Annotated in this window: 92 protein-coding genes (2 of these 92 running past the window's edge); 37 read left to right on the forward strand and 55 right to left on the reverse strand. The window is 70.3% G+C overall.

Annotated features, from left to right (window positions below; translation table 11 throughout):
* The 7 genes from G6O68_RS07615 to aroF form a co-directional block, all read right to left on the reverse strand.
* A protein-coding gene (locus G6O68_RS07615; protein ID WP_165246394.1) for an FtsK/SpoIIIE family DNA translocase crosses the window boundary here: on the reverse strand, positions 1-1,692 show its 5' portion. 660 nt of this gene lie to the left of the window's left edge; only the first 1,692 of its 2,352 coding nucleotides appear in the window; the start codon lies at positions 1,690-1,692; the stop codon falls past the left edge of the window.
* 150 nt (positions 1,693-1,842) lie between these two features.
* Positions 1,843-2,115 (reverse strand): DNA-directed RNA polymerase subunit omega, encoded by a 273-nt coding sequence (locus G6O68_RS07620; protein ID WP_165246395.1) that lies wholly within the window; start codon positions 2,113-2,115, stop codon positions 1,843-1,845.
* Positions 2,108-2,749, reverse strand: a complete 642-nt coding sequence (gene gmk, locus G6O68_RS07625) for a guanylate kinase (RefSeq protein WP_165246396.1) — start codon at positions 2,747-2,749, stop codon at positions 2,108-2,110. The genes G6O68_RS07620 and gmk overlap by 8 nt, the downstream gene beginning before the upstream one ends.
* On the reverse strand, positions 2,746-3,615 hold the full coding sequence (locus tag G6O68_RS07630) for a YicC/YloC family endoribonuclease (RefSeq protein ID WP_165246397.1): 870 nt from the start codon (positions 3,613-3,615) through the stop codon (positions 2,746-2,748). The genes gmk and G6O68_RS07630 overlap by 4 nt, the downstream gene beginning before the upstream one ends.
* A 121-nt stretch (positions 3,616-3,736) precedes the next feature.
* Positions 3,737-4,198 (reverse strand): preprotein translocase subunit SecG, encoded by a 462-nt coding sequence (secG, locus tag G6O68_RS07635; RefSeq protein WP_165246398.1) that lies wholly within the window; start codon positions 4,196-4,198, stop codon positions 3,737-3,739.
* Positions 4,199-4,280: 82 nt separating this feature from the next.
* Positions 4,281-5,063, reverse strand: a complete 783-nt coding sequence (gene tpiA / locus G6O68_RS07640; RefSeq protein ID WP_165246399.1) for a triose-phosphate isomerase — start codon at positions 5,061-5,063, stop codon at positions 4,281-4,283.
* Positions 5,063-6,100 (reverse strand): 3-deoxy-7-phosphoheptulonate synthase, encoded by a 1,038-nt coding sequence (gene aroF, locus G6O68_RS07645; protein ID WP_165246400.1) that lies wholly within the window; start codon positions 6,098-6,100, stop codon positions 5,063-5,065. The genes tpiA and aroF overlap by 1 nt, the downstream gene beginning before the upstream one ends.
* Before the next feature lie 376 nt (positions 6,101-6,476).
* On the opposite strand from aroF, the gene G6O68_RS07650 reads away from it, so the two are divergent.
* Positions 6,477-7,052 (forward strand): hypothetical protein, encoded by a 576-nt coding sequence (locus tag G6O68_RS07650; protein ID WP_165246401.1) that lies wholly within the window; start codon positions 6,477-6,479, stop codon positions 7,050-7,052.
* Positions 7,053-7,301: 249 nt separating this feature from the next.
* Here G6O68_RS07650 and G6O68_RS07655 read toward each other — a convergent pair whose 3' ends face one another.
* The 3 genes from G6O68_RS07655 to G6O68_RS07665 all read right to left on the reverse strand — a co-directional run bounded on the left by G6O68_RS07655 (position 7,302) and on the right by G6O68_RS07665 (position 13,802).
* Positions 7,302-8,687 carry a DUF3999 family protein gene (locus tag G6O68_RS07655; RefSeq protein WP_165246402.1) on the reverse strand — a complete coding sequence of 462 codons (1,386 nt, stop codon included), beginning with the start codon at positions 8,685-8,687 and terminating at the stop codon, positions 7,302-7,304.
* Positions 8,684-11,179 (reverse strand): DUF2339 domain-containing protein, encoded by a 2,496-nt coding sequence (locus G6O68_RS07660; RefSeq protein ID WP_165246403.1) that lies wholly within the window; start codon positions 11,177-11,179, stop codon positions 8,684-8,686. The genes G6O68_RS07655 and G6O68_RS07660 overlap by 4 nt, the downstream gene beginning before the upstream one ends.
* A gap of 667 nt (positions 11,180-11,846) precedes the next feature.
* A complete protein-coding gene (locus G6O68_RS07665) occupies positions 11,847-13,802 on the reverse strand; it encodes a redoxin family protein (RefSeq protein WP_165246404.1) in 1,956 nt (651 codons plus the stop codon).
* Between the two features lie 243 nt (positions 13,803-14,045).
* Between G6O68_RS07665 and G6O68_RS07670 the strand changes: the two genes are divergently transcribed.
* The 3 genes from G6O68_RS07670 to G6O68_RS07680 all read left to right on the forward strand — a co-directional run bounded on the left by G6O68_RS07670 (position 14,046) and on the right by G6O68_RS07680 (position 16,555).
* A complete protein-coding gene (locus tag G6O68_RS07670) occupies positions 14,046-14,459 on the forward strand; it encodes a GntR family transcriptional regulator (RefSeq protein ID WP_165246405.1) in 414 nt (137 codons plus the stop codon).
* A complete protein-coding gene (locus G6O68_RS07675) occupies positions 14,428-15,393 on the forward strand; it encodes a slipin family protein (RefSeq protein ID WP_206108041.1) in 966 nt (321 codons plus the stop codon). Before G6O68_RS07670 ends, G6O68_RS07675 begins: the two co-directional genes overlap by 32 nt.
* Positions 15,394-15,454: 61 nt before the next feature.
* Complete coding sequence (locus G6O68_RS07680) at positions 15,455-16,555, forward strand: alpha/beta hydrolase (protein ID WP_165246406.1); 1,101 nt, start codon at positions 15,455-15,457, stop codon at positions 16,553-16,555.
* A 25-nt stretch (positions 16,556-16,580) separates the two neighbouring features.
* On the opposite strand, the gene G6O68_RS07685 is transcribed toward G6O68_RS07680, so the two are convergent.
* The 3 genes from G6O68_RS07685 to G6O68_RS07695 all read right to left on the reverse strand — a co-directional run bounded on the left by G6O68_RS07685 (position 16,581) and on the right by G6O68_RS07695 (position 19,533).
* Positions 16,581-17,045, reverse strand: a complete 465-nt coding sequence (locus tag G6O68_RS07685) for a hypothetical protein (protein ID WP_165246407.1) — start codon at positions 17,043-17,045, stop codon at positions 16,581-16,583.
* 35 nt (positions 17,046-17,080) lie between these two features.
* Positions 17,081-18,151, reverse strand: a complete 1,071-nt coding sequence (locus G6O68_RS07690) for a DUF1559 domain-containing protein (RefSeq protein WP_165246408.1) — start codon at positions 18,149-18,151, stop codon at positions 17,081-17,083.
* 233 nt (positions 18,152-18,384) lie between these two features.
* Entirely contained in the window at positions 18,385-19,533 is a 1,149-nt protein-coding gene (locus G6O68_RS07695; protein WP_165246409.1) for a hypothetical protein, read from the reverse strand.
* A gap of 187 nt (positions 19,534-19,720) precedes the next feature.
* Between G6O68_RS07695 and G6O68_RS07700 the strand changes: the two genes are divergently transcribed.
* Entirely contained in the window at positions 19,721-21,568 is a 1,848-nt protein-coding gene (locus G6O68_RS07700; protein WP_165246410.1) for an FAD-dependent oxidoreductase, read from the forward strand.
* Positions 21,569-21,575: 7 nt separating this feature from the next.
* Here G6O68_RS07700 and G6O68_RS07705 read toward each other — a convergent pair whose 3' ends face one another.
* Complete coding sequence (locus G6O68_RS07705) at positions 21,576-21,866, reverse strand: DUF5076 domain-containing protein (protein ID WP_165246411.1); 291 nt, start codon at positions 21,864-21,866, stop codon at positions 21,576-21,578.
* 303 nt (positions 21,867-22,169) lie between these two features.
* On the opposite strand from G6O68_RS07705, the gene G6O68_RS07710 reads away from it, so the two are divergent.
* The gene (locus G6O68_RS07710; RefSeq protein WP_165246412.1) at positions 22,170-23,630 is read left to right on the forward strand and encodes a sigma-54-dependent transcriptional regulator; all 1,461 of its coding nucleotides are present in this window, start codon (positions 22,170-22,172) and stop codon (positions 23,628-23,630) included.
* Positions 23,631-23,693: 63 nt separating this feature from the next.
* On the opposite strand, the gene G6O68_RS07715 is transcribed toward G6O68_RS07710, so the two are convergent.
* The gene (locus tag G6O68_RS07715) at positions 23,694-24,527 is read right to left on the reverse strand and encodes a transglutaminase-like domain-containing protein (RefSeq protein WP_165246413.1); all 834 of its coding nucleotides are present in this window, start codon (positions 24,525-24,527) and stop codon (positions 23,694-23,696) included.
* 254 nt (positions 24,528-24,781) lie between these two features.
* Between G6O68_RS07715 and G6O68_RS07720 the strand changes: the two genes are divergently transcribed.
* The gene (locus G6O68_RS07720; RefSeq protein ID WP_165246414.1) at positions 24,782-25,522 is read left to right on the forward strand and encodes a peptidase; all 741 of its coding nucleotides are present in this window, start codon (positions 24,782-24,784) and stop codon (positions 25,520-25,522) included.
* 57 nt (positions 25,523-25,579) lie between these two features.
* On the opposite strand, the gene G6O68_RS07725 is transcribed toward G6O68_RS07720, so the two are convergent.
* A complete protein-coding gene (locus G6O68_RS07725; RefSeq protein ID WP_165246415.1) occupies positions 25,580-27,298 on the reverse strand; it encodes a M3 family oligoendopeptidase in 1,719 nt (572 codons plus the stop codon).
* A gap of 67 nt (positions 27,299-27,365) precedes the next feature.
* The gene (locus G6O68_RS07730) at positions 27,366-27,665 is read right to left on the reverse strand and encodes a hypothetical protein (protein ID WP_165246166.1); all 300 of its coding nucleotides are present in this window, start codon (positions 27,663-27,665) and stop codon (positions 27,366-27,368) included.
* A 252-nt stretch (positions 27,666-27,917) separates the two neighbouring features.
* Here G6O68_RS07730 and G6O68_RS07735 point away from each other — a divergent pair, with 252 nt between their 5' ends.
* Entirely contained in the window at positions 27,918-28,958 is a 1,041-nt protein-coding gene (locus G6O68_RS07735) for a TIM barrel protein (RefSeq protein ID WP_240911096.1), read from the forward strand.
* Between the two features lie 66 nt (positions 28,959-29,024).
* Here G6O68_RS07735 and G6O68_RS07740 read toward each other — a convergent pair whose 3' ends face one another.
* The 4 genes from G6O68_RS07740 to G6O68_RS07755 form a co-directional block, all read right to left on the reverse strand.
* Positions 29,025-29,516, reverse strand: a complete 492-nt coding sequence (locus tag G6O68_RS07740; protein WP_165246416.1) for a hypothetical protein — start codon at positions 29,514-29,516, stop codon at positions 29,025-29,027.
* 125 nt (positions 29,517-29,641) lie between these two features.
* A complete protein-coding gene (locus tag G6O68_RS07745; protein ID WP_165246417.1) occupies positions 29,642-30,139 on the reverse strand; it encodes a hypothetical protein in 498 nt (165 codons plus the stop codon).
* A 96-nt stretch (positions 30,140-30,235) separates the two neighbouring features.
* The gene (gene uvrA, locus G6O68_RS07750; protein ID WP_165246418.1) at positions 30,236-33,073 is read right to left on the reverse strand and encodes an excinuclease ABC subunit UvrA; all 2,838 of its coding nucleotides are present in this window, start codon (positions 33,071-33,073) and stop codon (positions 30,236-30,238) included.
* A gap of 133 nt (positions 33,074-33,206) precedes the next feature.
* Complete coding sequence (locus G6O68_RS07755) at positions 33,207-35,030, reverse strand: hypothetical protein (RefSeq protein WP_165246419.1); 1,824 nt, start codon at positions 35,028-35,030, stop codon at positions 33,207-33,209.
* A 492-nt stretch (positions 35,031-35,522) separates the two neighbouring features.
* On the opposite strand from G6O68_RS07755, the gene G6O68_RS07760 reads away from it, so the two are divergent.
* The 4 genes from G6O68_RS07760 (at position 35,523) to G6O68_RS07775 (ending at position 41,157) form a co-directional block, all read left to right on the forward strand.
* Positions 35,523-38,108, forward strand: a complete 2,586-nt coding sequence (locus G6O68_RS07760; protein ID WP_165246420.1) for a hypothetical protein — start codon at positions 35,523-35,525, stop codon at positions 38,106-38,108.
* Between the two features lie 40 nt (positions 38,109-38,148).
* Positions 38,149-39,078 carry an ABC transporter ATP-binding protein gene (locus tag G6O68_RS33210; RefSeq protein WP_165246421.1) on the forward strand — a complete coding sequence of 310 codons (930 nt, stop codon included), beginning with the start codon at positions 38,149-38,151 and terminating at the stop codon, positions 39,076-39,078.
* A 57-nt stretch (positions 39,079-39,135) separates the two neighbouring features.
* Complete coding sequence (locus G6O68_RS07770; RefSeq protein WP_165246422.1) at positions 39,136-39,414, forward strand: hypothetical protein; 279 nt, start codon at positions 39,136-39,138, stop codon at positions 39,412-39,414.
* Between the two features lie 66 nt (positions 39,415-39,480).
* Complete coding sequence (locus tag G6O68_RS07775; RefSeq protein ID WP_240911097.1) at positions 39,481-41,157, forward strand: ABC transporter permease; 1,677 nt, start codon at positions 39,481-39,483, stop codon at positions 41,155-41,157.
* Positions 41,158-41,174: 17 nt separating this feature from the next.
* Here the strand turns inward: G6O68_RS07775 and G6O68_RS07780 are convergent, their stop codons facing one another.
* From G6O68_RS07780 to G6O68_RS07795, 4 genes are all read right to left on the reverse strand, one after another.
* Positions 41,175-43,076: a sensor histidine kinase gene (locus tag G6O68_RS07780; RefSeq protein WP_165246424.1), complete on the reverse strand. Its 1,902-nt coding sequence runs from the start codon at positions 43,074-43,076 to the stop codon at positions 41,175-41,177.
* 37 nt (positions 43,077-43,113) lie between these two features.
* The gene (locus tag G6O68_RS07785) at positions 43,114-44,070 is read right to left on the reverse strand and encodes a hypothetical protein (RefSeq protein ID WP_165246425.1); all 957 of its coding nucleotides are present in this window, start codon (positions 44,068-44,070) and stop codon (positions 43,114-43,116) included.
* A gap of 109 nt (positions 44,071-44,179) precedes the next feature.
* Positions 44,180-45,079 carry an endonuclease/exonuclease/phosphatase family protein gene (locus G6O68_RS07790; RefSeq protein ID WP_165246426.1) on the reverse strand — a complete coding sequence of 300 codons (900 nt, stop codon included), beginning with the start codon at positions 45,077-45,079 and terminating at the stop codon, positions 44,180-44,182.
* A gap of 40 nt (positions 45,080-45,119) precedes the next feature.
* On the reverse strand, positions 45,120-47,294 hold the full coding sequence (locus G6O68_RS07795; RefSeq protein ID WP_165246427.1) for a hypothetical protein: 2,175 nt from the start codon (positions 47,292-47,294) through the stop codon (positions 45,120-45,122).
* Between the two features lie 213 nt (positions 47,295-47,507).
* Between G6O68_RS07795 and alaS the strand changes: the two genes are divergently transcribed.
* From alaS to G6O68_RS07830, 7 genes are all read left to right on the forward strand, one after another.
* Entirely contained in the window at positions 47,508-50,132 is a 2,625-nt protein-coding gene (gene alaS / locus G6O68_RS07800) for an alanine--tRNA ligase (RefSeq protein ID WP_165246428.1), read from the forward strand.
* Between the two features lie 159 nt (positions 50,133-50,291).
* Positions 50,292-50,849, forward strand: coding sequence for a 50S ribosomal protein L13 (gene rplM / locus G6O68_RS07805; RefSeq protein ID WP_165246429.1), 558 nt, complete (start codon positions 50,292-50,294; stop codon positions 50,847-50,849).
* 80 nt (positions 50,850-50,929) lie between these two features.
* Entirely contained in the window at positions 50,930-51,340 is a 411-nt protein-coding gene (gene rpsI, locus G6O68_RS07810; RefSeq protein ID WP_165246430.1) for a 30S ribosomal protein S9, read from the forward strand.
* 113 nt (positions 51,341-51,453) lie between these two features.
* Positions 51,454-51,921 (forward strand): SMI1/KNR4 family protein, encoded by a 468-nt coding sequence (locus G6O68_RS07815; protein ID WP_165246431.1) that lies wholly within the window; start codon positions 51,454-51,456, stop codon positions 51,919-51,921.
* Between the two features lie 57 nt (positions 51,922-51,978).
* A complete protein-coding gene (locus tag G6O68_RS07820; protein WP_165246432.1) occupies positions 51,979-52,308 on the forward strand; it encodes a hypothetical protein in 330 nt (109 codons plus the stop codon).
* A complete protein-coding gene (locus G6O68_RS07825) occupies positions 52,305-52,835 on the forward strand; it encodes a GNAT family N-acetyltransferase (protein ID WP_165246433.1) in 531 nt (176 codons plus the stop codon). The genes G6O68_RS07820 and G6O68_RS07825 overlap by 4 nt, the downstream gene beginning before the upstream one ends.
* 111 nt (positions 52,836-52,946) lie before the next feature.
* Positions 52,947-53,909: a DUF6882 domain-containing protein gene (locus G6O68_RS07830; protein ID WP_165246434.1), complete on the forward strand. Its 963-nt coding sequence runs from the start codon at positions 52,947-52,949 to the stop codon at positions 53,907-53,909.
* Positions 53,910-54,021: 112 nt separating this feature from the next.
* Here G6O68_RS07830 and G6O68_RS07835 read toward each other — a convergent pair whose 3' ends face one another.
* Both G6O68_RS07835 and G6O68_RS07840 read right to left on the reverse strand, forming a co-directional pair.
* On the reverse strand, positions 54,022-55,170 hold the full coding sequence (locus tag G6O68_RS07835) for an acyl-CoA dehydrogenase family protein (protein ID WP_165246435.1): 1,149 nt from the start codon (positions 55,168-55,170) through the stop codon (positions 54,022-54,024).
* A 96-nt stretch (positions 55,171-55,266) separates the two neighbouring features.
* Positions 55,267-56,040, reverse strand: coding sequence for a molecular chaperone TorD family protein (locus tag G6O68_RS07840; RefSeq protein WP_165246436.1), 774 nt, complete (start codon positions 56,038-56,040; stop codon positions 55,267-55,269).
* 280 nt (positions 56,041-56,320) lie between these two features.
* Here G6O68_RS07840 and G6O68_RS07845 point away from each other — a divergent pair, with 280 nt between their 5' ends.
* The 4 genes from G6O68_RS07845 to G6O68_RS07860 all read left to right on the forward strand — a co-directional run bounded on the left by G6O68_RS07845 (position 56,321) and on the right by G6O68_RS07860 (position 59,236).
* Positions 56,321-57,589, forward strand: a complete 1,269-nt coding sequence (locus G6O68_RS07845; protein WP_165246437.1) for an aminotransferase class V-fold PLP-dependent enzyme — start codon at positions 56,321-56,323, stop codon at positions 57,587-57,589.
* Between the two features lie 46 nt (positions 57,590-57,635).
* Positions 57,636-58,022 (forward strand): iron-sulfur cluster assembly scaffold protein, encoded by a 387-nt coding sequence (locus G6O68_RS07850; protein ID WP_165246438.1) that lies wholly within the window; start codon positions 57,636-57,638, stop codon positions 58,020-58,022.
* A 458-nt stretch (positions 58,023-58,480) separates the two neighbouring features.
* Entirely contained in the window at positions 58,481-58,963 is a 483-nt protein-coding gene (locus G6O68_RS33515; protein ID WP_165246439.1) for a CsbD family protein, read from the forward strand.
* 96 nt (positions 58,964-59,059) lie between these two features.
* Positions 59,060-59,236 carry a DUF1328 domain-containing protein gene (locus G6O68_RS07860; RefSeq protein WP_165246440.1) on the forward strand — a complete coding sequence of 59 codons (177 nt, stop codon included), beginning with the start codon at positions 59,060-59,062 and terminating at the stop codon, positions 59,234-59,236.
* A 76-nt stretch (positions 59,237-59,312) separates the two neighbouring features.
* On the opposite strand, the gene trmB is transcribed toward G6O68_RS07860, so the two are convergent.
* Together trmB and G6O68_RS07870 are read right to left on the reverse strand one after the other, a co-directional pair.
* Complete coding sequence (trmB, locus tag G6O68_RS07865; protein ID WP_165246441.1) at positions 59,313-60,080, reverse strand: tRNA (guanine(46)-N(7))-methyltransferase TrmB; 768 nt, start codon at positions 60,078-60,080, stop codon at positions 59,313-59,315.
* Between the two features lie 19 nt (positions 60,081-60,099).
* Entirely contained in the window at positions 60,100-60,660 is a 561-nt protein-coding gene (locus G6O68_RS07870) for a glycine cleavage system protein R (protein WP_165246442.1), read from the reverse strand.
* Between the two features lie 243 nt (positions 60,661-60,903).
* Here G6O68_RS07870 and G6O68_RS07875 point away from each other — a divergent pair, with 243 nt between their 5' ends.
* The gene (locus G6O68_RS07875; RefSeq protein WP_165246443.1) at positions 60,904-61,398 is read left to right on the forward strand and encodes a peptidylprolyl isomerase; all 495 of its coding nucleotides are present in this window, start codon (positions 60,904-60,906) and stop codon (positions 61,396-61,398) included.
* A 37-nt stretch (positions 61,399-61,435) separates the two neighbouring features.
* Here the strand turns inward: G6O68_RS07875 and G6O68_RS07880 are convergent, their stop codons facing one another.
* From G6O68_RS07880 to G6O68_RS07895, 4 genes are all read right to left on the reverse strand, one after another.
* On the reverse strand, positions 61,436-63,076 hold the full coding sequence (locus G6O68_RS07880; RefSeq protein ID WP_165246444.1) for a PPC domain-containing protein: 1,641 nt from the start codon (positions 63,074-63,076) through the stop codon (positions 61,436-61,438).
* Entirely contained in the window at positions 63,073-64,392 is a 1,320-nt protein-coding gene (locus G6O68_RS07885) for a DUF1501 domain-containing protein (protein WP_165246445.1), read from the reverse strand. The genes G6O68_RS07880 and G6O68_RS07885 overlap by 4 nt, the downstream gene beginning before the upstream one ends.
* 57 nt (positions 64,393-64,449) lie before the next feature.
* Positions 64,450-66,651, reverse strand: a complete 2,202-nt coding sequence (locus G6O68_RS07890; RefSeq protein ID WP_165246446.1) for a DUF1549 and DUF1553 domain-containing protein — start codon at positions 66,649-66,651, stop codon at positions 64,450-64,452.
* Positions 66,652-66,790: 139 nt separating this feature from the next.
* Complete coding sequence (locus tag G6O68_RS07895; protein WP_165246447.1) at positions 66,791-70,153, reverse strand: hypothetical protein; 3,363 nt, start codon at positions 70,151-70,153, stop codon at positions 66,791-66,793.
* 317 nt (positions 70,154-70,470) lie between these two features.
* Between G6O68_RS07895 and G6O68_RS07900 the strand changes: the two genes are divergently transcribed.
* Positions 70,471-71,316, forward strand: a complete 846-nt coding sequence (locus tag G6O68_RS07900) for a polysaccharide deacetylase family protein (protein ID WP_165246448.1) — start codon at positions 70,471-70,473, stop codon at positions 71,314-71,316.
* Positions 71,317-71,328: 12 nt separating this feature from the next.
* Here the strand turns inward: G6O68_RS07900 and G6O68_RS07905 are convergent, their stop codons facing one another.
* From G6O68_RS07905 to G6O68_RS07945, 9 genes are all read right to left on the reverse strand, one after another.
* A complete protein-coding gene (locus G6O68_RS07905) occupies positions 71,329-72,285 on the reverse strand; it encodes a response regulator (RefSeq protein ID WP_206108042.1) in 957 nt (318 codons plus the stop codon).
* 121 nt (positions 72,286-72,406) lie between these two features.
* Positions 72,407-75,979, reverse strand: a complete 3,573-nt coding sequence (locus tag G6O68_RS07910) for a response regulator (RefSeq protein ID WP_165246449.1) — start codon at positions 75,977-75,979, stop codon at positions 72,407-72,409.
* Between the two features lie 2 nt (positions 75,980-75,981).
* Positions 75,982-76,353: a response regulator gene (locus G6O68_RS07915; protein ID WP_165246450.1), complete on the reverse strand. Its 372-nt coding sequence runs from the start codon at positions 76,351-76,353 to the stop codon at positions 75,982-75,984.
* Positions 76,350-79,184, reverse strand: coding sequence for a response regulator (locus G6O68_RS07920; RefSeq protein ID WP_165246451.1), 2,835 nt, complete (start codon positions 79,182-79,184; stop codon positions 76,350-76,352). The genes G6O68_RS07915 and G6O68_RS07920 overlap by 4 nt, the downstream gene beginning before the upstream one ends.
* Entirely contained in the window at positions 79,181-79,789 is a 609-nt protein-coding gene (locus G6O68_RS07925) for a RedB protein (RefSeq protein ID WP_165246452.1), read from the reverse strand. Before G6O68_RS07925 ends, G6O68_RS07920 begins: the two co-directional genes overlap by 4 nt.
* Positions 79,790-79,884: 95 nt before the next feature.
* Positions 79,885-81,219 carry a peptidylprolyl isomerase gene (locus G6O68_RS07930; RefSeq protein ID WP_165246453.1) on the reverse strand — a complete coding sequence of 445 codons (1,335 nt, stop codon included), beginning with the start codon at positions 81,217-81,219 and terminating at the stop codon, positions 79,885-79,887.
* Positions 81,220-81,462: 243 nt separating this feature from the next.
* Positions 81,463-82,938, reverse strand: a complete 1,476-nt coding sequence (locus G6O68_RS07935; RefSeq protein ID WP_165246454.1) for a DUF1501 domain-containing protein — start codon at positions 82,936-82,938, stop codon at positions 81,463-81,465.
* A 9-nt stretch (positions 82,939-82,947) separates the two neighbouring features.
* Positions 82,948-86,214 carry a DUF1553 domain-containing protein gene (locus G6O68_RS07940; protein WP_165246455.1) on the reverse strand — a complete coding sequence of 1,089 codons (3,267 nt, stop codon included), beginning with the start codon at positions 86,212-86,214 and terminating at the stop codon, positions 82,948-82,950.
* A gap of 146 nt (positions 86,215-86,360) precedes the next feature.
* Positions 86,361-89,039, reverse strand: a complete 2,679-nt coding sequence (locus G6O68_RS07945; RefSeq protein WP_165246456.1) for a bifunctional YncE family protein/alkaline phosphatase family protein — start codon at positions 89,037-89,039, stop codon at positions 86,361-86,363.
* Positions 89,040-89,649: 610 nt separating this feature from the next.
* Between G6O68_RS07945 and G6O68_RS33520 the strand changes: the two genes are divergently transcribed.
* Positions 89,650-90,258 carry a CHAT domain-containing protein gene (locus G6O68_RS33520; RefSeq protein ID WP_206108043.1) on the forward strand — a complete coding sequence of 203 codons (609 nt, stop codon included), beginning with the start codon at positions 89,650-89,652 and terminating at the stop codon, positions 90,256-90,258.
* A gap of 92 nt (positions 90,259-90,350) precedes the next feature.
* Positions 90,351-92,678 carry an NACHT domain-containing protein gene (locus tag G6O68_RS07955; protein WP_165246457.1) on the forward strand — a complete coding sequence of 776 codons (2,328 nt, stop codon included), beginning with the start codon at positions 90,351-90,353 and terminating at the stop codon, positions 92,676-92,678.
* A gap of 32 nt (positions 92,679-92,710) precedes the next feature.
* Here the strand turns inward: G6O68_RS07955 and G6O68_RS07960 are convergent.
* From G6O68_RS07960 to G6O68_RS07970, 3 genes are all read right to left on the reverse strand, one after another.
* A protein-coding gene (locus G6O68_RS07960) for an IS630 family transposase (protein ID WP_165246458.1) occupies positions 92,711-93,840 on the reverse strand; the annotation gives its coding sequence in 2 pieces (ribosomal slippage) (positions 92,711-93,399 and positions 93,399-93,840; 1,131 coding nt in all).
* 188 nt (positions 93,841-94,028) lie between these two features.
* Entirely contained in the window at positions 94,029-94,295 is a 267-nt protein-coding gene (locus tag G6O68_RS07965) for a hypothetical protein (protein ID WP_165246459.1), read from the reverse strand.
* A 64-nt stretch (positions 94,296-94,359) separates the two neighbouring features.
* A complete protein-coding gene (locus tag G6O68_RS07970) occupies positions 94,360-94,716 on the reverse strand; it encodes an ATP-dependent Clp protease adaptor ClpS (protein WP_165246460.1) in 357 nt (118 codons plus the stop codon).
* A 122-nt stretch (positions 94,717-94,838) separates the two neighbouring features.
* On the opposite strand from G6O68_RS07970, the gene G6O68_RS07975 reads away from it, so the two are divergent.
* From G6O68_RS07975 to G6O68_RS08000, 6 genes are all read left to right on the forward strand, one after another.
* On the forward strand, positions 94,839-95,162 hold the full coding sequence (locus tag G6O68_RS07975; protein ID WP_165246461.1) for a hypothetical protein: 324 nt from the start codon (positions 94,839-94,841) through the stop codon (positions 95,160-95,162).
* Entirely contained in the window at positions 95,159-96,490 is a 1,332-nt protein-coding gene (locus tag G6O68_RS07980; protein WP_165246462.1) for a class I SAM-dependent rRNA methyltransferase, read from the forward strand. Before G6O68_RS07975 ends, G6O68_RS07980 begins: the two co-directional genes overlap by 4 nt.
* A 51-nt stretch (positions 96,491-96,541) precedes the next feature.
* Complete coding sequence (locus G6O68_RS07985; RefSeq protein WP_165246463.1) at positions 96,542-97,204, forward strand: metal-dependent transcriptional regulator; 663 nt, start codon at positions 96,542-96,544, stop codon at positions 97,202-97,204.
* Positions 97,205-97,252: 48 nt separating this feature from the next.
* Entirely contained in the window at positions 97,253-98,185 is a 933-nt protein-coding gene (locus G6O68_RS07990) for a 5-oxoprolinase subunit C family protein (RefSeq protein ID WP_165246464.1), read from the forward strand.
* 79 nt (positions 98,186-98,264) lie between these two features.
* Positions 98,265-99,464 (forward strand): hypothetical protein, encoded by a 1,200-nt coding sequence (locus G6O68_RS07995; RefSeq protein WP_165246465.1) that lies wholly within the window; start codon positions 98,265-98,267, stop codon positions 99,462-99,464.
* A 110-nt stretch (positions 99,465-99,574) separates the two neighbouring features.
* A complete protein-coding gene (locus G6O68_RS08000; RefSeq protein WP_165246466.1) occupies positions 99,575-101,164 on the forward strand; it encodes a c-type cytochrome domain-containing protein in 1,590 nt (529 codons plus the stop codon).
* Positions 101,165-101,186: 22 nt separating this feature from the next.
* On the opposite strand, the gene G6O68_RS08005 is transcribed toward G6O68_RS08000, so the two are convergent.
* From G6O68_RS08005 to G6O68_RS08025, 5 genes are all read right to left on the reverse strand, one after another.
* Positions 101,187-102,050: an NAD-dependent epimerase/dehydratase family protein gene (locus tag G6O68_RS08005; protein WP_165246467.1), complete on the reverse strand. Its 864-nt coding sequence runs from the start codon at positions 102,048-102,050 to the stop codon at positions 101,187-101,189.
* On the reverse strand, positions 102,047-102,514 hold the full coding sequence (ruvX, locus tag G6O68_RS08010) for a Holliday junction resolvase RuvX (RefSeq protein WP_165246468.1): 468 nt from the start codon (positions 102,512-102,514) through the stop codon (positions 102,047-102,049). Before ruvX ends, G6O68_RS08005 begins: the two co-directional genes overlap by 4 nt.
* A gap of 24 nt (positions 102,515-102,538) precedes the next feature.
* Entirely contained in the window at positions 102,539-103,618 is a 1,080-nt protein-coding gene (locus tag G6O68_RS08015) for a mannose-1-phosphate guanylyltransferase (RefSeq protein ID WP_165246469.1), read from the reverse strand.
* A 156-nt stretch (positions 103,619-103,774) separates the two neighbouring features.
* The gene (locus tag G6O68_RS08020; RefSeq protein WP_165246470.1) at positions 103,775-104,140 is read right to left on the reverse strand and encodes an STAS domain-containing protein; all 366 of its coding nucleotides are present in this window, start codon (positions 104,138-104,140) and stop codon (positions 103,775-103,777) included.
* A 107-nt stretch (positions 104,141-104,247) separates the two neighbouring features.
* Positions 104,248-105,324, reverse strand: a complete 1,077-nt coding sequence (locus G6O68_RS08025; RefSeq protein WP_165246471.1) for a sialidase family protein — start codon at positions 105,322-105,324, stop codon at positions 104,248-104,250.
* Between the two features lie 195 nt (positions 105,325-105,519).
* On the opposite strand from G6O68_RS08025, the gene rbsK reads away from it, so the two are divergent.
* Positions 105,520-106,455, forward strand: coding sequence for a ribokinase (rbsK, locus tag G6O68_RS08030; protein ID WP_165246472.1), 936 nt, complete (start codon positions 105,520-105,522; stop codon positions 106,453-106,455).
* Between the two features lie 15 nt (positions 106,456-106,470).
* Here rbsK and G6O68_RS08035 read toward each other — a convergent pair whose 3' ends face one another.
* On the reverse strand, positions 106,471-107,274 hold the full coding sequence (locus G6O68_RS08035; protein ID WP_165246473.1) for a 3-keto-disaccharide hydrolase: 804 nt from the start codon (positions 107,272-107,274) through the stop codon (positions 106,471-106,473).
* Positions 107,275-107,312: 38 nt separating this feature from the next.
* Complete coding sequence (locus G6O68_RS08040) at positions 107,313-107,591, reverse strand: hypothetical protein (RefSeq protein WP_165246474.1); 279 nt, start codon at positions 107,589-107,591, stop codon at positions 107,313-107,315.
* A gap of 209 nt (positions 107,592-107,800) precedes the next feature.
* On the opposite strand from G6O68_RS08040, the gene G6O68_RS08045 reads away from it, so the two are divergent.
* Both G6O68_RS08045 and thiO read left to right on the forward strand, forming a co-directional pair.
* Complete coding sequence (locus tag G6O68_RS08045) at positions 107,801-108,655, forward strand: hypothetical protein (RefSeq protein ID WP_165246475.1); 855 nt, start codon at positions 107,801-107,803, stop codon at positions 108,653-108,655.
* A gap of 14 nt (positions 108,656-108,669) precedes the next feature.
* Positions 108,670-109,818, forward strand: coding sequence for a glycine oxidase ThiO (thiO, locus tag G6O68_RS08050; protein ID WP_165246476.1), 1,149 nt, complete (start codon positions 108,670-108,672; stop codon positions 109,816-109,818).
* A 4-nt stretch (positions 109,819-109,822) separates the two neighbouring features.
* Here thiO and G6O68_RS08055 read toward each other — a convergent pair whose 3' ends face one another.
* Complete coding sequence (locus G6O68_RS08055) at positions 109,823-110,539, reverse strand: 5-oxoprolinase subunit PxpA (RefSeq protein WP_165246477.1); 717 nt, start codon at positions 110,537-110,539, stop codon at positions 109,823-109,825.
* Entirely contained in the window at positions 110,526-111,179 is a 654-nt protein-coding gene (locus tag G6O68_RS08060; protein ID WP_240911098.1) for a 5-oxoprolinase subunit B family protein, read from the reverse strand. The genes G6O68_RS08055 and G6O68_RS08060 overlap by 14 nt, the downstream gene beginning before the upstream one ends.
* A 127-nt stretch (positions 111,180-111,306) precedes the next feature.
* Here G6O68_RS08060 and G6O68_RS08065 point away from each other — a divergent pair, with 127 nt between their 5' ends.
* Positions 111,307-112,557 (forward strand): hypothetical protein, encoded by a 1,251-nt coding sequence (locus G6O68_RS08065; protein ID WP_165246478.1) that lies wholly within the window; start codon positions 111,307-111,309, stop codon positions 112,555-112,557.
* Between the two features lie 71 nt (positions 112,558-112,628).
* On the opposite strand, the gene G6O68_RS08070 is transcribed toward G6O68_RS08065, so the two are convergent.
* Positions 112,629-113,562, reverse strand: partial view of a hypothetical protein gene (locus tag G6O68_RS08070; protein ID WP_165246479.1) — the 3' portion only. 383 nt of this gene lie beyond the right edge of the window; 934 of the gene's 1,317 nt are visible here — the last part of the coding sequence; its start codon lies beyond the right edge, outside the window — the gene reads right to left on this strand; its stop codon occupies positions 112,629-112,631.

Consider the following 113,562-nt stretch of genomic DNA (forward strand, 5'->3'; position numbering starts at 1 on the left):
CTTGCCGGCGGTCATCATCAGCTCGGCGATCTCGTCGGCGACGATCACGATGTAGGGCATGAAGGTCGGGATACGCTGCGCGTCGTCGTCGTCCTCGGGCTGCATCCGCTCGAGGATCTCGTCCGGGCTCAGGGCGTTGAACGAGGAGATGTTCCGCACCCCGGCGCGGGCGAGGTAGCCGTAGCGCTCGTCCATCTTGTCGCAGGCCCAGGCCAGGATGGACTCGGCCTTCTTCATGTCGGTGACGACCGGGTGCATCAGGTGCGGGATCTTCTTGAACTGCGACAGCTCGACCACCTTGGGGTCGATCATGATCATCTTGACCTCGTCGGGCCGACGGGTCATCAGGATCGACAGGATCATCGCGTTGAGGCAGACCGACTTGCCCGTCCCGGTCCGGCCGGCGATGAGCAGGTGGGGCATGTCGGCCATGTCGAACGCCATGGGCGTCCCCTTCACGTCCTTGCCCAGGAACAGGGGGATGCGGCACTTGGCCCCCATGTTCGCGACGCCCTCGATCACCTCGCCGAGGCGCACCATCGTCCGCCGCTCGTTCGGGACCTCGATGCCGACCGTGGTCCGGCCCGGGATCGGCGCGACGATCCGGACCGTCGGCACGGCCAGGGCGCGGGCGAGGTCGTCGGAGAGGCTGGCGACGCGGGAGACCCGGAGGCCCGCCTCCAGCTCGATCTCGAACTGGGTGATGACCGGCCCGGTGTCGATCTGGACCACCCGGACCTGGAACCCGAAGTCCAGCAGCGTCCGCTCCAGGAGCATCGCGCGGGCGTGGATCTGGGCCTCGTGCTCCTGCACGGGCGTCGGCGAGGCCGGCTCCAGCAGCTCGAACGGCGGGAGCTGGAACGGCGAGTCGGGGTCCACCCGGGGATACGCGGGGCCCGAGTGGGCGACGGCCGTCCCCTGCGGCTGGGCGGGACGGGTCGTCGCGGGGACCGACGGCGCCCGCTGGACGATCGGGCCGGGCCGGGTCGCGACCTCGGTCACCACGGCGCCCGCTCGGGCCAACGCCGGTCGCGGGGCGTGGGCGTGCTCGACGCCCAGCGGGCCGGGGGCGGCCTGCCATTCGGCCAGGGCCGGCACGCCGGCGTGGCCGGGCTGGGCGGCCTCGCGGCGGCCTCGGCGCAGGCGGCCGGGGAGCAGGGCGGACAGCTCCTGGGCGGGGAGCGTGACCAACAGCTCCTGGCAGAGCGCCGCGCCTAGGAGGGCGGCGGCGAACAGGATCAGGAGCAGGCCGGCCAGGCCGAAGTGCGCCTCCAGCGCGGTCGCGGCCATCGCGCCGGCGTAGCCGCCGGGGCCGACCGGCGCGCTGGGACGCAGCCCCGCGGCGAACTTGTCGACGAGGGCGGCCGCGACGACCAGGACCAGCGACAGGCCGACCGCCGGGCCGACCGCGTCATGGACGCGGCGACCGCGCGCCACCAGCAGGTTGAGCGCCGCCAGGGCCGCCAGCCCGAGCCAGGAGGCCCAGCCGAAGGTCTGGTAGGCCGCCTCGGCCAGCCGGGCCCCGACGGGCCCGCAGGGGTTCGACGGCGCGACGGCCGCGGCACTCCCCTCGGCGGGGCGGGGCGTCGCGTCGGCCGGGTCGTAGCCGGCGAGGCTCAGCGCCAGGAACAGGTTGACGATCAGGAAGGCGAGCCCGGGGGCCGAGCGGTAGAGGCGCTGTCGCAGAAGCATGAGTCCCCCCGAACGTCCCGGCCGGCCGCGGGGGGCCGGCGCAGGATCGCACCAGATCGATGACGGAGTCGGCATCCCCTGTCATCGGTCGGGCCGCCGCGCCGGCTTCGGGGGAATCGGGCGCGGGGCGGATTCAGGCTCGGGCGCTGCTCATTCCGACGACTGGGTAAGATCGACGGTCCCGCCGTCGGCCTCGTAGTCCTCGGTCGGCTCGTTGGTCTGGAGCTGGCCGGTCATGTCCAGGTAGATCTTGTCCTGCATGATCTCCTGGATGACCATCGAAATCTTGTCCAGGCCGCGGCCGTCGATCAGCGGCCTCGCCCCCTGGTTGAGGGCGATCATCCGCTTCTGGATCAGGGTGGAGAGCTTGAAGCGCCCGCCGACCTTGTTGACGATCTCTTCTTCCTTCAGTTCTTCAATCATGGCCGATCCCGTCTCCACATTGGTAACGCGCGAGCGTCGCGACGAGCGCGTCGACGCACGAATCGAGGTCGTCGTTCACGAGCTGGACGTCGTAGCCGCGGGCGGCTTCGATCTCATAGCGGGCGTTCGCCATCCGCCGGGCGATGGTCGCGTCGTCGTCGGCCCCCCGGTCTCGCAGCCGCTTCTCCAGCGAGTCGAGCGAGGGGGCCTGGATGAAGACGAGCAGGGCGTTGGGGACCTTCGACCGCACCTGGAAGCCCCCCTGGACGTCGATCACCAGGATCACGCAGATCCCCCGGGCGAGCGCCTCCCGAACCGGCACGGCCGGGGTCCCGTAGCACGCGCCGTGGACCTCGGCGGATTCCAGCAGCTCGTCCCGGTGGGACTCGAACTCGTCGGGGGAGAGGAAGAGGTAGTCGCGGCCGTGGACCTCCCCCTCGCGGGGCGCGCGGGTGGTCGCCGAGATCGACCGTTCGACCTTCGGCCCGACGCGGTCGAGCAGGCGTTCGACGATCGTGCTCTTCCCCGCGCCCGAGGCCCCCGACAGCACGACCAGCCGCCCCGGCAGCGATCCCCAGTCGACCCCGTTCGTCCGATCGGACTCCACGCCCACGGCCGCCCCCTTGATGGTCATTCGACGTTCTGCACCAGTTCCCGGATCCGCTCGAGCGCCCCCTTGATCTCGACGACCAGGCGGCTGATCTCGACGTCGTTGGACTTCGAGCCCACCGTGTTGACCTCGCGGCCCATCTCCTGGACGACGAATTCGAGCTTCCGGCCGCCGCTCTCGGGCGCGGCGAGGATCTCCTCGTACTGGTCCTGGTGGGCCCGGAGCCGCACCAGCTCCTCCGAGACGTCGCTGCGGTCGGCGAGGACGGCCACCTCGCGGATCAGGTCCTTGGCCTCGACGACCACGCCGTGCTCCTGCACCAGCGCCTGGATCCGCTCGGTCAGCCGCTTCTGGTAGGCCTGGACGAGCAGGGGGGCGCGGTCGGCGACCAGGGCGAGCGACTCGCGGATCGCGCCGGAGAGGGCGAGCAGCTCGGCGGCCATCGCGGCCCCCTCGCGGGCCCTCGCGGCCTCGAAGTTCTCCAGGGCCTCGGCGGCGACCTTGACGATGAACGGCCCCTCGCCGGCCACGTCGGGGGTCGTCGTCCGGTTCTCCTCGACGATCCCCGGCAGGCCGAGCAGCGAGACCAGCGCGACCGGCGCGCCGTCCAGGCGTTGGAGCTGGTCGCGGTAGCCCGCCAGGGCCTCGGCGTTGAGCCGGTAGTCGGCCGCCTTGCGGGGCCGCTCGACCCGGACCGAGACCTGTACCGCGCCCCGGCGGACGCGCTCGCGGACGAGCTGCTCCAGCTCGGGCTCCAGGGCCCCGTAGGGGTCGTTGACCTTGGCGCTGATCTTGAGGTGGCGGTTGTTCACCGAGCGGACCTCGGCGGCGACCGTCAGGGTCGCGTCCTGGCCCCGGGCTTCCCCGAATCCGGTCATGCTGAGCAGCAAGGGCGGCCTCGTCGTCGGTCGATGTCGGGGTCGGAGAACGCTCGGAGCGAGGCGGTGGTCGTCCGCCTCGCTCCCGGTCGCGTCGGAAAGTCCATCGGGGCGTCGCCGGCCCCGACCGCGGTCACTTGGGGGTCGGCGGCGGGTCGTTGCCGGGCGTCAGCGGGAAGTTGCTGGTGTCCGGGATCGACGGGATGTTCGGGGCGGGCGCGGGGGCCGGGGCCGGGGCGGACCCGGCGGCCGGGGCGGCGGCGCCGTCGACCGGCGACGGGGCGGGGGGGACGTCGGACTTCGGGGTCAGGTCCCGGGTCAGCGACGACGGCGCGTCGTCGAAGATCGACGAGCCTTGCTGGTTGTTGGTCAGGATCACCAGCAGCATCGTCATCAGGATCCAGATCGAGGCGGCGACGATGGTGATGCGGGTGAAGGTGTCGCCGGCCTTGGTGCCGAAGGCGCTGGAGCCCCCCGCGCCGCCGAAGGCGCCGGCCAGGCCGCCCCCCTTGCCGCGCTGGATGAGGACCAGGCAGATCAGGAACAGCGAGAGCAACACCAGCAGCGTGTTGAAGATGGCGGTCAGTACAGCCACGGAAGGAATCCTTTACGCTCGGGCGGGGGCGGTGCGGTTCGATGCGGGGGGCGGTCGGGTCAGTTCGGGCGTCGAGATCCGATCACGACTTGCCGCGAGCCGCGACTTCCTGGCCCGCCTTGATGATGGCGAGGAAGTCGCCGGCCTTCAGCGCGGCGCCGCCGACCAGCGCGCCGTCGATGTCCGGGCAGCTCAGCAGCTCGGCGGCGTTGTCCGGCTTGACGCTCCCCCCATACTGGACGACGACCCGGCGGGCGGTCGCCTCGCCGAAGACCTCGGTCAGCCAGCCCCGGATGAAGGCGTGCACCGCCTGGGCCTGCTCGGGCGAGGCCGTCAGCCCGGTGCCGATCGCCCAGACCGGCTCATACGCCAGCACCACGCCGGCCATCTCCTCCGGGGAGAGCCCGGCGAGCGAGCCGCTGAGCTGCTCCAGCAGGACTTCCTCGGTCTTCTCGGAGAGCCGCTCGTCCTTGGTCTCGCCGATGCAGACGATCGGGATCAGCTTGGCGGCCAGCGCCGCCTTAAGCTTCTGGTTGACGTGGCCGCTGGTCTCGCCCTGGCCGTGTCGGCGCTCGGAGTGGCCGATGATGACGTGGGTGCAGCCGACGTCGACGAGCATCGGGCCCGAGATCTCGCCGGTGAACGCGCCGTTGGTCTCCCAGTAGACGTCCTGCGCGGCCAGGCCGATCGGCGAGCCTTCCAGCACCTGGTCCACCCGGGTCAGGAAGACGAACGGCGGGGCGAGGGCCACGTGGACGTCGGTCGCCGAGCCGAGGCCCTGCTTGACCCCGTCGGCGAGGGCGGCGGCGGCCTCGGCCGTGGTGGGGTTGAGCTTCCAGTTGCCGGCGATCAGCAGCGTACGCATCAGACCGTGACTCCTTCGCAGACGTCGATCGTCTTGCCCAGCAGCCCCGCGAGCTGACGCAGCTCGTCCATGAGGCGGGCGTATTGGTCGGGGAGGAGCGCCTGCGGGCCGTCGGACAGCGCCTTCTCGGGGCAGGTGTGCACCTCGACGTGCACGCCGTCGCACCCGGCGGCCACGGACGCCCGGGCCATCGCCGGGATCAGCTCCGGCCGGCCGGTCGCGTGGCTGGGGTCGACGATGATCGGCAGGTGGCTCAGGCACTTGGCGTTGGGGACCATCGAGAGGTCGAGCGTATTCCGCGTCGAGTCCTCGAACGTCCGGATGCCGCGCTCGCAGAGGATGACCTCGCGGTTCCCCTGGGCCAGGATGTACTCGGCCGACATCAAGAGGTCCTTGACCGTCGCGCTCATCCCGCGCTTGATCAGGACCGGCAGCTTGACCTTGCCGACTTCCTTCAGGAGGTCGAAGTTCTGCATGTTCCGGGCGCCGATCTGGAACATGTCGGCGTACTTCGCCACCAGCTCGACCTGGCGGGGGTCCATGACCTCGGTCACGACCGGCATGTTGAGGGCGTCGCCCACGCGGCGGAGGATCCGCAGCCCTTCCTCGCCCAGCCCCTGGAAGCTGTAGGGGCTCGTCCGCGGCTTGAACGCCCCGCCGCGGAGGATGTTGGCGCCGGCCTCGCGCACCTTGACGGCCGTCTCGTACAGCAGCTCCTCGCCCTCGATCGCGCAGGGGCCGGCGATCATCGCCAGGTGGCCGCCGCCGATCTTGACCCCCTTCACGTCGAAGACCGAGTCGTCCTGGTGGAACTCCCGGCTGGCGAGCTTGAACGGCTTGAGGATCGCCACCACCTGCTCGACCCCCGGGATCGCCTGCAGGGGCTCGGCCTGGAGCTTCTGCTCGTCGCCGATCACGCCGATCACGGTCCGCGAGACGCCCTGGCTCAGATGGGGCGTGAATCCGAGCGCCTCGATGCGCTCGATGACGTGCGCCACCACTTCGGGAGAGGAATGGGGCTTCAGGACGATGATCATGGGACGCGTGTCTCGATCGAGTTCAGGTCTATCCGGAGGTCTTCGGCCGGGCGCAAGGCGTGCAAGACGCGCGCAGACGAGCATCGACCCTCAGCGTGTGTGGAAAATCCCATCCTACCGGATCCAGCCCCCCGCGCGAAGCGGTCGATCGGGAATTTACGGCTCGCGATCCGACCCCGCCGCCGTCAGGGCCCGATCCGAGGCCCGGCACGCGAGACGCCGAGATTGTTCGAGTCGATCACGAAACCTGGAAGCCTCGAAAGGCGTCGAAGGACGGAAAGACGTCGGTGATGCGGGAGCTTGCCGGGAAGCTGCGACGTCGGCTCATCGTGTATCGAGAGAACTTTGTCGGAACATTGGGTTCAGGAGTCGTGGCGTGCATGCGTGGTTTGAGCGTGCGGTTGTTGTCCTGCTCGCTGGTCTTCTGACCGGCCTGGCGCTCGTCGCGGCTTCGGATGGCTGGACCGACGAGGAATCCGCCCTGCCACCACGGGCCGCCGGTGCACCGGCGATCCAGGCTGTGGCGGTGGTCAGGAAGGGCGACGCGGCTCGCGTCGTGGAGTCGGATCCCCTGGCCGTTCGCCGGGTCGTTCCCTCGGGGATCTCCGCCACCGTAGCGGCCATGGCCCTTCCGGACGAGAAGGTCCTGCTGACGCCGATCCTTGGGGCGCTGCGAAACCTCCCTTCGCCACCGCCCGCGCGAATCCAGCACTTCCTGTGGATGAACGACTTTGGAGCTGAGCTGATCTGCTGGCGAGGGGAGATCCAGGAGTATCGAGTCGCCCCGGACGGTGTGGCGGTGCGGGTCAAGGTCTGGCCCGATGTCCTTCTCCCGCACGTCAGAGTGGCTCATCATGACTTCTTCCTGGAACACTACTTCATGGATGAGAATGGCCTGGCATATGTTGGCCATGAGGACCCCGGCCCGCAGCAAGGCTTCACCGAGTTTTGAGCCATCGGGTGCGAAGCGGGCGCGGAGGAACCTGGACAGGACACTCCTCACTCAACTCCACCGATGTGACGGAAGATCCTCGGGTGCCACGGGTTCCCCGAACCCGTTGACCGGCCAGGGATCTCGGCGACGGCTCGGGAGCGGTCCGACGCCGATCCACGGGTTCGGGGAACCCGTGGCACCCAGGCGCACGGCCGAGGTGCCCGAGGTCGACGTCGTCGCCTCGCTCTGACCGCCCCGCGTCTCTGCTCACCCCTCGAACTCGTCCAGCGGCAGTTTGTCCGCCCGGTGGGCGGCCTTCACGATCGCCCAGGCCAGGACGATCGTCATGAGGATGAAGGCTAGCGTCAGGAACGCCGCGCCGTCGATCGGCGACCGCCCGGCCGACGGCCGGTAGTCGGCGTTCGGGGTCGGCGGGCCGAGGGTCGCGGGCTCGCGGGGGCGGTCGGGGCCGAGGGCGGCGAGGACCGTCCCGACGTCGTAACGGGGCGGGTCGAGGGCGTCGGAGCCGTAGGCCAGGCGGTAGGTCCGGCCCGGCTCGGCGAGGAACGTGGCGCGGAGGTCGAGCCGATCGCCGTCGACGCCCGCGACGTCGAGCGGCGGGCTGTCGCCGTCGTCGACGACGATCCGGAGCCGCTCGGCCCGACGCTCCGGGAAGTCCAGCGTCAGGCCCTCGCGACGGAAATCGCCCAGTTGGTGGCGGAACAGCCGACCTCGGCCGATCTCGACCCAGCGCCCGGCCTTCGCGTCGGTCAGCGCCTCCACCCGCGCGGGGCGGTCGAAGTTCCGGCTCGGCGTGCGGAGGGCCAGGCCGACCAGCGGCAGCCGGTCCGCCGCGACCTCGAACCGCGTGACCCGTTCGGGGATATCGATCTCGACCTTCAGGTCGTCGAGCGGCTCGCGGATCGTCGCCGACTCCTCGTCGGTCGTGCGCTCGACGGTCCGGCGGAAGGCGATCCGGTCGATGCGGAAGGGGCGGCGGAGGATCGTCTCCACCTCCGTCCGGCGCTCGCGCTCCCCCTCGATCCGGCTGCGGCTCAGCTCATAGAAGGGGGATCGCGCCTCGTCGGCCTCGCGCTCGATCACGAGCTTGAACCAGCGGAAGCCCCGGGCGGGGAAGGGGACGTCCACCTCGCGGACGTCCAAGAACCGCGAGTAGTCGAAGATCCGGCCGTCCTCTTTCAGGGGCGTCCACGACCGGCCGTCGGCCGAGCCGAGCACGCGCACCCGCCGCTCGAAGTCGCGCAGCGGGGTGTGGAAGACCGCGCCGTCGGGCTCCGGGGCGTCGTCGTCGAGCTTCGCGACGATCTCGATCGCCTCGCCCTCGATCACGTCCAGCGAGACGACCGGGGCCGAGATCTCTTCCCGCTCGGCGACCGTCCGCCGCCGCACGGCTCGCTCCAGGGAATAAGGGACCTCGACGCCGCGGTCGTCCTCAATCCGAAGGTCCGGGAAGCCGTCTCGGGTCGCGGCGAAGACGGCGCGGTCGAGCGGGACGGCCAGCACGGCGTCGCCTCGCCCCTCGCGGTCGATCGCCCGAGTGAACCGCACTCGAGTATCGGCCGAAGCGGCCGTCGTTAGCGCCAGTCCGGCGAGGAGCAGGGGGTGGAGTCGCCTTCGCGGGCTCGCGGTCATGATCGGACTCCCTCGTCGGTCGGGTCGACGGGGCGGTCGAAGACCGCCTCGGAACGCAGATAGACGAACGCGCCGAAGAGGATGAGGACGCCCAGCAGCAGGAACGCCACGATCCGGTAGAACGGGTCCAGCGACGCCAGGTCGACCAGGAAGACCTTGAAGCCGACGATCGTGAACAGCCCGAGCCCGACGTGCCGGAGCAGGCCGATGCGCCGCCGCAGCCCGGCCGCGATCAGCCCGAGCGCGAAGAGCGTCCAGACGATCGAGATCCCGCCCGCCCGGAGCGTCGGAACGAACCGGGCGAGGAACGTGTTCGTCTCCAGCGTGAGGAAGACGAACCCCAGCCCGATCGCCGCGCCGGCCGCCGCCACGGACGCCTCGTTCCCCTTCGTTATCCCTCGCATTCGCACCGACGCGAAGGCCAGGAACGCGCCGATCGCGCCGAACTCGATCGCCCGCATCAGGCCTTCGAGCGGCGAGTAGGCCCCGCCGTAGGTCAACGACGGGCCGAGCCGCCACGCGGCGAGGTCGAAAACCGCGAGCTTCAGCAAGACGGCGGCGACCGCGCACCCCAGGGCGATCGACGCCGCGCGGGGGGCCGCGCCGTCGGCCCCGGCGCGGAGGAGCAGGGCGAGGCACGCGGCCAGCCACAGGAAGGTCAGCGTGGCCGCCCGCGCCGCCGGGAACAGGTCGCCCACCGTCCGGGCCAGCTCCAGGTGGAGGAACAGGAAGGCCGCCCCCGCCGTCGCGATCGTCAGCCACTTCGCCGTTTCGGGCCCGCGCGGGACGAAGGCCGAGTCGTCGTCGAGCGTGACCTCCCAGGGCCCTCCCGGCCGACGCAGAAGATACGAGGCGGCGGCCATCGAGGCGATCGGCACCCCCAGGGCGAGGATGCGCTGGAGCATCAGGCCGAAGTACGAGGCGTCGGCGGCCCCCGTGAAACCCGACCCGCCGTAGGCGCGCTCCAGGTCCACCAGGCCCAGCCGGTAGAGGACCAGGCCGTAGAGCACGAACGCCGCCCCCCGGAGGAAGCCGCTCCGCATCTTGCCGGCGAGCCAGAGCGTCGTCAAAGCCTGGAGGGCCCAGCAGGCCGTGATCCACTGCCGCGAGAACGCCAGCGGGATCGTCACCGCCAGGAAGAAGCTCGCCAGCGCCAGGAAGCCGAACACCAGCCCCCGGTCCTGGATCCGGCGGGCGAGCAGGTAAGCGACGTGGGCCAGGTGGTAGATCGCCAGGGCCAGGGCGAGCGTCGCCACGCCCATCGACCCGTACGATTCGTGCACGACCACGCCGCCTAGACAGAAGAAGAAGCCGGCGTTGGCCGTCAGGCCGAGCCATTCGAGCAGGGTCGACGGCTCCCTCCGCGCCAGGCTGAAGACGATCAGCGAGGCCGAGTACAGGGCGAAGATCGCGACCAGGAACGGCAGCGTCGCCCCGAACCGGGACGGCTCGTAATGGAACAGCGTCGCCAGGAACAGGGCGTAGGTCGCGACCAGCCCCAGGTAGTTCAGCAGCCGCCAGTTCCGCCGCGCGCTGACCGCCAGCACGCCCGCGCCCAGCATCAGCAGGTAGACGTAAAGCCCCCGGTAGTCGGTGCTCGCGCTGGAGAGGATCAAGGGCGTGCCGTACCCGCCGCAGATTCCCAGCACGGCGACCAGCAGGGAGTCGAACCGCACCGCCAGCACGCAGGCCGAGGCGGTCACGAGCGCCATGAACGCGAACGCCGGCGTGGGACCGATCAGGTGGTGGAACTCCGAAGCCGCGTAGATGCTGAAGTAGAACGCGGCGATCCCCGCCCCGAGGAACGCGTGGCCGAGCGGCCGATACCGCCCGCCCAGCAGCTGGATCCCCGCGCCGACCAGCCCGGCCCCGGCCACGATCGTCAGGGCCACCCGCGCCTCGGGGGCGAGCCAGCCGTGGTCGATCGAGTACTTCAGGAAGAACCCCAGCCCCGTCACCAGGACCACCACGCCCAGCCGCAAGAGCCAGGTGCTCGCCACGGCGAACTCCACCGAGACCCCCGGCCGGCGGTGCTCTTCGCCCACCACGATCCAGTTGCCGATCCTCGCCAGCGCCTCCCAGGCCGCCGTCTCGAATCGGCTCGGCTGTCGCGGCGGCGGCGGGGGCGCGACCGGCCGGCTCGGGATCGGCGCGGTCGGCGGGCGGGAGGCCGGTGGCGAGGGCTTCCAGAGGGCGTCCGACGCCGAGACGGGTTCGTCCAACATCGGCCGACTCGGCCGGGTAGCGGTCGGCGGCGTCGGGGCCGCGACGTGCGTCGTCTCCAGCGTCCGCCGGATCGGCTCGGCGACCGGCTCGGAGACCTGAGTGACCGCCGTCGACCCGTCCCGACGGCGCTCTTCCTGGAGGAGCCGTCGCAGCCCTTCGAGCCGGGCGCCCAGGGATCGGATCTCGTCCGTCTGCCGCCTCGTCTGCGCGACCTGCCAGGCGATCAATCCGAACAGGATGAGGAAGGAGAGGCCGTCGGGAATCATGGGGTTGGCTCACTGGAGACTGCACGAAGCGGCGTCGCTCGCGCCAGAACCTCTGCGAAGTCATACCCATCCGGCTCGGCTCCGTGCCAGGTCCGACCAGAAATCGCCGAGGAAACCGGCCCGTCGCCGGATCGGCCCGGAGCGACGCTCCCCAGTGTCGACCTCGCGGCCGTCCTCCGCATCGGGCGATCCGGGACCATCCTTAAAGTGAACCCTTACGCGCCGCGCCCGGCTCATCGTCGGATCCGCTAGCGATGGGGACCCATGGCGATGCGTGTCGACGAAACCGCGAAAGCGCGCCGAACGAAGCCAAAACCCGAGCCCGGAAATGCAAGTAAGTCAATATCCAGAATGGGTTTGCAGCCGACGGCTTCGTTTGCGCGCCGTGCGAACGAAGCCAATCAGGCTCAGGGCGGCGGGGAGGGGCACGGGGATGGGAGCCGACGGGCGGAAAACCTCGCGATGCGCGTCGAACGAACCCAATCTCACGCCGCGAAATCCCGTTTTAATTATCAGTGGCAGAAGGATTTGCGTCGATTGGCTTCGTTTTCGGGCCGGGGCGAACGAAGCCAAATTCCCGTGCCGGGAAAGCCGAAGGCCGGGGCCCCTCGAACGAATCGGGGGGCCCCGGCCTGGGGGGGTCGCGTCGGGCGGTCGTCGGGCCGGGTTACTTGACGCCGAGGGCGACGCCGGCGGGCTTGGCGGCGAGGGTCTTCTCGAGCTGGCGCTCGACCTCGGACGCGGAGCGGAGGTTGCGGTTGACGACCTTGCCCTGGGCGTCGATCAGGAACATCGTCGGCAGCGAGATGATCCCGTATTCGACGGCGAGGCGGCCGTCGATGCCGTTGGGCTCGAAGATCTCGGGCCAGGTGAGGTTGTGCTCCTTGCGGAAGGCGTCGACCTTGGATTTTTCGTTGTCGAGGCAGACGCCGACGACCTGGAAGCCCTTGTCGCGGTTCTTCTCGGCGATCTTGATCAGGTCGGGCAGCTCGCGGCGGACCGACTGGCCGCCCCACGAGGCCCAGAATACGACGAGAACCGTCTTGCCCTGGAGCGAGGCGGTGTCGACGGCGGCCCCGTCGATCCCGGCGCCCGTGACGGCGAAGGACTTGCCCTCCAGGTCGAGCCGCCGGAGCGCCCCGGCGGCCTTCTTGCCGGCGGGGGTGTCCGGGAACTCGTCGACGAGCTTCTTGTAGTCCTCGCGGGCCTTGTCCTCCTCGGCGTTGAACTCGTTGGAGCTGCCGAGCTGGAGCCAGACCTCCGAGGCCTCGTCGGACTTGGGGAAGAGCTTCAGGAAGGCTTCGAGGTCGCCCATCCACTTCTTCTGGTTGGTGACGTAGTTGCCGTTGGGCTCCTCGTTGCGCATGACGAAGTCGGCGCCGATCAGCCGGTAGGAGGCGTACGAGGCGAGCGCGCCGCCCCCCTTGATCACGGCCTCGAGCGCCTCGCGACCCTTGGGGTAGACGCCGGTCTGGTAGGCGGAGACCAAGCTGTCGACCGACTGCTTGTCGTAGCTGAGCTTCTCCTCGGGGTCCGAGGCGGCGTCGGCGACGGCCTTGAGGAGGGGGATCCGCTTGAGGTGGAACTGGGCGATCTCACGCTTGTCGCCGCTGTCGAGGGCGGCGTTGTTGGCCTTGTCGTACTCGGCCAGGGCGCGGAGGGCGGCCTCCATCGCCTCGTCGTGCGCGCCCCCGGCGGGGCCGCCGACCGTCTCATACAGCGAGGAGCGGATGCCCGCCGCGGCGGCGACCACCGGCTTCTCGGGGTCGACCGAGCGCGGCAGCTCGACGAACTTCCAGACCTCGCCGAGCTGGATCATCTCGGGGACCTGGAGCATCGAGAGCTTCGCGCTCGGGGCTCCGGCGGCGGCCGGCGCGCTCGTGAAGATCATGGCGTTCTCGTAGAGGACCAGGTCCTTGGCGACCCCCGCCTCGGGGTCGGCGGGGATCGCGTGCGGCATCGCGCCGTCGAACCGGTTCCAGGCGAGCTTCTCGCCCCCGGCCTTGAGCGCGGCGACGAGGCCGGCGATCTGGTCGTTCCGCTTCTCGGCCGAGGCCGAGACCTTGGCGACGACCGCCTTGGGCAGGCCGGCGGCGGTCAGCTCGTCGGGCGTGGCGACCAGCGTGTCGACCAGGGCGGCGTCGCCGGCGGCGAGGGCCTGCACGGCGACCTTGGTGGCTTCCTCGGCCGAGAGCCGCTTCCAGCCGACGATCTTGTTCCCCTGGACCACGGCGATCCGGGTGCCCCCGGTGTTCATCCAGCGGCACTCGTCGAGGCGGCGGTCGCCGTCGACGTCGCTCTCGCGATAGACCTCGAAGCCGTCCTGGTAGTAGCTCCACTGGGTCAGGCTCTTGCCGCCGTTGGTGCTGATGAACCGCCGCAGCAGCTTGCCCTGACTGTCGCGCAGGGCGTAGCCGACCGCGCGCTTCTGGGCGTCGGTCACCGTCTCGACCTTGCAGGCGTCGATCGCGGCCTGGTCGGCGGGCGTCTCGTAATCGACGCCGCTCTGCTGCGTCGGCTTGATCTCCAGCATCTTCTGCGGCGAGAGGTCGGCGGCGAGGGAGGCGGACGACCCCGCCCCCAACCAGACCGCCAAGGCCGCCGCGTATCCGAGTCTCCGCATCAGTCCCTCCTTAATGCCGGCCGTCGAGATTCCTCCCGGCGACACCTCCTGTGCGCCCGCGTCCCGGATGGTCCTCGCGGATCCCCCGGGGCGCGCCGGCCCCCTGTTCGCGTTCTGCTGAGTTGACCCCAGCCGCCCGGTTTCGTCCAGAGCGACTTGGGGAAAACGCGGCACCGAATCCAGGGTGTTGACAGCTTTCAATGCGACTTGTACCATTGAACTAGAACAATGGGGCAAGCGGCCGTGTTTGAACTCGACTCCGACGATCCGACGCCGCTCTACGCCCAGCTCGGGCGGGCGATCCGCACGGCGGTGGCGACGGGCCGGCTGAAGGCCGGGGACCGGCTGCCGACGGTCCGCCAGATGGCGGTGGACCTCCGGGTGAACGCCAACACCGTGGCCCGGGTCTACGCGGAGCTGGAGCGGTCGGGGGTCCTGGCGACCCGTCGCGGCGTGGGGACGTTCGTGACGTCCTCCGGCGTCGGGGCGGCGGGCCGCCCGGGCCTGGAGAGGCGACTCCTCGCGCTCGGGGATCGCTTCCTGGCCGAGGCTCAGGCCCTGGGGTTCTCGGCCCGCGAGGCGATCGCGGCGCTCGAAGCGAGAGTCTCCTCGGAGGGGGGCGGCCATGCCGATCAACCGGACGAACGTCGACCTTAAGAACATCCAGATCCGACTCGAGGCGCCGAACATGAACGGGCTGAACTTCATCGGGTTCCTGCTCTTCCTCGCGAGCGTCGCCGCCGGCGTCGGTGCGGCCTTCCTGACGGGACGGTCCTGGCTCATCGTCCCGGGCGTGGTCCTGGGGGCGATCATCGCGGGTTCGCCGCGGATCGCCCAGCAGTGGGAGCGCGGCATCGTCCTGCGGCTGGGGCGGTATGCGGGCCTGCGGGGGCCGGGGCTGTTCTGGGTCGTCCCGTTCTTCGAGCGGATCTCGGCCTGGATCGACCAGCGGACGATCACCACCAGCTTCGCCGCCGAGCAGACGCTCACCTCGGACACCGTCCCGGTCAACGTGGACGCCGTCCTCTTTTGGATGGTCTACGACCCGGAGAAGGCGGCGCTCGAGGTCCAGGACTACCGCGAGGCCGTCTCGTGGGCCGCGCAGACGGCCCTCCGCGACATCATCGGCCGCACGCCGCTGACGGTCCTCCTCAAGGGCCGCGAGCAGATCGAGGCCGACCTCCAGAAGCTGATCGACGAGCGCTCCAACCCCTGGGGCGTCACCGTGCAATCGGTCGAGATGCGCGACGTGATCATCCCCGAGTCGCTCCAGGACGCCATGTCGCGCGAGGCCCAGGCCGCCCGCGAGAAGGAGGCACGGATCATCCTCGGCCAGGCCGAGGTCGAGATCGCCCACCTCTTCCACGAGGCCGCGAGGCACTACGAGGGGAACCCCACCGCCCTCCACCTGCGGGCGATGAACATCCTCTACGAGGGCCTGAAGGAGAAGGGCGCGCTGATGCTCGTCCCCAGCACGGCCGTCGAGTCGATGGGCCTGGGCGGCATGCTCGGCGCGGCGGCCCTCCGGCAGCAGACCCTCAGCATGAACGAGAACGCTCCGACCTCGCCGGCGAACGGCCCCGTCGTATAATGGCCCTTCGGCCGTCGGCGTCCCGACGGTCGTCCCGGCACGACACGACGAGAGGCCGCCGATGGGCTCGATCCGCCGTCCCAGTACCCCGCTTCTGCTCCTCACGACCGCCTGGGCGATCGCCCTCCCCGCGAGGGCCCAGGCCCCGCCGGACTACCCGGACCACGCGAACCTGTTGGTCGTCCGGGACGCGAGAGGCGTTCAGCGGCCGGTGGAAGACGTGGCCGACTGGGAGGTCCGTCGCGGCCACATCCTGGCGCATCTGCAGGAAGTCATGGGGCCCCTGCCGGGCCCCGAGAAGCTCGTCCCGCTCGACTGGAAGGTCACGGCCGAGTTCCCGGGAGAGGGCTACGTCCGCAAGCGGGTCGAGTTCCAGGCCGAGCCCGGCGACCGCGTCCCCGCCTGGCTGCTCATCCCCGACGCCCCCGAGGGTGACGCGGCTCCGAAGCGCCCGGCGGTGCTCGCCCTCCATCAGACGGTGGCGATCGGCAAGGACGAGCCGGCCGGCCTGGGGGGCAATCCCGACCTCTGGTACGCCCGCGAGCTGGCCCGGCGGGGCTACGTCGCGATCGTCCCGGACTATCCCAACTTCGGCGAGTACCGTCGCGACGTCTACAAGATGGGCTACGCCAGCGCCTCGATGAAGGCGATCTGGAACAACAAGCGGGCGGTCGACCTGCTCGCCTCGCTCCCCGAGGTCGACCCCGAGCGGATCGGCGTGATCGGCCATTCGCTGGGGGGGCACAACGCCATCTTCACGGCCCTGTTCGAGCCCCGGCTGAAGGCGGTGGTCACGTCGTGCGGGTTCAACGCCTTCCCTTACTACTACAAGGGGGACGTGGCCGGCTGGTCGCACAAGGGCTACATGCCCCGGCTTCGCGAGGTCTACGGCCTGGACCTGGCGAAGATCCCGTTCGACTTCCCCGAGCTGATCGGCGCGCTGGCCCCCCGGCCGTTCTTCACCTGCTCGCCGCTGCGCGACGCCAACTTCGAGGTCGACGGCGTCCGCGCCTGCCTCCGCGCGGCCCGGCCGATTTACGCCCTCTACCGCGCCGAGGACGACCTCGTCGCCGAGTTCCCGGACGCGGAGCACTCCTTCGAGCGCGGCACCCGGATGAAGGCGTACGAGTTCCTCGATGAGCACCTGAAGGCCGCGCGCTGAGGCGCACGGCCCTCGGGGCGGTCGATCAGTCGGTCAGATCGAAGTTGATGCCGCTCGCCCCCCCCTCGGGGACCTCGGCCTTGAGCTGCGAGGTCTCGGGCGAGAAGTAGCGGCGGGGGATGAGCGGCTCGCCCGTCCCCTGCATGTCCTCCTCCATCACGGCCCGGGCCTTCTTGCCGGTCGGCGGGGCCTTGTCCTCGCCTCGCGAGACGACGGAGACGAGGTAGGGCCCGGCGTAGGCGCCGTCGCCCAGGTCGAAGGTGCCGAGGCCGTAGTTGCCGTCGGGGTCCAGGGCCCCGTCGGCGGCGCGGCCCCCCTTCTCCGGGGTGAAGAAGACCTGGCCCTTCGACACCGGCTGGCCTTTATAGGTGATCCGGCCGGTGACCTTCACCAGGCCGGGCTCGCCGCCGCAGCCGGCCAGCCCGGGCGCGATCGCCAGGGCCAGGCCGGCCGTCGCGGCCGTCAGCAGCTTCTTATTCAGGACGCGCATGGGGTCGCTTCTCCAACCGGCCGCGACGGGGCGGATCAATAGGCGTCGGAGCTGATGACCTCGCCGCCGCGACGGCTGCCGAGCGCGTTGTAGGTGCGCTGGTCGACCGTCTGCTTGACGTAGCGGACCGAGCCGTCGGCCATGCCGAAGTTGGCGCCGCCGGGGTGGAAGCTGGAGAAGCCGCGCCCGGACCAGCTGTTGGCGTTGGCGTAGGTCGGGTCGCGCAGGCACTTCTGGAGCGTCCAGTTCATCGGCAGGCAGGTCCCGTTGGTGGCCCCGGTGCTGGTGTACCAGACCGCGCTGGCGGAGCGGACGACCGAGGCCACCTCGCCCAGCGCGAAGGTGTTGCTGAGCCCGTCGCTGACCGAGGCCATCGTCACCGCGCCCGAGAGGCTGCGGTAGTCGAAAAGGCCGCGGTGGTTCGGCCCCGAGCCGTAGGCGCCCGTAGGGGTCTGGCAGTCGGCCGTCGGCGTCTCGGCCGCCGAGCCCGAGGCGTTGCAGCCGCCGCAGCCGTAGCGCAGGCCCGAGCCGGCCGTGTCGTAGGGGTTCGCCGGGTTGTTGTTGTAGCCGTCGCCGAAGCTCCCCGTGTAGTTGTTGAGCATCCCGTTCTGGCGATTGGTCGCCGGGTTGTCGCGCGTGGAGTCGCCGCCGAAGCAGGCGACGCCCGGCGTGGTCCGATCGTCGTTGAGCCGCCCCGTGTTCGGGTCGCTCGGGCAGAAGAACGAGGCGATGACGATGCGGCGGACCGTCGACATCGACGAGCAGTCGCAGCTGTCCAGGAAGTTGATCGCGTTGTACAGCGAGGTCTGCTCCAGCTGCGGCAGGATCATCGGGATCCACCCCCAGCCCTTGCCGCCGGTGCCGAAGCCGCCGACGTAGGGGTAGCTCCCCACCACGTCCACGTAGTTGTGCAGGGCGAGGTTGATCTGCTTCAGGTTGTTCGTGCACTGCATCCGTCGGGCCGCCTCGCGCGCCGACTGCACCGCCGGCAGCAGGAGCGCGATCAGCACCGCGATGATCGCGATGACCACGAGAAGCTCGATGAGGGTGAAGCCGCGACGGGACTCCCCCGCGGGATCCTCCGAGATCCGATTCCAGCGAACCATGCGAATCCTCCACGGCGACCGGGACGAGATGGGATGAAGGTCCGAGCAGACCGACGCGCGAGAACCGCACGTCGAGGGCGAAGGGGCCGGCTCGCATGATCGCGAGACCGCCTGGTGGTCGCCTAACTTCGTAGCCGATACATCGCCCGTATGCAAGCATTGAATTCATGGAATCTTCACGATCCCGGCGATGGGCGTTCCGGTCGTGCCGATGGCTCGCCCCGGCCGACGCGTCAGCTCGGATCGCCGACCCGGAACTCGGTCGTGGGCGACTTGATTCCGGGGAAAGACGAGCGGACGATCCAGCCCCCCTTGCGGCCTTCGAGGCCGAACGGCCCGTCGCCGAACGGGTCGCGCAGGGCCCGGAACGCCGCCTCACCGTCCCGGACGAGGACCAGCCCGGCGCGGAGCAATGCGCGATTGAGGACCGCCCGGTCGACGGCGTCGCAAAACGAGCGGGCGCTCGCGACGAGCCCGACCGGAATCGGGTCGGTCCCGCGGCGAGTCCGGGCGAACTCCTCGATCGCCGCGTCCAGCTCGGGGCGGGGGAGGTCCAGTCGTCGTCCCAGCTCCGCGAAGCCCGGGGTCGTTGCGTCCAGGTGGACGAGCAGCCGGTCTCGGTGCCCGCCCGTCAGGACCTTCAGCGCCTCGACCTCGTCGTCGTCGCACCCCGTCCGTTCCCAGTCTTCCTCGACCAGGATCGGCCCCGCCTTGGCGAGCCCCGCGCGGATCGCGTTCAGGATGAACCGCGATTCGGGACCGATCATCGCCGAGGCCGGCGCGACCGGGGGCAGGGCGTCGAGCCGACGGGCCAGCGAGTCGAGTGCCGCGCGGTCCAGCAGCGGGAGGAGGCCGCCCAGGGTCTGGAGCGTCGCCATCTCGTCGGCGCACTCGAAGAGCCGCCCGATCATCGGCGCGTCCGCCCCTGTCCGCCGCGCGAAGCTCAGGGCGGCGAAGGCGTCGTCGAGCGCCTCCTCGAACCGCCCCGCCTCGGCGTGCCGCCGCGCCGCGAGGCAGGCGAGCCGGGTGAGGTGGCGGTTGCTTATCCGAAATCGGTCGCGGTCGATGATCTCGGGTGGCATCGCCTCGTCGCCCCACCGGCAGGCGTCGATCCTCGCCGCCTCGCGGAGGGCCGCCAGCGCCGGGCGGGCCTGGTCGATCCAGCGGTCGACTTCCGTGCCCAGCCTCGATGACTCCAACGCCTCGCGCGCCTTCGCCCAGTCCCCCGGCGGCACGCGCTCCGCCCAGGCGAACGCTCGGCGATACACGACCGCCGCGTCGGGAGCCTCGGCCGCGGCCGCCTGCGTGAAAGCCCCGAGGCTCCGCAGCCGGCCGAGCAGGGGGGCGGACGCCAGCAGGCGGAGCAACTCGCGGCGAAGCATGGCGACCTCCTCGATTCGACCCGCTTCCTGGACCCGGAACCCGGCGGAGGGTTCGCGGCGGACCGACATCTTCGCCCGTCCGACGACCCGGTTCCAGGGGCCGCCCGACGGTTGCGGCCGCCTGGATTCGCGTGCATACTCGGCGGCGGTATGGCTGATCTCGATGCCTCGGCAGGTCGATGAAATCATGAAGAACCGCTCAAGCTTGCTCGCGGCCTGGATCGTCGGGCTCCTTACACTCCACGTCCCGTCGCCCGCACGAGGTGCCGACGCTACCCACGACGTCGTCATCGTCGGCGCGACGCCCGGCGGGATCATGGCCGGGGTCGCGGCGGCGCGGGCCGGGCGGTCGGCGGTCATTTTGGAGCGCGGGGAGCACGTCGGCGGGCTGCCGGCGAACGGCCTGGGGGCGACCGACATCGGCACCCGAGGCGCGACCGGGGGCCTGTTCCTGGAGTTCGTCGGCCGGGTGAAGCGGCACTACGTCGAGACTTACGGGGCCGACTCGAAGCAGGTCCGCGAGTGCTCCGACGGCTACCACTTCGAGCCCCGCGTGGCCGAGGCGGTGTTCGAACAGATGCTGGCCGAGCACCTGGATCGGCTGACCGTCGTCCGCAATCGCCAGTTCGACGCCGATCCGGAGAACGTCGACCTGGAGGACGGCCGGCTCGTCGCGATCCGGGTCCGCGATCGGAAGACCGGCGCCGTCGAGACCTACCGGGCGCAGGTCTTCGTCGACGCCACCTATGAAGGAGACCTCGCGGCGGCGGCCGGCTGCGAGTACCGCGTCGGTCGCGAGGGGCGCGAGGAGTTCGGCGAGGCGATGGCCGGCCGGCTCTACAAGCCCTGGGGGGGCCAGCCCGCCGCCGGCTCGACCGGCCAGGCCGACAACGCCATCCAGGCCTTCAATTACCGGCTCTGCCTGACGAAGGACCCCGAGGATCGGCTTGAGACGCCCCGGCCCGCGACCTACGACCGCGCCGAGTACCTCTCGCTGGCCGACGATATCCGCGAGGGCCGCACCACGGCCCCGGCCGACGACAAGGGGCCGAAGCCGACGGCCCTGGCCTGGAATGCGGTCGGCCGGATCTTCAACCCGGTCGCCACCCCCAACGGCAAGGTCGACGCCAACAACCAGCACTGGAACTTCGTGTCGTCCGACCTCCCCGAGGAGAACTGGCCCTGGCCGACCTCGGGCTGGGACTGGCGCGACCGGTTCGCCGATCGGCTCCGCGACTACACGCTGGGCCTGCTCTACTTCGCCCAGAACGACGAGTCGCTCCCCGCGGACTTCCGCGCCCGCTGCCGCGAATGGGGCCTGGCGCGGAGCGAGTTCGTGGACAACGGCGGCTTCCCGCGCCAGGTGTACGTCCGCGAGGGGCGTCGGATCGTCGGCGAATCCTGGTTCACGGCGAAGGACGCGGTCCCCGTCCGCCCAGACGGCCGGCCGCCGCTCCACGCCGACAGCATCACCGCCAGCCACTACGCGCTCGACTCGCACGCCGTCCGCAAGCGCGAGCCGGGGCGGGCCCACCTCGACGGCTTCTTCAGCTCGCCGAGCCGGCCCTACACGGTCCCTTACGGGGTGATCGTCCCGAAGAAGATCGACGGCCTGCTCACGCCCGTGCCGGTCTCGGGGAGCCACGTCGGCTTCAGCACGCTCCGAATGGAACCGTGCTGGATGGCCCTGGGGGAGGCCGCCGGCGAGGCCGCGGCTCTCGCCGTCGAGACGGGCGTCGCCCCCCGCCGGGTCGACGTCGCCGCGCTCCAGGGCCGCCTCTTGAAGCATGGCGCGGTGCTGATGTACTTCCGCGACCTGAAGCCCGGCGCGCCCCATTTCGAGGCCGTCCAGGCGTTCGCCCTCCGGGGCTGGCTCGGCCCCGACGCCTGGCTCGCGCGGGCCGAGGAGAAGCCGACCGAGGCCGAGGCCCGCGACTGGCTCGATCGGGCGGGGGGGGCGGGGATGGGCCTGGAGCAGGCCCTCGCCCTGACGCGCGGCGAGCTGCTGGAGAAGCTCCGCGAATCCTCGCGCTGACCTCGGATCAGCCGACGGCGTCGGTGGGGTGGTCCCACTCGGCGTCGAAGCCCTCGCGGATTCGCGCCAGGGCGTCGGCCGGGTCGATCCCCTGGTCCTTCGCGTAGGAGTCGGCGAGCTGCCGGGCCAGGTCGACGAGCATCAGGCCCCAGGCCGCCGGGTCGTCCCAGAGGTCGGCCGCCAGGCTGGCCCGCTGGCCTTCCGACGTGATCCAGACCCGTGCGATCTCGACGGCCCGGGGGTCGAGCGCGACTCGGGCGGGCGGGGGTAGGGGGCCGGAGGCGGGATGGTCGGGCATGGCGGAAACGCGTCCTCGTCCTGGAGGGTCGGCGGCCGGGGCGATCCCGGCGCGGCGGCCATTGTAGCCCCGGCGCCGCCCCCGCCGCGACGGACCGCCGCCGGGGATTCCGCAAGCCGGCGATGGCGGAGAATCCGGGGGGACGGCGGGATTTTCTGGGGTTGATCGCCCGGGGTGACCTGGTATAGTCACGGATGAGACGATAGAGCCGGATTGCGCGTCTTTCTGCTCTTTCGCATCATGGCGGCTCGGGCCTCGGCCCCGCAACAGGATTGGACTACGCCTCAACTGGATGAGGGCGCCATGGATCGACGCATCCTCGTTGTTGAAGACAGTGAACTTTACTGCCAGCAGCTCGATCAGATCCTTTCCGGCCCGGGTCGCGAAGTGACGATCGTCCAGGACGGCACCACGGCCCTGGAAATGTTGGTGGAAAAATCCTTCTCGCTGGTCGTCACCGACCTGAACCTCCCTGACCTCAACGGGCTCGACCTGATCCGCGAGATCCGCTCGCGCGACCTCCCCGCGACGATCATCGTCATCAGCGGCGAGCCCAGCGTGGAATCGGCCGTCGAGGCGATCCAGCTCGGCGCCTACGACTTCGTCGTCAAGCCGATCGACCCGGACCTGTTCCAGCACCAGGTCGAGAAGGCGCTGGAGGCCCGTCGGCTGGTCGACGAGATCGCCGACCTGAACACCAAGCTTCGCCGCCGCTTCGCCTACCACAACCTGCTGGGGCGGAGCCGCCGGATGGCCGAGGTCTTCGCCAAGGTGGAGCGGGTGGGCTCGTCGACCTGCACCGTCCTGATCACCGGCGAGACCGGGACCGGCAAGGAGCTGGTCGCCCAGGCGATCCACCAGAGCGACGTCACCCGCCGTCGCGACGGCCGGCTCGTCGCCGTCAACTGCGCGGCGTTGCCGGAGCACCTGCTGGAGAGCGAGCTGTTCGGCCACGAGCGGGGGGCCTTCACCGGGGCCGACCGCCAGCAGATCGGCCGGTTCGAGGCCGCCGCCGGCGGGACCTTGTTCCTCGACGAGATCGGCGAGATGCCGATGGGCATGCAGGCCAAGCTCCTGCGGGTGCTGCAGGACGGCCGCTTCGAGCGGGTCGGCGGCACCGAGCCGATCCAGGCCGACTGCCGCGTCCTCGCCGCCACCAACGTCGACCTGGCCGAGGCCGTCGCCCAGGGCAAGTTCCGCAGCGACCTGTTCTATCGGCTCAACGTCGTCTCCATCGAGACGCCCCCGCTCCGCGACCGACTCGACGACGTGCCGCTCCTGGTCCACCACTTCCTCCACAACATGGAGGAGCGCGGGCTGCCGGCCAAGACGCTGTCGCGGGCGGCGCTCTCGCGGCTGGTCCGCTACGACTGGCCGGGCAACGTCCGCGAGCTGGAGCACGTCATCGAGCTGATGGTCGTCACCACCCCCGGCCCCGTCATCGAGCCCGAGAACCTGCCCGACGAGATCGTCCCCCGGGGCGAGGAGCCCTTCAGCCTGGACTTCGACCACTTCCGGCCGCTCCAGGAGCTGACCGAGGAGTTCACCCAGCGCATCGAGAAGGCCTACCTCGCCCGCGTGCTGGAGAAGTATCGCGGACGGATCGACCAGTGCGCCGAGCACTGCGGCCTCTCGCGGCGGAGCATCAGCGAGAAGCTGCGCCGCTACCAGATCGACAAGACCGACTTCAAGCCCGCCAACCGCCGCACCCGCAAGGCCGCGCCCGCCGCCTCCCCGTTCGCCTCCTCGTTCGACCGCGCCTGACCCGACGAACGCGGGCCTCCCAAAAGGAGGGCCTCGGCCTCGTCCGGTCGACGAGCGGGCGGATCAGTTCACCTTCGTCTTACCCGTCGCGTCGGTGACCTCGTCGGTCCAGACGACGAACTTCTTGAGGCTGGAGGGGCCGAAGCTGGTGGTGAGGGCGACGTCGACGGCGTCGCGGCCCTTGGCCATCAGGATGCGGCCGATCCGGCGCTTGTTGTGGCGGGCGTCGAAGGTGTGCCAGGCGCCCCCCAGGTAGACCTCGAACCAGGCGCTGAAGTCCATCGGGTCCGGGGAGATCGGCACGCCGATGTCGCCGAGGTAGCCGGTGACGTAGCGGGCGGGGATGTTCATGCAGCGGCAGAAGGTCACGGCCAGGTGGGTGAAGTCGCGGCAGACCCCCTGGGCCTCGATGTAGGCGTCGTAGGCCGACTTCGTGGACCGGGCGTACTGGTAGCCGAACTCGATGTGGTTGTGGACCCAGTCGACGATCGCCTGGACGCGAAACCAGCCGGGCGGCGTGTTCTGGAAGAGGTTCCAGGCGATGTCGCTGAGTCGGTCGACCTCGCAGTAGCGGCTCGCCAGCAGGAACGGCATCACCTCGGGCGGCAGCTCGTGGATGGGGACCTCGCACGCCTCGGTGACGATGCGGTCGGGCAGGCCGTCGACCTGGACGACGGCGTCGTTGCTCAGGCGGAGGGTGCCGGCCGGGACCAGGATCCGCCGCGATCGGTTGCCGAACTCGTCGACGAAGTCGGTCGCCGGGACGTCCGGCTCGATGACGAGCGCCTCGGGCCCGCACAGGGACGGTTCTACCGAGGGATGCACGCGCAGGAGCATCATCATGGCGATCGGGGCGGGGACGTCGAACTCGAGATCGTAGCCGATCCGGATGAACATGGATGGGGCCCGGAGCTAGGGGGAATGCCTGGTCGGAATGGGACCGGCGGCCCGCGCGAGAGGTGCGAAAATCGTACCAACCGCGCCGACCCGCGTCCACCGGCCGGCGAATTCGTGGCGTCGCGGGCCCTCCGGCGGGCGGGCGGTGACCTTGCCACGGGACGGACGGAGATGGTATTCAGGGGGGGGCCTTTGAGCGCGGACGCTCGATCGGGCGGGATTATCGAAGTGAGCGTCGCGGAGGACTGGTTACGATGACGTATTGCCTGGGCATCACCACGAAGGACGGCTTCGTGGCGGCGTCGGACTCGCGGACCAACGCCGGCTACGACCAGGTGAACGTCTGCCGCAAGATGCACCTGTTCGAGATGCCGGGCGACCGGGTCTTCGTCGCCATGACCAGCGGCAGCCTGTCGTGCAGCCAGTCGGTCGTGACCCTCCTGCGCAAGGACTTCGAGTCCGGCAAGGGGCTGGCCGCGGTCGAGACGATGTACGAGGCCGCCCGCTGCGTGGGGGAGCAGGTCCGCCGCGTTTCCGAGCTGGATCGCAAGGCCCTGGAGCAGGACGGCTACAAGGTCAACGTCCACGTCATCCTGGCGGGGCAGATCCGCGGCCAGCCCCACGACGTCTACATGATCTACCCGCAGGGGAACCCCCTGCGCGCCACCGAGGACTCGCCCTTCGTGCAGATCGGCGAGTGCAAGTACGGCCGGCCGATCCTCGACCGGGGCGTGCGCTTCGACACGACCTCGCTGGAGGAAGCCGCGCGCTATGCCCTGATCTCGATCGACTCCACGTTGAGGTCCAACGTGACGGTCGGCCCGCCGGTCGACCTGCTCGTCTACGCCCGCGACGAGTTCAACCTCGACCGCCGCCGCCGATTCCGCGACCGCGACCCCGACTTCACCGCCATCCACTCCCAGTGGGAGCAGGCGCTTCGGCAGGCCGTGGCGGCCCTCCCCGCCGTGGACTTCCCCCCCGACGCCGAGCGTTGAGCGCCGAGCCTGAGTCCGGCGTGGCCGCCCCGCGCGGGGCGGCCACGCCGCCGCGCCTTACGGGGCCAGGCGGTCCAGCTCCTCGCCGATGGTCGCCATGAGGGGGGCGATGGTGGCGGCGTCGAAGGCGAAGCGGGCACCGGCGGCTTCGAAGAGGTGGGGCAGGGGCCTCGCGCCGCCGATCGCCAGGGCCTTGCGGTAGTCGGCCACGGCCCCGGCGCGGTCGGTCAGGCTCCGCTTCCAGATCTGCAGGGCGCCGAGCTGCGCCAGGCCGTACTCGATGTAGTAGAACGGGTACAGGAAGATGTGGAGCTGGCGGTGCCAGGAGTGGTCGCGGGCCTCCTCCAGGCCGGTCCAGTCCACCTCGCCGCCGAACCGCGCGATCAGGTCGCGCCAGGCGGCCTTGCGGTCGTCGCGGGTGTGCTCCGGGTGGGTGTAGATCCAGTGCTGGAAGGCGTCGACCGTGGCGATCCAGGGGAGGATCGTGACGATCCCCTCCAGCAGCTTGCGGTACGAGCGCTCGGCCTGCTCGCCGTCGTAGAACGGGTCGGCCACCCCGGCGCCCAGCAGCTCCATGGTCATGGAGGCGACCTCGCAGAACTCCAGCGGGCTCTCGCGATACGCCGCGAGCGGCTCCCCGCGCGAGGCGAGGGTGTGGAAGGCGTGGCCCCCCTCGTGCAGCAGCGTGCGGACGTCGGAGTCCACCCCCACGGCGTTCATGAAGATGAACGGCAGGCGGTCGGCCTCGTACGTGGTCTGGTAGCCGCCGGGAGCCTTCCCCTTGCGGTTGGCCAGGTCCAGCAGCTTGTGCTCGCGCATGTAGCCGAACTGGTCGGCGAGCTCGGGGTCGACCTCGCGGAAGATGGCCTCGGCCCCCTCGGCGAGCCGGGAGACGTCCTCGAACGGCCTCAGCGGCGGGCGGCCCAGCGGGTCGGCCGCGACGTCCCAGGGGCGGAGCGACTCCACGCCCAGCCCGCCCCGGTGCTCACGGTGGATCGCGGCGGCCAGCGGGACGACGGTCTTCTCGATCGCCTCGTGGAACTTGGCGGCGTCGGCCGGGCCGTAGTCGAACCGCTCGCGGTTGCGGTAGGCGTAGGCGACGTAGTCGTCGAACCCGGCCTCGCGGGCGATCTCCAGGCGGATCGCCCGCATCTCGTCGAAGAGGGCTTCGAGCGTCTCGCGGTCGACCAGCCGGCGCTCGGCGGCGAGGGTCCAGGCCTGACGACGGACGTCGCGGTCGGGCGACTCCAGGAACGGCGAGAGCTGCGCCAGCGTCCGCTCCTGGCCCTGGAACTCGACCGTCATGGCGCCGATCGCCTTCTGGTACTGCTGCTCCAGCTCGGCCAGGCGGGTCTCGCGCGGGATGTTGGCCTCGCGGTAGAGGGCCCGGCGGTTCTCCAGCGAGCGGCTGAAGACGTGGTAACGCTCGGCCGAAAGGCCCGCGCGGCCTGGGGCGTCGAGGAACTTGTTGCGGACCTCGTTGAGGTAGGGCTTGAGCCGGGGCTCGACCTCGCGGACGAACTCCAGGTAGGCGGCCTCGCGCGCGGGGTCGTCGGTCTGGCAGGTCATGGCGACGTAGCGGGCGGTCCCCTCCTGACCGACGACCGCGTTCAGCTCGCCCGAGGCGGTCAGCCAGGCCTCGACTTGCTCCGGGGTGTCGACGGGCATCGCCAGCAGCTTCTGGTACCAGGGCTCGATCTGCTCCCAGGTCTTCAGCTCGACGCCTTCGGGGAGCCAGGTGCGGGGGAACGTCTCGGGGGCGTAGGTCGTGCTCATCGGGCCAGCCTGTCTTCCTCGGTCATGACATGAAAAAGGTCGTCGATCCGTCGGGTCGGGGCCGCGCTCAGGGGAGCGAGGCCTGGACGCACCAGGCGCCGGCGAAGATCCAGCACGACATCGCGGCCGTGCCGACGACGAGGACCAGGGTCGTCGCGGCGAGGGCCTCGGCGTGCTCCAGCAGGCCGCGGGCCAGGCCGATCGAGCCGATCGTCTGGAAGAGGGCCATGACCGCCGCCAGGCCGAGGGCGACCGCGCCCACGCCGGTGATGAAGACGATCACGCCGATCCGGCCGGCCGGGTCGCGGCACATCGCCAGGACGAAGGCCACCATCAGAATGACGAACGCGAGCGTCTGGAGCTTCACCCCGCCGGCCCTCCTCGCCCGGCCCCCCTTCGGACCTCCGCCGCAACTGGGATCATCCCCGCGCGGGCCGACCGCTGTCAACGCCCCGCGACCGCCGCCGGCCGGGGCCACAGGCCCATTGAGAGTCCGCCCGCGTTCGGTTTAGAGTACTAGGGCCGACGGCGATCCGCCCGTCGGTCCCCCACGCCAGCGAGGCCGCGAGAGCGAGACCGCCAGCCGGTCGTCCAGCCAGTTCCCCGGAGCATCCGACGCATGAGCACCCCGACCAAGTACCGATTCACGTTCGGCCCCTGGAACATCAGCACCGGCGCCGACCCGTTCGGGCCCCCCGCCCGCAAGGAGATGGAATACGCCCGCAAGCTGAAGACGTACAAGGAGCTCGGGTTCGACGGCGTCCAGTTCCACGACGACGACATCGTGCCGGCCGACCTCGACTGGCAGGCGACCCTGAAGGGGACCGCCGAGGTCAAGAAGATCCTCGACGGCGAAGGGCTCTTCGTCGAGATCATCGCCCCGCGCCTCTGGGAAGACCCCCGCACCCTCGACGGCGGCTTCACCTCGAACGACCCCAAGGAGCGGCAGTACGCCATCGACCGCGCCAAGCGCTGCGCCGACCTGGCGGACGAGGTGGGCTGCAAGAACTACGTCCTCTGGCTGGCCCGCGAAGGGACCTACATCCGCGAGGCGAAGTGCGCCAAGACGGCCGTCGCCCGGATCGTCGACGCCTGGAACGCGATCCTGGAGCACAACAAGAACGTCCGGGTCATGGGCGAAGCCAAGCCCAACGAGCCGACCGACTCCGCCTTCATCCCGACCGTCGGCCACATGATGGCGATCGGCCTCAAGACCGTCGACCCGGCGCGCTCCGGCGTGCTCATCGAGAGCGCCCACTCGCTCCTCGCCGGCCTGGATCCCTCCGAAGACATGGCCTTCGCCCTGTACTTCAACAAGCTCTGGAGCGTCCACCTCAACGACCAGAACGGCCTGAAGTACGACCAGGACAAGACCTTCGGCTCGGTCAACCTGCGCCAGGCGTTCAACCAGGTCTGGGTGCTCGACAAGAACGGCTACGGCCAGAACGGCGAGTGCGTCGGCCTGGACATCAAGGCCATGCGCACCACCACCTTCGAGGACTCGCTGCTCCACCTGTCGAACTCGAAGACCATGTTCCTCCGCCTCCTCGACGTCGTCCGCGCCGTCGACGAGAAGAAGGTCGAGGAACTCCGCGCCGCCAAGAAGTACGAGCAGCTCGAGTTGATGATCCTCGGCATGCTGATGGGCAAGAGCGGCTGATCCCCGCCCTCCCCGTCGTTTGAGAAAGAGGCAGGAGCCGCCGGGGGGACGGATCCCCATCGCACCTCACGTCGACGAGGGCCGGGTGCTCGTCTCGAACTCCCTCAAGGAGCCCAATGCGGCGGAGACGGCGATCAGGATCGCGCCCGTCGCGACGGTGGCGAGGAAGCCGTCGACGATGGCGTCGACGTGCGGGAAGACGTGGAACCGGGCCGAGCCCACCACCGACGCCAGGATCACGCCCGCCATTCCGGCCGCCATCTGCAAGACGGGTAGGATCTGAAACGCGGCGACGACCGAGCCGCCACGAACCACCGCGACCATCGTCTGCCGCGCGACGCGGCAGGCGTGGAGGCCGAGCCAGTAGATCAGGGCCACGCCGCACGCCATGCCCAGCCTCCCGCCGGCGTCCGTGACGATCATCCCCAAGGTGAGCGGGACCGGCAGGTTGGCGACCATGACGAGCGTCCAGGCCCGCACCGGCGGCGTTCCGGCAGGAGCCTTGCCGAACTTGTAAGCCTTGCCGTCGCCGAAGTCCGGGTCGTCGATCAGGGACATGCCGCACCTCTTGGCTGGTCCGTACTTGAATTCGGTATTCCCGATAGGCGAGTGAGCCTGATCCCAGCTCCCCCCGCCCGTGAAAGCAGCAGGAGCCTCCCGAGGGGCCGGTCCCCGATCGCCGTTCACCCTTCCGTCGAGAGGCTCGCCGCCCGTCGCAAGCCGCGGCTGGCGGCCCCGAACGCGGCTGCGACGACGACCAGGATGCCGCCGGTCGTGAGGGTCGCGAGGAAGCCGCCGAGCAGCGTATCGACTGTGCCCAGTTCCCCGGGCTGGGCCAGGGCGAAGCCTCGGACCAGTTCCACGCCGATCGTCCCGGCCACCATCTGGGGGATCGGGAAGAATTGCAACGCGGCGACGAGCCAGCCGCCTCGCGTCACCGTGCGCATCTCCTGAGGCGAGGTGAAGCAGATGCGGCGGCCGATCAGGTAGACCACGACCACGCCAAGCACCATGCCGACCCTGCCGCTATCGCTGCCCATGATCCAGCCCATCCACAGCGGGACGGGGAGATTGACGGCGTTGACGTCGGTCCAGGCCCGTACAGGGGGCGTCTCGGAAACCCGCTTGATCGGCTTACGCGCCAGGATGCCGGCGAAATCCTGATCTTGCCAACGGCTCATGTCGTCCCCCCCCTTTCGAACCCGGCGACCAAGGCGGTACGCCTCCGAGCCTTTCCGGTCGGCCTATCGGCCTGCGTTGGAACACGGGGAGCGAGGTCAGCCGGCACCACGGCCGGTGAGCTCGGCCTTCAAATACCCGCCGGTCAGGCTCTCGGGTGCCTCGGCCACCTCGGCCGGCGTCCCCATCGCCACGACGCGGCCGCCGCGGGCGCCGGCTTCGGGGCCGAGATCGACGACCCAGTCGGCCGCGGCGACGACGTCGAGGTCGTGTTCGATGACGACGAGCGTGTTCCCCTGGTCGGCCAGGCGTTCGAGGACTCCGAGCAGGCGGTCGACGTCGGCGAAGTGCAGGCCGGTCGTGGGCTCGTCGAGGATGTAGAGACGATCGCCGCCGACCGGCCGGGCCAGGTGGGCCGCCAGCTTCACGCGCTGGGCCTCGCCGCCGGAGAGGGTCGCGCCCGACTGGCCGAGTGTCAGGTAGCCCACGCCGACGTCGTGGAGCGCCCGCAGCCCCGGCAGCACGCGAGGCTGGGCGTCGAAGAAGGACAGGGCCTCGTCGACCCGCATGTCGAGCACGTCGCCGATCGACTTCTCCTTGAACAGGATCTCCAGCGTCTGGCGGTTGAACCGCTTGCCCCGGCAGTCCTCGCAGACGACGTACAGGTCGGGCAGGAACTGCATCGGCACGCGACGCCGGCCCAGCCCCTGGCAGGTCTCGCACCGCCCCCCCTTGGCGTTGAAGCTGAAGCGGGCCGGGCCGTAGCCCCGCGTTCGAGCCTCGCGGGCCTTGGCGAAGACGCGGCGGATCTCGTCGAACACGCCGGTGAACGTCGCGGGGGTCGACCGGGGCGTGCGGCCGATGGGAGACTGGTCCACCTCGACCATGGCCAGGAGCGACTCCCACCCGGCGATCCGGCCCAGCTCGGGCGACTCGCGCAGCGAGACCCGGTCGCGGCGGCGGAAGGCCTTCGCCAGCACGTCGAACACCAGGCTGCTCTTTCCCGATCCGCTCACGCCCGTCACGCAGGTCAACGCGCCGAGCGGGATGCGGACGTCGACGTCCCGCAGGTTGTGGACGGTCGGGCCCTCAATCGTCAGCCAGCCGGGCGACCTCGCCAGCCGATCGGACCGCGACGGCGCGTGGCGGTCCTCGCCCCGAAGCCGGCGGCCGGTCAGCGAGGCGGGGGCCGCCGCGATCCGTTCCGGCGGGCCCTCCGCGACGATCGCGCCGCCGTCCGGCCCCGCGCCGGGACCGACGTCGAGGATCCAGTCGGCCGCGCGAATGACCGCCTCGTCGTGCTCGACGACCAGCACGCTGTTGCCCAGGTCCCTGAGCTTTCGAAGGCCGTCCAGGAGGCGGTCGGTGTCGCGCGCGTGCAGCCCGGCCGTCGGCTCGTCGAGGACGTAGCAGACGCCGACGAGGTCCGAGCCGAGCTGGGTCGCCAGCCGGACCCGTTGCAACTCGCCGCCGGACAGCGTCCGCGCCCCCCGGCCGAGCGTCAGATACTCCAGGCCGACGTCCGCCAGGAACCGCAGCCGCCCCCGGATCTCGCGGAGCAACGGGGCGGCGACGGCCTCGCCCTCCTCGTCGAACCGGAGGCCGTCGAAGAACCCCCGGGCCTCCTCGATCGTCAGGTCGCTCGCCTGGGCGATGGACTTGCCGCCGACCCGCGCCGCGAGGGCTTCGGGACGGAGCCTCGCGCCGAGGCAGGCCGGGCAGGGGGCCTCCTCGCGATACGCGGCGAGCGTCGCCTTGACCGCCGCGCGATCGGCGGTGCGATCCAGGTCGGCGAGCCCCGCGAGCACGCCGGGGTAGCCGTCCTTCTCGCCGTGCAGGAACGAGGAAACAAGCGCCTCGGGCCATTCGTCCAACGGCCTGTCCCGAGTGAGCTTGTGGCGGTCGAGGAACGCCGAGACGGCCGGGTCGTCGCGGAGCGATTCGCGGAGCCGGGGGCCGAGCTTCGTCCAGGGCTCGACCGCGCCGCGGTCGAGGGATTTCGAGCGGTCGGGGACGACGAGGTCGGGCTGGAACTCGGCGATCACGCCCAGGCCGTCGCAGCGCGGGCAGGCCCCCTGCGGGCTGTTGAAGCTGAATCCGCGCGGTTCCAGGGCCGGCAGGCTGACGCCGCAGTCCGGGCAGGCGTGGTGGACGCTCATGGTCCGGTCCTCCCACGCTCCGTCCACGTCGGCCATGATGGTCACGACGCCGTCCGACAGCTTGAGAGCGAGGTTGAGGCTCTCGGCGAGCCGGGGCGCGACCCCCTCGCGGATCACCAGGCGGTCGGCCACGGCCTCGATCGTGTGGTTCTTCGTCTTCGCCAGCTTGGGGGGCTCGTCGATCTCGACGATCTCGCCGTCGACCCGGGCGCGGATCAGCCCGGCGCGGCGGATCGCCTGGAAGACCTCGGCGTGGGCCCCCTTGCGACCCCGGACGAGGGGGGCCAGGACCATGATCCTCCGGCCGGTCGGGTAGGCCAGGACCGTCGCGGCCATCTGCTCGGGGGTCTGGCTGCGGATCGGCAGTCCGCACTTCGGGCAATGGGGGGCGCCCAGGCGGGAGTACAGGACGCGCAGGGAGTCGTTGATCTCGGTCAGCGTGCCGACGGTGCTGCGCGGGCTGGGCCGGCCGGCGCGCTGGTCGATGGCGACGGTGGGCGGCAGGCCGTCGATCTGGTCGACGTCCGGGCGCTCGATCTGGTCGAGGAACTGGCGGGCGTAGCTGGAGAGGCACTCGACGTACCGCCTCTGGCCCTCGGCGAAGATGGTGTCGAACGCCAGCGAACTCTTGCCCGAGCCGCTGACGCCGGTGAGGACCACCAAGGCGTCGCGCGGGACGTCCACGTCCACGCCCTTGAGGTTGTGCGTCCGCGCCCCCCGGACGGCGATCGCCGTCGCCGGTGCTGCCTCGGCGTCCTGCTTGCTCGCCATGTCCATCGCCCCCGACCCTCCTCGTCACCACCCGGCCCGCCCCCGATTATAGGCGAAGGCCGCCGATGGGCCGAGGCGGACCGGCCGGCGTGGTGGCCGTCGGACGATCGGAGTCGCAGGTCTCGGGGATTCCTCCGCATCAGCGAGCCGGAGGAGCTTTCAGGAAGAGCGCATGGTCGGCGACGTCGAGACGTACGCGGGTCCGGCCGAACTGCTCGATGCCGCCGATGATCAGGCTGCTCAGGATCGGCGGCCTGCCCCGACCGTCGGGCGCCATCGCCTCCTCGGTCACGCCGGTGATCGCCGCATCGACGATCAGCTGCTTCACGAGGTCCGCGATCGGGATCGTGTATCGGCGCCATCGCATCCGCTCCGGGGGCGTTGAGCAGGTGACGTCCCAGGCGGGGACCCATTGCATAAAGTCCTGTTCGGGATGCTGGAGCCCGGAATTCCGGCCGGAGAGATGAAGCGTGATGACGGTGCCGGGGCCCTCGTGGGGCTCGGCGTAATAGCCGGCGTGTCCGATGAACGGGACGTCGGTCCCTTCTTCGTATTCCAGCAGATTGACCGAGATCGAGTAGGTTTTTCCGGTGCGGTGGCTGATCCAGGAGAAGTAATAGGGGATCCTCACGCTCCGGGCTTCCTCCCTCCCGCCCGCGCCGGCCATGTCCCGCAGCCAGACCTCGGCCCCGAGCACGCGCGTCATGTCCGGCGGGGCGGGCATGCCGGCGTAGATGCCGCTGGGCCGGTTTAGTTGCAGGCCCAGGTAATTGTTGCGGGTGTTGTTGCTGGGGAAATGCCGGGTGTCGACGACCAGGGTCGCGATCGTCCGATCTCCGGCCCCGCCCCAACCGAACTCGAACGGGCACGCCACCGAGACGTTGTGCGGGGACGTGTTGTCGTAGGTCTGGCGAGCCGCGAGCGCCGTGCCCAGCGGGCTGATGCGGCACGTTTGCTTGTGGCGTCCCGTCGAATCGAGCTCGTGGGAGCCCTCGTCGTTCGCCAGGGTGTAGAAGCCGCCCCCGGGCGGGATGCCGCCGGCGCCGGGCGCCCAGCATCGGCGGAGCCCCGCGGCGTCGGGGCTACGGGCCTCGAAGTAGAGCGCGGCGTCGGGGGTCTGGCTCCGCCGGACGAGGTCGGCGAGGGTCTTCTCCGTCCCGGGGCCTTCGAGCGGGGCGGCCTGCATGGCGTCCTGCGAATCGAGGGCCAGGAACTCCCATCGAACCCCAGGCTCCTCCGCCGGCGGGGTCCAGTGGAACCCGACGGCGCCGCCGGCCTCGACCCCCGCGTCGAGCAGGGCCGCCTTCACGTCGGGGCGCGGCTCGTCCGCCCTGAGCGCGGCGACGAACGATCTGGATCCGTCCGGCGCGTTCCGAAACACATGGATGTCGACCGAAGATTGGTGCGCGTCCCTCTCGAAGGCCCATCCCGAGACCCCGCCTGGCCCGACCACCCAGAAGCCGAAGGGGAGGACGGGATTGATCGTCGCCGCGCGGGCTTGATCCATGCCGGGGTCCCAATATGTCTCGGCCCTCGCCAGGTTGATGAGGCGAGGCGATTGGGAAAGATTGATGACGGCGCGGCCGTCCGAGGCGACGGCGTAAACGTGCAAGGAGTGCGGCTGCGAAGCTTCCTCGCCCCTCATCGTGAAGGAGTACCGGTATCCGTGCCGATCGTCGCCGAATCGCGGCGGGGCGCCGTTCCTCAGGTCGGGTCGCGGTTCGTCCGCCCTGACGGCGCCGAGGAATCGGCCACCCTTGCCGGGAAATCCATCCAGGTAGAAGTGGACCTCGCAGGCGTGGGCCGGGGCCGAGGGATCCATCGCCCAGCCGATCACGTCGACCCGATCGCCATGCTGGGCCATGTCGTCCACATAGCCCCGCGGCATTGCGTCGGCCGCGAGGACCTGCGCCGACAGGACGACGAGTGTCACGACGAGCGACAAGGGTCGCAAGGACGGCATGGGCGCCTCTCCATGGAGTTCGAGGGGGATCCCGCTCGTGGAGTCGATCCCTCACGGCACGGGGCCTGGGACGCACCAGGAAGGAGTCCTTTTCGCCCCGCCGGCATGCGCCTTCGCGGCGAACCGTCCCCGACCAGGTCGCCACCGCATCGACATTCCACTCGTCAAGCATACGTCGTGCCGAGGCCGAATCGCGGACCCCGAGGCGGTTTAGGATCGTCGCGGAGGGCTTCGGGGACATCCCTAACCCGGCGGTTCGGAGTGTCAGGGCGGTGAGGGGGGGCGGAAGCCGCGGGCGGGATCGCGGAGAATTCCGCAACCCCCTCGCCCTTTCTCGTGGCCTCGTCGGGTGGTACACTTGTCGTCGCGCGAGGGCGGGCTTCTCGCCGCCGCGGCGGGGCTTCGACGCTCCGTAGGCCGGTGCGCGAGCGGGGGCCTCGCGCCGAAGGCGCATCGTTCCCGCGGCCCCGGGGCGGGGGAGGTTCGTCGACCGTGAAGCGACGCCAGGCGACCGTACGGATCCTTTTGCTGACGCTGGGCGTTCTCGCCGCCCCGTCGCCGATGCGCGGGCAGGAGCCCGCCGCGGGCCCGAGCGGGCTGTCGGCGGCCGACGAGGAGCGGCTGCGGATGCTGAGCGACCCCGAGGCTCTGAAGAAGGAGGCGGCCAAGGACAAGCTGCGCCCGCCGTTCGAGTTCTACCGCTCGCAGATCGCCCCCAACGACGTCCTCCCCTGGGTCAAGGCCCGGCACTGGCACGGCCTGACGGTCGAGATGCGGGCCAACCTCGACGATTACTCCGGGAGCCTCCAGACCACGGCGATCCAGCTCCCCGGCACCTCGCAGGACCTGACCTTCGGCCGCGAGGCCAGGCTGGTGAAGGAGCAGCGCAGCCGGCTGGGGATGCCCATCCTGCTCCCCCGCGCGAACGCCAAGGAGCTCCCGGTGGAGCTGATCCGCGAGGGCGCGATCCGGCCCGATCAGGTCTACAGCGCGGCGCTGCGCCCGCTCGCCCCCCACCAGATGCTCGCCCTGATCCTGACGAAGGAGGCCAACGGCGGCTACGCCCCCTGGTCCCGCCTGAACGCCACGCTCCCCTCGACCCTCGAACGCGAGGACGTCCAGGCGGCCGACGCCCTCCGCTACTATCGCCTGGTCCTGCCGCTGGAGCCCGACAAGCCGCTCTTGCCCACACACCCGCTGACCTGGACCGCGGTCAGCCACGTCGTCTGGGACGGCCTGGAGCCGGACGTGCTCTCGGTCTCGCAGCAGCAGGCGCTGCTGGACTGGATCCACTGGGGGGGGCAGCTCGTCATGATGGGGGGGGCGGGCCCGAAGTTCTCGGTCCTCCGCGAGAGCTTCCTGGAGCCGTATCTCCCGGCCGACCCCTCGGGCGAGGGCCGCGCCCTGGACGCTGGGGAGCTGCAGGCGCTGTCGGCCGCCTATCGACCGCCCCCGGGCGTGATCCCCATCGCGACGACCGACGACGAGGCGGCGCCCTCCGATCGCACGATCCAGGCGAAAAGGGAGGTTATGTTCGGGCGAGGCCAGGGCCTCGAATTCGACGCCGCCCCTCGCCGACGTCCCGGCTACGACGCGCCGGATCCGATCCATCCCGAGGTCGGTCGGCCGCTTCAACTCGCCGGGCTACGGCCCCGGCCGGGCGCGACCATCGTCCCCATCGGCGCGGCGGACGGCCCCGCGTTGGCCGTGGAGCGGCGGGTGGGGCGGGGCCGGATCACCATGCTGGCCGTCAACCCCACCGACCCCGCGCTCGCCTCGTGGAAGGGGATCGACACCTTCGTGCGGCGGGTCGTCTTCCGACGGCCCGAGGAGTCGGCGGTCGCGCTCGGGACGGCGGCCGGGCCGAGCCTGTCGATCCGGAGCATGGAGGGGCCGGACCTCAGCTGGTATCGGATCGCCGCCCGCGACATCGGCGCCCCGAAGCCGCCGCCGCCTCCCGACCCCGATCGGCCCGGCTCGCTCCAGTTCTACGATCGGCCCGGCGGCCCCACGGCCGCGGACGCGATCGGCGTCGACTACGGGCTGGCGGGGGGCGAGACGCGGCTCCCCGACCTGGCGGGCGTGGCCGAGTGGCGCGACGAGGCCCGCATCCCCCGGATCGGCCGCGACGTGCTGGAATTGTCCTCCGGGATCAAGGTGCCCAGCTCGTCGTTCGTGCTCAAGGTGATCCTGGCCTACGTCCTGGCCGTGGCCCCGCTGAACTGGCTGGTCTGCCGCGTGATCCTGCGGCGTCGCGAGGCCGCCTGGGTGGTGGTGCCGGTCCTGGCCCTGGGCTTCGCGATCGGCGTCGAGCGGGCCGCCGCCTACGACCTGGGGTTCGACTCGGCCTGCGACGAGGTCGACCTGCTGGAACTCCAGGGGGATTACCCGCGTGGGCACCTGAGCCGCTTCGTCTCGCTCTACAGCACGGGCCACGGCCGGTTCGCGATCCGGTTCCCGGACGAGCCGACCGCCCTGGCCCTGCCGTTCGCCGCCGGGCGTTCGATCGCCGGCGAGGACCGCACGACCTCGGCCTGGCGGTCTTTCCCGGTCCCGGCGCTGGAGGATTTCACCGTCCAGCCCCGGAGCCTCGCCATGTTCCGGGCCGAGCAGATGCTGGCGATGCCCGGCGCCATCGTGATCGAGACCGACGCCGAGGAACAGGGCGGCGCGCGGACGCTCCGCAACGGCAGCGGCCTGGAGCTTCGCGACGCTACGTTGCTGGAGTACCTCGGGCCTGACGACGTCCGCGAGACCTACCTGGGCCCGATCGCCCCGGACGCCGAGATCGACCTCGACGAGATCGAGCCGAGGGACGCGCCGGAGCATGTCCGGGAGTTCGACGGACCGGACCCTTCGACCGTGCTGGCGGCCCTCCGCGAGAGTTGGGAGGACCGGCCCGAGAGCGTGGGCGAGACGCGGCTGGTGGCGTGGACCCCGGGCCCGGTCTCCGGCCCCCGGATCGAGCCGGCGGTCGACCGCCACCGCGGTGCGACGGTCGTGCTGGCCCACCTGAAGTACGCCCCGCCGCCGCCCCCCGGTGGACGCCGGTACGACCTGACGGCCCCCGAAGAATGAGACCGACCCGAGAAGGAAGAGACCCGGCGAGGAGCGGCCCATGATCGAGGTGATCAACTTCACCAAGCGTTACGGCGAGTTCACGGCCGTCGACGACCTGAGCTTCTCCATCGGCGAGGGGGAGATCTTCGGCTTCATCGGCCCCAACGGCGCCGGCAAGAGCACGACGATCCGGTTCCTGGCCACCCTGCTGCGGCCGACCTCGGGCGAGGGCCGGATCGCCGGCCATTCGGTCACCGAGGACCCGATGGCCGTCCGCCGCGTGATCGGCTTCATGCCTGACGACTTCGGCGTCTACGACGGCATGAAGGTCTGGGAGTTCCTCGATTTCTTCGCCGTCGCCTACGAGATCCCTAAGGCCATGCGGCGGCGGATCATCGGCGAGGTCCTGGAGCTCCTCGATCTGACCCACAAGCGCGACGACTACGTCAACGGCCTGTCGAAGGGGATGAAGCAGCGGCTCTGCCTGGCGAAGACCCTGGTTCACGACCCGCCGGTCCTGATCCTCGACGAGCCCGCCTCGGGCCTGGACCCCCGCGCCCGGCTGGAGATGAAGGCGCTCCTGAACGAGCTGCGGCGGATGGGCAAGACGATCCTGGTGTCGAGCCACATCCTCTCGGAGCTGGCCGACTTCTGCACCTCGATCGGCGTGATCGAGCGGGGCCGCCTGCTGGCCGCCGGGAGCATCCGCGACATCCAGCGGAAGATCCGCGCCCACCGGGTCCTGAAGGTCGAACTGACGTCCGGAGAGACCGACCGCGCCGCGACCATCCTCCGGGACGACCCGGCGATCGACAGCGTCGAGGCCTACGGCCGCTCCGTCACCGCCGAGTTCCACGGCGACGACGAGGACATGGGCCGGCTGCTCGGCCGCCTGATGGCCGCCGGCGTCCCGGTCCAATCGTTCGCCGAGGAGCCCTTGAGCCTCGAAGAAGTGTTCATGATGATCACCAAGGGGATCGTCAACTGAGGACGCCCGTGATCGGGCGGCCGACCGTCCGGGGACCGGACAGAAAGCGGAGGGGCGATGGCCCGGCAGTACGCCTTGCGATTTCGGCACGTCGACCCGATGGCGATCCTGGGCGTCCTGGAAGGGACCCCCACGTTCCACCGGAACGATCGCGGCGGTTCGGATTTCGAGGCCCGCGACGAGGAGAACTCCGGCGGTCGGCCCGACGCCTCGCTGCGGATCGAGTCGTACGGAGTCCGGTTCACCGACGAGGGGGGATCGAAGCGCCACCTCGGCGAGCTGATCGTCCGCCTCGTCGGCCGGTTCGGCGCGGTCGAGGTCGCCGAGCTGGAATAAGGGCGGCCCCGATAGCGGCGTCGAGCGGCCCCTGGTCCCCTTTCCCGGCGGCGAATCGTCATGTGGATGCGCGAGAATCCGGTCCTGAATCGCGAGCTGTTGACGACGCTGCGGTCGCCGCGGTCGTTCGTGCTCCAGTTCGTTTACGTCGCGGCGCTGGGGGCGCTGGTGTACTTCTACTGGCCGGCGGGGGTGGACGACGGCTCGCGGATGGTGGGGCCCGGCGTGGCGAAGCGGCTGTACGACATCTTCTTCCTCGGCCAGTTCTGCCTGGTGGCGCTGCTGGCGCCCACGTTCGCGGCCGGGAGCATCACCGGCGAGAAGGAGCGGAAGACGTACGAGATGCTGCTGGTCAGCCCGCTCAGGCCGCACACGATCCTGATCGGCAAGCTGCTCAGCTCGCTCTCGTACCTGGTCATCCTGATCCTCTCCAGCCTGCCGCTCATGATCCTCTGCTACCTGCTGGGGGGGCTCCTGCTGTCGGAGATCGCGCGGAGCTACATCGTCCTGGTGCTGGCGGCGGGGACGTTCGGGCTCCTGAGCGTGGCCTGTTCGAGCGGGTTCGGGCGGACGAGTTCCGCGCTCGTGGTGAGTTACCTGGTGGTCCTGCCGCTGGCGGCGATCTGCGTGGCGTTGACCCGGGCCGACGACCCGTCGACGCGCGACTTCGCGTCGGTGGCGATCCTGCCGCCGGTCTGCCTGATGATCTGGACGGTCGTCGGCATCGTCGTCAACAACCGCCTGCTGCGGCCGTCGGACGTCGGCGGCCAGGGGGGCGGCGTGGTCGACGAGGAAGAAGAGATGAAGTACGCCATCGGCGTCGTCATCGACCGCGACGCCTTCCCCGACCGCCTCTTCGCGCCGGCGAAGCGGAACGACCTGATGCCCGACGGGACCAACCCGGTCCTCGACAAGGAGCTACGCAGCGAGATCTTCAGCCAGGGGACGCTGATGCTGCGGGTGGTGATCCAGGTGAGCATGCTGCTCTCGATCCCCCTGATGGCCGGGCTCCTGTTCCTGCGGTCCGACCTGGCGGCGTACTACGTGGCCTACGTCCTGACGTTCAACCTGCTGGTCGGCCCTGTCTTCTCGGCGGGGAGCATCACCCAGGAGCGGGAGCGGCAGACGCTCGCCCTGCTGCTGACGACGCTGCTGACGCCGGGCCGGATCGTGCTCGCGAAGCTGACGGCGGCCATGCGGGTCTCGACCGTGCTGACGTTCCTGCTGACCGAGCAGATCCTCCTGGCCTACATCATGCTCCCGGAGCTCCGGGGGCGGCCCTGGACCCTGATCGTCTTCCTGCTGATCATCGCGGCGACCTGCCTGACGACCTCGTCGGTCGGCCTGATGTGCTCGGCCCTGTCGCGGCGGACGTCGACGGCGATGGTGCTGTCGTACCTGACGCTGCTGATCCTGTTCGTCCTCCCCCTGGGCGTGCGCTGGTATTTGCAGGGCGTCTCCGAGGAGTACGACCTCTCGCCCGGCCGCCTGGCGCTGATCACCGTGACCAGCCCCTACGCCGCCGCGACGAGCGTCCCCATGCACGCCTACCGGCCCGGCGACGCCTGGGGCGGCGACCGGACCGATTTCGTCACGCCCCCGCCGGCCGCGTTCCCCGGCGGCTGGTCCGTCCCGGTCTGGCTGGTCTTCCTGGTCGCCTGCCCGGTCCTCGCCGCGGCCTTCACGGGCGTCGCCTGGATCGCCTTCCTCTGGCGTTGGTGGAAAGCCGGGGACGGGGCGTAGCGGGCGGGAGCGGCCCGTCAGGCCGGGGCCGCCGGTTCCCGCTCATCGGTCACGATTGGCGCGGGGGACGCGAGGGCGTCGGCGGGCGGGGCGGTCGGGAGCAGGACCGTGAAGGTGGTCCCCCGGCCGGGCGTCGAGGTGAACTCGATCGTCCCGCCGTGCTCCTTGACGACGCCGTAGCTGATCGTCAGGCCGAGCCCCGTCCCCTCGCCCACGGGCTTGGTGGTGAAGAAGGGGTCGAAGATCCTGTCGCGATCCTTCGCGGGGATGCCGCGGCCGTCGTCCGACACCCGGATCTCCGAGCCGCCGCCGACCTCGCGGGTCGCGACCAGGACGCGTCCGCCCGGCCGGCACGCGTCGATCGCGTTCGAGATCAGGCTCTGCACCACCAGGTTGATCTTCGCCGGGAAGCAGGTGGTGGGGGGGAGCGGGGCGAGGGTCGTCTCGATCGACACCCGGCGGTCGTCGGCGAGCTTCCGCATCAGGCGGACGGCCGTGCCGATCCCGGCGTTGAGGTCCACCTCCTTGAACTCGGCCTCGTCGAGGTGGGCGAAGTCGCGGAGGTCGGCCACGATCTTCTGGATCCTCATCAGGCCGACCCGCGAGCGTTCCAGCAGGCCGTCGAGGTTCTCCAGCACGAACGGCAGGTCGACTTCCGCTTCCATGCCGGTGATCCTGGCGTAGAGGTCCGCCTGGTACTCCTCCAGGGTCTGCGCGGCCTGCTGGTAGAGCTTGAGGATGTCGTGCAGGCCGCCGACCTCGCGCCGGAGGACGACGAGGTTGTTGGTGACGAAGGCCAGGGGGTTGTTGATCTCGTGCGCCACCCCGGCCGCCGTCTGGCCCAGGCTGGCCATCCTCGCCTGCTGGAGCATCCGGGACTGCGCCAGCTGCAGTTCGAGGTGCGCGCCCTGGAGGGATTGGTGGGCGTTGCGGGCCTCCCGGAGCGCCTCGGCCAGTTCGCCGTTGGTGCGATTCAGCTCGCGGGTGCGTTCCTCGACCTTGATCTCCAGCAGGTCGTGGGCCTGCCGCAGATCCGCCTCCGCCCGTTCGATCTGGCCGCCGACGCGGCCGGCGATCCGCTCGCAGATCATCCCGAAGAGGAGGATCGAGGCGGCGGCCAGCGCGGCCGAGGAGATCGCCGCCGACGAGGCCCCCGAGGTCGTCGTGATCAGGTGCGTCATCCACGACACGACGCCGACGGTCCCCACGACCAGGGGGAGGAAGATCCTCAGCAGCCGGGCCCGGATCGAAGGCCCGGAGAGCCGCAGCAGCGGGAAGGCCTCCGGCCCGGCCGCCGACGCGATCCCCGCTCCCAGGACGATGAAGCTGAGCGCCGTGTTCAGCGCCATGGGGATCGACTCGGTGCCGTAGAGCAGGGGGGAGTTCGGGCTGAAGAGGTATCCCAGCGCGAACACCAGGCCGGTCATCGCGGCGACCGCGCCGCAGGCTCCCGCCGCGTGGTCCAGCCACTTCGGCCGCGATGGACGAGACAGGACCGCGGTCGCCCCGCCGGACGCGACGAACGCCGCCGCCGTGGGGAGCGACATCTTGCCGATCGGCGCGAGCCCGAACCGGCCGCCGCGGACCCGGAAGAACCACTCGTCCACCTCGAAGCCGGCGCCGCCGGCGAACTCCCCCAGCCGCAGGGCACCGATCAGCGCGACCAGCACGCCGCCCGCGCCGGCGAACAGCCCCGACCCACGCCCGCCGAGGCCGATCGCGAACAGCCCGAAGCCGAGGACGATAAACGCGAGGGCCGTGTTGGGCGCCATCGGGATGTAGCTGGCCCGCAGGCCCAGCAGCAGGGGATGCCCCACGGCCCAGCCCGTGAGCGCCGCCGCCCCGACGAGCGCGACCGCCGCGCCGCAGGCCAGCGTCGGACGTCGGTACGCGGAGTTCGCGAGGTGCGTTCGTGTCACCGACCACCTCCGAGCAGACTCGCGACGTTCCGGGGGCTCACTCCGCCGCTTCGGCGGCCTTCTTCGGCGCGCGTTCGGCCAGCGTCCCGTCCTCGAGGTACCACATGTTGTCGGGGCCCTTCACGAAGCTCCCCCCCATCGCCAGGGACCAGATCGGCCCCTGCTCGCGGCGACCGCGCACGAAGATCCGCGTCGTCCACGTCGCGTCGATCTCGGTTTTGCCGCCGCTCTTCTCGGACTTGAACTCGGCGATCACGAAGACCAGCGGCGCCGAGCCCTTCACGCGACCCTCGCGGAGCTGCTTGAGCCGGCCCTTCCAGTACCGCTTGAAGCCCTCGAACGACGCGAACTGCGAGGTCGTCCGGCCGGCGTTCCCCAGGAGCAGCCACATCCGCTTGTAGTGCGGGAAGTGGTGCGAGAGCGCGGTGTAATAGTCCCGAAGCGCCTGCTCGGGGGTCATCCGCACCGGCCGCTCCAGCGTGATGACGATCGGGTAGAAGAGGGCTAGGCCGACGATCGTCCCGACTCCGAAGACCACGAGCGCCGCCGTGTACATCTCGGAGGCCAGGCAGAGCCAGAGCACGAAGAGCGCGACCCCCGCCCACAGGAGCATGACCGCGAACGTCGGGCCCCACTCCGATCCCCTCGACCAGACCTGGTCGACTCTCGACGCCGACTCGAGCCTTCCCGGCTTCCGACGATCCCGCTCCGGCGCCTCGCGGGCGGCCTCCTTCGGCCTCGCGCGGTCGGCGGCCTTGGCCGCGTAGGCGGACTCGGCGGCCAGCTCCCATTCGGACGACGGCGCCGGCGCGGCCGGCTTCCTCGGGACGGGGGTCGGGGCGTCGGCCAGGTCGAAGGCCTCGCCCCCGGGGGCGACGGTCGGCTGGCGGGGACGCTCGGACGGCTTCGGATCGTCCTGGAAGAGCCACTCGGCCGCCGCGTGGTCGGCGTCCTTCTCGGGATCGGGGTCGGGACCGGTCGGGGATGCGGCCATTGCGGTGCGAACCCCCTTGCGGGGCCTCCGTTCGTCGTCGAAGCGTGCAGGGCGTCGTCTCCATCCTTGCGGTCGGCGACCGCCCGCGACAAGGCCCGACCCGACGGGATCAGCGCGCCTCGAACTCGACCAGCACGGCCGCGTGGTCCGACGGCCAGACGCCGGCCGATTCGTCGAGACGCCTCGCCGAGATCGGGAAGATCCCGTCCCCTTTCCAGTACACGAAGTCGATCCGGTCCTGGATCTGGTCGGGGAACCTGGGCGACCACGTCCGGTCCTTCGCGCGGTCGACCGTCGGGTTGCACACGCGGTAGGCGTCCTGATACCCCGCCTCGGCGACGGCCCGCGTCACCGGCCAGGGGACGACCATCCCGTACTGGTCGCGAGCCACCTCGGTGTAGTCCAGGTGCGAGTTGCTGTTGAAGTCCCCGGCCACGATCACCGGCAGGCCCGCCGGCTCGGCGGTCTTGGCGGCGGCGCCTTCGAGGATCGCGCGGACCTCCTCGACGCGGCTCGGGCCGTCGTCGGCGACGAGCCTCTCGGCCGATCGGCCGTCGCGTGAACGAGGATCGGTCCAGACGTCGTCGACGTAATGGATCCAGACCGAGTACACGGCGATCGGCGGCCGACCGGGGGGCTCGATCAGCGCGCCGACGCAGTGGAACGGCTTGTAGACCGAAAGGTCCCTCCGGATCGGCCAGCGGCTGAGGATCGAGACGTTGGTCCCGCGCGGGTGGAAGTGGAAGCCCAGCTCGCGCGCGATCGCCTCGCCGCTGCCGTAGGTCTCGACCATCGCCACCACGTCGGCGCCGCTGTCGCGGATCACGTCGGCCACCCGCTTCTGCTTGGCGAGCTTCGCCTCGGGCGACTCCTCGTCCATCGCCCGATCGCCCCCGCGCCAGATGTTCCAGGTCATCACCCGGACCGTCCGCGGGCCCTCCTCGCAACGAGCCGAGGGGGTCGCGAGGAAGGCCGCAAGCAGTGGGAGCAGGGATCGGAGGCGTCGCATCAAGAAGCCCTCGAAGTCGACCTTCGGGCGGACGGTTCCGTCAGTCGTGGCGCCGACGGCAGGTGTAGGTGTCCCCTTCGCGGAACCGGAGCTTCAGGGGCTCGCCTTCCGAGGCGAACGTGTGAGGCTGGCCGGGGCCCTCGACCGTCCAGCGGCCTTCGGGCAGCCAGACGGCGAGCTCGGAGCCGTCGACGACCCGGGCGGTCAGGCGGATCCGGTCCGGCTCGGCGGCGAGGTCGACGACGTGGCCCCCCGCCTGGACGCGGGTGACGGTCAACGAGGGGACTTTGGTCGGCAGCTTCGGGGCGATCTTCAGGCCGCCGGGACGGGGCTCGACCCCCAGGAATCCGTAGAGCATGACCTGCGGCACCAGGACGCTCTCCATGAACTCCTGGTCCATCCCCAGGCCCCCCGCCGGGCCGCCGCCTTGCAGCGTCCCCCGGTCGGGCTTGGCGTAGTAGGCGCGATAGCCCCCCTCGGCCTGGACCTCGCCGAACCAGTCGAGGATGACGCGCAGGCGGTCCCAGGCGTCGTCCGCGCCGTTGGTGCGGATCCGGGCGAGCAGGTCGTAGTACGAGAAGCCCAGCACTGCGCCGCCGTCCTGCACCTGGCCGCCCCAGGGGATCTGTTCGGGGGCCGACCACACCCAACCGTAGGTGTCGACGTTGCGCCGGGTCGTGGAGCGGGGGCCGAACCGCCAGTGGTAGATGTCGGCGCCCTGCGAGGTGTCGCCGGCGACGATCCGGCGGCCGTCGAGCCAGTCGTAGATCGAACGGGCCTGGTCGGCGGTCCCCAGGCCGTAGGCGAGGGCCTCGGTGTTCACGAAGACGAATCCGTAGTCGTAGGCCTTGCCGTCGCGGTCGATCCAGCCGGCGAAGCGGCCGGTCTCGGCGTTCCAGAAGGTCGCGTCGAACTTCGCCTTAACCTTCGCGGCGAGGTCGCGCAGGTCGTCGTCGGCGAAAGGCTCGGCGTCGGCTGGGATCGCCCACTCGGGGTGCTCGGCGATCCAGGCTTCGAAGTCGGCGTGGCGGCGGAGGGCGTCGTACAGGTAGATGGTCGCCAGGCCGTCGTCGCCGCCGAAGGGGAGCAGGTCCCAGTAGTTGTTGCCGACCCCCGTGCCGTGGAGCAGCGTCTTCTCCCCGTTAGGGCCGAACGACAGGCCTGTCCGCCCGTCGTGCCCCGCCCAGGGGACGCGGACCAGATGGTGCTCCCGAACGCCGAACTCGCGGAGGGCGTACCGGAGCGCCTCGCGCGTCCGGCCGACGTTCGCCTTCAGGAACGCCAGGTCGGTCGTCCAGGCGAAGTACTCGTCGGACCCGCGCACGAAGTTGATGTTGGTGATCGGATGGCGGGTGTCGATCGCCGTGATGATCGACTTCAGGGTGACCACGGCCCCCTTCGCCCCGTCGAGCTGGAACCTGACGCCGGTTAGCGTGCCGTCGTATCCCGGATCGCGGTAGACCGGGACGTTCGCGAACGCCTGCGTGCCGGTCGCGGGGGGAGCGGCCATCGCAATACGGCGGTCGGCCTTCCAACCTTCCTCGCCCTGGAGCCGCCACGAGAGCGAGGCCTTCGCTCCCTCGCCCAGCCCCTCGGCCCCCCACTCCAGTCGGACGTACGGGGCGACGATGGTCTTGCAGGCGAATTCGGGCGTGGCGAGGCTCGCCGCGTCGTCGGTGATGCGGAGCTTCAGGCCGAGTTCGGGCGTGATCCCCTCAACGACGGCCCCCCGGAGCTCCCAGCCGTCGGTGGACGTCAGGGCCTTGGTCGGGAAGTAGTCCATCAGGTAGCCTTCGCCGGCCGTCGAGAAGTACCAGCCGGTCCCGCCGGCCTGCTGGAAGGTCGGGAAGGGCCAGCCTTCGCTGTGGGCCAGGCCGCGGTGTTGCTGCATCGCGACGTAACCCTCGTCGTCGATCCGTCGCGTCAGGAAGGCGTCGCGGTAGTAATCGCGCGCCGCCTGGGCCGAGGGCGGGTTTCCGACCGCCGGCCAGAGCGTGGCGTGAGGCAGCCACGAGTCCCAGAGCGTGCAGTTCGTGGCGGCCCGGCCGTGATGCAGCCGGAACAGCTCCTCGAGCCTCGCCATCGCGGGCTCCTCGCCGGGGACGACGAAGCGGGGGAAGTCGCCCGGGGCGGCGGGGGGCTCGCCGCCGATCGCCGAGGCGATCAGCAGGCCCAGGAAGACCGTCGAGGAGAGGGCGAGGCGGGGAGGTTTCATGGGGAGGGATCCGCGGGGTGGGGGAGGGGGCGGGCCGGCGGCCGGACGTCGAACTCCCCCTATACCACGGCCGATCGGCGCGGTTCCAGGCCCCATCGACGCCCCGCCGGGGTGCAAGCCGGGTTGTCCCCGGTCGCCTCGTCCTGCACAATGGTTCCCTGGCGCCCACGCGCCTCGCGGTGATCCCGTCCCCCGTCAGCTTGCGGACTTTCCATGAAAACCGACGACCTCCGTGAAGCCTATCTCGACTTCTTCGCCTCCAAGGGCTGCGTCCGCAAGCCGAGCGACGTGCTGGCGCCGAACGACCCGACGGTCCTCTTCACGCCGGCCGGGATGAACCAGTTCAAGCGCGAGTTCATGGGGTTGGGGGACTCTTCCTTCAAGCGGGCCACGACCTGCCAGAAGTGCATCCGCACTGGGGACATCGAGAACGTCGGCAAGACCCCGCGGCACATGACGTTCTTCGAGATGCTGGGCAACTTCAGCTTCGGCGACTACTTCAAGCGTGAGGCCATCCACTGGGCCTGGGAGTTCCTCACCAAGCGGCTCGCCATCGACCCGAACCGCCTGACGTTCACCGTCTACCAGGACGACGACGAGGCGTTCGACATCTGGCATAAAGAGGTGGGCGTCGCCGCCGACCGGATCAAGCGGATGGGCGAGGACGACAACTTCTGGCCCGCCGGCGCCCCGACGCAGGGCCCCAACGGCGTCTGCGGCCCCTGCTCCGAGATCTTCTACCACGGCGACGGAATCGAGGAAGTCGAGATCTGGAACCTCGTCTTCACCCAGTTCAACCGCGTCGGCCCCGGCCAGCTCGAACCGCTGCCGAACAAGAACATCGACACCGGCATGGGCCTGGAACGGGCCGCCGCCGCCCTCCAGGGGGCGAAGTCGAATTTCGAGATCGACATCTTCAAGCCGATCGTCGCCGCCGCGGCCGACGCTCTGGGGATCGACTACGCCAAGGTCGAGGGGACCCACGACGGCGTCCGCATCCGACGCGCAGCCGACCACGCCCGCACCCTGACCTTCTGCCTCCACGAGAACATCCGACCCGGCCCCGAGAAGCAGGGCTACGTCGTCCGCCGCCTCCTCCGCCGCGCCGTGCTCGACGCCTACCAGATGGGCCGTCGCGAGCCCTTCCTCTACACCCTTGCCCCGGTGATCGCCGAGGCCATGAGGGGGGGCTATCCCGAGCTGGCGGACAGCGTGCCGCGGATCCAGCACGCCATCCGGGACGAGGAGGAGAAGTTCCTCCGCAACCTGGAGAACGGCATGAGCCTGCTCAACGACGCCTTCCGCAAGACCAAGGCCGCCGGCTCCGACGTGATCTCGGGCGCGGACGCGTTCGACCTGCACTCGACCTACGGCATCCCCGTCGAGGTCACCGAGAGCCTGGCCGCCGACCAGAACTTGCGGGTCGACCAGAAGGGCTTCGAGGCCGCCCGCACGAAGTTCGCCGCCGTCTCCCGAGGGACCACCGAGGCCGCCGACGTCTTCGCCGTCGGCCCGCTCGACTCGCTGAAAGAGGCCTACCACAGGGGGAGCGAGTTCCTGGGCTACGCCGAGACCGAGGCGAAGGCCACGGTCATCGGCATCCTGGAGCAGGGGAGGCTCGCCGAGACCGCCGAGGCGTCCCCGAACGGCCCGCCGATCGCCCTGGTGCTGGACCGGACCCCGTTCTACGGCGAGTCGGGCGGCCAGGTCGGCGACGTGGGGAAGATCCGGGGCGCGGGGTTCTCGTTCCGGGTCGACGACACGAAGAAGGAGAACGACTTCTTCCTGCACCTGGGCCGGGTCGTCGAGGGGACGATCGACGTGGGCGCCGAGGCGACGGCGACGGTCGACCCCGAGCGTCGGCAGGCGATCCGACGCGCCCACTCGGCGACCCACCTGTTGCACAAGGCCCTTCACGAACACCTGGGCAAGCACGCCCAGCAAGCCGGCAGCAAGGTCGAGCCCGACCGGCTCCGATTCGACTTCTCCAACCCCGAGGCCGTCGGCAAGGAGCGGCTCCAGGCGATCGAGAAGACGGTGAACGAGCTGGTGATGACCGGCTCGCCGGTGAACTGGAGCCTGATGCCGATCGCCGAGGCCAAACAACTCGGCGCCATGGCCCTGTTCGGCGAGAAATATCCCGAGGTCGTCCGCGTGGTCCAGATGGGGGACTTCTCGCGCGAGCTTTGCGGCGGCACCCACCTGGACAACGTGGGGCAGGTGGGCCTCTTCAAGATCCTGGGCGAGGAGTCCGTGGCCGCCGGCACCCGGCGGATCATCGCCCTGACGGGCAAGGCCGCCCTCGACTTCGTCCACCAGGAGGAGGAGACGCTGGGGAACCTCTCGGCCAGCCTCCGCGTCCCCGCCTCGCAGGTGAACGACCGCGTCGCGGCGCTCCTGGAGGAGGTCAAGAACCTCAAGAAGCAGGCCGCCCAGCGCAAGCCCGAGGCCGGCCCCAAGGCGACCGTCGACGACCTGCTGGCCTCGGCGCGCGCCGTCGGCGACGACGCGGTGGTCCTCGCCGCCGTCCCCGACGCGTCCGCCGACGAACTCCGAGTGCTGGTCGACGGCCTCCGCCGCAAGCGCGACAAGGGGCTGGCCGTGCTGCTGGCCTCGTCGGGCGAGGGGAAGGTCCAGCTCGTCGCCGGGTTCACGAAGGACCTCGTCGACGCCGGTCGGCACGCCGGGCAGTGGCTCAAGAAGGTGGCCCCGGCCGTGGGCGGCGGCGGCGGCGGACGCCCCGACCTCGCCCAGGCCGGCGGCAAGGACCCCGCGAAGATCCCCGACGCCCTGGAGCTCGCCTGGGCCGTGATCCGCGAGGAAATGGGAGGGGCCTGAGCCCGGAAGATCGCCGCGACCGTCGCGATCGGGACGCCTGGCGCGGGTGACGAATCGTGGGTGCACCCTTGACGCCCGCCCCGGCGTTTGTAGGATGGTATTTTTCCAAGGACTGCGCGTTCCTGCGTGAAGCGTTTTGCGATTCAGGCGTATTTCCCCATGAAGTGTTACCAAGCGAAGACCGGCGAGCTGACGCCTCAATGGTTCACGATCGACGCGGAAGGCCAGGTCGTCGGCCGGCTCGCCGCCCAGATCGCCCCCATCCTCATGGGGAAGCATCGCCCCACCTACACGCCCCACATCGACACCGGCGACTACGTGATCGTCACGAACGTCGAGAAGGTCGTGTTCACGGGCGATAAGTGGCGTCAGAAGAGCTACCAGCGGTACACCGGCCACCCCGGCGGTCAGCGTGAAGAGGCGGCCTGGAAGCTCCTCGAACGCCGCCCCGAGCGCATCCTGGAGCTGGCGATCCAGCGCATGATGCCCAAGAGCAAGCTCGGCCGGCACATGATGGACAAGCTCAAGCTGTACGTCGGCCCGAACCACCCGCACCAGGCCCAGACCCCGGCCCCGCTCGAGGCCTACTCCGGCCGCCCGGCCCCCTCCGGCGCCATCATCGCCCCGCCGCCGGTCGAGAAGGCCCCCAAGGCCGCCCCGGTCGCGACCGAAGCGCCGGCCCCCGCCGAAGCCACGACCGAACCTTCGGCCGAGTGAGCCGAGCCCCCGCCGGAACGAACACGGACGGCCCCAGCGAGCCGGAACCCCCCCGACAGCCAGAGGTTTAGACCACAACCATGTCCGCGACCGCGACCGCACCGAAAACGTATACCTGGGGCACCGGCCGGCGCAAGACCGCGGTCGCCCGGGTTCGCATCGCCGAAGGCACCGGCCAGTTCATCGTCAACGGCCTGGACGCCCGCGAGTACTTCCCCCTGGAAGTCCAGCAGACCGACATCCGCGCCCCGCTCAAGGCCACCGAGATGACCGAGCGCGTCGACGTCTGGGTCAACGTCGTCGGCAGCGGCAAGCCCAGCCAGTCGGGCGCCGTCGTCCAGGGCCTCGCCCGCGCGCTCAAGGAGTTCCGCCCCGACATCGACGAGGCCCTCCGCGCCGGCAACTACCTCACCCGCGACGCCCGTATGGTCGAACGCAAGAAGTACGGCCACAAGAAGGCCCGTAAGAGCTTCCAGTTCTCCAAGCGCTGATCGCAAGAGCCAGAGGGTTCACACGAAAGACCAGCCGGGTTCCCGGGCGTCAGCCTTGGCCCTGGCTGGTCTTTCGTCGTTAGGCCGACCCTCGGAAGGGTGACGATCAAACGATGCCGCCGCACAACGCCCCCTCCTGGAAGTCGCTCTGCAGCGACCTGGAGCCCGACTGCGAGTTCCGGCGGCCGGCGACGGAGGACCAACTCGCCGCAGTCCAGGTCGCCCTCGGGATCCAGGTGCCGGACTCCCTCGGCGATTTCCTTCGTGAAACCGACGGGCTGATCGCCGATTATGGATCCCGCGTCGTCTGGTCGGCGTCGGATATCGCGGCTCGGAACCGTGAGATGCGGAACGACGGGCCTTTCCGCAGGCTCTACATGTCGTTCGAAAGCCTGTTCTTGTTCGGGGACGATTCGGGAGGGGACCGATACGCTTTCGTCATCCAGGCCGACGGCCAGATCCACAGGCGGAAGATCTTCCGCTGGGATCATGAGACGGATTCGCGTTCCTGGTCCGCCGGTCATCTGGAGCATTACCTCGAAAAGCGCCTGAAGGCACGCGAGGACGAACCTTTCTCGTAAGCATCCAGTGCGGACCTCGGGCGATCGGGCTAAGCCGGCCGTAGGGGCGTCACCTCGATGGATCCTCTGTCATCACTCGGCCTCGAAGAACTCTCGCCCCACCAGGTCGAAGCCGTCGTCGCCTGGTGGCGGCGGCTTTCCGAGGCTGATCGAGCGGAACTCTCTTCCACCCTCCCGGTCGAGGGCGGTGGGCATCGGGTGATCGGCGGCTGTTTCGCGCCGAACGACGACACATCCGGCTGGCCGGAGTGGTTCGTCGCCCGTTTCGAAGAGCTGGTGGCCCTCCCGGATCCGGCCTTCTACCAGCCTCCGTACTGGCGTCAATTCTTTATTGGCACCTCACCGCCCTGCAATCTGCGCTGGTCTGCGACGAGGCCGTCAACATGAGCGCTTCGCTCTGGTCCATTCGGCGGCTCGACCCGATCGACGACGCGACGGTGGGCCGGCTCGCCGACCTGCTCATCGACTGCGTCGAAGGCGGGGCCTCGGTCGGTTTCATGCTCCCGCTCACGCGCGAGCGGGCCGAGGCCTTCTGGCGTCGCGTGGCGCGCGAAGCGGCCTCGGGCGGCCGGATCGTCCTTGCTGCCGAGGATGCGCAGGGCCTCTGCGGCACCGTGCAGTTGATCGTCGACCTCCCCGAGAACCAGCCCCACCGCGCCGACCTGGCGAAGATGCTGGTGCCGCGCCGGGCCCGCCGCAGGGGCGTCGGCGAGGCCCTGATGCGTGCCGCCGAGGACGCCGCCCGCGCGTGCGGCAAGATGCTCCTGGTCCTCGACGCCGTCACCGACGGCGACGCCGCCCGGCTCTACGAACGCCTGGGTTGGGTCCGCGTCGGCGACGTCCCCGGCTTCGCGCTCATGCCCGACGGCTCACCTTGCAGCACGACGTATTACTACCGCGACCTCGGCCGCTGAGTGCCGTAAGCGAAGCGGTCTTCCTCCGTTGCGATCGTCTCGCTCAATTCTTAATCTCACGGCCCAGAGACGGTCGCCGTCTCTTTTCCAGCCATCAGGGAGCGGACCGTCATGGACGAGGCTATGGATCTCGAGGAGCTGATCAAGGCGGGTGTCGCTGAGCTACAGATGAAGACCCGATCCCATCGCGATGGCTGGGGGTTCGGCAAGTTCGAGCGATGGTGCATGGACACCCAGAAAGGTGAGCTGCGCTTCACCAACAAAGACGGATTCACCGCCACCTGCCCCGCGCAAGCGATAGGCACTTACAACCGCGACGACGGCGGTTGGCTGTGGGCCTGGGCGAACCCCTCTTTGCCCGACGACCTCAAACGCGACGTGTTCAAGGTCAAGGCTTATGGAGAGGAGCGAGGCCTCCCCCTCCTGACCGAGCCCAGGCTCAACCTCGGCGACGAGGCCCGCGCCTGGGAACTTGCCGCCCTCGCGGTCAAGCTGAACGAGGCGCAGGGAGCCTACCGCTGCCTGCTCGGCTCGACGGCGTTCTTCGTCTCGTTCGGCGAGGTCCGGCTGTCGAAGGCCCCCGGCGAGTCGCCGAATAGCTCGACGGGGATCCTGAATCACCCCATTGTTCGGATGTTCGCCTGGGGAGGTCTCGGGGCCGCTTGCGGCGAGGGCCTCGGCTTCGCATTAATCATCGGTCATGGTCCGGCGGCCGATCCGGCTCAGCTGGACGATCCTTTGCAGTTTGAATGGTATATGCCTTTGTTCCTCGTGCTGCTCTTTCTTCAACCGCTCGCGGGCCTAGTCATTGGTGCGAGGATCGGCCTGGCCTATCGTGATCGATGGACCAGGCGCATCCTCTTCGGCGGCCCTCTATGCGGAGCCTTGCTGGCGATCGGCGCGACCTGGCTCCTGAGGAAAGCCTTGCTCGATCCTTACAACGATTCTTTAAAGCTCGGTATGTTCGGACAAGTTGTCGGAGCCGTCCTGGGATGTGTGGCGGCTTGCCTCATCGACGAATCGAGACTGGTTTCCTCGGCTGCGGTCGTGAAAAGTTCGGAAGGTGTGTCGTGATCTGTAGACCGGGCCGCCGAGCGTCCTCGACGAGGTCCGGGTGCGCGGCCCGGTCGGCAATTGGATCAAGCGTGGGGCTCGTGACCGTCGAGCCACACGCCTGAAACCCGGCTCAGATCCGCAGGTGCTGGGCGATGATGTTGCGCTGGATGTCGTTGGTGCCGGAGAAGAGGACGCCGCCGGTGCTGTCGCGGACGTCGCGTTCGAGGCCGGCCTCGACGGTGTAGCCCTGGGCGCCGAAGATCCGGACGGCGTCGAAGCTGTTCTGGGCGAAGCACTCGGAGACGTGGAGCTTGGCCATCGAGGCGGCGATGGTCGCGTCCTTGGCCTGGTTCTTCATCCAGGCGTAGCGGTAGACCATGTACCGGCTGGTCTCCACCCGGGTCATCATGTCGACGATCCGGTTCGAGACCGACTGGAACTTGCCGATCGACTGCCCGAACTGCTTGCGCTGGCGGGCCCGCTGGATGCAGCGGTCGACCTGACGCTGCATCGTGCCGACGACGCTGGCGAGGATCGCCCCTCGCTCCCATTCGAGGGCCTGGTTGAAGATCCGCGAGCCTCGTCCTTCGCGGCCGAGCAGGCTCTCGGCGGGCAGCTCGCAGTTCTCGAAGACCAGCTCGCCCATCGGGGCGGTCCGCATCCCCAGCTTGTCGATCTCGCGGACGACATGGAAGCCGGGCGTGTCGCGGTCGATGAGGAACGCGGTGATGCCCAGCACCCCCTTGGTCGGGTCGGTGGTGGCGAAGATCAGGAAGACGTCGGCGACGGGGCCGCCGGTGATCCAGACCTTGCGGCCGTTGAGGACCCAGGCGTCCCCCTTGCGCTCGGCGCGGGTGGTCATGCTGAAGATGTCCGAGCCGGCCTCGGGCTCGCTGGCGCCGTTGGCGCCGAAGGAGCGGCCGTCGCAGAGGCCCGGCAGGTACTTCCGCTTCTGGGCCTCGTCGCCGAACATCAGGATCGGCATCGTGATGGTCCAGAGCGAGGCGTTCAGGGCGAAGAGGAGCCCCGTGTCCACGCAGGCGTAGCCCAGGCCCTCCATCGCGGCGACGGTGGTGGCGATCTCCTCGCCCTGGCCGCCGTACTCCTTCGGCACGGGGAGCCCGGCGGCGCCGAAACGGGCGCAGCGCTCGTACCCTTCGCGCCAGAACTCGCCGCGTTGGTCACGCCCGAGGGCGTCCGGGTCGACGAGTTCCTCGCGGGCGAACGTGACGGCCGCGTCGTACCACTTCCGCTGCTCGGCCGAGTATCCGAAGTCCATGGCTCCGACCTCCTTGTCTTCCTTCACGTCCCTCGAAACGCCGGCTCGGCTTCCGCCGCGACGCCGGGGCGGAGTGGGACGAGTCTCGATCCGAGTTCAGGCGGTGACGACATCGCGCCGAACGCTGCGGCGACCGGCGTCCGTCGCCGTATCCTCGGGCGGGGCGATCTCGCCGGCGAACCGGGGATCGGCGTCCAGGTAGCGACGCTCCCGGATGATCCAGGCAGCCAGGAACCGCCCCAGTTGCGCCAGGCAGCCCCCGCCCGCGTATTCCCGCAACTGGGCCGCAAGCTCGGGGAGCCACCCCGCCAGATGATGGCCGAAGAACTCGAGTTGGGCAAGGTCACAACCGCGGACCGCCTTCTCGTCCACCGCCCCCAGGCAGGCCATCCGACGCTGGAAACGGGAGCGGGCGATCAACCAGGCCATGAATCCCAGCTCCCTCGCCGCGTGGTCCGGCCGCGAAGGTTCCCAATCGTGCTCGGGGGCGTCGGCCGCGTCGTACTCCCGCGACAACTCCTCCACTACCCGGTCGGGCCGCCGCCTCATCCAGGCGGACTTGTGGTCCATCTCCAGGGGCGAGTGCGAGTTCCGCCGCGACCTCACGAAGAAACGGTCGTAGTCGGCTTTCAGGTGGTTCAACGGCTGGCACAATTCCACCATCAACGACCGCAGATCCAGGTCGTCCGCGTCGGCCTCGTCGTCCCGGAGGGCGTCGACCGCGGCCACGTCGAGGGCCTGCTCATTCGGGTTCGTCGCCCGGCCCCAGGTCCCGGCGTCGGGGTGGGCCAGGATGGCCGACAGGAACTCATAGACGCGTTCACGTCGGGCGTCGGCGACGTCGGCGTCTGAACGGCATTCATCGCACATCGGAAGTCTCTCCCCGTCGCGACGGCGCCGAACCGGAAGGGATTTCGTCGGCGAGAGCGGCCGTCGGCGGCCGAATTACACGGCTGAGTATGATTCCAGTTTATTCTGTCGAAACAGAAATTCAAAAGGAATCTCGAACGGCCCGACGCTTTCTCGGCCGCCTGAAGCGGGCCGTCGATCCGAACCCCTGCGCGGCGGGGGGCGGGGCGTATAGAATGAGAGGGATCGAGAACGAGGCTCGGGCGGCCGAGCGAGACGGACCTGGCGAGGGATCAAGCGGATGGCGGACGCGGTCGTGTCGGGTGTTGGGGCGGGGCTGGACGTGGAGCGGGTGCGGGCCGACTTCCCGCCGCTGGGCGAGGAGGTGCGCCCGGGCGTCTCCCTGCGCTATTTCGACTCGGCGGCCACGGCCTTGAAACCGAGGTCGGTCATCGAGGCGGTCCGCGAATGCATGGCCGAATACCCGGCGAACGTCCATCGCGGGCTGCACGTCCTCAGCGAGCGCGCCACCGAGGCCTTCGAAGGGGCCAGGATGAAGGTCGCCGCGTATCTCGGCGTGGACGATCCGGCCCAGTTGATCTTCACCCGGGGGACGACCGAGGCGATCAACCTCGTCGCCCGCTCGTGGGGCAAGCTTTCCCTGCGGCCCGGCGACGCGATCGTGGTCAGCGAGCTGGAGCACCACGCGAACCTCGTCCCCTGGCAGATGATCGCGCGGGAGACCGGCGCCGAGTTGCGCTACGTCGAGCTGACCGAGGAGCTGGAGTACGACCTCGACGCCTTCGACCGGCTTTTCGACGACGGGCGAGTCCGCATGGTCGCGACCACCGGCATGTCGAACGTCACGGGAATCCGGCCGCCGATCGAGGAGATCGTCCGGCGCTCGCGCGAGCGGGGGGCCCGGGTTCTGATCGACGCGGCGCAAAGCCTGGCCCATGAGCGGCTCGACGTGGCCGGGCTCGGCGTGGACTTCGCAGCGTTCTCCGCCCACAAGGTCTTCGGGCCGACCGGGGTCGGCGTGCTCTACGGCCGTCGCGAGCACCTGGAGGCCATGGAGCCGGTCCTGGGCGGCGGCAACATGGTGCTGCGGGTCGAACGCCACCGCGCCGTGTGGAACGAGCTGCCCGACAAGTTCGAGGCCGGCACGCCCCCCATCGCCGAGGCGATCGGCCTGGGCGCGGCGGTGGATTATCTCGAAGGGCTCGACCACCAGGCCGTCGCCCGGCACGAGCGGGCGCTGATCGAGCACGCCCATCAGGTCCTGGGGGCGGTCGAGGGCTTCCGGATCCTGGGCCCGCGGTCGACGGCGGGCAAGGGGCCGATCGTCGGCTTCACCCTGGATGGGACCCACCCGCACGACCTCTCGCATCTCCTGGATCGCTCCGGGGTCGCCATCCGCGCGGGGCACCATTGCGCGATGCCGCTGCACGCCCGCCTGGGGATTCCGGCCTCTGCGCGGGCCAGCTTCGCCCTGTACAATACGACCGAGGAGATCGACCACCTCGCCGGCGCGCTCGGGTCCATCAAGGGCCTGCTCCGCCGTCGCTGAAACAGGCCGACCCTTCGCCCGTCCCGCCCGCCGCCAAGGAACCGATATGGACGACCCGCTGTATCGTGAAGAGATCCTCGACCACTACTATTCTTCCCCATACCGGGGCCGGATCGAGCGCCCCGACTGCGTCTGCGACCTGGAGAATCCGTTCTGCGGCGACCAGATCCACGTCGAGCTGACGGTGGGGGACGACGATCGCATCAAGGAGATCCGGTTCGACGGCAAGGGCTGCGTCATCAGCCAGGCGTCGACGTCGGTGCTGGCCGAGCACCTGGAAGGCGCGAGCGTCGAGGAAGCCCTGAAGCTCGGCCCCGCCGACGTCGTCAAGCTCCTCGGCATGCCCCTCACCCCCACTCGCATGAAGTGCGGCCTGCTCGGCTGGAAGGCCATCCAGCAAGCGCTCAAGCCGAGGGGGGCCGCGACGGTCTGACGCCGGCCAGGTCCCTCCCGACGACCCCCCCCTCCTCGGCCCCCGACGCGTTCTCTCGAGCGATGTCGGGAAGAGTTCCCACCCCTGAGCAATGGCGTTCTCCGCCGCCCGGAATCCCCGACCGGGCGGCCGACCCGCCGTACGCCGACGACGACCCTCGCCGCGCCGCGATGGTCGCTCCTCTTCCGAATGGGCGAGTCCGTTGTCCCGCAGGAGCTTCCGTCTCGCTCCCCGGGCGCGAATTGGGAAGATCCCGCGGTTCCGCGGTCGAATGGCACGTCGATTGCGATTTCCCTATCCCGACCGCCAGGGCCGACGCGTCGAGCGACGTCGAGACGGCTCCTGGCAGGATCGGACCGCGATCGCCCCGCGATCAAGGCCCGAGACTTCGGGAACCAAGGAAATCGGGCCGCCCTCGTCACAGCCGGCCCGGCACACCAATCAAGGGGAAACGAATCATGGCCGCCAACCTCCAGAGCCTTCAGGGTCAGTGGAACCAGATCAAGGGCGATGTCAAGAAGAAGTGGGGCCAGCTCACCGACGACGACCTTCGCTGGACCAACGGCAACGTCGATCAGCTCATCGGTCGCATCCAGGAGCGGACCGGCGAGAAGCGTGACCAGATCGAGAAGTACTTCGACGGCCTCCTGAGCGAAGGTTCCTCGGTGCTCTCGAACGCCGTCGAGTCGGTCGGCCAGGCCGCGAATCAGGCCACGAATCGGATCCGCGAAGGCTACTCCCAGATCAGCGACCAGGCCGGCCAGCAGTTCGGCCACGCCCGCGAGATCGCCGGCGAGCAGCTCGGCCACGCCCGCGAGATGGTGGTCCGCAACCCCGTCCAGTGGGTCGCCGCGGCCTTCGGCATCGGCTTCCTGGCCGGCATGATCGCCGGCTACACCAGCAGCGCCGCCTCGCAGCCGCAGACGCGCCGCTTCTTCTGATCGGTCGAGACGACGGCCGGCCGACCCGCCCGTGACTCCCCTCACGGGCGGCGCACCGGCGTTCTTCCCACCAAATCATGAAAAGGAGGCCCGCTCATGTTGCGCCTCGCGATCCTCTTCGCGATCATCTCGATGCTGGCCGCGGCTTTCGGCTTCTACGGCGTGAGCGACGCTTCCGCCGGGATCGCCAAGTTCATGGCCCTGGTCTTCGCGGTCATGTTCATCGTGACCCTGATCCTCGGCGTGACGGCCGCGCGCAAGGTCGCTACCTAGTCGCGCCCGCCTTCGTCGCGGTCTCGTTCAAGCAAGCAAGACGGCCGGCCTTCGGGTCGGCCGTCTTGCTGCGCGCTCAGGGCGATTCCCGCTCCAGGCGGTCGAGGTCGCACCACGGGCCGCGGGTCCGGAAGGTGGGGGCCGGCAGCTTCCGGGCGAGCTCCAGCGCCTGTCCCTCGTCGATCGCATTGCGGCGACGCCCCACGCCTCGGAAGACCTTCAGCCCGCGCTGGAGGGCGATGATCTCGCGACGAGTGCGGCCCTGCGGGCTGTCGGGCCAGAGGTCGGGATGCTCTTCGAAGTCGAAGAAGTGCGGGATCAGCCGGGTCATGTAGGCCCAGTAGTCCGGGTTGTCGGTCTGGACGACGAAGAGACCTCCGGGCTTCAAGGCGCGATGGACGTCGACGGCGAACCGAGGCGTGACCAGCCGCCGATGCGCCTGGCGGGCGTCGTGATAGGGCTGAGGGTGGTAGAGGTGGACCTCGTTCGCCGAAGCGTCCCCGACGTAACGGGCGACGAACGTCTCGGCGTCCTTGACCGCGAACCGGACGTTGGCGAGGCCTCGTTGATTTCCCCGGCGGGTGGCGTAGCGGATCACCACGGGGAGGACGTCGATCGCGAAGTGGTCGACCTCAGGCCGGGCCAGCGCGCTGAGGAGCGTCGAACGGCCGTTCCCGCATCCCAGGTCCAGCATGAGCGGGGCCTCGCGGCCGAAGATCGACCCGAAGTCGAGCGGGCCCGCCTCGGGGAGCCGCTTCACGGCCGTGCGCGCCCATTCCTCCTGGGGGAGGATCCGCCCCGGGATGGGGACCCCGAACTCCTGCTCGACCTCGTCCGACTGCATCCGCCGAAGCCCTCGCCGATCAATACTCGGGGTCGCCGAGGCCGGAGTCGTCGTCCGGGACGGCCTCGACTTCGATCTCCAGGTTCATCCGCCAGCCGATCTCCTCGATCCCGGCGGTCCAGGCGTCGTCGACGTCGGGCGGGACCAGGACGAGGGCCCGCATGGCGAAGAGGGGCGAGCCGCTGGTGGGCGCCGGGGCGGACTCGGAGTCCATCTCCTCGATGCTGATCCCGTGCCCGGCGAGCAGCCGGGCGACCTCGTGGATGATCCCCTCGTGATCGGCCCCGTCGACGGCGATCCGGTAGGGAGACCAGCCGACGTGCGACTGCGAAGCCTCGCCGTCGGCCGCCGTGACCGTCACCTTGTAGCCCTTGGCCGCCAGCCCCTCGAAATCGCCCTCGAGGCCCTCGCCCCGGCCTTCGGGGAGCGCGACGAGCATCAGCACGGCGAACTCGCCGCCGAGCCTCGCCATGCGGCTGGTCTCGACGTTGCCGCCGCGGGCGAGGACCAGCCGGGTCACCTCCTCGACGATCCCGATCCGGTCGGGCCCGGTCAGCGTCAGCACGTAATTCTGGGACATGGCAAGCTCCCGCGGCCGAATCGCTCCCTGCGGCCGCCCCGGTCGTTCCGACACCGCCGCACGTCGCGGACGCCTGCGAGCCTAGCGACGACGAAGCCGGGTCGCAAGCCTCGATCGGGCCCGAGAAGGTTGGCCGATCGACTCCTCGGCCTCCCCTGCGGGGTTGAGGTTCGCGGGGCCCGGCGGTACGTTACCCTGTTCCCGATTACTCGACCGCGAGACTTCAAGACAGGACTCCCAAGCGTGGCCAGACCGAGCGTCTTCTTCGACGTCACCATCGACGGCAAGCCTGCCGGCCGCATCACCATGGAACTCTTCGACGACGTGGCGCCGAAGACCGCCGAGAACTTCCGCGCCCTCTGCACCCACGAGAAGGGCTTCGGCTACAAGGGCTCGTCGTTCCACCGGGTGATCCCCCAGTTCATGCTCCAGGGGGGCGACTTCACCAACCACAACGGCACCGGCGGCAAGTCGATCTACGGCGCCAAGTTCGCCGACGAGAACTTCCAGCTCAAGCACGACCGGCCGTTCCTGCTGTCGATGGCCAACGCCGGCCCGAACACCAACGGCTCGCAGTTCTTCATCACGACGGTCCCGACCGCGTGGCTGGACGGCAAGCACGTCGTCTTCGGCGAGGTGAAGGAGGGATCCGACGTCGTCAAGGCCATCGAGGCCCTCGGTTCCTCCAGCGGCCGGCCGTCGGCGAAGATCGTCGTCGAGGATTGCGGCCAGCTCTGATCGCCCCCCCGGACGAGTCGAAGGGCCGCGACGTCCGTCACGGCTTCTTCGCCTCGGGGTCCGCCAGGATCGTCACCCAGGGGCGGTCGGTCTCGGCCTCGAACTCGGCGAGCTTGGCGAGGGCGGGCCGGGGGGCCAGGCCGTCGGCGGAACGGGCGACGACTCGGAAAGGGCCGGAGCGGGCGGAAGCTTCGGCCCGGAGTTCGATCGTCACCACTTTCGCGGAGGCGTCGGCCGGATGCGAGACCACCGTGGTCGCCGCGACTCCCTCCGGCAGGTCCTCGGCCGTCACCTCGATCGGCGCGACGTGGCCGTCCTTGCGGTCGACGGCCACGACGACCTGGGTCGTCGCCCCTGGGGTCATGGTGAAGGCGTCGGCCGCCAGCGACGGCCGGAAGTCGGGCTCCGGCGCGATCACGCCCAGCAGATAGGCGTGGCGCGGCCCTCCCCGACCGTTGAGGTCGCGGACCACCACGCGGAAGTCGCCGTCCGCCGGCGGCGCGAAGGCGACCTCGGGGTCGTTCAGGTTGCCCGAGTCGTCGACCTCGGCCAGGGTCTTGCCGTCGGCGTCGAGGACCTGGAGGACCGCGTCCAGCGGCAGGCCGAATGACCGACACTCCAGCCGGAACCGGCGCGCGTCCCCCTTCTTCAGCGTGATGCGATAAGCGTCGCGATCGCCCGGCGGGTCGATCGTCCCGCTGACCGAACCTCGATCCGGCAGAGCCTGGGGCGTGGCCGGGTCGTTTGGCTCGACCTCGACGATCGCCGGGCCGGCGACGCGACGGACCTCGGCGTCCCCCGCCAGGGACGGGTGCGTGAGCAAGATCCGGTCGGACTGATCGCCGGCGGGGATCTCCAGCACCGAGTCGGTCTCGGCGATGTTCGGGCCGACCGCGCGGATCGCCGTGGCACTCTCGGCCGAGACGGCGAGTGGGAAGGCGTTCTCGATGAAGCCGCCGGTCGTGAGGGTCAGCCGGTAGGTGTACGCGTCGCCCCCGGCGAACCGGATGGTGCTGTCGGGCGTCGCCGGGAAGGCGAAAAGGCGGACGGTGTAGACACCCGGGGCGGGGGCCTCGAAGACGATGCGAGGGTCGCGACCCACGGCGTCGTCGTTCTGCGCGAGCACGAATCCGTCGGCCGAGACGACCTGCAGCACGGCGTCCATCGGCGAGCCCAGCCGGCGGTTGGCCTCCAGGTCGGCCGCGAGGACCTGCCCCTTCTCCAGGGTGACGGAGAAGCCGTCCACGTCGCCCCGCTTCGCCAGCTTGCCGTTCACCGTGACCCGGGAGCCTTCGATCGGCTGCGGCTGGCGCGGGTCGTCGTTCGGCTCCGCCTCGGCGACTTCCGGGAGAGTGCCGATGAGGAACGGCCGGGGGCTCGACGCCCCCTCCTCGTCGTGGACCCTCACCCAGCGAAGTCCCGGCGCGGCGTCGGCGGCGACCTCGATCGTCAGCTTCCCCTTCTCGTCTCCGGGCTTGATCGCGAGCCCCTCGCCGTCGACCCAGCACTGGACCGGCCAGTGGTCGAACGTGCCGGAGATCGTCACGGCCTGGGACTGGCCGCGCGCGGCGCCGGCCGGGAAGAAGCCGGTCAGCGTGGGAGGCTTGGCCGAGGTCGCCGGGCCGGCGACGACGAGCGTGAGCGTGAGCAGCGAGGCGGCGAAGGACCGTCGCCTCATCCCATCAGCTCCCGGATCGGCGTCGGGTCGCTGACGAGGTAGGTGGGCCGGCCGCTGGGGGTGTGGAGGATCTTGCCGGGGTCGATACCCAGCTTGGTGTAGACCGTGGCCGCGAGGTTCTCGGGCGAGAGCACGCGCTCGCTGGCCGCGTAGCCCCGGGCGTCGGTCGCGCCGACGACCTGCCCCCCCGGCGTGCCGCAGCCGGCCACCAGGACCGACATGGCGTTCGACCAGTGGTCGCGGCCCGCGTCCTTGTTGATCTTGGGCGTCCGACCGAACTCGCCGAGCGCGAGGACCAGGGTCGATTCCAGCAGGCCCCGCTGGTCGAGGTCCTGGATGAGCGCGGCGATCGAGCCCTCGAAGGAGGGCATCCGCTTCTCGAAGCCGTCGAAGAGGGAGACGTGGTGGTCCCAGCCCCCTTCGTTCAGGGTGACGAACGGGACGCCGGCCTCGACCAGACGGCGGGCGAGCAGGCAGCGCTGGCCGAACGAGTTGCGGCCGTAGCGATCGCGGAGGCGGTCGTCTTCGAGCGACAGGTCGAAGGCCCGCTGGGCCTGCCGCGAGCCCATCAGCTCGTAGCCCTGCTCGTAGTATTCGTCGAGGGCCAGGGCGGGGTCGCCGGCGGACTTGTCGGCGAATCGCTTGAAGTGGTCGAGCCGGTCGCGGAGGCTGCGGCGGCCGTCGGCCCGCGGCGAGGCGATGTCGCGCGGCGGCGCGACGTCGCGCACCCGGAACTTCGCCGAGTTGGGGTCGTCGGGGACGACGAACGGGGCGTACTTGGCGCCCAGGAAGTTCGGCCCGCCCGAGCGGAGCATGCTGGGGATCGAGAAATAGGCGGGCAGCCCCCCCTCGGCCCCGCGCTCATGGGCGGCGACGGCGCCCATGCTGGGGTGGAAGCTCACGAAGGCCCCGCAGCCGACGGGGATGCGCGGCGGCGCCCCCGTGATCATGTAATGGTTGCCCGCACCGTGGTTCCCCTGGTCGTGACGGATCGACCGGACGATCGTGAGCTTGTCGGCGATCGCCGCAAGCCGCTTCATCGGCTCGGAGAAGCGGACGCCGGGGACGGAGGTCGCGATCGCGTCGAACTTGCCGCGGATCTCGGCGGGGGCCTCGGGCTTGGGGTCGAAGGTCTCGTAGTGGCTGGGGCCGCCGTCCATCCAGATGAGGATGCAACTCGTCGGCCTCGCGCCCGGGATCGCAGCCTGCCCGCGGACGCGCAGGGCGTCGACCAGGCCGCCGCCGATCAGGGCGCCCAGGCCCAGGCGGAGGCAGTCGCGCCGGGTCGTCGATTCGCAGTTCCTGGAGATGGCCATCGGTCTCGCCTCGTTCAGGTGGGAGGGCGGCGCCCGGCGGGCGTGGCGGGGGGAGGGTCAGTCCTTGAAGACGAACTCGGGGACGTTCAGCAGGGCCCAGAGGATGTCCTCGACGACGGCCCGGCGGTCGGCCCCGGGCTCCTGGAAGAGCGACTCGCCGACGGTTCGCTCCTCGTCGGTGGGGAGTCGGCTGTAGGCGAGGAGGTACAGCTCCTCGACGATCGCCCGGGGGGACTTGTCCCCCTTGGCGAGCGCGGCGGCCTGGCCCTCGTCGGACGCGAGTTTCTCGTGGACCCCGGGGGCGTTCATCAGGTGGAGGGCCTGGACGACGGCCGTGTCGCTGGTGCGCTCGCAGGGCGGGTCCTGGTTCGGGTCGGGCCGGCCGAAGGTGTCGAGGAACAGCGAGGGGACCCGGTTGGTCCAGATGTTGACGGCGCGGCTGCGCGGGGGGGCGGCGTCGAAGTCGTCGGGGACGCCGGTCGCGTCGCTGATCGCGTCCAGCAGCGTCTCGGCCCGGAGCCGCTGGCGGTAGTGCCGGGAGTAGTTGCGGGTGTCCGCGATGTTCCGGTCGTTGGGCTCGGAGCTGAGTGCGTAGGCCGACGACGCCATGATGGTCCGGACCAGGTGCTTCACGTCATAACCGTGATCCCGGAAGTCCACGGCCAGGGCGTCGAGCAGGGGGCCGTTGCTGGGAGGGTTGGTGGCGCGAAGGTCGTCCACCGGATCGACGATCCCCGGCCCCATCAGGTCGGCCCACACGCGGTTGGCCATCACCTGGGCGAAATATGGATTGTCGGCCGCGGTCATCCAGCGGGCGAGCGCCTCGCGGGGGTCGGCCTCGGGATCGACGTCGGGCGGCAGGGAGCCGAACAGGGGCTTGGGGGGCAGGGCCTCGCCGGTCAGCGGGTGCTCGACCGAGCCTTTCTTGCCGCTGAAGACGACCTCCTCGCTCCCGGAGATCGGCGGCGAGAGTCCGGTCCCCTTGCGATCCACGCGGGCGAAGAAGGCCGCGAACTCGTAGAACTGCTCCTGGCCCCACGACTCGAACGGGTGGTGATGGCACTTGGCGCAATCCAGGCGGATGCCCAGGAACAGCTGGCTGACGACTGGCGCGATCTCGATCGGCTCGCGGTGGTCGCGGAAAATCGTCGCCGGGCCCTGCTCGAACGTGCTGCCGCGCGCGGTGACGATCTCGCGGACGAACTGGTCGTAGGGCAGGTTCCGCCGGAAGGCGTCGCGGATCCAGCCGTCGAGGTTGAAGACCGCCTTGATGCCCACGCGGTAGGGATTCGGCCGCAGCAGGTCCATCCACTTGTTCGCCCAGTGCTCAGCGTACTCGGGCCGTTCCAGGAGCCGATCGACGAGCCGGGCCCGCTTGTCCGGGGCCGAATCGTCGAGGAACGCGCGGGCCTCGTCCGGCGTCGGCAAGCGGCCGATCACGTCGAGGTAGGCGCGGCGCAGGTAGGTGGCGTCGCCCGCCGGGGCGGAGGGAGTCAGGCCGAGCTTCTTGAGCTTGGCCCAGACGTGGTCGTCGATGAAGTTGGACCGGGGGAGGGCGTCGTACAGCGCGGCGTCGACCTCGCCCGGCAGGGGGATCGAGACGTCGCAGTTGGCGAACAGCCCTTCGTAGCGGGCCGAGATCGTCGCCTCGCCGGCGATCGGGCCGGCCTTCACGCGGCCCTCGGCGTCGACCGCGACCAGGGTGGACTCGCTGGAGCCGTAGGCGGCCAAATGGGTGACGTCCTGGGTCGACCCGTCCGAGAAATGGGCTGCGACGCGGAGGTCGAACGCCTCCTCGCGGCCCAGCGTCCGCTCGGCCGGCTCGACGACGACCCGCTCCAGCTTCGGCGCGTCGGCCGGGGTCCGGGGGAGGCCGTCGGCGATCCAGCGACGGAGCGTCTCGTAGAACGGGCCGTCGGGCTCGATCCGCCTCCCGCCGCCGTGGGGCAGCTCGGCCGTGGCCTTCTGGAGGAACAGGCTCTGGTCCGGGATCGACGGCAGGACGCGGCGGCCCCCGGCCTCGCGGGCGATGGCCATGTGGTCGAACGTCGGGTCGAAGCCCAGCAGCGAGAGCTTGAAACCGTTCTGGCCGCTGGCCTTGCCGTGACAGGCGCCCGCGTTGCAGCCCGCCCGCGTCAGGATCGGTTCGACGTCCTTCTCGAACGTGACCGGGGCCGCGGGCTCGGCGCCCGAGGTCAGGGGGGCCGCGAGGGTCAGGACTCCCAGGAAGATAACCAGGCCGGAGGGGGTCGCACGCATCCTGGTCGCCTCGGTCTCATGAAATCTCCATCCCGCCACAGGCTGAACTTAACCGATTCGACTTCCTGCTTCAACAATTATTTGACATGCGTCAGGGGGGGCGGCTCCTCGGGCCTGGACGCCGCCCCCGCGCCGGGGATCAGCGTCGTTTCGGCTGGGCCAGGTCGCGGCCGATGCCCTCGAGGGCTTTCAGGGCGTCGCGGCCGAGGGAACCGCTCGGGGCGTTCGGGTCGCGACCGCCGGCGGCGGACGGGGGGAGGACCCGGTCGATCAATCGGTTCGCCTCGGCCTGGACCCCGCGACGGACCATGGAGCGGGCGGCCTCCTTGAGCGCGACTCGGAGGCCGTTGCGGTCGATGGTCGGGTTCGAGATCGTGCCGCCGATCGGCAGCGTGATGTCGGTCCCCGCCACGAACTCGCGGGCGACGGCGTTGCCGCCGAGCATCTGGGGCGTGATCGGCACGGTGGCCCGCATCGCCAGGGTCTTGTCGAAGCCGACCGAGCCGTCGAGCTTCGCCGTCAGGTCGTCGCCCAGCGGGAACGTCAGGCCGCTCTGCCGGACGCGGCCGTCGGCGATCTGCAGCTGCAGCGGCTGTTGCAGCGTCAATTTACGCTCGGGCCGGCCGGTCAGCGCGAGCAACTCGGAGCCGAACGGTCCGGGCTGGAAGACGACGTCCTGGAAGACGAGCTGGCCGTCGACGCGCAGGGCCCCGTCTCCCATCAGCGGGATCGCCGCGCCGGCGACCGTGAGCGAGACCTGGCCCGAGACGTTGCTGGACTTGGCGAGCACCGGAGCGATGTACGAGAGCACGTCGTCCGAGACGGCCTTGTTGATCGCCGCCCCCTCGATCCGCGTCCCCTCGGCCATCCGGAGCCAGAGCGCGTCCGGGTCGTCCACCATCAGGTCGGCGGCGATCTCCATCCGGCCGCCGTTGAGCGTGGTCGCGATCGGGTCGAACGCGGCCCGGCCGCCCCCCATGCGCAGGACCAGGGGCGTCGGGCCGACCTCCATGCCGAACGCCCGGGCCGACGCGAGGTCGACCTCCAGCACCCCTTCCATCCCCTTGAGGATCTGCGAGGTCGAGCCCGCCGCGAGCGACCCCTTCAGGTGGAACGGCTTCACGGTCGCGCGGACCTGGGCCCCGGGCTCGACGGCGGCGGCCAGGATCGGGTCGAGCGTCTCCCAACGCGGCTCCAGGACGGCGCTGACGTCGGCGATCCGGTTGGCGCCGAATTCGGCGATCGTCCCCGTCCCGGCCAGGCGCGCATGAGCCGTGGACAGGTCGAAACTCGTCAGCGAAACGTGGTCGCCGGACGGCGTATAAGTCCCGTCGAGCGTCAGCGTGACGGGGCCGCGGGGGGTCGTCATGATCAGGTCGGGCGAGGTCGCATAGCCTTTGAAATCGAGGCGGCCGTCCTGATGGCGGGCGAGCGTCGCCCTTCCCGACCAGGCGCCGCCTAAACCTTTCGGGGCGGCCTGCATCCAGTAGGCGAGTGCTCCGTCGAGCGCGGCGAGGTCGCCGCGGAGCACTCCGTCGAAGCCCATCGGCGCGTCGGGCTTGCCGAGGCCGCTCAGCATGAACCCCTCGGGACCGACGGCGAGGCCCTGGGAAGGCTGGGCCCCCACGGGTATCAGGACCAGTCGTCCGGCGGCCGGGTCGTACTCGCCTTTCGCATGCAGGGCGATCACTGCCGAGGCCGCCTGAGGGTCGGTGGGCGTGGCGGTCGCCTGGACGTCGTCGAGCTGGTAGACCCGGCCCGCCCGGCGCAGGGCGACCTTCGCCGAGACGACGGCCGGCGCGGGCGCCGTGACCGGGGTCGAGCCTTCGAGGGTGAACGTGGCGTCGCCGGCGGGCTCCTTCACCAGGACGCTCAACTTCGTCGCGCCGGCGTCCACTGCCAGCCGCACGGCGTCCCAGGCGGTCGGCAGGCCGTTCGCGCCGCGAGGGCCGTTGGAGGCACCGTCGACGCGGGCGTGGTCCCGTTCGATCGGATCTTCGGTGAAGCCCTCGACCCGGAGGCCGTCGAACTCGGCCGCGAGCCGGGCCTTGAACCGGCCGCCGTCGGGGCGATAGTCCGCGGCCAATCTCCCCTTGCCGGCGAACTTCACGGCGCCCAGGTCGATCAGCTCGCGGGCCTGGGCGTCGACGGCGGCGAGGTCCACCACGCCCGACAACTTCACCCCGCTGTCCAGGTCGCCCGTGGCCTTCGCGTCGACGCCCGCCGCCTTCACGGCGAAGGACTCGACGGCGATCGTCGCCCCATCGCGGACCAGGGCCGCCGTGAGCGTCGCGGGCTTCTGGAGGGTCAGGGCCCGACCGTTTTCGGTGGCCGTCAGGTCGGTCACGTCCGCCGAGACGCGCAGCCGCTCGACGCCCTCGATCCGGCTCAAATCGGCCGCCACCCGCGCCCGGCCCTCCTCAAGGACGATGCCTTCACGCAGCGGGATCGCCCTCGGCAGGAGCTTGGCCGCCGCGGCCAGGTCGACCTGCCCCGTCAGTCGCGTGGGGGTTCCGGCGGTCGCCGGCAGGTCGCCGGCCGCCGTCAGCTCGCCGATCGCGGACTTCACGTCGAGCTTCCCGATCGACCAGCCCAGTTCCGTCCGCCGGACGTCGCCCTCGGCGGCGACGGACTCCAGCGCGAGCCGATCCCCGCCCAGGCCGGGACCCTCGGCGGCGAATCCGTGCAGCACGGCGTCGCTCCGCGCCGACCACAACCCCTGCTTGCGTTCGGCCTGGAGGACCCCGGCGAGGCGGCCCTCGGCCCGGTAGCCCGCCTGCTTCATCGCCAGCGGCCAGTCCTTGCCTTCGAAAGTCAGCGTCTGGTCGGCCGAGGCCATGTCGTAAGCGGCGAGGAGTTCGAGGGAACGCTCCCCTTCCCGGAGCTTCACGGTCACGCCCACGGGCTTGCCGGGCAGGACCTTCGCCTCGGCCTCGAAGGCGCCCGCGACGATCGGCTCGGCGAGTTCCGGGCTGGCGATCCGCGCGCGGCCCCCTTTCACGACGACCGTCACCGCGAGGCCCGATCCCGCGGCGGGAGCCGGGGCGACCGGCCCGGGCTCGGCCGCCACGCTCGGGGCCAGCAGGCCGCCGACGGCCTCCAACGCATCGATGGAGCCGTCGGCGCGGCGCTCGAAGTCGGCGGTCGCGCCGTCGACGTGGATCGTCCCGTAGTCCGATCCCGACCTGAGCAGGCCGACGAGGCCCCGGTCGGTCCGGACCGATTCGGCGGTGGCGACGGTCTTGCCCCGCGGGTCGATCAGCGCGACGTCGCGCAGGACGATCCCGCGATTCCAGGACAACGAGGCCCCGCCCAGCTCGACCCGGCCAGGGTGGAGCTTCTGGTTGATCGCCCGCACCAGCATGCGGCGGGCGGGGGGGGTGCTGAGCACGGTCGGCATCGACGCGAGCACGAGGAGGAGGAGGATCGAGAGGACGGCGATCCAGCGGACGAGGCGGCGGAAGCGCCTCGGCGGCTTCGCGGCGATTGCCTGATCGTGCATGATGTCGCGGGCTCCTTCCCGGGTGGACCTCGGAGAGTCAGTCGGACCGAGGTCGATCCGACCCATCGGGCTTCGTCAAATCTCGTCCAGGTGCGCCCGTGCGCTCCACTCGCGGTCGGCCCTCGCGACCACGCGTTGCGTGTCGCCGGGGCGGCGGCGGATTTGGGGGTCGCGGCGGCCTGGCGGGCCTGGTCGAGTGTACCGATTTCGGCCCGGCGGCGGGAATCGGATCTGGACGAGATCGAATCCCGGCGGCGGGCGGCGTAGACTCGTGGGCAGGTCGAACCCATCCCTGGCCGTCCAGCGGGACCCTCCCCATGCGCCTGCTTACCTTGCTGCTCCTCTTCGCCCAGGCCCCCGCCCCCGCGTTGGAGCCGATCCCCGACAAGCTCGTCGTGCTGACGTTCGACGACGCCAGCCGATCGCACGTCGAGGTCGCGGCGCCCTTGCTCAAGCGGCACGGCTTCGGGGCGACCTTCTTCGTCACCGAGGGGTTCGACTTCCCCACGAACAAGCGCGACTACATGACCTGGGACGAGATCGCCCGACTCCATCGCGACGGTTTCGAGATCGGCAACCACACGCGCGACCACAAGGCCCCCGACGCGCAGGACGCGAAGGGGACGATCGAGCAGATCGAGGCCGTCGACGCGCGTTGCCGGGAACACGGCATCCCCAGGCCCGTCAGCTTCGCGTATCCCGGCAACGCGCTGGACAGGGACGTCTTGCCGCTCCTCAAGGGGCTCGGCATCCGTTTCGCCAGGAGGGGCGGGGCGCCCGAGCATCCCTACGAGGCGGGCCGGGGCTTCGCCTACGAGCCGGGGCTCGACCATCCCCTTCTGATCCCCTCGGCCGGCGACGCCCGACCCGCCTGGACGCTCGACGACTTCAAGCGGGCCGTCTCCCAGGCGCGCGACGGCCGGATCGCCGTGATCCAGCTCCACGGCGTCCCCGACACGGCCCATTCCTGGGTGGACACGCCGACGCCCCTGTTCGAATCGTATGTGCGACACCTGGCCGACGAGGGATACCGGGTGATCGCCCTACGCGACCTCGCCCGCTACGTCGACCCCGACGCGGTCCCCGCGGACCCCTGGGCCGTGATCGAGGCTCGCAGGCACCGGCTCTCGACCGGCCTCGACGCGACGGCCGATCGGCCCTGACGCGACGACCGCTCAGGCCGAGGGGTTCCGTCGCTTGACCAGGGTGATCTCGTTCCCGGTGGGGCTGTGGGCCACCTGGTCCATGAAGGTCCGGATCAGCAGCAGCCCCCGGCCGCCGATCCGCGTCAGGTCTTCGGGGTCGATCGGCCGCTCGAGCGACGCGACGTCGAAGCCGGGACCCTCGTCGCGGATGACGAAAGTCGCCCCGTCCTTGTCGAGCGCGGCGCGGATCTCGAGCGTCCGCGAGCGGTAAGGCTCCAGCGATCGCCGGCGCCGGGCCAGGTCGTAGAACTCGCGCTCGTCCTCCTGTCGGAGGTCCGAGCTGACTTCGAGGTTGCCGTGGAACAGCGCGTTGGCGATCGCCTCTTGCAGGGCGACGCCGATCCGCATCCGCGCGGTGGCGTCGCCGATGTGCATGCCGGTGAGATTCTGGAGGAACCGGTCGATGAGCGGGGCGATCAGCTCAGGGTCGCTCTCCAGCTCGAAGACCGACTCGTGCCGCTCGAGGCACGACAGCAGGCGCTGACGGGTCTGCGCCGCCTCGGCTACGGCCAGCACCTGGCGGAGCGTGGCGGCCAGCTCCCTCTCCAGGGCGCGCTTGGGGACGTAGCTGGCGGCGCCGGCCCGGAGCGCCCGCACGGCGACGTCCTCGCTGCCGAAGGCCGTCATCAGGACCACCGGGACCTGGGCGTATCGCTCGCGGACGGCCTCGACCAGCTCCAGCCCGTTCATCTCGGGCATCTGGAGGTCCGTCAGGACCAGGGCGACGGGGGTCTCCGCGAGGCGATCCAGCGCCTCGCGGCCGTCCCTGGCGTGGACGGTCCGGAGGCCCGCGAGGCGTTCGACGATCTTCCCCACGAGGAGGCGTTCGACCGGCTGATCGTCGACGACCAGGACCACCGGCACCTCTCGGCCCTCGGCGGTCGGTCCCCCGCACGTCTTCGCCTCGGGCTGCAACGCGACGACCATCCTCACCTCCGATGCGGATCGGGGGGCCCCGCCGACCGCGACGGGAACGCCCCCGTCGCGGCGAGCCGGCTCCGTCCCCCCCACAGAACATAGGACGCGGCGCGATGGCTCGCGGGCGGTTTCACGCCGCCCCCGAGAGCACCCGCGTCAGGCCGCCCCGGACCCGCTCCCATTGGGGGCCGACGGCCTCGACGGCCGCGCGCACGGCGTCCACGTCGCGGCTCGCGGCCGCCCGTTCCGCGGACTGGCAGGCCTCGGCGAGGTCGTCGGCCCCGATCGCCCGGCTGATGCCCTTCAGCCCGTGGGCCTCGGCGGCGGCCGTCCGGGCGTCTCCGGCCTCGGCGGCGGCGTCGAGCCGGGCCATGAGGCCGGGCGCCGACTCGAGGAAGGAGGCGAGGACCTGGCGCGCGAACGCCTCGTCGTCGCCGGCCGCCCGGGATAGCTCCCGGAGCATCCGCTCGCCCTCGCCTTCCTCGAGGGCGGGTCGAGGGGCGATCGCCCGCAGGGCCCTCGCCAGCTCCGCCTTGCGGATCGGCTTGGAGACGTAGTCGTCGAACCCGGCGGCGAGGCAACGCTCGCGGTCCCCTTCCATGGCGTGCGCCGTGACGGCGACCAGCGGCGTCCGCCGGGGCGTCCCGGCCTCGCGGGCGCGGACGGCGGCGACCGCCTCGAAGCCGTCCATCTCGGGCATCTGGACGTCTAGCAAGGCCGCGTCGAAGGCGCGGCCGGCCATCGCCTCGACCGCCTTGCGCCCGTCGCCGACGACGGACACCTCGTGCCCCATCTGCTGGAGCATCCGCGTCGCCACGAGCTGATTCACCGGGTTGTCGTCGGCGAGCAGGATGCGAAGCCCGACCTCGGAAGTCGCGCGGGCCGCGAGGGCGGCGGGGGCCGCCTTCGACGGCGGGTCCGCCCCCAGGGCCTCGTCGAGCGCCACCCGGAGGCCGGCGCGGCAGACCGGCTTCGTGAGGCGGCCGGCGACCCGCAGGTCGACGAGACGATCGGGGTCCTCGGCCGCCCCGGCGGGCGTCATGAGGATCAGGGGGACCGCGTCGAGCCCCGGGCCTTCCCGCATCGCGTGGGCCAGCTCGAGGCCGCCCATCGTCGGCATCCGCTCGTCCACCAGGGCCGCCGCGAAGGACTCGCCCCGGGCCGACGCCTCGCGAAGCCGGGCCAGGGCCGCCGCGCCGGAGGCGACCGCGACCGCCCGCACGCCCCACCCCGCGAGGATCTCCTCCAGGTTTCGCCGGCTCGTGGCGTTGTCGTCGACCACCAGGACCGTCCGGCCGACGAGCGCCCCCGCGGGCCCGACCGTCGCGTCGCCCCCCCCGACGACCCCCGGCCCCCGGCCCAGGCGGGCCGTGAAGTGGAACGTGCTGCCGACCCCGGGCTCGCTCTCGGCCCAGAGCCGCCCCCCCATCAGGCCGACGAGCTTCGAGGAGATCGCCAGGCCCAGGCCGGTGCCGCCGAACCGCCTCGTGGTCGAGCCGTCCGCCTGCTCGAACGGCTCGAAGATCCGCCCGAGCGCCGAGGCCGGGATCCCGACGCCCGTGTCGGACACGCGGAAATGCAGGAGGATCCCGGCCGCCGGATCCTCGTCGGCCGTGACCGCGACGACCACCTCGCCGCGACCCGTGAACTTGATGGCGTTGCCCGCGAGGTTGAGCAGCACCTGGCGGATCCGGTTGGAATCGCCGACCAGGGACCTCGGCACGGACGGGTCGAGCCGATACGCAAGCTCCAGCCCCTTGGCGTGGGCGCGAAGGGCGAGGACCTTGAGGGCGTCCTCGACCGCCACCACGAGGTCGAACGGCACGGCGTCGATCGCCAGCTTGCCGGCCTCGATCTTGGAGAAGTCCAGGATGTCGTCGATGATCGTCAGCAGCGACTCGGCGGACGACCTGGCCAGCGACAGGTACTCCCGCTGCCTCGGCGTCAGCTGGGTCTCCAGGGCCAGCTCGGTCATGCCCAGGACGCCGTTCATCGGCGTGCGGATCTCGTGGCTCATGTTCGCCAGGAACTCCCCCTTCACGCGGGTGGCCTCCAGCGCCTCGTCGCGGGCGCGTCGCATCGCCTCCTCCGCCTCCCTCCGGGCCGTCACGTCCTCGATCTGGGCGACGAGGTGCAGGGGGACGCCGGCCCCGTTCCTGACCAGGGTGACGCTCAGGACGATCCAGACGACGTGGCCGTCCTTGTGGATGTACCGCTTCTCCATCTGGTACGACGAGATCTCGCCGTCGATCACCCGGCGGACCTGTCGCAGGTCGGCGTCCAGGTCGTCGGGATGGGTGATGTCCTGGAAGGTGCGCGCCAGCAGCTCGCCTTCGGCATAGCCGATGAGGTCGCACAGCGAGCGGTTGACCTGGAGGAAGCGGCCGTCGGGCGCGACCAGCGCCATGCCGATGGCCGAGGCGTCGAACGCGCCTCGGAACCGCTGCTCCCCCTCGCGGAGCAGGGCGTTCGCCCGGGCGAGGTCGGCGGTGCGGTCGGCGACCCGCTGCTCCAGCTCCTGCTGCGCCCGCAGCCGCTCGCGCTCTATCTCCCTGCTGTCGGTGACGTCGTGGATGTAGCCGATCAGGCCGTCCGCGGCCGGATAGGCCCGGATCTCCAGCCACTTGCCGAGGTCGCTCGCGTGGTATTCGAAGGTGACGGGGGACCGCGAGGACGCGACCAGGCGATATTTCTCCTCCACCAGGCCCCCCGCGAGGGACGGGGAGACTTCCCAGATGGACCGCCCCAGGACGTCCCGGCGCGGTCGGCCGAAGAGCTTCTCCCACTGCGGGTTCAGGTAGGTGTAGCGCCACTCGCGGTCCAGGGCGAAGGAGGCGTCGGTGATGCACTCGAGGATCCGGGAGACCTTCCACTGGGCGGCGACCGCCTCCTCCTCGGCCCGCTTGCGGTCGTCGATGTCCGTGCAGGTCCCCACCCAGTGCGTCACCGCCCCCGCCGCGTCGCGGCAGGGGAGGGCGCGGCCCAGGTGCCAGCGGTGGAGGCCGGTGGCCCGGTCGCGGAAGCGGTACTCGATCTCGTAGGGCGACCCCGAGCGGACGGCCCGGGCCCAGGCCCGCGTGCTGCGGTCCCGGTCGTCGGGGTGGAGGATCGACGCCCAGTCGGAGCCGTCGCCCTCGGCATCGGGGAGGCCCGTGTACTCGTACCATCGGCGGTTGAAATAGTCGGGGAAGCCGTCGGGGCGGGCGGTCCAGACGATCTGGGGCATCGCGTCGGCCAGGAAGCGGAACCGCGCCTCGCTTTCGCGGAGCCGGGCGTTTGCCGCGGTCAGCTCGGCGGTGCGGGCCCGCACCAGCGCCTCGGCCTCGTCGGCGGCCGACTTGACCCGCGCAGCCGCCCGCACCCGCGCCAGGACGATCGGCGCGTTGAACGGCTTGGTGACGTAGTCGTGCGCGCCCGCCGCGAGCCCGGCCACCACGTCGTCCTCGCGATCCAGGGCCGAGACCAGGATCACCGGGATCGCCTCGGTGGCCGGGTCGGCGTTGAGCCGGCGACAGGCCTCGATCCCGTCCATGACCGGCATCATGATGTCCATCAGGATCACGTCCGGGTCGGCGGCGCGGGCCAGGTCCAGGGCTGCGGCCCCGTCGCGGGCCTCCAGCACCTCGTGGCCCTCGTCCTCCAGCTCGGCCGCCAGCAGCGCGATGTTGTCCGCGATGTCGTCCGCGACCAGGACCCTCGCCATCTTCAGCCTCCCCCGAGAGCGGACCGGATGACGGCCAGCAGGACGGACTCGTCGACCGGCTTGGTGAGCAAGCTCGTGACCCCCGAGGCGAGGATCGCCTCCGCCTCCCCCGTCACCGCATGGGCCGTGACCGCGAGGATCGGCAGCCCGGCCAGCCGCGGGTCGGCCCGGATCCGCCGCGTCGCCTCCTTGCCGTCCATCCCCGGCAGGGACACGTCCATGAGCACGAGGTCGAAGGGGCGGGCCTCCAGCGCCGCCAGCCCCTCCTCGGCGGTGGCCACGCACTGGGCGGAATAGCCCTCGTCCTCGAGCACCCACTCAAAGAGCTTGCGGTTGTCCGCGTTGTCCTCGACGACCAGGATGGAGCGGCTCATGCAATCGCCCCCGCCGGCCGGCGTCGCTTGCCCGGTACCACGGCGGCCAGCACCGCGTCGACGACCCGCTCGGCGTCGCCCCGGCCCTTCGCCAGGACCGTCGCCCCGACCTGCCTGAGCTTCAGCAGCTCGCCCGCGCCCAGCTCCCTGGCCGTCAGGATGATCACGGGGATCGACTTCCAGACCGGGTCGAGCTGGAGGTGGTCCAAGAACGTGAACCCGTCCATGACGGGCATCATCAGGTCCAGTACGATGATGGTCGGCGTCGCCTCGGCCAGCCTCGCCAGGCCCTCCCGGCCGTCCGAGGCGGTTTGGACCTGCATGCCCGACTCGTCCAGCGCCGCGCGGATCAGCCTGGAGGCGTCCGCGTCGTCCTCGACGACCAGCGCCGTCCCGGATCGGCGGCTCAGCAGGTCGCGGACCGTCGCCACCAACCCCTCGGAGTCCACGGGCTTGGTCAGGCAGCAACGGGCCCCCGCGCCGAGGGCGCGGGCCTGCTCGCCCGTGGCCGAGACGACGATCACCGGCACCGAGGCGAGCTCGGGGTCGGCGTGGAGGCTGCGGAGGAACTCGAAGCCGTCCTTGTCGGGCATCGCCAGGTCGAGGCAGATGACGTCCGGGCGGCGGACTCGGGCGGCCTCCAGGGCGGCGTCGTGGCCCCCGGCCGGGACGGCGTCGTAGCCGGCGTCGCTCAGCGAGGCCTCGAGGAGCTTGAGGGCGTCCGGGTCGTCGTCGACGCAGAGCACCGTCACGCCCCGCCCCGCCGGCCCGGCGGGGCTCGGACGGTCCGGGCCCGCGGCGGCCGCCCGCTCCGGAATCGTCCTCGGCGGCTCGGGGGCCTTGAGCGGGATCAGGGCCGCGAACTCGCTCCCCCGGCCGAACTCGCTCTCGACGTCGATCCGGCCGCCGTGCATCCGGGCGAATTGGTCGCTGATGACCAGGCCCAGCCCGGTCCCCCCCGCCTTCCGCGCCGCGCCGCCGTCGAGCTGGGTGAACCGCTGGAAGAGGCGATGCCGCTGCTCGGCGGGGATGCCGACGCCCGTGTCCCTCACCGACAGCCGGGCGACCCGGCCCAGCCGGGGGTCCAGGGCTTCCTCCACCCGGATGAGCACCTCGCCGCGCTCGGTGTACTTGATCGCGTTCGAGATCAGGTTGGTGGCCACCTGCCGCAGCTTCGTCCGGTCGCCTTGCAGCGTCAGCGGGCCCGAGGGTTCGACGAAGACCAGGTCGATCGGCCGGCCGTCGGCCAGGGGGGCGGCCTGCTCGTACGCCTCGCGGACGATCGGCGCCAGGTCCAGCCGCTCGAGGTCCAGCTCCATGCGGCCGGCCTCGATCTTCGACAGGTCGAGGATCTCGTTGATCAGCCCGAGGAGGTGCTTGGCGTTCCGGTCCACCGTGTGCAGGGCGTCGAGCTCGCGCCCGGGGATCGACCCGCCGAGCTTGCGGATCAGCCGCGCCGTGAACCCCATGATCGAATTCATCGGCGTGCGAAGCTCGTGCGACATGCTGGCCAGGAACTCGCTCTTCACCCGATTCGCCCGCTCGGCCTCGGCCTTCGCCTCCTCCAGAGCCCTGGACTGCTCGCGGAGGTCGGCCATCAGCCGCAGGCGTTGCTCCTCGACGCCGAACGCGCTCATCCGGACGGCCAGCTGGTCGAGCGAGGCCGCGACGAACTCGGCCTGCTCCTCGGTGGGGGCGGCGAAGTGCGCCGTCAGCACCACGCCCACGCATCGGCCGTTGAACGACACGGGCCAGCCGATCACCGAGTCCAGGTCCGCCTCGCCCAACCCCGCCCTGATCCGCAGCGACGCGGGCGGGAACGGGCCCTGGAGCGTCCGACGCGCGCCCGATCGGGCCACCGCCCAGGGCAGGCCCTCGCCGGAGAACGCGGCGGCCTCCAGCGGCTCGCCGTCGAGCGTCGCGGCGCATCGGGCCGCCGGGGGGAGGCCGTCGGTCCCGACCGTGTAGAGCGCCACGCAGGGGGCCCGCAGCGCCCGGGCGAGGCATTCGAGCGCGGCCCGATACGTCGCCAGGGCCTCCGGATGGTTGAGTGCCGCGGCGAACCGCGCCGCGTCGGACAGGCGGACGTCCCGGTGGTGGAGCCGCTCGGCCACGCTCCGCAGCTCCTCGGTCGTCTCCATTAATTCGGCCGTCCGCTGCCGCACCGTCTCCTCGATCCCGGCCCGCGTCGCCTCCAGCGTCGCCTGGCGGGCGGCGACCTCGCCCATCTCCTGCACCGACTGGAGGCAGGAGCGGACGAGGAAGAGGTCGATGAGGCCCATCCAGGCCGCGTGCTCCATGGCCCGCCAAGGCGTGCTCGCCAGCACGCCGTAGATGGACGAGGGCCAGAACATCCCCCGGAGCAGGTGGTCGGCCAGGGCCAGGGCCGAGGCCGTGACCAGGACCGTCCAGTCGCGGTAGAAGGCCAGCAGCGCGAGCGAGCCGAAGATGTGGAAATGGGTCTCGATCCGGCCGCCGCTGAGGTGGATGAGCAGCGACCCCACGAGCATCTGGCCCGCCGCCACCGCGTGCCGCGTCGAGACCCTTCCGGGGAACGCGATCGCCAGCATCGTCGGCAACGAGACGACGGCCCCCCCGAGCCCGACCGCGGCCCAGACGTGCTCGTGGACCCAGCTCTGGTCGCCGGACCAGGCCCGCGGCGAGACCAGAAACGCCGCCGCGACGGCGGCCGACCACTGCAGCGGCAGCAGCGCCGCGAACAGCCGGTCCGTCTCGCGATGGACCCGGTCGAGGGCCGCGGCGAGGATCGCATCGGTGCGGGCCAGGGGCGAGCTCCCGCCGTCGAATCCGTCGCCGGCCGGCGGGGTCATGCGGGGCCCCCCAGGACGCGGATCGCGCAGCCGAAGACCGGGTGGGTCGACGCCGACGGCCCCGCGCGGTTGACGAGTCGGATCACCGCGTCGGACCCGTCGTTCCGCCCCTCATGCCCGCGGGCGACCGTGATCCCGCCCGAGAACAGCCGCCGGCCGCATGGGTCGAAGAGGAGGACGTGCCCCGAGGCGACGACCCCGAAGAGGGCCGCCTCCCTCCCCCCGACGTCGTCGACCGCCCGGACTCCGGGGATCGCCTCCGCCGCCCGCCGGAGCGAGGTCCGCCCCCACGAATCGGGGGAGCCCTCGGGCCGGAAGAACACGACGTCGACGAGGATGCGGCCGTCGCAAGAAGTCACCGGCCTCGCCAGCTCGGAGACGCCGGCCGCCGAGCAAGGACAGCGGGGATGGGCGAACATCACGAGATGGTCCAGGTCGGTCGAAGGGAGGAGTCGCGATCCCGTCGGCCGGACCAGTGGGGGCGTCCCCGGGTCCCCGGGCTCGCCGGCGTGACGGTAAAGCGCCGCGAACCCCGAGGCCACGATCGCGGCCCAGGCCGTCGCGAGGGAGAACGCTCGAATACGCCGCCATTCCCACTCGCGCATTCGATGGTCCTCGGGTGTGTCCGATCGGGTGGAATCGTCTCCTCGTCCAACAAACCTCTAGGACATGGCGGCCGTTCCGGCAACTCGCCGGCCGTTCATCTCCTGGAGGTCACGGCCCGAGGCGGCTGGACGACCAGCGTCTTGCCGGTGTCGACCGTCGTCCTCGCGCCGTCGGGATCGGTCACGGAGACCAGGACGTGATACGTGCCGGCCGGCACGCCCGGGTCCAATCGCCTGGCTGAGAGGTTGATCCGGCCCGCCCGGCCGCTCCTCGCCCGGACGTTCGCCGTCGCGGTCGCGATCGTGAAGTCGCCCGGGGATCCGGTCGCGTCGGCGGCGAGGATCAGGGCGGCCTGGACCCTCCCCGCGACTTCCACGCCCGAGGCGGAGAGGGAGACGGTCTGCCGGATCCCGGCCCGCTGCCCCGCGACCACCGAGGCGGGCAGGACGCCCTGGACGGTGGGGGTCAGGGCCGACCTGGGCTGGGCCGGGGAGGGCGTCGACGTCGGCGGGGGCGACGCGGGCTGCGCGCCGGGGGAGACGGTGACGGTGAAGGTCTCCGTCGCGGAACTCCCGTCCGAGCCGTACCCCACGACGGTGATCCTCGCCGTCCCCGCCGCATGCGGGGTCACGACGAGCCGGCTCCCCTGTAGCGAGGCGGACGCCACCCCGGGGGAGTCGCTGAGCGCCGAGAAGGCCTCGTCCGCCGTGGTCACGCTCCGGATCAGGACCAGGTTCGCGGGCTGGACCGACGTCCCGAGCTTGTAGTTCTGGAGCGGGGCCGAGTCCAGCGGCGAGGCCATCGGGCCGGGCGAAGGCGCCGGCACCGCCGCGATCGCGTCCATCACCCCCAGGCCGGATTGACCCACCACCCGCCCGAAGACCGTGAACCCGCCGTTCTGCTTGTCGAGGTTGGAAGCGTTCTCGTCCGACAGGTTGAAGAAGAACTGGCTGGTGGCGCTGTTCGGGTCGCTGCCGAGCTTGGCCATCGCGATCGTGCCCCGGACGTTCGACGCGCCGAATTCGTTCTGGACCGGGGCGTCCGTCGCGGTGGTCGCGATGTCCGGCTTGGATGTGAGCTGGAATCCCCCCGCCTGCCAGACGAAGCCGGGGACCGAGCGGTGGACGACGGAGTCGTCGTAGGCGCCCTTGTTCGCGTAACTGAGGAAGTTCGCCACGGTTTTCGGCGTGGTCGAGGGGGTCAGGAGCACCGGGATCGTCCCCAGCGAGGTGTCGAAGATCGCGAAGTCGGGCGAGGCGTCCGGGTCGGTGAAATGGGCGCCCAGGTCCACCGCCGTCGCCGCGGAGCCGGCCGCGAGGCCGACGTCCGGCAGCGGGACCGCCGCGGAGATGGTCATCAGGGCGCGGGTCTCGAGGTGCTCGACCTGACCCAGGGGGCGTGCGCGACGCGCTCGTACCTGCCGCTTCATCGGCCGCTCTCCAAAGCGTTCGGCGGCCTGGCGCATGGGGCGGCGGCGATGTGGGCGAATCGGCCAGGCGGGGCCTGTGTGTCGGGGGAAGTCCGTCGGCCCGGCTCACGCCGATCGGGAGTTCGAATCCCGGCGTCCGGGCCGCGCAAGGCGACGTGGCCCCCGTTCATACCCCCGATCCGGTTCCGGCGACAGGTCAATTCGGACGCATCGGCGCCGCGGCGGGCTCGTCGAGCCGTCCGTTCAGGCCAGGACCTGGGTGATGACGTCCCCCTCGACGTTGGTCAGGCGACGCCGGACGCCGTTGTGTTCGAACGTCAGCGCCTCGTGGTCGAGGCCGAGGAGGTGGAGGATCGTGGCGTTCAGGTCGTAGAGCGGGTGGACGTCCTGGATCGCGCGCTGGCCGAGGTCGTCGGTGACCCCGTGGCTGACGCCCGGCTTGACCCCGGCGCCGGTGAGCCAGCAGGTGAAGCCGTCCGGGTTGTGGTCGCGGCCCTGGGCCCCCTTCTGGAACATCGGCATCCGGCCGAATTCCGTGCACCAGACCACGAGGGTCTCCTCCAGCAGCCCGCGTCGCCGGAGGTCGCGGATGAGCGCGGCGGCGGGCTGGTCGAGGATCGCGGCGTGCCGATCGTATTGCTCCCGGAGCTTGCTATGGCCGTCCCAGTTCAGCTCGCCGCCGCTGGCGTAGGCCCCGTTGAAGAGCTGGACGAAGCGGACGCCGCTCTCGATCAGCCGCCTGGCCAGGATGCAGTTGCGGGCGAAGGCCGCCTTGATGGGGTTCGACTCGTCGTCGGCCCCGTACAGCCGCAGGACGTGGGCGGGCTCCGTGGACAGGTCGCCGATCCGGGGGATGCTGAGCTGCATCCGCGCGGCCAGCTCATAGCTGGCGATCCGCGCGGCGAGCTTGCCGTCGCCGGGGTGGTCCTCCAGGTGGCGCTGGTTCATGCGCCGCAGTAGGTCGCGCGCGGCCCGGTCGGCCTCGGGGCCGACGCCGGACGCGGCCAGGTGGCGGACCGGGTCCTTGGCGCTCAGGGGCGTCCCCTGGAAGGCCGCGGGCAGGAAGCCGGGGCCCCAGTTGTTCGAACCGTTCTGCGGGACCCCGCGCGGGTCGGGGATCGCGACGTAGGCGGGCAGGTCCTGGTTCTCGCTGCCGAGCGCGTAGCTGGCCCAGGAGCCGAGGCTCGGGAACCCGTCGAGGACGAAGCCGGTCGAGAGGAAGTTCTCGGCGGGGCCGTGGGTGTTGCTCTTGCTGGTCAGCGAATGGATGAACGCGATGTCGTCGGTCAGCTCCGCCAGGTGCGGGAGCATGTCGGACACCATCTTTCCGGTCTGCCCCCGCGGCCGGAATTCGTACTGAGGGCGAGCGAGGGCGCCGGCCGGCCCCTGGAAGGTGACGGCCGGGCCCCCCGGCAGGGGCTGGCCGTCGTACTTGATCAGCTCGGGCTTGTAGTCCCACGTCTCCAGCTGGCTGACCGCGCCCGCGCAGAAGATGACCAGCACGTTCTTGGCCCGAGCGGGGAAGTGCGGCGGCCTCGGGGCGAAGGGGCGGCCGGGATCGATCACGGGGGCTGGATGCTCCGCGGCGAGCAGGCCGTCACGTCCCAGGAGGCTCGCCAGCGCGATCGAGCCCAGGCCGGTCGCCGCGTTGGAGAGGAAGCGGCGGCGATCCAGCCAGCCCCGGCCGATCGCGGAGAGGCCCTCGGCGTGACGGGTCATCGGGACACCTCAGGGCAGGAAGAGGAATTCGTTGCAGTTGAGCAGCACGCGGCCGAGCGCGGCCGCGCCGAAGCGGTCGACGACATCCCGGGCCTCGGCGGCCTCCGCCTCGCTCGGCTCGCGCGAGAGGGCCAGTTGATAGGCCCGCCGCACCTGGCGGTCGGCGTCGGGGCCGACCTCCCGCGTCAGGCGGTCGGCGAGGGCCTCGGCCTGGTCGAGCGTGAAGCGGCTGTTGAAGAGGTTGAGCGCCTGGATGGGCGTGGTCGACTCCCGACGGCTCGCCGCGCTCTGGCCGGCGTCCGGGCAGTCGAATGCGCCGAAGACGGCGTCGCGCTCGCGACGGACCTTGTGGGCGTAGATCATCCGACGCAGGCCGTCGCCCCGGAACGACTCGACGGGCGTGAAGCCGGTGAGGCCCCCGCGCTTGTCGAACAGGTCGAACCCCGGCCCGCCGGGCTTCGGGTCGAGCCGGCCGGCGACCGCCAGCATGGAGTCGCGGATCGCCTCGGCGTCGATCCTCCGCGGCGGATAGCGCCAGAGCAGCCGCGCGTCCGCGTCCCGGGCGGCCGGCTCGGGCCTCGACCGGGAGGATTGGCGGTAGGCGGCGGAGAGGACGATCAGGCGATGCATCCGCTTGATCGACCACCCGCCGCGCACGAATTCGGAGGCCAGCCAGTCGAGCAGCTCGGGATGCGACGGCCGGGCGCCCATCCGGCCGAAGTCGCTCGCCGTCTCGACCAGCCCCGTTCCGAAATGCCCCTGCCAGATGCGATTGACCATGACCCGCGCCGTCAGCGGATTCTCGGGCGACGCGATCCATTCGGCCAGCACGCGACGCCGCTCCTGCTCGCCCGCCTCGCCGTCCAGCCTCGCTCCGCCGAGCGCGGCGAGCAGGGCCGGGACGACCTCCTCTTTGGGTTGTTCCGGGTCGCCGCGATTCAGCAGGTGGATCGCGTCGGGCTTGCGGAAGGTTCCGGCGAACGCCAGGTCCTCGCGGCTGGCGGCGGCGAGCTGATCCTGAACCGCCTTGCGTTCGGCCTCGATCGCGCGGACCTTGCGGGCGTCTTCCTCGTCGAGCCCGGCCGTGGAGGCCGCGGCGGAGGCCTCACGCTTCCCGGCGGAGGGGGGGCGACGGTCCGAGGCGTCGGCCACGAGGCGCCAGGAGCCGTCCGGGGCCTGCACCTCGATCCGATAGTCGGTCGCGAGCCGGTCCTCGTACTCGCCGTGGCGGTCGCGGCCCCAGGTCACGCGCTCGACCGTCTTTTCGGAGCCGAAGTCGATCTCGACCCATCCCTTGCCGGGCTCGTTCGACATCCAGCTCCGCGAGTTGCCGTACTGGCCGTCGTTCAAGAATCGGAGTTCGTGCCGGTCGGCGACGACGGTGTCGCCGGACGAGCGGACCGTAACCTCGGGGCCCAAGGCCGCGTTCCGGCCGGAGGTGTCGAAGACCTCCAGCTCGTCGAGGCAGGGTTCGAGCTGATTCGTGGCGTTGATGGTGAAGCGCACCCGTCGGGTCGCGACCGGGGCGAAGCGGTCGTTGTTGGCCTGCGCGTTGACGCCGGGACGCGAGGGCGCTGCGTCGACGACGGTGGTCAGGGCGTCGAGCGACGGCCCCGCCTCGATCGTGTAGGCGGTCGCGAGTCGGTCGCCGAAGACGCCTTCCCGGTCCCGGCTCCAGGCGACCCTGACGATGCGGGTCGGCGCGGCCAGCTCGACGGTCACCGCCCCTCGGCCGGGCTCGTCGGACATCCAGCTCCAGGCGTTGCCGAAACGGCCGTCGTTCAGGTGCTCGGGCCGATGGATGTCCGAGGTGCGGCTGCCCGAGGCCGTGGCCTTGCCCCCGTTGGCGGCCAGCGCCACGTTGCGCGGGCTCGGCTCGTCGGTGAAGACCTCGATCTCGTCGAGGCAGGGCTCGATCAGCCCGAGCGTCGGGTGCCGGTTCGCATCGTGGATGGTGAAGCGGACGAACCGGGCCTCGACGGGGGCGAAGCTCTCCTCGTTGAGCGACGGGCTCGGCTCCTTGACCCGGACGCGGCCGGGACGAGCGGGCGGCTCGAATCGGCCGAGCTTCCGGTCGAGTTCGGCGACCCTCGCCTTGAGGCCCGCCGCCTGCCGACGCCTCTCCAGGGACTCGGGCGTCCGCATCTCGCGGTCGCCGTACTCCACGCCCGCGACGAAGGCCTGCATCGAATAATAGTCGCGGGCGGTGATCGGGTCGAACTTGTGGTCGTGGCAGCGGGCGCAGCCGATGCTCAGGCCGAGGAACGTCTGGCCGATGTTCACCACGATCTCGTCGATCGCGTCCTGGCGTGCGAGCCGCTTGGACACGTCGTCCGCGCCGATCTGGCCCGGCAGCAGGACCGAGGCCGTGACCAGGAAGCCGGTCGCCGCGTCGCGGCCCAGCGCGTCGCCGACGAGCTGCTCGCGGATGAACCGGTCGTACGGCGTGTCCGTGTTGAGCGCCGCGATCACGTAGTCGCGGTACGGCCAGGCGTGGGGGCGTTCGGTGTTGACCTCGAAGCCGTGCGTGTCGGCGTAACGGACGACGTCCAGCCAGTGCTGCGCCCAGCGCTCGCCGTGCAGCGGCGACGCGAGCAGGCCCTCGACGATCCGCTCGTAGGCGTCGGGGCGATCGTCGCCGAGGAACGCGGCCACCTGTTCGGGGGGCGGGGGCAGACCGATCAGGTCGAAGCAGACGCGCCGGAGCCAGGCGACGCGGTCGGCCTCGGGGGACGGTTCGAGCCCTTCCTGTTCCAGCCTGGCGAGGATCAGGCGGTCGATCGGTGTCCGAGCCCAGGACTCGGGTGCGACTTGGGCGACGGTCGGGGGCGAGACCGGCTTGAACGACCAGTGGTCGAGGCGGTCTTCGAGCTTCGCGAGGTCGACGCCGTCGGGCCAGACCGCGCCCTGCTCGATCCAGGCCCTGAGCGTGGCGATCTCGGCGGCGGGGAGCGGCTCGGACGAGGCGGGCATGCGCGAGTCGGCGTCCTCGGCCTCGACGAGCTGGACCAGCGGGCTCTCCGCCGCGTCGCCCGGCACGACGGCCGGGCCGTAGGCGTCGCCCCCCCTGAAGGCCTCGGACTTGACGTCCAGGCGGAGGCCCCCCTTCTGCTTCTTCGCGCCGTGGCAGGAGTCGCATCGCTGCTGGAGGATCGGCCTGACGTCGCGGACGAAGTCGACGCCTTGCGCGCCCGCCGAGGTCGAGGCCGCGACCAAACCGACCCCGAGGGTCAGGGCCCGAAGCACGGCGAACGGTGGGATCCAGGCCTGGGGCATGGCGAGTCTCGCGGGTCGTGCCTCGGTCGGACGCGGCTCGATGACGACGGCATGTGCGGGGGGATTTCCCCTCGACATGTTAACACGTCCCGGGGCGGTTGCCATCGAAGGGGCTCCCGATGGCCCGCCCCCGGGTCGTCGCCCGCTCAGTCGTCGTCATCCTCCGCGAAGCTGATCGCCCATTCGGGGTAGGGGATCGTCGAGCCTTTCCGGGCCCGCCACAGGATGCGGTTCAGGACGTCTTCCGGCGCCTTGTCGACCTCGCGGAAGTTGAGCTGGGCGGAGAGGAGGGCGTCTTCCCGGAGCGCCTCGTCGCGGATCGCCCGAGGCTGGGGGTTCATCTGGTCCAGGGGGACGAGGTTGGCGACGGAATCGAACGGCGTGAGGTCGGGCTCGTCGACGAAGCAGTCGAACATCGGCGTCGCGCCCGCGTCGAACTGGTTCATCGGCGGCAGGCCGAGGATCTGCTCGATCGTGCGGATCATGCTGGTGGTGTTGTACTGCGTGCTGACCACGGCGTTCCTCTTGGCGAAGGGGCTGGCGCAATAGGCCGTCGTGCGGTAGCCGCTCACGTGGTCCCATCCGGCCTGCGGGTCGTCCTCGATCCCGAAGACGGCCATCTTGCTCCAGAACTTCGAATGGCTCAGGGCCTCAACGATCCGGCCGAACGCCAGGTCGTTGTCGGCCATGCACGAGGCCGGCGTGGGGCTGCCGGCGCTCGTGCCGCTGGTGTGGTCGTTGGGTAGGCAGATGATGACGAGGTTCGGATAGTCGCCCCTGGCCTCGAACTCCTTCAGCTCGCGGATGATGAAGTCCGCGCGATACTGGTCTGGGACCGCCATCTCCCAGCCGACGTAGGCCGTGGGCGAGAACGGGCGGATGGATTCCACCGACGGCTCGCTCGCGAAGACGACCTCGTCGGACTCCCCCTTCCACGTGCGGTAGCAGGCGAGGTAGTCGGGCGTCCCCTTCTTCGTCTCGTCCTTCCAGCGGACCTTGGGGGCCATGAACTCGCCGTAGTTGCGGATGGTCTTCTTGTGGGCGACGGCGTTGTCCCACAGGAAGCCGGCGGGGGAGTAGGCCAGGGCGTCGGCCTCGTCCTCGCCCATGCCGTCGGGATAGCTCCGGGGGAAGCCGGCGAAGCTCTTCTCCATGTAGTCCGTGGCGAAGGCCGTCGTGCTCCACTGGTGGCCGTCCGCGCTCAGGATCCCGGCGCAGTACGTGTTGTCCAGGAGGACGAACTGGTCGGCGAGCTTGTGCTGGTTCGGCGTCACGTCCGCGCCGAAGATGCAGAGGTCCGCCCGACCCCGGCCCCGCTTGTTCGCGCCGAAGACCTGATCGTAGGTCCGGTTCTCCTTGATGACGTAGACGACGTGCTCGATCAGGCTGGGCTCGCCGATCCGCTCGGGGACGGCCCGCGGCGGCTGGCCCTCGCGCGGCGGTAGGGCCGCCTGGGCGATATTGCCGCGCCGGAGGTTCTTCGCCGTCCGCTCCGAGAGCTTCGGCAGGTCTTCCGCCGAGGGCGACGGCATCAGCGAGACCGACCCGTGGTAGTGGTGCGAGTTGAACCCTTCCTTGCCGTCCTTCTGCTTCTTCGGGGCGATCGGCAGCCCCTTGATGTTCGCCACGCACAGCGACTTCCGCTTCGCGTCGTAGGCGAGCGCCCCGGGGAACCAGCCGGCGGGGATCAGCCCTTCCAGCTTCGTGTCCCCCTTGTCCTCGGGGTCGAAGTGGAGGACGGCGACGGCGTTCTGCGTGCCGTTGGCGACGAACAGCCTGCGGCCGGTCTCGTCGAACGCCAGGGCGTTGGGCGACGCCCCGAACAGGTCCGACGGCTTCGCCTTGGTCCAGACCGTCTCGATCACCTCCTCGCGGGCGACGTCGATCAGGCTCAGGTTGTCGCTCCCCGCGTTGGCGCAGACGAGGTGCTTGCCATCCGGCGAGACGGCCAGCGCCGACGCGTGCAGGCCGGTGAGGAGTTCCCGAGACACGCGATTCGCCGCCAGGTCGACGACGCTCACGGAACCTTCGCTGGCGATGAACCGGACCGAGTCGACGCGCACCTCGGTCCCGCGCCCCGCCGGACCGGTCAGGTCGCCCGGTTCGGGACGACGGCCGGCCCAGTTGCTGACGAAAGCCTTCCCACCCGTCAGGACGACATCGTAAGGGGCGGCGCCCACGTCCCAGGTGCGGACCACGGCGCCGTCGGCGGTGTTCAACTCCAGCAGCTTGTTCGACAGGTTGCCGCAGACGTACAGCCGCGAGTCGTCGTCCGACAGCGCCTGCCCGCTGGGGATCTCCGGCTTGCGTCGGGGGGCGTTGGCCTCGGGGAGCCGGAAGGTGTGCGTGGGCTGAATCGTGCCGTCGTCGGCGACGGCGAAGACCTTGATCGAGCCGTCGACGTTGCTCAGGTAGACCCGCTTGCCGTCGTGCGAGAAGATCAGGCCCGTGTAGCTGACCTGCCCCTTCTTGTCCGGGTTGAGGATGTTCGGCGAGACGACGGTCGGCGGCTCGTGCTGGTCCTCGCTGGGGAGGGCCACGCGCTGGACGACCTTCCCCTCGTCCAAATCGATCACGAGCACCTCGCTCGTCTTCCCCGAGACCAGCAGCCGCTTCCCGTCCGGCGACAACGCCAGCGCCTGGGGACGCAGCCCCGCCAGCTCCACCTGCCGCCCGTAGGGGGTCAGGAGCTGATTGACGGGCGTGACGATCACGTCGTCCCGCCACCGCCCGACGAGGTCCGTCGACGTCTCGATCGCGGGTTCCTGACCCAAAGCCGCCGACGCCGCGACCATCCAAAACGCCAGTGTCCAGGCTCGGATCATGTCTTCCTCGGGGAACGCATCTCGCTTCGGGTAATCCGCCGACCGGGCCGGAGCCCGACGCGGCCCTCGATCCGACGGCGACCGGGGCCTACCCAATCATGCGATAACGACGGGCCGAGTTCCACCCTCCGGTCGGCGATGATCTTATGGGTCATGATTGATTCAAACCTCACCGTTTCCTAGCCTTTAGGTAAAGCTTTACCTTGATAGCTGGGAGACCCAGTGATAAAAACAGGGGCTCGCCTGCTTTAAGCTCGATGCTTGCACGCCATCGCCCTCGCTGATAGATTCCTGATGTCAAGCTTCCGGATGACAAAGTAAAGGATCATGCTGGCTCTCGGCCAGTACTCTGTCTTCCGAAGTCGCTGCGGTATCGAGTAACGAGGGAGTAGTAGTTGCTCAAGGAAGCAAGAGAACCTGGTCCGCTGCAGCTTGAACCTCGAATATAATTGTTGCTCAGAAGTTCAATTGGAGAATCCCGTTCACGCAGGGTGATGGGACCACTAGGTTGCAGATAGTGCTTCGCATTTGGGTGGAGAGCTAACGGTAGGCCCTACTACTCTGCTTGCGGTTACAGGGCGTAGTCTAATTGTTCGGGAGTATCCCAGTTGTGGTCAAGATTCTATTCGTAGCGTCCAATCCGAAAGATACTGACAGCCTTCGCTTGGGGGAGGAAGCAAGGACGATTAGAGAGCGGATCAGGCTTGCGAGGGGTCGCGATGATTTTGAGGTTCATCAAGAGTTCGCTGTGCGAACTGGCGATATGCAGTTGCATTTACTGCATTATAGCCCCGACATTGTTCACTTCAGTGGACATGGAAGTCCAGCAGGCCAGATAGTCTTTGAGGATCACAGTGGTTATAGCCACCCAGTCGAGCCAGAAGCGTTGGAGCGTCTATTCACTACGCTTCGCGACAACGTAAAGTGTGTAGTCTTAAATGCGTGTTACTCTGAGATTCAGGCGCAAGCTATTGCTAAGTCCATAGATTGTGTTGTTGGGGTTGCGCGATCTATCGCAGACGACGCGGCAGTCGCGTTTGCCTTAGGCTTTTATCAAGGTTTGGCCTATGGGCGTTCCATTCAGACGTCTTTTGATCTTGGAATAGATCAGATCCATATGGCCAGCCCTGGTCAGCAGGATCGGCCACGCCTAATTGTCAAAGCAGGAGTGGATGCTGGCAGCGTGTACTTAATGGGAGGGCTTGGCTCAAACCCTTAGTCGGCCCGCCGTCGTCGCTCGGAGCTACGGCGGGCCAATCAGATCAGTCCAGCATAGAACTATCTCAAAGCATATTGGAGATCTCGCCGGTTGTGACCCAGCTTTTCGCCGATTCAATACGAGGTGTGGAGGAGCATGCCACTGCATCGCAAGCAATCGAAAACTATGTCAGAGAAACCATTGATTCATGCTCGTTCGTTAAAATCATGGGCATGGACCAGCCGGTTCCGTTGGATGATATATATACAGAAGTGAAAATAAATTCTCGGATCAAGTCGAGAGAATATAATTCGATTCAGCAGTTAGAGTCGGAGGTTCGATCTGCAATACCGCACTCCGATGTAGCGCGTATCGAACAGGAGGCTAAACAAAAACTGGAGAGGTCTCAGCGTCAGGCTCAGTTTAGGTCGGCCGAGGCAGGTGTAAATGCGAAGTACGATGCACTTCTAGCATTGCTTTCGGAGGATGAATCGAGTCCTGATCTAAGGGGGCCTATTGAAAATTCCCATTCCTCGCGCATGTCGGGTTTTGTGAGCGATGAACGAGGAAGTATTGAATTGAGAAGAAAGAACGAGTTGATCAAGGCGCGCAAGAGATCTGAGCGAGATGCATTGACGGATGAGCAGGCCCGTGTTGTTGAAGAGCAATTACCGTTGATGGTAGAGAGGCTACTTAGTCAGAGAGTTCAGGAAGGATTAGCCCAAAAGGTTTTGGACGACTTTGGTCATGGTGTTTCTATCGATGGGCCTAAGCAACCATTGTGGAACATCGTGTCGTCTAAAGATCGATTGCTTTTATTGGGCAGGCCGGGAGCTGGGAAGAGCACTTCGCTGAAGCATATTGCAAAGAGATATGTTTGCATGCCTCGTCTGCCCCTCGCTTCGGGGGGCCTCCCCGATAAGCCAAGGATTCCGCTTCTGATTAACTTGCGAGAGTACGAGGCGTCGAAGGAAAGCACCATATTCGATTTTGTAGAACGGCAGTTTGGAGCTTATGGATTTGCAGAGCCTAAACTTGTTCTAGAGACGATGTTGAAATCCAGTCAGGAGTGTTCTGTGCTGTTTGATGGCTTGGACGAAGTGCCGCGGTCCCAGCAGTCTGAGGTCGTTGTAGAGATAACCAAGCTGGCTAAAAAGTATCCAAATAATCAATATATTGTCTCGTGTCGCACGGCCAACTATCTGGGGCAGCTCGAGCGATTTTCTGAACTTGAAATTGCAGATTTTGGCCAGGCTCAGATATCGCATTTTGTGAGGCACTGGTTTGCAGGTACTCCTTCTGTTGCAGTTAGCTTCTTGGCTGAGCTGGCTCGCAAGCCTGGCTTGAGTGAATTGACTACCACCCCTCTTTTGCTAGCTATGCTTTGTGTGGCGTTTAATCGCCATCAGAAATTTCCGGAGCAGAAGTCTTTCGTGTATCTAGCTTGTCTCGATGCGCTGCTTCTTGATTGGGATTCGTCGAAGCAATTGCGCAGAGAGTCATTTGTGCCGGGTTTTGATTCTGAGTCCAAGAAACTAATTCTGGCGAAAATGGCTTGTGACACTTTTTGTGACGCCGAGTTGTTCTTCACAAAAGAGGAGGCCGCGAGGAAATTTGAAGAACTGTCGGAGGTGATGCCAGGAAAAAAAGTGAGTGGACGCGACCTTCTGGCTGAATTTGAAGAGAATCACGGACTCTTGATTGAGCGTGCGCGTCATATATATTCGTTTTCGCATTTAACGATTCAAGAGTTTTTGGCTGCTTTGCACTTGTCTAGGTCTGCGGCTGATGTGCACGCTAGATTGTTGGATGAGCTGTTAGAGGATATAAGGTGGAGAGATACGTCGGTTTTTCTTCTCTGCTTGCTGTCGCATGCCGATGAATTGTTCACGGCTCTTCGTAATCGCGGCAAGGCGTGTCTTAGGTCAACGTCGGTTGGATCTCTCATGTATTCTGGAGAGCTGCCCAAGCGTGTGCAGGACTTTATTCGATCTGAGAACGAAGGCAGCGTGCCGGGGGGGTGGGAGCCCTGGTTTCGCTGGAAGATGTTTGAGTACAATATCGTGAAGGTGTCGCACGATGTTTCGAATAAATCGGCTGTTAATGTGTTGATGAAATCTGAGGCTAGCAGATATCTGGCGAGTGTGGTTTCCGTGGATCCCTATGATAAGACCGGTTTGAGGTATCGAAGGTCTGTTAATAATATGTTGGCGGAGTGCGCGGGGGTGCAGCCCAGGCGGCTTGATACAAATACTGTGGCTGTTTATGGTGTTAATATCTCGTTGTACTTGAATCTAGTTAATGTGGCGCTCGAGGCTTTGGCGTCTGGATCTCGCGTATCCCCGCAGCTGCGAATGCGACTGGCCCGAGATATCGGCGATCCAGCCATGGACATTTGGCCCGACCCTCCTGCCAAGCGAATGAACCGGCTTGGTGCCTGATAGGCTATCTCACCCCTAGTAGATCGCCAGCCTCAAAGTGTCGGGTAAAGGCGTCGGAGTTTCATCCGGGCGTCGGCGGTGGTGAATCGCCACCGGACGCCGACGCCCTGCTCGTTGCGGGCCTCCTCCCAGGCGGCGACCTGCCGCTCCAACTCCTCCCGCGTCTCGATGCGGCGGTCGAGGCACTGGCGGGAGAGGACCGACAGCTCGATCTCGGCGACGTTCAGCCACGAGCCGTGCTTCGGCGTGTGGTGCACCTCCAGCTTCCGGACGATCCGCCGGGCCCGCTCGGGCGGGAACGCCTCGTAGAGGCTGGCGAGCTTGTGGGTGTTGAGGTTGTCCATCACGAGCACGACCTTCTCGGCCTCCTCGTGGACGTCCTCGACCAGCCAGCGGACCACCTCGGCGAAGTCCTTGGCCGTCCGGCGGCCCGTGACCTTGACGGCCCGCCAGCCCAGCAGCGGCTCGGCGACCATGAACAGGCTGGTCGTCCCGTTGCGGACGTACTCGTAGTCGACCCGCTCGGGCCGGCCCGGGGCCGCGGGGATCGGCGCGGCCGCCTCGCCGACGAGCTGCTTGCTCGCCTCGTCGAGGCAGACCAGCGGGCGTCTCTCGTCGTAGGGGCGGCGATAGACGTCCAGGACGTCCTCCATCGCCGCCACGAACTCGGCGTTCGCCTCCGGCGGGATGCACCAACGCTCGGTCAGCCAGGGCTTGATCTCGTTTTTTTGAGGGCGACCCGGACGGTCTCGTCGGAGATCGCGTCGACGATCCGCAGCTCGACGAGGCGGTCGGCCAGGAGCTGCATCGTCCAACGCTTGCGGCCGTCGGGCGGGGCCGAGCACGCCAGGGCGACGAGCGTCGCCTCCGCCCGGCCGTCGAGCTTCGGCTCGCGGGCCGGCCGCCCCCGCCGCTTGCGGTCCAGCGCCGCGTCGAGGCCCTGCTCGACGAACCGCCTGCGGACCCGCTCGACGGTCGCGACGCTGACGCCGAAGGCCTCGGCGATCCGGGCGTCGGGCCAGGCGGGGCCGCCCTCGGCGGCGTCGGCCTTCAGCAGGATGTGGGCGTGGGCGAGCTTCCTGGCCGCCGACTTGCCGGCGGCGAGCATCTCGTGAAGCCGCTGACGTTCCTCGGCTTCGAGCGTGACCTCGTAGACCTTCATCGGGCCCTCCTGTGGCGGTGTCGCCACCAGGAGAACCGATCTCAGATCCACCCGCAAATTAAAACTGGCGGACTACTAGCCCCAGCGGAGATTTTCGACAGCAGGGACGGGATCCGTGCCTCAGATTCGAAAGTACTCGCAACGGCCCTCGGATCGCGCCCAGACGAGTGCACGGGTCGCCGCGTCCATCAGCCGTTGGCTTCGAGGTGCCGACGGGCCTTCAGCTTGAAGATGGCGAGCATGTCCGCGGCCTCGACGTAGCTCAGGTACTCGTCCCGCTCTTCCGGGGTGAGTTCGCCCTCGTTGGCGCGCCCGGCGAGGAAGGCGACGCGAGCTTGCACCTCGGCGTCGAGGCGGACGTCCAGGATGCTCCGAGCCGCCTCGTCGTTGAGCGAGGTCGCGAGCGGGTCGAGGATCCGGTCCAGGAAATGGGCGGCCGGGATGTGCGTGCTCATAGCCTCGATCCTATCGCGAAAGTCATTGGATCGGCGAGCGGGGTGGGGTGGAGGGCCGCTTTCCTCACTCCGCCGGTTCGATGTAGCAGCCGAGGGGCCCCCGGGATTCCTTCATGCGTGGGTCGGCGCCGTAGGAGACGACCTGCTCGCGCTTGAGTTCGGCCTTCTCCTTGTGGGTGGTGTAGACGACGGCGCGGCCGCGGTTGTGGATGGCCCAGGTGAGGTTCTCGGCCGTGGGGAGGGGGTGGCGGAAGAGCTTGATGAGCAGTTCGATGACGTACTCGAACGTGTGCTCCTCGTCGTTGAGGATGATCACGTTGTAGGGGGGGAGCTTCTTCGTCCGCGTCTCCTGCTCCTCGGCGACGGCGACGACCACTTCCGGCTCCGCGGCCTCGGCGGCCGCTCCCTGCTCGTCCGACATCGGGCATGGCTCCTGACGGGCTCTCGCACACCGAATCCCAGAACTCGTTATACTGTTTCCTCGCAAGAAGAGGGAACCGAAAAGAAGTCGGCGGAACGATTCGCCGGCAGGGAGATTCGAGGATGGCGGAGATGACACCGGGCACGGCGCTTCGGCAGTTGAAGCAGGCGCATGCGACCCTCAAGAAAGCCCGGCAGGCCATGCGGATGGCCCGCGAGAACCCCGCGTTTGGCCCCCGCGTCCTGGACGCCGGCTGGGACGCCCTCATGCAGGCGCACCGCCTCATGGCCGAGATCCCCCGGTCGGCCGTCGACGAGGAAGTCCTGACGCAACAACTGTCCGTGCAACGCTATGCGACGGCCCTTCTGGTCCGCCTGCGACGCATCCTCCGCAAGGGCGAGGTCGGTGCCGACGACCTCGACGACCTGGACGGGGACGACGAATGAGCCAGTTCCGGCCCAAACCCCCCCGGGGCCCCGCGTCCCACCTCCCCCCCGCGCCGGTGCCGGATCGGTCGCTGGATCCCGAGATCCCGCTGCCGGCCGTGGCGATCCGGTCGCCGGGCAACCACCCCTTCATCTTCCGCAAGATGATCGAGGGGGTGAAGGGCCCGCTCGTCGCCCGGCCGGGCGACCTCGTGCAGGTCCTCGACCGCGACGGAAACCCGCTCGGCTACGGCCTCTGGAACCCGCGATCGCAGATCAGCCTGCGGATGATCTCGCGCGAGCCCGCCGCGCCGGGGCCCGACTTCTGGACCCGCCGGATCGATGAGGCGGTCAAGCTCCGGCTCGACATGCTGAACGTCGAGGCCGAGTCCAACGCCTACCGCGTCATCCACGCCGAGGGCGACGGCCTCTCCGGCCTGATCGTCGACCGCTACGACGACGTCCTCTCGGTCGAGGTCAACAGCCTGGGCATGTACCAGCGCATCGGGCCGATTCTCGACCTTCTGGCCAAACGCCTGGGGACCAAGCACTTCCGCGTCCGGGTCGACGACCGCGTGGCGCTCCAGGAGGACTTCGCCGGCCGCCCCGTGTCCACCCCCCAGCTCCCCCCGAGGATCACGGTGACGGAGCACGGCGTCCGCTACCGGATCCACTTCGCCGAGTCGCACAAGACGGGCTTCTTCTGCGACCAGCGCGACAACCGCCGGGAGCTGGCGAAGTTCTGCAAGGACCGGACCGTCCTGGACGCCTGCTGCTACACCGGCGGCTTCGGCCTGAACGCCCTCATCCGGGGCAAGGCCCGCGAGGTCACCTGCATCGACCTGGACGAGAAGGCCGTCGCCCTGGCGAAGGAGAACGGCAACGCCAACAACGTCCGGCTCGACGTCGTCCACGCCGACGCCTACGGCTACCTGCGCCAGATGGGCGTCAACGGCCGCGAATACGGCGTGATCGTCCTGGACCCCCCCAAGCTCATCATGGACCGGGACGACGTCTCCGCCGGCAAGCGGAAGTACTTCGATCTGAACGTTTTGGGGATGGGCCTGGTCGAGCCCGGCGGGCTCCTGCTCACCTGCTCGTGCTCCGGCCTGCTCGACGCGGCCGAGTTCCAGGGGCTCCTCAAGGCCGCCTCACGCAAGGCCAACCGGAGCGTGCAGCTCCTGGGGATGACCGGCGCGTCGGCCGACCACCCGGTGGCCCTCGACGCGCCCGAGGGCTCGTACCTGAAGGTCGCCTGGCTCCGGATGGGCGAGCGCCTCCCCGAACCGATCGGCCCCGCGTTCAACCCCACGTTCACCCCGGCCCCGGCCCCGCCCCCGGAAAGCTGAGCCGGGCGCGATCTCCGACATCCCGACATCGAGAACGAGGCGACGACCGCCGTGGCGAGCCTGACCGTCGAGAATTACGTCAAGACGATCGCCCTGATCTCCGATCGCAACCCGCCCGGCGTCGCCGTCTCCACCGGCGCGCTGGCGCAGGCGATGGGGGTCTCGCCGGGGACCGTCACCGGCATGCTCAAGACCCTCTCCGAGGCCGCCCTGGCGACGTACGCCCCCTACGAGGGCGCCCGGCTGACGGAGTCGGGCAACCGGCTCGCCCTGATGGTGATCCGTCGCCACCGCCTGCTGGAGCTGTTCCTCGCGAAGACGCTGGACATGACCTGGGACGAGGTCCACGAGGAGGCCGAGCACATGGAGCACGCCGTCTCCGAGCGGCTGATCGACCGCATGGAGCGGTTCCTCGGCCACCCGGCCGTCGACCCCCACGGCGACCCGATCCCCGCCGCCGACGGATCGCTCAACGAGCCCAAGGGGACGCCCCTGGCGCGCTGCGCCCCCGGCTCGGGCTTCCGGGTCGTCCGCGTGATGGACCAGGACCCGGCGTTCCTCCGCTACCTGACCGAGTGCGGCCTCGACCTCAACGCCGAGGGGACCCTGCGCGAGAACCGCCCCGAGGCCGGCGCCGTCGTCTGCCGCCTCGGCGACCGCGACGTCGCCCTGGGCACCGCCGCCGCCGAGAAGGTGCTCGTCGAGATCCGCTGAGCCCCGACGCTCGCGACCGGCCGCTCCCCTCCCGGAGGACCCTCGATCATGGGGCTGCTGGTCGTCGATCCCGGCTTCTTCACGACCGTCCAGGACCTCGGCCGCCCCGGCGCGCGGGCCTTCGGCGTGCCGCTGGGCGGGGCCTTCGACCGCGAGTCGCTGACCCTCGCCAACGCCCTGGCCGGCGACGAGCCCGGCCCCGCCGCGCTGGAGATGACCCTGCGCGGCGGCGCGTTCGAAGCCCGTTGCGACCTGGGGATCGCCGTCGCCGGCGCGGCCGTGCCGGCGGCGATCGTCGCCGAGGACGGCTCGCGGCGGCCGGTCGCGGTGCCTTCGAGCGCCTGGCTGCGCCGGGGCGAGCGGATCGAGCTGGGCCGGGCCGATCAAGGCGCACGGACCTACCTGGCGACGCCCGGCGGCTTTCAGGTCGGGGCCTGGCTCGGCAGCCGCTCCGACGAGCGTCCCGTCCGCCAGGGGGACTTCCTCCCCGCCGGCCCCAGCCGGCTTCCATGCCGAAGGCCCGCGGCGGTCGACCGGCGCGAACCCCCGGACGCCCTCCGCATCCTCCCCGGCCCGGACTGGTCGCTGCTGGACGACCCGGACGCGGTGTGCTCGGCCCGATTCCGGATCGGCTCGCGGAGCGACCGCATGGGCCTGCGGTTGGAGGGGGAGGGGGGATCGATCTCCGTCGCGACGACGGCCGATCGGCTCTCCGCGCCGGTGACGCCCGGGGCGATCCAGGCCGCCGGCGGCCGCCTGATCGTGCTGGGGGTCTCGTGCGGCACGATGGGGGGCTATCCCCACGTCGCGCAGGTGATCTCGGCCGACCTCGACCGGCTGGGGAGGCTCCGGCCGGGCGACCCGATCGCCTTCCGCACGGTCGCGACGGCCGAGGCCCGCGCGCTGGACCGCGAGGGCCGAATGCGACTCCGCAGCCTGTCGCTGCGGATCGCGGCGGCGGCCCGCGACGGGCTCGGTTGAGCTTGCTCGAAAGGCCGGATTGGTGTACACCACGGCCTCTCCACGTCGCCTTTCGGGGTTTCCAGGCAGGGGTCGTTCGATGTCGCAAGCTCGCCGAAACCGGCGCGTCCTGGCGGTGATGTCAGCCTGCGCGGTCATGCTGGCCGCCGGCGCCGGCTGCCGCCACTCGCCGTTCCATCGCGTCGCCGACTCGCCGCGCCCGGACTCCGTGGCGGCCGTCGAACGGGCGGCGATCCCGGAGCTGGCCCCCGTCGTCGCGACGAAGGCCGCCCCGGCCGAAGCCGCGGCCGCCGCGGCCGCCCAGACGTCGGCGGGAGCCGAGGCCGATCCGGTGGCCGCCCCCGAGGCCGTCGCCGCACTCACTCCGGCCCCGACGCCCATGCTCGACGCCGCCCTTCGCCGCGCCGAGGCCGACGAGGAGGCCGAACGCCGATCGCTCCTGGAGGCCCTGGCCCCCCGTCGCGCCCCCGACCCGGAGCCCGAAGCCGCGCCGACCGCCCCGCCCCCCTCGCGGCCCGAGCCGCTGGAGCCGGAGGTGATCGCGCCCGCCCTCATCACCGAGGAGTCGAAGCCCGAGCCCGCCCCGGACTCCGTTGAGATTCCGAAGGACGCGGAGCAGCCCGGGCCGGCCGGGCCCAAGGTCGACCGGGCCGTCGAGCCCGCCGCCGTCGAGGCCCCCCCGACCGTCGACGCCCAGTCGGAGGCCCTGAAGGACGCCCAACTCGGCCGGATCGAAGCCCCGACCGCTTCGCCGGATCCGGCCCCAGCGCCGGGGCCCGACGCCGGTTCGGACCCGGACCCGGACCCAGCTCCGCTCCCGACCCCGCCGCAACCCCAGCCCCCCGCATCGCCGACGACCGAGCCCGAGCCTGAGGCCGAGTTCGAGGAGCTGACGATCCAGGCGGCCAAACTCTGCCGCAAGATCCACGGATTCGGCTCGTTCGAGCCGATGAACGCGAACGCGCTCAAGCCGGGCCGCTCGGCCCTGGTCTATTGCGAGCTGGCGGGCCTGAGCTACCGAGCCGAGGGGGACGAGTTCGTCTCCCACGTCGAGACCCGCGTCGAACTAGTCCGCGACGAGGACGACGCCCGGGTCTGGGAGGTCTCCGGCGAGGCCGAGGACCGCTGCCGGGCGAAGCGCCGCGATTCCTACGTCGGCACGCTCATCACCCTGCCCGAGTCGCTGGCGCCGGGCGCCTACACGCTCCGGCTCTCTCAGGCGGACGCGACCTCGGGCCGCACCGCCTCCGCCGAGATCCCCGTCACGATCGCCCGCTGATTCCGTCTCCCCAGGGCGGCCGGCGTCTGCGCTTCTTGCCAAGGCCGCGAGGGCGGGCGACAATGCATCGGCATTCACCTCGCCCGTCGCCCTCCCGGGGAGACCTGACGATGACGCTCGCGATCCGGCCTCGCGCCCTGACTGCCGTCCTCCTGCTTGCGTCCACGCCTTTCTGGCTCCCGGACGCGCGCGGCTTCGTCGTCGTCGCCTCGGCCCAGGAGCCGACTCCGGACGGGGCCGTCCCGCCCGACCCGGACGGCGCCGCGATGGAGGAGCCCGGCGACCTCCCGCCGGGAGAGGCGCCGCCGCCGCGACGCACCCGTCCCCGGACCCGAGGCCCGGCGCGCAAGAACGCCGCGACGCGTCCCAGGGCCGAAGCGGCCCCCGGGCCGGCCGAGGAGCCGACCAGGACGGCGGATGCCGCGCAGCCCCAGGCCGCCGCCGCGGCACCCGCCGGCCCCTCGTTCGCACGCGACGTGGCCCCGGTGCTGGTCGCCGCCGGCTGCATCGACTGCCACGCCGCAGGCCGGCCGGGTCTCTCGCGCGGCAAGCTCGACATGGGCACGTTCGAGAAGCTCATGAAGGGGGGGGCGGGCGGTCCCGCCGCCGTCGCCGGCAAGCCCGACGAGAGCCACCTGATCCTCCGCGTCAAGGGCGAGGAGGAGCCCCGCATGCCCCCCGGCAACGACGCCCGGGTGGGCGAGCCGGCGATCGCCGCGTTCGCGTCCTGGGTCGCCGCCGGCGCCAAGCTCGACCCGGGGCTCGACCCCAAGGCCCCGATCAAGAGCTACGCGGCGTCTCCCCAGGACGTCGCCAACGCCAAGGCGGCCGAGATGAGCCCCGACGAGCGCGACGCCAAGGTGAAGCAGGCCGGGCTCGACCGCTGGAAGAAGGCCAACCCCGACCTCAAGCCCGAGGTCGAGACCACCGAGCATTTCGCCCTGTTCAGCACGCTCCCCAAGGACCGCGCGACCAGTACGCTCAAGACGATCGAGACGCAGCTCCCGGCGATCCGCCGCGTGCTCGGCCCCCAGGCGACCGACCGGCCCGAGAAGATCGGCCTGTACGTCTTCTCGGACCGCAAGGACTACGTGGAGTTCGTGCGCACGGTCAAGCCGCGCGAGGTCGACGAGGAGGAGCAGGGGGACGCCGACCTGAAGGTGGCCCAGCCCTACGTCGTGGTCGTCGCGCCCCCCGAAGCTCCTTCGGCGGCCCCGAGGCGCAAGTCGCGCGGTCGCGGCTTCGGCGGCGACGAAGGGCCGGGACGGACGCTCGCGGGCCTGCTGACGGAGAACCTGGGCCGGGGCCTCGTGCTGGCCAACGGCTCGTCCCCCCGATGGCTCGCCGAGGGCCTCGGCTCCTATCTCGCCAGCGGCGTCGAACGTCGGAGCCCCCACTACCAGCGGCTCCGCGGCCTCGCCCTCGACGCCTTTCGCCAGGGCTGGCCCACCCGGGCGACCGACGTCCTCGGCGGCGGCGATCAGGTCTCGGCCGACGAGTTCCGGGGCGTCAGCTTCGCCCTCGTCGAATGCCTCGCCTCCCCCAAGTTCCGGCCCCTCTTCGCCGACTTCCTCAAGGGGATGAGCCAGGGGGGCGAAAAGCTCGACGACGTCGTGAAGGAAGTCTACGGTGCCGACCGCGAGACCTTCCTGGCCGAGACCGGCGACTGGGTCGCCATGGCCTATGGCGACGCCGAGTGATTCGAGTCCGAAGCCGAGCGGCTCAGCCCCGGAGCGCCGCCGGGACCCCCGCCGTCACGTCCGGATATTGCAGTTCGACGCCCAGCTCGGCCCTCAGCCGACGGTTGGAGATCTTGCGATCCACCACGTCGCGGGCCGCTTCGGGAGAACCGGGGGCGGGAGGGACGTACGTCGGGGTCGGGGCGTCGAGGGTCTGGGCGACGACCTCATAGTATTCGCGGCGGGGTACGGGGCGGTCGTCGGTCGCGAGGTAGAGGGGAGCGGGCGAGGGGGCGTCCAGGGCGGCGGCGGCGGCGCGGGCGGCGTCGTCGATGTGGATGAGGCTCAGGGTGCGGTCGGGATCTCCGGGGATCGGCTCGCCGCGCTCGATGAGGGCGCGGCGGATGATGCGTCCGGGGCCGTAGAGGCCCGAGCAGCGCAGGACGACCGTCGAGACTCCGGATCGCGAGGCCCAGTCGGCCAGGGCGTGCTCGGCGTCCAGGCAGATGCGGCCGGCCTCGGTGATCGGCTCGGCCGGAGTCTCCTCGTCCACCCAGCCGCCGTCGCCGTTCCCATAGACGCTCGTCGATCCTACATAGACCACTCGCGAGACGCCCGACGGCAGGCTTTCCAGCACGTTGCGCAGGCCGTCGACGTACACCGAGCGCTTGGACGGCCCCGCGTTCCGGTCGTAGCCCACGGCGTACAGCACCCGGTCGACGGCCGGCAGGGCGGCCAGCGCTTCGGGGTCGAGGACGTCGGCGACGACCGGCCGGACGCCGATCGCGGCCAACTCCTCGGCCCCCTTTTCGGACCGGGTCACGCCGAGGACGGCCTCGCCCCGGCCGACGTAGTCGACGGCGACCCGACGGCCCAGGTAGCCGCAGCCCACGATCAGGAGACTCATGGACCGGCTTCTCCCTCGTCGGTCAGCGACGCCAGCTTCTCCGGGGACTCCGGGCAGCCGGCGTCCAGGTAGTTCTGCAGGAGGATCCGGGCGGCGAGCATGTCGCGCATCCCCTTGCGCTTCTGTCGCGAGAAGCCGACCTCGATGAGGACGTCCTCCGCCAGGACGGTCGTGTAGCGTTCGTCGTAGTAGTCCACGGGGAGGCCGGTCGCCCCGGCCAGCCAGGCGCCCCAGGCGCGGGCGCGCGCGGCCGACTCCCCCTCGCGGCCCGTGGTGTGGACGGGGAGGCCGATCACGATCCGCTCGACCTCGTCTTCCTCCACGAGCTTCTTGTAGTGGCGAGCGTCCTGCAACGGGTCCTTGCGCTCGTAGACCTCCAGGGGCGTGGCGATCGACCGCCCGGGGTCGCTGATCGCCGCGCCGACACGCCTCAGCCCGAAGTCGATCCCCAGCACGCGGCCCATCGGGCGGCCCCTTTCGTCTGGTCGTCAGAGGTAGGAGCCGTAGCCGCGGTCGTTCAGGCTCTCGACGAGGGCCTTGAGCTTGTCGAGCTGGTCGCGGCGGGCGACGAGGGTGGCCTTGCCGGACTGGACGACCACCACGTCGTCGAGCCCGATCGCGGCGATCAGGCCGCCGTCATCGGAGATGAGCAGCGAGTTCTTCGTGTCCTGGGCGATGACGTCGCCCCGGACGGAGTTCCCCTGGGCGTCGGCCGGGAGGAGCGCGCGGAGGGCCCGCCAGTCGCCCACGTCGTTCCAGTCGTAGACGACCTCCAGCACCTTGACGTTGGCGGCCTTCTCCATGACCGCCTTATCGATGGGGGTGCGTTCCATCTCGGGGAACTCGGCGGCGAGGACGTCCGGCCCGGCCGCGGTCCCCCAGGCCTCGCCCACGCGGTGGAGCGCGGCGCCGAGGAGCGGCTTGTGGCGGTTGATCTCCTGGAGGATCGTGCGCGCCCGCCAAAGGAAGATGCCGGAGTTCCAGGCGAACGTCCCCGAGGCGAGGAACTGCTCGGCCGTGTCGCGGTCGGGCTTCTCGCGGAACTGGACGACGCGGTTGACGGCTACGCCGTCGCGGGTCTCGATCAACTCCCCGCGCTGGATGTAGCCGTAGCCGGTCTCGGGGCGGGTGGGCTTGATGCCGAAGGTGACGAGGGCGGAGGGGTCGGCGTCGATGACGGCGACGGCCGCCTTGACGGTCCTCAGGAAGACGTCGGCCGGCTCGATGACGTGGTCGGCCGGCATGACGATCATGGAGCCGTCGGGGTCCTGGGCGGCGACGATCTCGGCGGCCAGGCCCACGCAGGGGGCGGTGTCGCGCGGGCAGGGCTCGGCGATCACGTTGGCGGCGGGGAGCTGCGGGAGCTGCTCGCGCGTCGCCTCGGCCTGGTCGGCCCCGGTGATGATGAAGACCCGCTCGGCCGGCACGAGGGGGGCGATGCGCGCGACGGTCTGCTGGAGCATCGTCGAATCGCCGTGCAGGTTCAAAAGCTGTTTCGGCCGGTTGCGGCGGCTCTTGGGCCAGAACCTCGTCCCGCTCCCCCCCGCCATGATGATCGCGAAGAGCATGTCTCACCCCTGCCGGGCCGGTCGCGGGCGCACCAGCGCCGGGCCGGCCGTCGGCCTTCGAACGTCCTATTCGGATACTCGACCTACGGATCCGTCCCCCGGATCATAACGATTCGGGGGCCTCCTCCGTAAGGGGGCGGGCGGGACGACCGCGATTCAGATGAAGTGCTTGAGCGCGGAGGCCTCGTCGTCGTAGATCGAGAAGATCGTGTCGAACCTGCCGATCCGGAAGGTGTCGCGCAACACCGGGCCCAGGCCGCAGATCTTGAGCTGGCCCTTCACCTTGCGGACCTCGCGGTCGAGCCCGGCGAGCTGGGCGAGCATGCTGCTGGCGATGTACTGCACGGCGTCGAAGTCGAGCAGGATCTTGGTGTGCTTCAGGTCGTTCAGGACCGACTTCAGCTCGGCCCCGATCTCGGTGATGAGGTCCGTCGCGAACATCAACTCCGAGTTGACGAAGCCGACCACCGCGACGCCGTCGACCTCCCGAAGCCGAAGATGCTTGAGCTGCGTGGCGGACATGACGTTCACCCGGTTGAGCCGAATTGGGAAGGGCCGGAAACAATCCCATGATACGACGCCCGGTCAACCCCGGGGAGGTCCGACCCCCCGGGGCGGAAGCCGCTCCGTCAGCGGCCCTTCTCGACCCATTCCTCGTCGAAGACCGCCCGGTTGACCACCGACCGCCGCTCCGACGTGAAGACCAGCTGGATCGAGCCGTCCTTCGCCTGAAACGCCATCGGGTAGCCGAAATCGCCGGCCCCCTCGACGACGTTCCGGCGCACGGGCCAGGAGCGGTCCAGGTCGGGCGAGAGGGCCACGGTCAGCGGCGTCCGGCTGTTCATGCTGTCGTTGAACACGAGCAGCAGGTTCCCCTTGCGGGTCTTCAGCAGGTCGACGGCCGCGTTGGGGTTCGGGAAGGTCGTGTCGCGGCCCTCGGACCAGGTCAGGCCGCCGTCGCGCGACTCCGACCGGACGATGTAGCCGACGGTCTCCAGCTTGTAGTCTCCCGCGCGTCGGCAGTAGGCCACGAGGTTCCCGGGCGACAGCTCCGCCGGGGCCGGCTGTAAATTCCCCTTCGCCGAGACGATCTTGCCGGTCGGCGCCCAGGACTTCGACTTCGGGTCGTAGCGCAGGAAGTAGGAATAGGTGTCGGCGCCGCTGAGTTCGGTGTCGTTCCCGGTCTCGCGATAGAGCGGCAGCAGGTACTCGCCGGTGCTCAGGAGGATCGGCCGGTTGCGGACGAGCGTCCCTTCCTCCAGCACGAGCAGCGAGGCGTCCGACCAGGTCTCGGCCCCGTCCGCGGAGACCTTGGCCGCGACCCGCGAGGTCGACCAGGTGTCGCCGTAGCGGACGACGTAGAAGAGCCAGACCAGGCCGTCGGGCGCCTGCCAGACGACCGCGTTGCCGACCGAATGGAACGGATCGTGCGCGATCTTCGCGGGGGCGGTCCAGGCGTCCGTCCCCTTCTTGAGCCGCGAGCCGAAGACGCCGGTGTCGGTGGCGTACTCCCCCTCGCCGCCGTAATACACGAGGTAGAAGTCGCCGTTCGCAAGCTCCTCGAGCGCCGCGGGATGCTTGTAAGGCCCGGTCTTCACCTCGGGCCCGAAGATCCGCTCGATTCGCAGGTCGCCCGCGCGGGCCTCGGTCGCGAAGACCGACGCCACCGCCCCGACGAGGAAAGTAATGGCCGCCCAGCGCCTCATGAGTCCCGCCCTTCGTCGTTGAAGTGCTCTCCCCCGCGTCCCCGCGACGGGTCGAGCCCCATCGTGTCATCGCGGCGGCCCCGATGCAAGCGGGGGGCGCGGGGCCCGCTCGCTCGACTCGCGGCCCGGGCGGGCGTAAGGTGTCTGGGGATGTCTCGACCCTCAACCGCCCCGAATCGAGAGGCTCGCGCGAAGATGCCCCGAATCGTCCTCTTCGGCTCGTCGAACACCGACATGACGGTCCGCGTCCCCCGGCTCCCGGCGGCGGGGGAGACGGTGCTGGGGGGGGCCTTCGCGACGACGCCGGGGGGCAAGGGGGCGAACCAGGCGGTCGCGGCCAGTCGCGCGGGGGCCGAGGTCGTGTTCGTCGCGGCCGTGGGCGACGACGACCTGGGGCGACAGGCCCTGGAGCTTTACCGCCGCGAGGGGATCGACGTGGGGCACGTCCGCATTGTGCCGGGGACGGCCTCGGGCGTGGCCCTGATCTACGTGGCCGACGACGGCGAGAACATGATCGCCGTGGCCTCCGGGGCGAACCTGAGCCTGACCCCCGAGGACGTGGCGGCGCTCCCGGACGCCCTCTTCCGGCCCGGCGACCTGCTCGTCGCCGGCCTGGAGATCCCGCACGCCACCGCCCTGGCCGCGATGCGTCGGGGACGAGCGGCGGGCATGACGGTCATCCTCAACCCGGCCCCCGCCCCCTCGGCCGACGCCCCGGCGATCGCCGAGCTGCTGGCGGCGGCCGACGTGGTCACCCCGAACCGGGGCGAGGCCCGGGCGTTGGCCGCGGCCGGACCGGGTGGCGGGGACGATCCGCTCGCGCTGGCGGAACGTATCCGGGCCCGGGGGCCGAAGACCGTGATCGTCACCCTGGGCCGCGAGGGCTGCCTGGCGACGACCGGCGGCGAGGTCTACGAGGTCCCCTCGCGCAAGGTGGAGGCCGTCGACGCCGTGGGCGCCGGCGACGCCTTCAACGGGGCGCTGGCGGCCGTGCTCGCCGAGGGCCGGCCGCTGGGTGAGGCCCTCGCCTGGGCGACGGCCGCCGCCGCGCTGGCCGTCACCCGGCCGGGGGCCCAGTCGGCCCTGCCGACCCGCGAGGCGATCGACCGGTTCGTCCATGTCGAGGACTGAACCGGCCGCGCCCGTTCATTTGGCGGGCAGGGCCAGGATCTCGATCTTGCGGAAGGCGATCTCGGCGCCTTCCGACTGGAACGTCAGCTTGCCCCTGGTCAGGCTCGACTTCACGCCGACGTTGACCACCTGGCCGTTGAGGATGTTCGTGATCGAGTCGCCGTCGCAGACGACCTCCAGGGTGTTCCACTCGCCCACCGGCTTCTCCACGTCCTTCGCCCCCCGGAAGTCGATCGCGTCCTTCCAGCCCAGGTCGCGGCCCCACCAGTTGATCCGGCCGCCGTCGAAGGCGCGGAGGGTTCCGGAGCCGTCGGGCTGGTAGTACCACTGGCCGTCCTCCTTCTTGACCACCTCGCTGCTGAGGCTGAGCGGCTGGATGTCCGGCCGGGCCACCACGATGAAGTCGCCGGAGCCCCCCTCGATGAGCTGGCACTCCATCGACTGCATCCAGTGGCCGCCGATGGCGTCGTCGGGGCCGAAGCAGTGGAGCAGCACGCCCGAGTCGCGGGCCTTGTCGGCGCGGGGCGGATGGGCCTTCTTCCCCCACTTGTACTCGACGACCAGCCGGTAGTTCGAATAATCCCCGCGGGTGACGACCCCGCCCCACTCCTTGCCGGAGATCCGCAATTCGCCGTCGACGACCGTGAAGACGCCGTCGGGGTCTTCCAACTTGTGGTCGTGCAGGTAGGTGTAGAACCCGGTCAGGTCCTTGCCGTTGAACTGGAGCAGCGGCTTCGGGTCGGCCGCGGCGGCCGAAGGCGGGCAGGTCGGCGGCAGCGCGAAGGCGAGGGCGAGGGCCAGGGCGGATCGGGTGAGCATGTCGGACGACGCCTTTCGGTTGTCGGGATGGTTCCTCGTCAGCCTCGCCAGCGATGGACCTCGCCGCCGAGCCGCCGGCAGACGTCCTCGGCGCGGACGCGGGTGGCCTCGTCGGGGCATTCCACCGCCAGGACCATGCCCCTCTTCCGCTCCATGCGATCGGGGTCGACGACGCCGATCCGGTCGCCCGGCACGCCGAGCGTGGCCAGGATCTGGATCGCCAGGTTCCCCTCGGCGGCGTTGTAGAAGTGGACGGCCAGCCGGAGCGGCGATTCCGGGCTCTGGACCGCCCCGGGGCGGATCAGCGGAGTTTCCATGGTGAGGGCCGGGCGCGAGGCGTGAGGGAGGAGGTCGGGGCCGACGGCCGGGCCGCCGGAGGGCCGCGCCCGCCCCCATCGGCGAGCCGCGCCCGGGATCAGTTTGACGGCGACGCCCCCCCGCCGCAAGCGGGGGCCGGCCGGGGCGTGGCCAAGCGGGGAGGTCGGCTGTTACGATGGGGACTCCTCCCCGGAAAGGTCGCCGCCCCATGAAAGTCACCCTCCTGGTCGGTCTCGCCCTGCTCGGCTGGGACGATCCCCGCGTCCGCCCCGAGCCGCTCGGGACGTTCGACGCCCGCCTCATCCCCGAGGCGTCCGGGGTCGTCCGCGGCCGCAAACGGCCCGACGTCTTCTGGGTCCACAACGACTCCGGCAACGCGCCGAAGCTGTTCGCGGTGGCGGGCGACGGCCGCGTCCTCCGCCAGTTCGACGTCGCCGCCCCGAACCTCGACTGGGAGGACGTGGCGATCGACGACCGGGGGCGGCTCACCCTCGGCGACATCGGCGACAACAAGGGGATCCTCCGCCTCCGCGCCGTCTACACGCTGGACGAGCCCGATCTGGACGCGCCGGCGGCCGGCCCGCTCAAGGTCTCGGCCTCCTTCTTCGCCCGCCCGTCGGACGATTGCTTCGACGCCGAAGGGCTGGTGATCGACGGCGACCGCGCGGTGCTCGTCACCAAGCGGCTCGACGGCGGCGAGGCCGAGCTGCGCGAGGTCGCGATCACGCCCCCGGCCCCGCTCCTGCGACCGTCCGCGGCGAGGCGGATCGGCGTCCTGCCCGGCTTCGTCGAGCCCGCCACCGGGGCCGACCTCTCGCGCGACGGCCGCCATCTGGCGGTCTGCGGCGTCGACGTGGTCCGCGTCTACAGACGGCCTGAGCCCCCTTCGTGGGACGGGCTGAAGTTGGCTTCCGAGGTCCGCCTGAAGGGGAAGACGCAGGTCGAGGGGGTCGCCTGGGACGACGAGGACCTGATCCTCGCCAGCGAGCAGGGGGGGCTCGACCGCCTGGCCGCCGAGGACTGGAAAGCCCGCCGCCCGCGCGCGAGGACGAAGGGTCGTTGACGAAGGGGACCAGGATGGCGGAGCGGTACGAGGTCGTCGTCGCGGGCGGGGGGGTCGTCGGGCTCTCGGTCGCCTACGCGCTGGCGTGCGAGGGGATCTCGACGGCCGTCCTGGACCGTCGCGAGCCCGGCCGCGAGGCCTCATGGGCCGGCGCGGGCCTGCTCCCCGCCCCGAGCGACCCCGATCGTCGCCCCACCCATCCGACGCTCCAGCTCCGGGCCTGGAGCGCGTCGCTCTATCCCGAATGGTCGGCGAGGCTCCGCGAGGAGACCGGGCTCGACAACGGCTACCGACGCACCGGCGGCGTCGACGTCGCGCGGACCGAGGCCGAGGAGCACGCCCTGCGCACCACCGCCGGCCGCTGGCGGGTCGAGGGGATCGCCCACGAACGGCTCGCCCCCGCCGACTTCGCTCGGGTCGAGCCGGCGTTGGCGCCCGGCCTCCGCGCCGCCTACTTCCTCCCCGACCGCTCCCAGGTCCGCAACCCGTGGCATCTCCGGGCGCTGGCGGCGGCGATCGAGGGCCGAAGGGGCCGGGTGTTCGCGGGGCGGGGCGTCGAGGGCTTCGCGACCCGAGGCGACCGCGTGACGGGCGTCGCGACGGCCGAGGGTCCGATCGGGGCCGATTTCGTGGTCGTCGCCGCCGGCGCGTGGTCGGGCGGGCTGCTCGCGGGCCTGGGCGTCCGCGCCCCGACGCCGCCGGTGAAGGGGCAGATCGTCCTGCTGCACGGCGGCCGTCCGCTGCTTCGGCGGATCGTCGAGCACGGCAAGCACTACCTCGTCCCTCGCGAGGACGGCCGGGTCCTGATCGGGGCGACCGAGGAGGACGCGGGGTTCGACGTCCTCCCCACCGATGACTCCTATCGCGGCCTCCTCGACGTGGCCTTCGGCCTCTGCCCGATCCTCCGCGAGGCCGAGATCGAGGCGACCTGGGCCGGCCTCCGCCCCGGCAGCCTGGACACCCGGCCTTACATCGGCCCAGCCCCCGGCTTCCGCAACCTGATCGTCGCCGCCGGCCACAAGCGCGCGGGGCTCCAGCTCTCGCCCGCCACCGCCGAGCTGGTCGCCGACCTCGTGCTCGGCCGTCCCCCTCGCATCGACCTCGCCTCGTTCCGCGTCGACCGCGAAGCGGCCCCGCCGGGCGACGACGTCTTCCGCTCCTGAACCGCTACCGTTCGAGGAAGGATTGGACCGCGATCCCGAGCCCCGCCAGGATCGCTCGCAGGCGATCGGCGTTGGCGACGGCCTCCGCTTCGTCGCCGTGCAGGCAGAGCGTCCGCACGCGTCCGCCCGTCGCCAGCGCCCGGACGTTCGCGGCCAGCTCGTCCGGATCGTGCAGGACGGCGCCGGGCTCCCCGCGAGGCGTCAGCGAGCCGTCGCCGCGATAGCGACGGTCGGGGAAGCCTTCGGCGAGGAACTCGACCCCCCCGATCCGAGCGAGCGACTCCAGCGGCGTCCCCGGCAGGCCCAGCAGCGGCAGGCCCAGGGCGAGGGCCGCCGCGACCACGCCCCGGGCCGTTTCCCCCCCGCGCTGGGCCTGGTTGTAAAGGGCCCCATGAGGCTTCAGGAACCGGATCGCCACGCCGACCTCGTCGGCGATCCGCCGAAGCTCGGCGACCTGATCGCGGATCAGCCGCTCGACGTCGGCGGCGCCCAGGTCGCGCTCGCGACGCCCGAACCCCTCGCGGTCGGCGTAACCGGGGTGGGCGCCGACGACGACGCCCCGCGTCCGCGCGGCGGCCAGCGTGCGTCGGATCGTCGCGGGGTCGCCCGCGTGGGCGGCGCAGCCGACGCTCGCGGACGAAACCCGATCCAGCAACGTCTCGTCGTTCGGGAACCCTTCGCCCAGGTCGGCGTTCACGTCGAGGGATTCAAAGGCGTTCATCGGTCCTCGCTGCGAACTCGTCGCGGTCGATCGGCCGGAACCGGATCGCGTCGCCGGCGCGGATCGGGAACCGGCCGGCCTCGGGGTCGGCGATCCGCAGCGGCGTCCGGCCCAGCAGGTGCCAGCCGCCGGGGGAGGCGATCGGGTAGATCCCGGTCTGCCGGCCCGCGATGGCCACCGAGCCGGCGGGCACCGACGACCTCGGGTCGTCCCGGCGGGCGAGGCCGCAGAGCTCCTCGGGGAGATACCCCGCGTAGGGGAAGCCCGGCAGGAAGCCGATCGCGAAGACCCGGAAATCCCGGCCCGCGTGCGCGGCGATCAGCTCCTCACGCGCCAGGCCGAGCCGAGCCGCCGCGTCGCCGAGGTCGGGCCCGTCGTACAGCATCGGAATGACGTGCCGCGCGGGCTCGTCGGCCGGGCCGTCGGCCGGCTCGATCGACCGGAGCGTCCGCTCCAGCGAGTCCAGATCGACGCGGTCGGGGTCGGCGAGCACGGCCGCCGAGCGATAAGCGAGCACGACGTCGACGAGGCCCGGCAGGGAGCGTGCGCGGACGGCCTCGGCCCAGCGCCGGGCGTCGTCCTCGGCGTCGAATCGGGCGAGGAACGCCCGATCGCCCAGCGGCTCCAGGCGGGTGGTCACGATCCGTTCCTCTCCTCCACGGCTCCAAAAATGCAAGGTTGATTCTGGCCGGCCTTCGCGCATCCCATCATACTGCGGGGAGCCGTCCCCGCCCCGGGTCGACCCTGAAAACCGGACGAGGTGCCCCATGCTCTGCGTCGTGTTTCTGGCGGCCTTGCTGATCAACGCCCCGGCGGGGCAGGAGCCGAAGGCGAAGGCGGCCGAGGCCGACGCCCCGGCCGCGCCCGCGCTCGGCGACCGGGTGGTCCTGCGCGACGGCCAGGAGGTCCTGGGACTGGTCACGTCGACCGCCGCCGGGCCGAGGGTCGGCTTCGACATGCTCGTCCGTCGCGAGTGGGCCGAGGCCCACGTCCCCGAGCACGCCGCGCGGTGGGCCCGGAACGCGGCGACGATGACCAAGCCGACCCTCGCCGAGCGCCGCCGCCGGCTGGAAGCCTGGCGGGCCGAACGGGCGAACGCCGTCGGCGGGGCCGACCGGGTCGTCGCCTGGATCGACTCCGAACTGAAGCGGATGGACGACCCCGCGAGCCTCGACGCCCCCTTGCTCGCCGTCCGCATCCCGCGCGACGGCAGCCGGTCGGCCGAGCGCGGGACCGACGCCGGCCGGCGGATGCTCGCCCTGGGCTGGCTCGCCGGCCTGACCGACGTCGAGGACAAGTCGCCCGCCGAGATCCGCGACGCGCTCGAAGGCCGGGGCTTCGATCTGGAGGGAGCCGAGGTCCCCTCGCTCGACCGCCTCCTGCCGATCGTCGCCGAGCCCGAGGCGAAGTGGTACGCCCGACGCGCCGCGACCGAGCTGGCCGTCGAGACCGGCCGCCGGTTCATCCGCTATAACAGCCTGCTCCTCCCCGACCCGACCGACGGCCAGCCCCTCGGCGCGAAGCTCGACCCGTCGATGATCCTCAACGACATCGGCCGGCTTTTGGACCCGAACGCCGGGGCCGTCGACCCGCTCGCCCCCGCCCTGGAGCAGATCGCCGCGCAGGGGGGGACGGGAGCCGTGGTCACGGCCTTGCAGATGGCCCCCGACCTCAGCCGGGTCGCGGTCGAGGTCGCCCTGTGGGTCCGGGGCCCCCGGGGCTGGGGCGTCTACGGATCGCGCAACGCCGTCGTCCGGCCCGAGGACGTGGAGCCCGGCGCCGCCGCCGGGATCGCCCAGGACCCCCAGATCCAGTCGGTCTTCAACATCGCCGAATCCCTCGGCCTCGGTGCCGTGACCGCCGACATGAAGGAGCGGAGCCTCCGCATCGGCGCCGCCACCAGCCGCGCCCTCAGCCTCGCCCGCTCGGCCTTCACCCAGGAGATGAACGCCTTGGCCTTCCCCGTCCTGGAGCCGACGACCACCCCGGAAAAGCCGCCGGCGGCCCCCGGTCCGTAAGACGAAGGTCCTTCCCCCGCCGGGGGGAAGGCCGTTTGTCGCCGGACATTAGAGCCTGCGGCGAGGGCGGCTCAATCAGGATCCGTCGGCGTCGCCTCCTGCTTCGGCGGCTCATCGGGCGAGAACCTCAGCGGTCGCCGGGGATTCCGTCGGTAGTCCAGCTCGTCCAGCAGATCGTCCTTGAGGTCGCCGTGCGTGTCGAACGGCCGCCAGCGCGACTTCGGCATCACGACCTGGTTCCAGGCGATGTCCCCCGCCTGACCGCCGAGGAAGATCAGGGCCAGGACGAGCGTGATCCAGGGCCTCGTCAGCCGGCCGGCCGCCGCCATCCCCTCGGCGAGCAGCAGGTGGTAGGTCGGCGCCAGCGAGAGGATCAGCCGGCCGTGGAACGGATACTGGTGCAGGGCCGAGGCCGCCAGGTGGAAGAGCAGGGGGGCGACCACCACGAACAGGCCCCCTCGCCATCGCCTCCCCAGCGAGGCCGCCCCGACGACGGCCAGGATCGTCGCCAGCACGGCGGTCGCGATGAGGCCGAACGGCGTGAGCACGCTCCCCGGGTTGATGAAGACGTTCGCCAGGGTCTCCATCGTGAACCGGGCGTCGATCCAGGAGCGTGGCGGGATCGGCAGGAAGGCGAAATCCCACCACGTCCAGAGGAAGTCCCCCTTGCTCACGATCGCCTTCGACACGGCGAAACATCCGAGGAAGCTGGCGAACCACCCCGCGCAGATCGCGACCGCCACGGCCGCCGCCCGCCGGCCTCCCGTCGCGTAGCTTCGGGCGATCAGGTGGAACCCCACGCCCGCCAGGACGAACACCACCGGGAACGAGAACCAGGGGACGACGATCCCCCAGGCCGCCAGCGCCGCCAACCTTCGTCGCGAGGGAGGCTCGGGTCCCGGCGGCACGGCCAGCAGCAAGGTCGCCATCGCCCCGACGAGGTCGCACGAGTACTGCTTGATCTCGGCCGAGTAGTAGATCAGGTGATCCGCCATCGCCAGCATC

The sequence above is a fragment of the Paludisphaera soli genome (assembly GCF_011064595.1).
Lineage (GTDB): Bacteria > Planctomycetota > Planctomycetia > Isosphaerales > Isosphaeraceae > Paludisphaera > Paludisphaera soli.

Excerpts from the sequence above, each read along its gene's own strand:
- G6O68_RS07620 (WP_165246395.1), bottom strand. The coding sequence starts at position 2,115 with ATGATTGAAGAACTGAAGGAAGAAGAGATCGTCAACAAGGTCGGCGGG.
- gmk (WP_165246396.1), bottom strand. The coding sequence starts at position 2,749 with ATGACCATCAAGGGGGCGGCCGTGGGCGTGGAGTCCGATCGGACGAAC.
- tpiA (WP_165246399.1), bottom strand. The coding sequence starts at position 5,063 with ATGCGTACGCTGCTGATCGCCGGCAACTGGAAGCTCAACCCCACCACG.
- aroF (WP_165246400.1), bottom strand. The coding sequence starts at position 6,100 with ATGATCATCGTCCTGAAGCCCCATTCCTCTCCCGAAGTGGTGGCGCAC.
- G6O68_RS07655 (WP_165246402.1), bottom strand. The coding sequence starts at position 8,687 with ATGACCGCGAGCCCGCGAAGGCGACTCCACCCCCTGCTCCTCGCCGGA.
- G6O68_RS07660 (WP_165246403.1), bottom strand. The coding sequence starts at position 11,179 with ATGATTCCCGACGGCCTCTCCTTCCTCATCCTGTTCGGATTGATCGCC.
- G6O68_RS07665 (WP_165246404.1), bottom strand. The coding sequence starts at position 13,802 with ATGCGGAGACTCGGATACGCGGCGGCCTTGGCGGTCTGGTTGGGGGCG.
- G6O68_RS07675 (WP_206108041.1), top strand. The coding sequence starts at position 14,428 with ATGCCGATCAACCGGACGAACGTCGACCTTAAGAACATCCAGATCCGA.
- G6O68_RS07680 (WP_165246406.1), top strand. The coding sequence starts at position 15,455 with ATGGGCTCGATCCGCCGTCCCAGTACCCCGCTTCTGCTCCTCACGACC.
- G6O68_RS07685 (WP_165246407.1), bottom strand. The coding sequence starts at position 17,045 with ATGCGCGTCCTGAATAAGAAGCTGCTGACGGCCGCGACGGCCGGCCTG.
- G6O68_RS07690 (WP_165246408.1), bottom strand. The coding sequence starts at position 18,151 with ATGGTTCGCTGGAATCGGATCTCGGAGGATCCCGCGGGGGAGTCCCGT.
- G6O68_RS07695 (WP_165246409.1), bottom strand. The coding sequence starts at position 19,533 with ATGCTTCGCCGCGAGTTGCTCCGCCTGCTGGCGTCCGCCCCCCTGCTC.
- G6O68_RS07700 (WP_165246410.1), top strand. The coding sequence starts at position 19,721 with ATGAAGAACCGCTCAAGCTTGCTCGCGGCCTGGATCGTCGGGCTCCTT.
- G6O68_RS07705 (WP_165246411.1), bottom strand. The coding sequence starts at position 21,866 with ATGCCCGACCATCCCGCCTCCGGCCCCCTACCCCCGCCCGCCCGAGTC.
- G6O68_RS07710 (WP_165246412.1), top strand. The coding sequence starts at position 22,170 with ATGGATCGACGCATCCTCGTTGTTGAAGACAGTGAACTTTACTGCCAG.
- G6O68_RS07715 (WP_165246413.1), bottom strand. The coding sequence starts at position 24,527 with ATGTTCATCCGGATCGGCTACGATCTCGAGTTCGACGTCCCCGCCCCG.
- G6O68_RS07720 (WP_165246414.1), top strand. The coding sequence starts at position 24,782 with ATGACGTATTGCCTGGGCATCACCACGAAGGACGGCTTCGTGGCGGCG.
- G6O68_RS07725 (WP_165246415.1), bottom strand. The coding sequence starts at position 27,298 with ATGAGCACGACCTACGCCCCCGAGACGTTCCCCCGCACCTGGCTCCCC.
- G6O68_RS07735 (WP_240911096.1), top strand. The coding sequence starts at position 27,918 with ATGAGCACCCCGACCAAGTACCGATTCACGTTCGGCCCCTGGAACATC.
- G6O68_RS07740 (WP_165246416.1), bottom strand. The coding sequence starts at position 29,516 with ATGTCCCTGATCGACGACCCGGACTTCGGCGACGGCAAGGCTTACAAG.
- G6O68_RS07745 (WP_165246417.1), bottom strand. The coding sequence starts at position 30,139 with ATGAGCCGTTGGCAAGATCAGGATTTCGCCGGCATCCTGGCGCGTAAG.
- uvrA (WP_165246418.1), bottom strand. The coding sequence starts at position 33,073 with ATGGACATGGCGAGCAAGCAGGACGCCGAGGCAGCACCGGCGACGGCG.
- G6O68_RS07755 (WP_165246419.1), bottom strand. The coding sequence starts at position 35,030 with ATGCCGTCCTTGCGACCCTTGTCGCTCGTCGTGACACTCGTCGTCCTG.
- G6O68_RS33210 (WP_165246421.1), top strand. The coding sequence starts at position 38,149 with ATGATCGAGGTGATCAACTTCACCAAGCGTTACGGCGAGTTCACGGCC.
- G6O68_RS07770 (WP_165246422.1), top strand. The coding sequence starts at position 39,136 with ATGGCCCGGCAGTACGCCTTGCGATTTCGGCACGTCGACCCGATGGCG.
- G6O68_RS07775 (WP_240911097.1), top strand. The coding sequence starts at position 39,481 with ATGCGCGAGAATCCGGTCCTGAATCGCGAGCTGTTGACGACGCTGCGG.
- G6O68_RS07785 (WP_165246425.1), bottom strand. The coding sequence starts at position 44,070 with ATGGCCGCATCCCCGACCGGTCCCGACCCCGATCCCGAGAAGGACGCC.
- G6O68_RS07790 (WP_165246426.1), bottom strand. The coding sequence starts at position 45,079 with ATGCGACGCCTCCGATCCCTGCTCCCACTGCTTGCGGCCTTCCTCGCG.
- G6O68_RS07795 (WP_165246427.1), bottom strand. The coding sequence starts at position 47,294 with ATGAAACCTCCCCGCCTCGCCCTCTCCTCGACGGTCTTCCTGGGCCTG.
- alaS (WP_165246428.1), top strand. The coding sequence starts at position 47,508 with ATGAAAACCGACGACCTCCGTGAAGCCTATCTCGACTTCTTCGCCTCC.
- rplM (WP_165246429.1), top strand. The coding sequence starts at position 50,292 with ATGAAGTGTTACCAAGCGAAGACCGGCGAGCTGACGCCTCAATGGTTC.
- rpsI (WP_165246430.1), top strand. The coding sequence starts at position 50,930 with ATGTCCGCGACCGCGACCGCACCGAAAACGTATACCTGGGGCACCGGC.
- G6O68_RS07815 (WP_165246431.1), top strand. The coding sequence starts at position 51,454 with ATGCCGCCGCACAACGCCCCCTCCTGGAAGTCGCTCTGCAGCGACCTG.
- G6O68_RS07820 (WP_165246432.1), top strand. The coding sequence starts at position 51,979 with ATGGATCCTCTGTCATCACTCGGCCTCGAAGAACTCTCGCCCCACCAG.
- G6O68_RS07825 (WP_165246433.1), top strand. The coding sequence starts at position 52,305 with ATGAGCGCTTCGCTCTGGTCCATTCGGCGGCTCGACCCGATCGACGAC.
- G6O68_RS07830 (WP_165246434.1), top strand. The coding sequence starts at position 52,947 with ATGGACGAGGCTATGGATCTCGAGGAGCTGATCAAGGCGGGTGTCGCT.
- G6O68_RS07835 (WP_165246435.1), bottom strand. The coding sequence starts at position 55,170 with ATGGACTTCGGATACTCGGCCGAGCAGCGGAAGTGGTACGACGCGGCC.
- G6O68_RS07840 (WP_165246436.1), bottom strand. The coding sequence starts at position 56,040 with ATGTGCGATGAATGCCGTTCAGACGCCGACGTCGCCGACGCCCGACGT.
- G6O68_RS07845 (WP_165246437.1), top strand. The coding sequence starts at position 56,321 with ATGGCGGACGCGGTCGTGTCGGGTGTTGGGGCGGGGCTGGACGTGGAG.
- G6O68_RS07850 (WP_165246438.1), top strand. The coding sequence starts at position 57,636 with ATGGACGACCCGCTGTATCGTGAAGAGATCCTCGACCACTACTATTCT.
- G6O68_RS33515 (WP_165246439.1), top strand. The coding sequence starts at position 58,481 with ATGGCCGCCAACCTCCAGAGCCTTCAGGGTCAGTGGAACCAGATCAAG.
- G6O68_RS07860 (WP_165246440.1), top strand. The coding sequence starts at position 59,060 with ATGTTGCGCCTCGCGATCCTCTTCGCGATCATCTCGATGCTGGCCGCG.
- trmB (WP_165246441.1), bottom strand. The coding sequence starts at position 60,080 with ATGCAGTCGGACGAGGTCGAGCAGGAGTTCGGGGTCCCCATCCCGGGG.
- G6O68_RS07870 (WP_165246442.1), bottom strand. The coding sequence starts at position 60,660 with ATGTCCCAGAATTACGTGCTGACGCTGACCGGGCCCGACCGGATCGGG.
- G6O68_RS07880 (WP_165246444.1), bottom strand. The coding sequence starts at position 63,076 with ATGAGGCGACGGTCCTTCGCCGCCTCGCTGCTCACGCTCACGCTCGTC.
- G6O68_RS07885 (WP_165246445.1), bottom strand. The coding sequence starts at position 64,392 with ATGGCCATCTCCAGGAACTGCGAATCGACGACCCGGCGCGACTGCCTC.
- G6O68_RS07890 (WP_165246446.1), bottom strand. The coding sequence starts at position 66,651 with ATGCGTGCGACCCCCTCCGGCCTGGTTATCTTCCTGGGAGTCCTGACC.
- G6O68_RS07895 (WP_165246447.1), bottom strand. The coding sequence starts at position 70,153 with ATGCACGATCAGGCAATCGCCGCGAAGCCGCCGAGGCGCTTCCGCCGC.
- G6O68_RS07900 (WP_165246448.1), top strand. The coding sequence starts at position 70,471 with ATGCGCCTGCTTACCTTGCTGCTCCTCTTCGCCCAGGCCCCCGCCCCC.
- G6O68_RS07905 (WP_206108042.1), bottom strand. The coding sequence starts at position 72,285 with ATGGTCGTCGCGTTGCAGCCCGAGGCGAAGACGTGCGGGGGACCGACC.
- G6O68_RS07910 (WP_165246449.1), bottom strand. The coding sequence starts at position 75,979 with ATGGCGAGGGTCCTGGTCGCGGACGACATCGCGGACAACATCGCGCTG.
- G6O68_RS07915 (WP_165246450.1), bottom strand. The coding sequence starts at position 76,353 with ATGAGCCGCTCCATCCTGGTCGTCGAGGACAACGCGGACAACCGCAAG.
- G6O68_RS07920 (WP_165246451.1), bottom strand. The coding sequence starts at position 79,184 with ATGACCCCGCCGGCCGGCGACGGATTCGACGGCGGGAGCTCGCCCCTG.
- G6O68_RS07925 (WP_165246452.1), bottom strand. The coding sequence starts at position 79,789 with ATGCGCGAGTGGGAATGGCGGCGTATTCGAGCGTTCTCCCTCGCGACG.
- G6O68_RS07930 (WP_165246453.1), bottom strand. The coding sequence starts at position 81,219 with ATGAAGCGGCAGGTACGAGCGCGTCGCGCACGCCCCCTGGGTCAGGTC.
- G6O68_RS07935 (WP_165246454.1), bottom strand. The coding sequence starts at position 82,938 with ATGACCCGTCACGCCGAGGGCCTCTCCGCGATCGGCCGGGGCTGGCTG.
- G6O68_RS07940 (WP_165246455.1), bottom strand. The coding sequence starts at position 86,214 with ATGCCCCAGGCCTGGATCCCACCGTTCGCCGTGCTTCGGGCCCTGACC.
- G6O68_RS07945 (WP_165246456.1), bottom strand. The coding sequence starts at position 89,039 with ATGATCCGAGCCTGGACACTGGCGTTTTGGATGGTCGCGGCGTCGGCG.
- G6O68_RS07965 (WP_165246459.1), bottom strand. The coding sequence starts at position 94,295 with ATGAGCACGCACATCCCGGCCGCCCATTTCCTGGACCGGATCCTCGAC.
- G6O68_RS07970 (WP_165246460.1), bottom strand. The coding sequence starts at position 94,716 with ATGTCGGACGAGCAGGGAGCGGCCGCCGAGGCCGCGGAGCCGGAAGTG.
- G6O68_RS07975 (WP_165246461.1), top strand. The coding sequence starts at position 94,839 with ATGGCGGAGATGACACCGGGCACGGCGCTTCGGCAGTTGAAGCAGGCG.
- G6O68_RS07980 (WP_165246462.1), top strand. The coding sequence starts at position 95,159 with ATGAGCCAGTTCCGGCCCAAACCCCCCCGGGGCCCCGCGTCCCACCTC.
- G6O68_RS07990 (WP_165246464.1), top strand. The coding sequence starts at position 97,253 with ATGGGGCTGCTGGTCGTCGATCCCGGCTTCTTCACGACCGTCCAGGAC.
- G6O68_RS07995 (WP_165246465.1), top strand. The coding sequence starts at position 98,265 with ATGTCGCAAGCTCGCCGAAACCGGCGCGTCCTGGCGGTGATGTCAGCC.
- G6O68_RS08000 (WP_165246466.1), top strand. The coding sequence starts at position 99,575 with ATGACGCTCGCGATCCGGCCTCGCGCCCTGACTGCCGTCCTCCTGCTT.
- G6O68_RS08005 (WP_165246467.1), bottom strand. The coding sequence starts at position 102,050 with ATGAGTCTCCTGATCGTGGGCTGCGGCTACCTGGGCCGTCGGGTCGCC.
- ruvX (WP_165246468.1), bottom strand. The coding sequence starts at position 102,514 with ATGGGCCGCGTGCTGGGGATCGACTTCGGGCTGAGGCGTGTCGGCGCG.
- G6O68_RS08015 (WP_165246469.1), bottom strand. The coding sequence starts at position 103,618 with ATGCTCTTCGCGATCATCATGGCGGGGGGGAGCGGGACGAGGTTCTGG.
- G6O68_RS08020 (WP_165246470.1), bottom strand. The coding sequence starts at position 104,140 with ATGTCCGCCACGCAGCTCAAGCATCTTCGGCTTCGGGAGGTCGACGGC.
- G6O68_RS08025 (WP_165246471.1), bottom strand. The coding sequence starts at position 105,324 with ATGAGGCGCTGGGCGGCCATTACTTTCCTCGTCGGGGCGGTGGCGTCG.
- rbsK (WP_165246472.1), top strand. The coding sequence starts at position 105,520 with ATGCCCCGAATCGTCCTCTTCGGCTCGTCGAACACCGACATGACGGTC.
- G6O68_RS08035 (WP_165246473.1), bottom strand. The coding sequence starts at position 107,274 with ATGCTCACCCGATCCGCCCTGGCCCTCGCCCTCGCCTTCGCGCTGCCG.
- G6O68_RS08040 (WP_165246474.1), bottom strand. The coding sequence starts at position 107,591 with ATGGAAACTCCGCTGATCCGCCCCGGGGCGGTCCAGAGCCCGGAATCG.
- G6O68_RS08045 (WP_165246475.1), top strand. The coding sequence starts at position 107,801 with ATGAAAGTCACCCTCCTGGTCGGTCTCGCCCTGCTCGGCTGGGACGAT.
- thiO (WP_165246476.1), top strand. The coding sequence starts at position 108,670 with ATGGCGGAGCGGTACGAGGTCGTCGTCGCGGGCGGGGGGGTCGTCGGG.
- G6O68_RS08055 (WP_165246477.1), bottom strand. The coding sequence starts at position 110,539 with ATGAACGCCTTTGAATCCCTCGACGTGAACGCCGACCTGGGCGAAGGG.
- G6O68_RS08065 (WP_165246478.1), top strand. The coding sequence starts at position 111,307 with ATGCTCTGCGTCGTGTTTCTGGCGGCCTTGCTGATCAACGCCCCGGCG.